We start from the raw sequence: 97475 nt of genomic DNA, 5'->3' as shown, positions 1-97475 counted from the left end.
CGACTTACTGTTCAGGTCACCTGAGTCACTTTGTTCTCCGGTTTTTTCCACGGTCTTGCTGCCGGTATCCTGCTGCTTATCCTGTGTGCCGGGAGTAGTTTCTTTGTCTTGACCGGGTTGGCTGTTTTTTGGAGGTATCTTTTTTATATCGGTAAGCAGCTTAATAACTGCCTGGTTTCCAATGGTTTTCTGGAGGATATTTATATCCTGCTGTGTCAATGAATTGGGCAGTCTTTTGAGACGTTGAATTATTTCTATGTAGTTGGGCTGCTTGACTAAGGATTTTTGCCTTGATGATGAGTTCTGAAGGTTTTTGTTCTGTGCCGCTGCCGATTTATCCGGGGCTCTGGTGTACATCCTGTTCAACTCCTAAAATTTATTCTTTATAAATTTATTCCTATACTGAATAGTAAATTTTAAAGTTGATTTAACACCTGAATTTTTATTTATTTTTTCGAGTAAATCTTAATATACATGAAATTTGAAGAAAATTGCCTGAAATACCCGGGAGAAGATCGGGCTTTACCCTCAGAGGATTGGACATGACAGTATTGATAAAGCTAGTTTTGTATGAAAAAATCCGTCTGAAACAAATTATTCCAGACGGATGATTTTATTTATTGTAATATTCTTTTCGGTAAAAAAAGCTGTTCTAACCTGAATTACTATCTCAAAGCATAGCCTACGCTGTTCATGTAGTCAATGAGACTACCTGCAAAGGCATTTATGTCATCGCTTGACAGAGTCTTTTCCGCCGAACCTATTACAAATCTGAAGGTCATGCTCTTCTTGCCTTCGGGCAGGCCCTTTCCGGTGTATATGGTAACAAAGCTGAAACCATTGAGCAAGTCTGACTTAAAGCTGCCGATATCCTCATTAACCCTGTCAAAGGTAACCCCGTTGTCCACCAGGAAGCTGTAATCCAGAACGACCTCAGGGAACCTGGATGGTTCCTTATACTTGATAACCCCGGTATCAATAGCCTGGAGCACATCTCTGTTTATTTCCAGCACAGCTATGTTCAGCTTTTTGGCAATGTTCTTTTTAATCATAGGATGGACTACACTTATATACCCCATCGGGGTTCCATTTGTGCTTATATCCACTGATTTCATAGGATGCACCCAGTTTAAGCCTCCTGTACATACAGAGAAATCCAGATTCGCATTCTTTAAGGCTTTAGCTATAAACGTAATTATTCCCTTCAGATCATAGAACAGCTCATCTTCACTTTTAACTTTGCTGGCAGCCAATATACACAGATTTTTATGCTGCTCACATTTGTCCTTAGGTGATGCTGCCCTGAATACACTTCCTATTTCAAACAGCAGGAAATCCTCATATGACTTTTCATTTTTCTCAGCAAAGGCAAGCATTCCGGGTACCATGCTGTCCCTGAGTGTATTGGCATCCTGTGCCTGGGGATTCAAAACCTTCACCTGTCCGTCCGTTTCAATACCCATTCTGCTGTTGAAGGTATTGTCATACCAGATATAGCTGTTTACCTCGCTTGCACCGAACCTTTCGGAAAGCAGCTCTTTTATCTTGTGGTCGGTAAGTCTTTCTTCGTTGTATTGCAGAGGTTTTAATGCTATATCCAGGGTTTGAGGCTGGATATTGTCATAACCGAAAATTCTTGTGATTTCTTCAATTATATCAACCTTCATTGTAATATCTTTTGTAGCTCTGAAGGTGGGCACCTTTATATTGAAGGTATCGCCTTCCACATCCACCTTGAATTCCAATGCTCTCAGAATGTCAACCATTCTTTCCTTTGTCAGAGTGTTACCGATGTATTTGTCAATGTACGGTTTTGTTATTGTAATATCAATAGGTTCCAGCTTGCTGCAGTACACATCGGTTAAAGCGGATGCAAATTGAATGTCAGGCTGCATATCCTTTAAAAGCTTGACAAATCTCTGTATTGCCGTCACAGTCATATTGGGGTCAAGCATCTTTTCATAACGTGCGCTGGCCTCGGTGCGAAGACCTATTTTAGTGGAGCTCTTTCTTGTGGAAGAACCTTCAAAGTTTGCAGACTCCAGTAATATGGAGGTTGTAACCTCAAGCACTTCGGAGTTTTCACCGCCCATGATCCCTGCAATCGCAACCGGCTTTTCTCTGTTGCATATCAGCAGCACGTCTTCAGGCAGCTTTCTCTCAGTACCATCAAGGGTTTTAAACAGAGTCGGTTCCTTTGTTGCTCTGACAATTATGCCGCTTTCCACCTGTCTGCTGTCAAAGGCGTGCATGGGCTGCCCCATTTCAAGCATCAGATAGTTGGTCAGATCCACCAGCGGTGATATTGGACGCATTCCGCAGTAGAACAGCCTGACCTTCATGTTCATGGAGGTTTCCAGCTTCTTTACGCCGTCTATCTTAAGTCCGGAATATCTGAAACACTTTTCTGTGTCCTCTACTGAAATGTCAAGCTTCGGTTTATCCTCAGCAGACTTTAGATCATCCAGCTGCATGGGTTTCAGCTCTCTGCCGTATATTGCGGCTATTTCACGGGCAATTCCGTAATGCCCCCACAGGTCTGGTCTGTTTGTAAGTGATTTATTATCGATTTCGATAATAACATCATCTATATCTATAATTGACTTGATATCTGTTCCCGGGGCATAATCCCCCTCAAGTACCAGAAGTCCGCCGTGGTCATCGCTGATTCCGAGTTCCTTTGCTGAACAGAGCATTCCAAAGCTTTCAACTCCAACCAGTTTCACCTTGCCCAGTTTGGGCATGTTCTTTACCGATCCCCCCATTTTTGCAAGGGGTACCAGAATGCCTTCGGTAACATTTGGAGCTCCGCAGACAATTTGAAGAATTCCGTCCCCGGAATCAACCTGTGTTATTTTCAGCTTCTTTGATTCAGGATGGGGTACGACACTCAGCACCTTTGCCACAACAACGTTCTGTATATCCTGGCCTACAAATTCCACCTCTTCCACTTCTGCGGTAGACATGGTAAATCTGTACCACAATTCTTTTATATCAATTCCACTTAAGTCAACGTAATCTTTTAACCAATTTAATGACAGCTTCAACTTTTTTCCCTCCTACCTTACTGAAAATTGTTCCATTGCTCTCAAATCTCCTGAGTTAAGAACACGGATATCACTGATTCCATATTTCATCATCGCAAGTCTGGTCAAGCCCAAACCAAAGGCAAAACCCGTGTATTCCTCAGGATCGATTCCACCGTAGCGCAATACGTTGGGGTGAACCATGCCGCAGGGAAGGAGCTCTATCCAGCCCGAGTGCTTGCAGGTGGGGCAGCCCTTTCCTCCGCATATCATACAATTCAGATCAAGCTCAAAACCGGGCTCCACGAATGGGAAAAAACCGGGTCTCAATCTTATCTTTACGTCTCGGTTAAATACCTCCGATAATAACAGCTTCATTACATAAATGAGGTTTGCAATGGAGACATTTTTATCGATCATCATACCTTCCAGCTGAAAGAAAGTGTTTTCGTGGGATGCATCGGTGCTCTCATTCCTGAAACACCTTCCTGGAGCAATAACCTTCAGCGGAGCGCCGTATTTCTGCATTGCCCTCACCTGACAGGGTGAAGTATGGGTCCTGAGAAGAGAACCGTTTTCAAGCCAGTAGGTGTCCTGCATATCTCTTGCAGGATGGTGTTTTGGTATATTTAATGCTTCAAAATTATAAAATTCCTCTTCTGCCTCGGGGCCGTCAACTATATTGAAGCCCATTCCGGTAAATATCCTTTCGATTTCCTTCTGGACAATTGTTACCGGATGCAGTGAACCCACCTTGAACTGAGTCCCCGGCAATGAAATATCAAAGCTGGAACCGCTGCTCAAGGACTTCTTAACATCATTGGCACTGAGCTCCTTGAATTTTGACTCCAAAAGCTCGGTTATCTCATTCTTTAACTCATTAGCCTCCTGACCAAATTGCTTTCTCTCTTCAATAGCCATGTTTTTGAGATCCTTGAGCATTTCGGTCAATTCACCCTTTTTGCCCAGAAGTTTTACTCTGAGTTCTTCAACTTCACTACTGCTTGCAGCTTGTTTTATTTTTTCAAGCGCGGCTTCCCTTAATATACTGATTTTTTCAATCACGTCTATTATCTCCTTTCATTAAATCATCTCTAATCGAATATGTCTGAATTTCCTGTAATGCTGTTTTTCAAACACTTTCAGCCTTAAAATTTATTTAAAAAATCATACTCTCCCAGACAATAAATAAAGCCCCCATCCCAAAGGGACGAAGGCATTCTCCGCGGTACCACCCAGTTTTATCGGAGACATTTGAATGCAGTACATTAACTGCAAAAACCAATCTCCAAACTCATTAAAATATAACGGTTTTTACCGGCAGTTCCTACACTGATGTGCCAAACCGGCATCTCATGCCGAATGCCTGGCAAAATCATATAATTAGTTCAGAACCACAGCTTCGGAGGGAACTTTGGCAAGTATTCCGTTAAAGGCACTTACAGCCGGTGATGCCTTCTCTCTGCAACATCCTGTCTCGCTTACTCTTCTCCATCATAGCTTTTAAAATATACCGTTGTACGAAATTCTTGAGCTACAGCCGCCAATATGCTATAGCTGAGGAATCCCAAGCATTACACAATTAGTATTCGAACTGTTCCCTGATATTATAACAATATAGGTAAAATTATTCAAGGGTGAGTTTTCCGGTCTCTCACTTGACGTCAATTTTACCAGAATATACAATAAATATGGTTGTTAAATCCTCAATAACGAAAGGTATAGAATAAAACAAAAATGTTCTGGGATAAAGTACTGCAGCTAAATGATATATTCACCGCTAAAGGTGTTATAATGGAAAAAAGCTATTTAACTTATCCTGATAGCATTAATTTACTTATAACGAACATGTAGACATAGACCGGGGTATGGACATATTGAACAAAATCCTTGTTGTAGAGGAAGCCCGGACAAATTAAGTATGTCGCACAATATATTTTAGGGAGGTCTTTTCAAATGGACAACAACAGCTTTTCAGAATTAAAAAACAAGCTGGCAGCTCTGCCGGTACTGCAGGAACGGATGGAGAGTCTCAGCAGAAGGCTGTATGACGCAGAGGACGACGTAAGAAGCCTTTTGCACAAGTACCAGTCTGAAGCATTGGACGTTGATGAACTTCAAAAGGATAAATTTTCCCATACTTTACTAAAATTGATCAGATTGTATGAGGGTAAAGTCAATAAAGAAACTCAGGAGATGCTTTCTGCCAAGCTGGAATACGACAAGGCGGCTGAAAGAGTAAAGCAGCTGGCTCAGGAGAAAGCTGAACTGGCAAAAAAGATAAGCGAACTGGCTGCCGATAAGAAACTGTTTGATACTGAATATATTCAACGTGAGAATTTAATTAAAAGCAAAATCAGTCAGCAGGCTTTTTCTTCCTATACGGAACTGGAAAGGCAGCAGTTTGAGCTGACAAAGCAAATTGCCGAAACGGATGAGGCCCTGCATGCTGCCAGCCGTGTTATATCCGCAGCCGCCAATGCGGTAAATCATCTGAAAAGTGCCGAAGGCTGGGCTACTTATGATGTCTGGGGAGGCGGAGGTATTTTAAGCCATATGGCAAAGTATGATCATATCGATGACGCAAAAGCTGAACTCAACCGTCTTGGTTCGCTTATGAAGGATTTTGAAAGTGAACTAAGAGATGTAAACATGTATGATGTCTGCGCATATGCCGGCATCGACTCAACTACAAGAGCCGTTGATTTTTGGTTTGATAATATATTTACCGATTTGAATGTCCGTGATAAAATCCGTGACGATATGTATCAGATTCAAAAACTTATGGGTCAGATAGATCAAATCTGTAATAAACTTAAAAGTAACAAGGAACAGATCAAGAAAATGTTATCGGAAGCCGAAAGCAAAAAAAGCAGGCTGGTAATGGATTTTGAAGTTTAAGCAAAAGAGAAAGGCTTTAGGCTTTTATGTATAGATTAGTTTTGGTTTTTATTATTAATTTTGTAATAACTATAATAGGTACTTTAGCTTATTCCGTCAGAATTGTAGGAGTAAGAACAGGTAAAATAGCGGTATCCTCGGCACTGTTTAATGCTATTGCTTTATTTTCCAGAGTTGCAGGTGTTTTTCAGCTGCCGCTTCTCACCAAATATATAGCAAAGTCGGGTTATCAAACCAATCTGGTGCTTGTCTTTTATATACTTATACTTGATGTTGTTATTGCCAGTATTGCGGGAGCTGCGCTTCTGCCTACCTTTCAAAGAATCTTTACCAGGGGGGTGGAAGCTTTTTCGGTTAATAAATCAGTGTTCAAGTTGATGCTGCACAGCTTTTCCAAATCAGGTGTGGCCTATATAAAAAACTCCGTCGCCATACCGACTAAAACCAATATAAAGGGTGTCAACCTGAAAAAGCTTCCGGTAAATATACTGGTTATGAATGTGTTGACTGTGGCACTGCTGACGGCAGGTATTTTTTCTCCCATATATGCCGCAACTCTTGAACCCGAGCTCAGCACAACCTGTATGACTCTGGTATCTGTTTTAACCGGTCTGGGCTCCATACTCTCGGCACTATTTATTGATCCGTATTTGTCAGTTCTTACAGATGAGGTTATTGAGGGTAAATACAGCGTGGCAGATTACAGAGGCTGTGTCATAGGGATGGTTGGCAGTAAGATATTAGGATCGGCATTAACTTTTCTGATATTCATCCCAGCCTCGTACCTGATCGTCTTTATTGCCAGAATACTGTAATGAACAAATAAATATAATTGCAGGAGGTTATATGAAACCTGGAAAGGTCAACACAATTTATATTTTATCTGTACTAATAATAATACTATCTGTTATAGTCTCGTCAACCGGACTTTTTTACACAACCGGAGGTAAAGCTTATGATTTTGTAAATCAATACGGAGATACTGTCAAAATATACGGTGACGGTCTTTATTCACATGATTCCTACTTCAAAGCACCCATTTTACGGGGTACTGACTTTACTATGCTTTTCTTTGCTGTTCCGGCTTTAGCAATCGCCTTAATATTGGATATCAGGAAGAAAAGTATAAAAGCAAAAATGTTTTTAACTTCAGTAATATCCGTATTTACGTATTATTCGGCAAGTCTTTCATTTGGAGTGACCTATAATTTACTTCATCTGGTATACATAGCTCTCTTCTCGGTCAGTCTTTTTGCATTAATTACTGCAATAGCAAGCATGGATTTGAAAAAAGTTGCAGACAGTATTGATACTCCTTTGCCCTATAAAGGTATTTATACCTTTCTGGCCTTTACAGGCGCAGCATTAACTGCAGCATGGCTTCCAGATATTATAAGTTCCCTGGTTTCAGGGCGTTCTCTGGGACTTATTGAAATCTATACAACTGAAATAACCTATGTATTGGATATGGGGATTATAGGCCCCGCTGCTTTTATTTGTTTATTCAAATTAGTTAAACGCAATGGATTTGGATATGTTCTGCTGTCAATTTTACTGACCTTGTGTATCACTATTGGAGTTATGATCCCTCTACAGACTGTTTTTCAGAGCATTGCCGGAATTGAAACGCCAATGCCCGTTCTAATAACAAAAGTGGGCAGTTTTGTAGTGTTATCCTTTTTCGCAGTCTACTTTAACATTAAGCTCTATGTAAAAATGAAAGTTAACTGATGTAATAAAGCATCAGATTTGCCCGCATGGCGTTTTCAGGAATTTCGACACTATAAAAATAGTAAAAGAGCAGCTATTTCACTCTTTTACTATTTTTTATATTTGAAATTTCAAAATTACAGAGTTTCTCCTCCGACAACAACCGAATTCAATATTTTTTCAGTTTCCGCAGCTTCACTGTTCATGATGTCAAATAACAGGTTAACTGCTGTTGTGGCAACTTCTGATACGGCATTGCTAATAGTCCATAATTTAGGAGATACATACCGTAAAAAATCAATATTATCAAAACCCATTATCCCGTAATCCTGAACCACAGTTTTACCGCGTTCTTTCAGGTTCTGAATCAAATCAAGGGCAATCATGTCACCCGTGCAGAAGAATGCGGTTCTCTTTTTTATATCAAGTTCACCATGTGACAAGTCGAAATAATCCCAGCTGTCGATTAATACTCCCTCAATATGGGGATGTTTGGCCAAGGTTTCCTGAAAGCCTTTGGCTCTCATCTCATGTACATAAACATTTTCGCTTGCCTTATCTGCCAAGGGCGGACAGACGAAAACAACCTTTTCATATCCTTTTTCAATAATTTTCTGCGTTCCGTCTGCCGCTGCCTTTCTCCCGTCGATTCCTACGAAAGGAATCCCTTCGGCAATTTTATTATCAATAGTTACAATTGGTTTCTTCAGGTTTTCCAGGAACTTTTTATACTCTACTCCCTTATTAATTGAAGAAAGTATGATTCCATCGACATGATAATCTACCAGTCTGCATAACTGCTCTTTTTCATCTTCCTTATTTTTTTCATGTAGTGTAATGTTTACAAAATATGAATTCTTTTTTGCTTCTGCAACAATTGCATTAAGCATTTGAGAAAAGTATCTGTTGTCAACATCCAGAATAACAACTCCAATATAATATGTCTGACCCTTGACAAGACCTCTTGCCAGCATATCCGGACGGTAATCATACTTGCTGGCGGTTCTCAGTATAAGCTCCTTCGTCTCCGGGTTAATTCTGCCTGTATTATGAAGTGCCCTGTGGATTGTAGTCCTCGATACACCGCATAACTCCGCCAGGTCTTTTGTTGTTATTCCCATATTTAAACCTCCAGCCTCCGTTTCCTTATTTTATAATAGCATATTCCTGCAACAGTTACACTCTTTTCAGATTAAACGAGCTTTAATCTTATCATGTTCCATGAATACGGCTTTATGATATATTCAAAGCTGTTGCCTTTCAATGTTACGTCTTCCGGAAAATCCGGCTTTATTAATCCGTGGTTATGTAAATTTGTCGCTTTTATATCTTCCGATGACAAACAGATATGCTCTATCACGGTCTCAACCTGGAATTCCTGATTTTCTGCAAAAATATTAAGGGACTCACCTGTCCGGTTGACCTGAAAATATACCAACTCTTTTGTTTCATCATTATGAACGGTTACGCTGTCTATATAGGGAACCTCTTCAAATCTTTCACATGCATAAACCGGGCACTTGAAAACCTCCTGTAAAACAGTTCCTCTGCCATATTTTGATGTATAGGCAAAAGGATAATAAATAGGCTGAACCCACACTTCTCCGTTTTTCTCTGTCATAATTGCCGCACTTATATTGGTCAGAAGCGATTGGCAGGCAATTTTAACACGGTCCGAAAATTTTAAAAAGTTCATCAGCATGCTTGAAAATAACAATGTATCTTCCATGCTGTATATCTGTTCACTTAGATGAGGTGCGACCTGCCAGGGAGTTTCATCCACCTGGGCTGCAACTTCGGTATCCGGCATGGACCAAACACCCCACTCATCAAAACTTATATAAAGATCCTTTCTGGAACGCTTCTTGGCTTTAACAAAATCACAGGTCCCAATTACTGTTCTGATATAATTTTCCATGTCCAGTGACTGGGCCAGAAAAAATTCCGTTCCCTTTTCCTGCCCGCCATAGTATTGATGAAGGGCGATATAATCAACATAGTCATAGGTATAATTAAGAGATATGGCCTCCCAGTCAGGATATGTGACCATATCGGATTTAGAGCTTCCGCATGAAACAACTTTTATACTGCTGTCAACCTGTTTTATCGCTTTTGCAGTTTCCTGCGCCAATCTTCCATATTCTTCCGCTGTTTTATGGCCGATCTGCCAATCACCATCCATTTCATTACCGAGACACCAGGTTTTTATATTATACGGTTGCTCTATTCCGTGCTCTCTTCTAAGATCACTGTATTTTGTTCCACCTGGAATATTACAATACTCTACCAGTGAAACTGCATTTTCTATCCCCTTCGTTCCCAGGTTTACGGCAAATATAGGTTCAATTCCGGCTTTCCCGGCCCATCTCATAAATTCATTGGTTCCAAACTCGTTTGTTTCAATGGAACGCCACGCCAATTCCAATTTGCGCGGCCTCAGATGACGCGGTCCGACACCGTCCCTCCAATCGTAGCAGGAGACAAAATTTCCGCCGGGATATCTTATACCGGTAACTCCCATTTCTTTTACTTTTTCCAGAACATCATATCTAAAACCGTCCTCATCTGCCGTTGGATGGGTGGGTTCGTATATTCCCGAATAAATGACCCTCCCCATATGCTCAACAAATGAGCTGTATATTCTTTTATCAATCTCTCCCCCGGTAAAATTTCTGTTTACTATTAATTGAGCCTTTTTCATAAGTCTTCTCCTTTTATTCTTTTGCTCCTGTTGTCGCAATTCCTTCTACAAAATATCTTTGACAGAAAATATAAAGTATCAGCAGAGGTGCCAATGAAATCATGGTCGCTGCAAGTGTGGGACCATACTTGATCACCTTGTTTCCTACCAAAATAGCCAAACCTGCCGATAAAGTACGTTTTGCTGCCGAGCTGGTCAGCATCAGAGGATATAACAGATCGTTCCAATTGTTCATAAAGTGGAAAATTGCCAGACTCACCAGTGCGGGTTTGCACAGCGGAAGCATCAATGACCAGTAAATGCGGAACTCATTCATTCCGTCCATTCTCCCTGATTCCTCCAATGACTTTGGCAAACCTTCAAAAAAGGAACATAACATATAAATTCCAAAAGCGCTTGTTGCTCTGGGCAGAATCAATCCTGCATATGTATCCAGAAGACCCATTTTATAAACTTCTATATAAAGAGGTGTCATAATGATTTGAAAAGGAACCATCATTGTCATCAGTATAATTGAAAAAAGTAATTTTCTGCCCCTGAACCTCATTCTTGCAAAGGCATACCCTGCAAGGGAATCAAAGAATACGCTGATGAGAGTGACAAATCCGGAAAATATCACGGTATTTTTAAGCATTGTAAAAACCGGGATGCTCCTGCTTACAAATTTGTATTGCTTTAGAGTCCATTCCTCCGGAAAAAATTTTGGCGGGTAGGTAATAACTCCTGCGTCTGTTTTGAAAGAGGATACCAACAGCCACAAAAACGGCCCCAATACCAATACTGCAATAAATAACGTTATTACTGCTCCGGCTATATTTCCAACATTAAACTTTCTATTCATTAACAGTCTCCCCTCTGTTCAATATGAACTTTCTCAGAATGAAAATTATAATTACTATAATTAAAAACAAATAAGTTGAAATTGCCGAGGCATAACCTAAATCGTAGGGTGCCGTTTGAAATCCCCTGTCGTAAATATATTGAACCAGTGTTTCGGTTTTTCTCAAAGGGCCGCCCTGGGTCATAACATAGGTCTGATCAAATACCTGAAGAGAGCTTATTGTTGTTGTTACTATACAAAAGCTTAATGTTGAAAATATCCCCGGTATGGTTATGTGCGTATATTTCTTCCATGCTCCGGCCCCGTCAATCTCCGCAGCTTCGTAGAGTGACGCCGATATGTTCAGAATGGCCGCTGTCAGCAGGGTCAAGGTATAGCCGAAACCTTTCCATGCCGTCACTGCTATTACAGTAGGCATTGCAAGATATGGATCTTTAAGAAAGGAAACGGATTCCAGTCCGATGCCTTTGAGAAGATAGGGAATAAACCCCAGGTTTGGGTCCAGCAGCATGGACCAGATAATACCTATAGCTGTCATGGAACAAATAAACGGAAGATAATAAAATGATCTGAGCATTTTTGTATACCGGCTGTTCCTGGCGACATACATTGCTAAAATCAGTGCCAGTCCTATTTGTACCGGAACCTCCAACAAAGTGAAATAAAAGCTGTTTATTGTTGCGTTGAGTACTCTGCCGTCCGACAACAGCTTTATAAAATTAACAAAACCGCCAAAGGAAATATCATTCATAAAAATATTAATGTTAAGCAAACTAATTACAAAGGATGCTGCAAGCGGTATAAAGACAAATACCGTCAAAATAATGAGTGATGGCATTATAAACAGGTATGCACATTTTTGGGCCCTGGGATGAAATTCTTCAATATTCTTTATATTCATATACACTCCTATTCAAAAATAAGGGAGTGCCGCAAAACTGATACAATTGAAATACATGTAAAACATTTAATAGTGCTTCTCATTTTTGAAGCTGCACTCGCGCACTATTATCAGTAATACATTATTATCATTTGCCTTATTTTGAGACAGCCCCCTTAACTTTAAAAACTTTATTTTGAAGTACTCAAAATCTTATCCATTGCATCGGAAGCCTCATTTAATATTTTTTCCGGTGTGGCTGCACCTGTTATTGTTTTTTCAAACATGGGAATCATAACGTCCTTATCAATCTGGCTTGAAAGTGCATAGCCAAGATTATAGGAGCGTCCTATTCCGGTTGCCTCCGAAATAGATTTTATTATCTGATCATTTTGAATATCCTTATCTTCAAGAAGCGTCTTGGACCATACAGGGAAACCATTACGCTGTGACCATTCCTTTAAAATATCATCGGTAAGCCAGAATTTCATAAATTTGTACACACCCTGCTTTGCAGCCGCATCTGTACCCTTTGGAATGACAAAGCTGCAGCCTCCTGCAGGAGAAAATGCACCCGCACTTCCTGAAACACATGGTGCAATACCAAAATTTATGCCCTGCTCCTTAAGACCGTTGATCTGCCATGGACCGCTCATATACATTGCAACCTTTCCAGCCTGAAGCAATGCATCGGCATCCGAACCCGAAACATTCATAGGAGTTACTTTTTTATTAACCGTCAAATCCTGCAGCCAGCTTAACGTTTTAAGATTTTCAGCTGATTTAAGGAGATTTTTATTGCCGGCAGGATCATCCGCATCACCGCCGTTGGCCCAGAGAAACTGCATATATGTAACACCTGTAGGCAAAACAAGACCATACTGGTTTTTTGAAGGGTCAGTGAGCTTTACGGCAAACTCTGCCAGTTGATCCATGGTTTTTGGGGGAGTTTCAGGATCAAGACCCACGCTTTTGAACAAATCCTTGTTCCAGTATAAATATTGAACATTGTACTGCATTGGGACTCCATACATTTTTCCGTTAATATGGGATAAATCTACAACATTTTTCAGATAATTATCCTTGTTTACTCCGGTTGCCGTCCAGAAATCATCAATCTCTTCCAGTGAATCGTTCTTTACATAGGATGCAAGGTTTTCGACGCCAAATAAAACGAAATCAGGTGCCGTATTAGTAGCAATGGCAGCCGGCAGCTTCTGTTGAAGTGTGTCATTTGGCATAATATCCATATTGATGGTAATATTATCCTTGTTTGTCTTGTTGTAATTGTCGCCGATTTCTCTCAATATGTCACCGTCCGAACCTGTAAATACATTCCAGAACTCCAGTGTTACAGGCTCATTTTCTTTTGCAGAAGACCCCGCTGCCTGCTGAGACTGGGTTGACTCAGCTTTGGAATCTGCAGAATTTGATACAGGGGTTCCCCCACATCCCGTCAATAGTGAAATTGACATTGCAGCCGCTGTCAGACCGCTTAAAAACCTTTTTCCAATCATATTTTACCTCCTGAAAATAAAATTTTTGATATGCTATTTCAGTGTATATTTACACAGCAGCACTTTTAAGGTAAAATTGAAAAAGAGATATCCTAATGGTATTATTCGTTTGTTTGCGGCAGAGAATAATTGTTAGGGTATTTTCTTTTATTCTTTCCCCTTGCAATGCTTGAATAACAATATCACGAGCTACACTCAATCACTGTTTTTCGCAGTGCGTACTCGTGTACTCTTTGTTTTTATTATATGAGTTGGGTATTTAAATGTCAACATAATTTTAAATACTTCCTGGTGAAAAAGCATGTAAAAAAAGCAGCGTTTATCAAAGAATTTTTACATTCCTGACTGTAAAAAAACTGCTCCGAATCCGGTTTATACCGACTCAAAGCAGTTTTATAAAGGATTATACAATTACTTTATTTCATTACCACAACTACATGATGCGCAGTGCCTGCTTTGAATACCGGAATTTTTTCAACCTCGGCACCGTCCACAATAATCTTTGAAACTCCACAGCTTACCCTGTTGGGATTTTGTACTTCGATATTGTATATTACTCCCCTGAATTTTCTTGTTGCCTTAAAGCCCTGCCATTTGGACGGTATGCAGGGGTCAACCACAAGTCTGTCATAACCTGCTCTGATCCCCAGAATATACTGGGAGGCCGCCACCATGTTCCAGGCTGCGGTGCCCGACAGCCAGGAGTTCCTGCCTACACCGAACTGCGGATGCTCCTTGCCTAAAATATTCTGACAATAAACATAAGGTTCAACCTCGTACAGTTCGGCATCGTCATTTCTCTTTCCGGGCAGTATCTGGGAATAATACTCAAAAGCCCTATCCCCATGGCCCAGTATTATTTCAGCTATCATTACCCATGGGTTTGTGTGCAGGAATATGCCCCCGTTTTCCTTTGCTCCGGGCGGATAGGTAGTCACCCCGCCCTTTGTATCATCATATTCGGTATAGGAAGGATACATTGCCACAATTCCGAATTTTGAATTTAAATACCTGCCAACCGACTCCATACATTTGCTTGCCTTTTCGGCATCGGCCACCCTGCCCAGCACCGCCCAGGATTGAGAGTTAATGAATATCTTTCCGAACTTGTTTTCCCTGCTGCCGATGGGCTGTCCGCAGTCGTCGAATGCCCGCTTGTACCATTCTCCGTCCCAGCTGCTCTTGTTGATGGCATTTCTCATCTCATCAAACATGCCCTGATACTTTTCGCAGAGCTCCTGCTTTTCAAGATACCCGCACAACTCGATCAGCTCTGCTGCCGCTCTGCAGTAAAGCATGGAGGTGAATACACTTTCGGCAATCCCCTTTCCAGTATCCAGATTCAAGGTGTCATTCCAGTCTGCACGGCCGGCAAGTGCAATATTATTCGGCCCCCTGTTGTTGTCTGTGAAATTCAGGGCCATATCCAGATGCTCCAGGACGGTGGCCGAAGTAGTTTTGTCATTGTACAGTACAGACTGGTTCAGGAAACCGAAATCGCCGGTCTCCTTCACATACGCGTTAACTGCCAGAATGAGCCACAGATGGTCATCCGAATACCAATCAAACAATTTGACCGGCGCATCGCCCTGTCCGCCCTCTCCTGTCAGCGGAAAGAACAGGTGATATGCCCTGCCGTCGGTGTACTGGCACTGCAAAAGCTTTGTTATCAGCTCCTTTGCCTCACCTGGAATAGCATGCATCACTCCCAGGGTGTCCTGGGCACTGTCGCGTATGCCCATACCTCTTCCAAGTCCCAATTGATAAAGAGAAACAAAACGTGACCAGTTAAAAGTGGTCTTACACTGGTATTGGTTCCATATATTGACGAACAAATTCATGTCCTCATCAGGAGTTTCCACACTCAATTTTCCTGTGTAGTTCTTCCAGTAAGCCTTCAGCCTGTCCAGAGCCGCCTTTGAATTTTCAGGGGTTAAATAAGCCTCAATATCGGCTTTTATATTTTTCCGGTCCTCTGCAAAGCCCAGAATAAAAACAATTTCCTTCTCCTCTCGGGCCCCAAGGTCAACATCCATGCAAAAAGCGCCCACACCGTTCATCCTGTAGGAAATGGAATTGCTGCAGCCCCCCTGTTCAACAGCCAGGGGATTGCCTTCCGAACGGTACTTTCCCATGAAGGCTTCAAGGTTTGTATCATAACTGCCCACCTTTTCGGCTGTGGCAAAGAAAGCGGCATTATCACTGATATAATGCGGATAATATGTAATTATTCCATCTTCAAATCTGCCCTGATTTATCTGCTGTACCCAGTCCACATTTTGCTGGTCCATTACGGCCTGCCAGAAACAGAACTCGGCATAGGCAAAAACCTGTAGTTTTTGAGCTACAGCCCTTGTATTTGACACTTTCAAGTGCCATATTTCAAAATCCTTATTATCGGGAACAAAATAAGTAACCTCTCCAACAACTCCCCGGTACTCACCGGCAAGCACCGTATAGCCCATACCATGGCGGCAGCTGTAGCTGTCCAGCTTCCTTTGCACCGGCTGATAACCCGGATTCCAATATTCACCGGTTTCTTTATCTCTGATATAAATATATCTTCCCGGTCTGTCCATTGGAATATTGTTGTACCTGTAACGGGTAACACGGCGGTTTTGAGGATCCTTGTGGAAACTGTACCCTCCTCCCGTATTGGACACTATACCGCCGTATGCTCCGCTGCCGATATAGTTGATCCATGGCGTTGGAGTATCCGGTCTGGTAATAACATATTCCTTGTTCTTTCGGTCAAAATACCCGTATCTCATATAATCCTCCCAGCAAAACGGGAACGCTCCCATTTTTATTAAAAAAATATATTTTCCTTATAGAGGGAATCCCCCCAAAAATCACCATTTAAAGGGTTTATAAAGGGTTTATAAAGAATTTAAGAATATAATAAAATATACTCATATGACTTCTCTGCAGGAGGTTCCTTCATAAATTTCTGTATCAAAGGATATCACTCTGGGTTTTGTATTTCTATTGTCTATATTGTCAATTATCAGCTTGATTGCCGCCTCGGCAACCTTCTCCATGGGCTGCTTCATGGAGGTCAGCCGTATGCAGGAGGGAATAAAACGCAGCAGCTCATAAATGTTGTCAAAGCCCACAACCGACAGGTCCCGGGGTATGTTTACACCCAATTCCATGGCTCTCTGTACGGCTTCATATCCTTGAAGGTCATTAAAGGTAAACAGAGCCGACGGCGGCTCGGCCAGTGACATAAGCCTTTCCACAGCTGCCGCACCGCTGCTGTCTCCCGCATCCGTATATATGACATAATCCTTGTTATATTTGATCCCCGACGAATTAAGTGCTTCAATGTATCCGTTCATTCTGTCCGAGGCAGCCCTGTGATTCAGGTTTCCTGTAATGTGGGCTATCTTGCTGTGCCCCAAACCGATTAAATAGTTAACTGCACTCTTTGCACCGGAAAAATTGTCTATGATGATATTATTGACTTTCAGGTCATTAAAATGGTTCTCGATCAGTACCAGCGGAAAATTGATATTTATTATTTTCTGAACCAGCTCTTTATCTCTTGTGTCGCTTCCGAACAATATGAGGCCATCGGCCGCACCTCCGGTAAAATATTGTACATACCGTGCTTTCGAATTAAAATCATCGTTGGAGCTGCTGAAAACTATATTGTAATTGTACCGGGAGGCAAAATCCTCCAACAGATTGGCCAGTTTCAAATACACAGAGGTATTGAATTCGTTGTATATCACACCGATAACCCCGGCTTTCCTTGACACAAGGCTCCTGGCAGCCTGGTTCGGAATGTAATTCAGCTTTTCGATTGCCTCAAGTATTCTAATACGGGTATCTTCCCTTACTCCGGGCTGGTTATTGATCACTCTTGATACAGTTGTTTTGGATACTCCCGCGATTCTCGCTATATCAAATATATTTATCAATTCTGCCTCCTGACAGGGAACGTTCCCAATTTTAAATAATTATATATCAAATCTTATAATAAAACAAGTCTGCGGCAGGGAAACCGATTTCTAAGCCCTGTTCTGTCTGACCAGTTCATATATCATTATTGATGCGGCAACCGAAGCATTCAGTGACTCTGCCTTTCCAGGCATGGGTATTCTTACGAGCTTATCGGATAATGCAGCAGTTTCCTCACTTATTCCATTTGCTTCATTCCCTACTATAATTGCACTTTTACAGGTCAAATCCTCATCATAGTAATTGTTTTGCCCGTGCAGATGGGATGCAATGACTTTGTAGCCGCTGCTCTTCAGCAATTGAATTGTATTTATAATGTCCAAATCCTCGATTATTGGGAGATGAAAAACCGATCCCATGGTGGAGCGCAGTACTTTTGGAGAATAGACATCAACGCAGCCCCTGGTCATCAATACGGCTGAGACCCCGGCCGCATCGGCTGTTCTGATAATGGTTCCCACATTGCCCGGGTCCTGGAGGCTGTCCAGCACTACCACCGATTTTCCTTGGCGCAATGCCTCACCAATTTCAGCCGTCCGTTTTTTCAAAACCGCAAGGACGCCCTGCGGAGACTGTGTATCGGATATCTCCTTAAAAAGTTTGTCCGGTACATTATAAATATCGGAACATACTCCGGTGAGTTTTGAAATGAGCAGTTCTCCGCCGTTAAGACTTTCCAGCCTGTCCGATATGACAGCCTTTATTATCACCTGCCCGTTATCAACAGCATCACTGACAAATCTGATACCTTCTACAAAATACATCCCCTGGGAATCCCTGTGCTTTTTCTGATGTAAAGCCTTAATCTCCTTTATTGTACTGTTCTGACTGCTTTGTATATAATTCACTGCCAAGTCCTCCGCCGGTGAAAATTAGTATATGCCGCTATTTGGATTTATTATAAAATTCCTTCAGTTCCCCTTTAACCTCTTCCGGGAGCTTGTGCCATCTGATTCCCCGTATTGCTCCCTCCAGACCGTAAAGCCTGTTTATGCAGGCAGAGTCGTCTATACTCTTTATTCTCAGCCAGGCCTGTCTGCTGCCCATAATGGACAGTTGTTCAAAAGTTGTTATTCCCACTTCATTAAGCTGCCGTTCTATTTCCTTGCCGATGTTAGGCAGTTTTTCCAGTTCCCCCAAAATAATCCCTCCGTAAATCTGATATTAACTATTTTTTGTACGTAATTGTAACAAAGTTTGAAGCCAAGACACCTATTGAAAAAAAGACACTTCCAAACACTCTTTTAAATGCCGGGACCTTTACCGAAGGATCATAGGTGCTGTTTACCCGGATCTTATCAGTCCAGTATACACCGTCTTCGGTTTCATATTCTGTTCCTTGGGCATAGCCCCTGCTCATTCCACGGAACAAATTGTAAACCAACAGGATACCAAATGACGGAGAATGGAGCTTCTTAGAAGCCACATCCCTGTGAAACCTGGCAGTAACCCTTTTGCATTTTGCCACAGTTTTTTCTTTTGGCTTGTACGCATTCCAGCTGCAAGACAAAACCGGTAATTTGTAACACCGGTTAAATCCAATTCCGCTCAGAGTTCCCGCCACATAATCAACGGCATCTTTTGCGCCCACGCCTCCTGTGGTGGATACTACCAAAGCCTTGTTCCTGAAAAAGTGAGGTCTGTGAAGCATGAAACACATATGGTCAATAAAATTTTTCGCCAGGGCCGGCGGCTGCATGTTAAAAGTGCTGAATGCAAAAATAACACCGTCGCTTTGTTCGATCTTATCCATCATGCTTTGCATTATACAGTTGTGGGGGCAGAGCTTATGCCCCTTTCTGAAGCAGATGCTGCAGCCTGTACAATATGGGAGCTCCAAATCTTTTAAATGAATTTCTTCAAAAACAGACCCGGGAGACAACCTGAGAATTTCAGCCTGGATAATTTCCACCAACCTCCATGTATTGCCTTTGTGGGGACTGCCATTAATAATAGTGTATTTCATTATTGAAATTCCTCCCTTAACTTCCCTGGCAGTTTACCCAGGACTGTCAAATATGAATGATCTATCATTGCCTTTAAAGCATCCTCCGAAACTTTACCGTTGAGGTACACCGTTTTAAAATACGGCTGCTGTACAGGAGGACAATGATATCCACGAACTACGGTATCAGGATATAAATTTCTGAATACGACTCCCGTCACCTTATCACAGTTCAAGCTTATCAGGAAAACTTCCATTTCTTAGAAAGCTTAAAACACCTTCCGCACATTTTTCCGCTTCCAAAAAATTCTTCCTCTCACTTATATTCCCCAGATAGTGAGCATCGGAGGAATATATTTTCCTGATATTTTTCAGCCGGGAATGCTTTTCCGTCAATATCAATTCCTTTGCCCTGTCGCTTATCTCGACGCAGTTTATATCTATGTCCTCCGGCATGACACCAAAGCTTGACAGCAGCGAGTTGGCCTGCCTGTCAATATGGGCCGGGATTGCCAGCCCCTTCAATCTCCCCATCACCACATCAAAAACTTCATTTATTGAAATGGCTGCTGAAGTCAGGAGCAGCCTGTCCTCTTTATATAATACCTCATCTTTATGATTTAAAACCAGCTGATTTCCAAAAACAGCTTCGTTATTGCCGATTTCCGGAAGCCGTGAATAAACCAGCTCCTGCATTTCCAATGCCCTGTCCATATTGGGAAACAGGCATATCACATGTATTTCTTCGGCTGTTTCCACTTCCATTCCGGGTATGACAAGCAATTGCGTGTTTTCAGCACAGGTCAGACAGGCCGGGACATTCCGGCAGGAATTATGGTCGGTTACTGCGATAACATCCAGGCCCTTTAATATACTCATATTAACTATGTTGTTGGGTGTCATGTCGTCATCAGCACAGGGGGATAGCGCAGTATGTATATGAAGATCATATGCAAGTTTCATATTAACCTCCATGAGCCGCAATAGCGGCACAAAACTGTAATGAAATCTCTTCACTCCCTCATCCGCTATAAGGCGAATAAAGGAGGTTAATTGGCCATGTGCGCTTTCAAAGTATTGATAAATACTTTGAATATTTCGCACGGCCATAAATTCACAGGTTTGCTTGGAAGGCGAACGCAAGTGAAGTCTTTCAAGCTAACCTCCATGAGCCGCTTAGCGGCCACAAACAGTTATGAAAGCAGCTTTGAATCTATGATTCTCCTGCTTATTTCAAAAGAATTCAACTGTGTTCCGATAATGATTATTCCATTTTCATTTGCCTTTTTCAGTGTCAGCTCCTCTGCCTTGATTGCTTCAGGAATTATTACACAGGCAACCTCGGTCATTAAAGCCACGGCAGGTACATTTACATTTGTAAGAACGGTTATCCATGCATCACCTTTTTGTGCATGGGACATCACCCAGCTGAGCAGATCGCAAATATACACATTTTGAACTTTTACGGATAAATCCGGTATTTTGTCGGTCAACAGTTCACCAGAAATTATTTGCATCAATTCTTTAATATACATTTTTATTCTCCATTTGGATCGTTATCCATTACCGGAGGCACCTTTCCTCCCAGATCTACCATTTCCTCAGCCAGATCACGGATTCTTTGCCTTAGCTTGAAAATACAGTCGGTTTCATTGGCAATCTCTCTTACGATATCCTCGGCCAGGGCTCTGCAGTTTGGCGCTCCGCAGGCACCGCAGTCCAGACCGGGCAGTCCGTCACATATTCTCTCCAGCTTTTCAAGTTTTTCCATGGCTTTCAATATATCATCATCCAGCTTCATAACAGGTTTGTATTCCACATTTGAAGTCCATACCAGTTCCTCAAAGCTTTTGGGAGTCATTTTTTCGGTACAACCGGCAGGAGCCTCAAGAATATGCTTTTTCAGTGTTGTTTTTGCAACAAAAACATTTTCAACCGTCAGCGGACCTCCGAGACATCCTCCCGAGCAGGACAGCGCCTCAACAAAATCAACGTCTGAAAGCCTGTCACCTTCTATTTCATCAAATATCTTAATAACGCTATGTATACCATCGACAGCCAGAACATTTTCAGTCCCCAGCGCTCCGCTTTCCCCTCCGGAATTGGCCCAGTCTATTCCTTCAAAGCCCGCCTCGGAGTACTTGGAGCCATTATGGGGGTTATTCAGTGCCGACAGGACCTTCAGATAGATATCCTTTATTGAAATGACACCGTCCACATAGGACTTTTGCTTTTCATAGGGGGATTTTACGCTGGTTACCTTTGCAGGACATGGAGAAATAAAAAATACGCCGATTTCCTCGGCAGGAATGTTCCGGGACTCCTGCAGCTGGGTTTTTACAATTTTTGCCGCCACCTCCATTGGTGACTCCAGCTTGACGATGTTATCAATCAGGCTTGGAAATCTAACCTGAATCAACCTGACAACTCCGGGACATGCCGAAGATATCATGGGCTTCCTGACAAGGGAGTTTGTGAGCAGCTGTCTGGTCGCCTCGCTGACTATTTCGGCAGCCCGGGCAACCTCGAAAACATGGTCAAAGCCCACATCTCTCAATGCGTTCAAAATATTATCCCGGGAATACTTCTTTTCAAACTGCCCGTAAAAAGAGGGTGCCGGAATAGCTACCTTGTACCTGTAGTCATTTATTATGTCAGGACTGTCGCTGATTGCGGTCTTTGCATGATAGGGACAAACACGTATACACTCGCCGCAATCAATACAGCGTTCCTTAATAATGCGTGCCTTGCCTTTTCTCACACGGATTGCTTCGGTAGGACACCTTTTTATACAGTTGGTGCAGCCCCTGCACTTATCCTTGTCCAGATTGACAGAATGGAAGTACTCGTTCATAATATGTCCTCCAAACCTATTACAATATTCTGTATGGTCAGGTTGCATCCTTTGGGCGAATCCTGCACCCAACATGCAGAATATTATACTAGATAAAATAAACAGTTATAGTTACCTTTGTCCCTATACCCACCTCAGTATTTATATCCAGCTTGTCAGCATATTTTTTCATATTTGGGAGCCCCATTCCCGCTCCAAAGCCCATTTCCCTGATGTTGTCGGATGCGGTAGAATAACCTTCGGTCATAGCAAGCTCCAAATCAGGAATTCCGGGACCGTTGTCAATAATTGCTATGATCACCCTGTCCAGGCATATTTCCACATCAGCCGTCCCGCCGTTTGCATGAATTACAGCATTTATTTCAGCCTCATACATGGCAATAGCCGCCTTTTTTATCTTGTCGGCCGCAATGCCTATCTGGGCAAGCTTTTTCTTAACATTGCTCGAAGCCTCCCCCGCAGCTACAAAGTCATTGGCAGGAATATCGTACTTAAGCTTTATGGTGCTCATTTCCTACCTCCCGGAGTCAAACCCGTTTTTCAGGCCGGCTTCATACAGTTTTCCGCAGGCCGGAAACATTGTGAGGTCTGTTGTCATAAGGACAATATTCTTTTCCAGGGCCAGCTCGATCATACTGTCAAGGGGCTGCTTTCCCCTCACAAAAATTACCGCCCTGATGTCCATCATCTCCGCTGTTCTAATAACCTGCAGGTTTATCAAACCTGTCAGCAAAACTACATTTTCAGTTACATAGGCCATTACATCACTCATCAGATCTGAACCGCAGGCGGATGTAACTTCATAGTCGAGAAGTTCATTTGCTGTTATAACCTGCGCATTTAATATGGTGGCAATATCAAGGAGCTTCATAGGGTTCACCTCGTAAAATATGTATAATTCCTGTAAAGGCCGGCGGCAGCCGGCCTTACTTATTTAGAAAAAACAGCTTCCGCCAACAAATTCTTTAACTATTGAATTGTTTGGAACCTCCTTGCCGTCTATCGGCAGGAAATAACTTAAAAACTCTATAAGCCGCTTAACCTCCGAATACCGTTCATTTTCGGGCCCCAGCTGCATCAGCAGGGGTTCGGCATAGGTTTTCAGCAGGCATAATTCATATACAAGGGAAGAGTTGAACATAATATCTGCATTTTCCTGGTAAGGGAATATGTTTTTCTCTTCACCTCTTCTTACCGACGGCCATCTGTTTATGGTATTGATTGCCGAACACCCCCTGAACTTATTGTCTCTGACAATCCTGCGGATGATCCTGGTGTCGGTGGAGGGTATTCTGTTGTGGTCGTCTATGTTCATGGAAGTTAAGGCACTTACATAAATCTTGAATTTGTCCTCGGAGGAAATTGATGCCGTCAGCCTGTCATTCAGGCCATGTATTCCTTCTATTACCAGAATGGTGTTTTTATTCATTATCATTTTCTGTCCAAAGGCTTCTCTTGAACCTGTTTCAAAATTATACACCGGTATCTCAACTTCGTGTCCTTCCAGAAGGGCAGTCAAATGTTTGTTAAAGAGCTCCACATCTATTGCCTCAAGAGCCTCATAATCGTATTCTCCGGTCTCGTCCCTGGGAGTTTTATCCCTGTTGACAAAATAGTTGTCCAGGGATATTGTCTTTGGCGTATAGCCGTTTACCCTCAGCTGAATGCCCAGCCTGTTGGCAAAGGTTGTTTTACCCGATGACGAGGGACCTGAAATAAGCACTATGCGCTTTTGCTCCTCATGGTTTGTTATCTTGTCGGCTATCTCGGCTATCTTCTTTTCATGAAGCGCTTCGCTTACTCTTATAAGATCGCCTATTTCACCGGCCTTTACAATATCATTCAAGGCTCCTACATTTTCAACCCCCAGTATGCGGACCCACTTTTTATACTCGATAAATACCTTGAACAGCTTCTTCTGTTCTTCAAAATCCGGAAGTTTTTCAGGCTTACCCTTTGAAGGAAACTGGATCACCACTCCGGGATGGTGGAATTTCAGGCTGAAACACTTGATGTAACCCGTATCGGGCACCATGTAGCCATAGTAATAGTCCTCATAGCCTCCACAGTTATACACCGTAACGTACGGCTTTTGCCTGTGTTCCAGAACCGCATACTTATCAAGCCTTCCGGTCTTCTTATACAGCTCCCTGGCACTCTCTGTGGAAACGACCTTTTTCTCAAAGGGCAGTGCACAGCTTACAATTTCATTCATTTTTTTCTGAACAGCTTCCACATCAATTTCTGTAAGTTCTTCATCCCCTCTTATTTCACAGTATACGCCGTTACTCATAGGATGGCTGATAACCGCATTTCTTTCGGGAAACAGTTCATTGACAGCCTTTATAAATATAAAGTAAAGGCTTCTCCTGTATATCCTCATGCCATCCTCATCAGTAAGATCAATGAAAGTCACTTTTGCATCCTCGGCAAGCTCATAGCTGAGTTCCCGGATATCATTATTCACACGGGCGGCCACAACGCTTGACTGGTAGGAATCCTTGAAGCGTTTGGCCAGCTCAAGCAGTGTTGTCTTTTTCTCAATTTCATATTTTTCATTATTTAAAGTTATAAAAATCTTCTCACTCATCAAAATCCCTCCGAATAGTACTACATATTATTCAATATATTAATAATAAGATCTTATTTTATGATCAAATGTTTAAAATAAAGCTTAAAATACCATCAATAAATACATTATACCATTAATTGCATATATAATTGCATATATTCTGTAAGCATACAAATTATCCTTCCATTAACCTGTCAAAATACCGGTCCATAACTATATCAATCCACTATTTTAATTATGTACTCAAAATCTTTCTGTATTCAAGAGTTTTCTTCAAGAATCAAACTTTTAAAGTGCATTCAATTACTATTTGACACCATATTGGCTATAATATAAAATGAAATTTGATTTCAATTTAAATAGAATTGCGAGAGGTTAAATCAATGCCGGATATCAAAGCTGAACTAAAAAAAGAAGTTTCGCGCAGAAAAACATTTGCCATTATTTCCCACCCGGATGCAGGTAAAACAACCCTGACCGAAAAGCTGCTGCTGTATGGCGGCGCCATAAGGCTTGCCGGTTCGGTTAAAGCCAGAAAGGCAAATAAATATGCAGTGTCGGACTGGATGGAAATAGAAAAGCAGAGAGGTATTTCCGTCACTTCCAGTGTAATGCAGTTTGAATATAATAATTTCTGTATAAATATTTTGGATACACCCGGTCACCAGGACTTCAGTGAGGATACATACAGAACCCTGGTGGCCGCCGACAGCGCGGTAATGCTTATCGACGGAGCCAAGGGTGTGGAAGCACAGACAATAAAACTGTTTCACGTTTGTAAATTAAGAGGCATACCCATATTTACATTTGTAAATAAAATGGACCGTGCCAGCAAAGACCCCTTTGAGCTTATGGAGGAGATCGAAAGAGTACTTGGTATACGCTCCTATCCTATGAATTGGCCCATTGGAACAGAAGGTGACTTCAAGGGTGTTTATAATAGAAAGCTTAAACAAATCGAGCTCTTCGGCGGCGGGGAACACGGGCAGTCACAGGTATCCTCCACCGTTGGAAAGGTTGATGACCCCATTTTTGCCGATTTACTTGGAAGCCACTATCACGATAAACTTTGTGAAGACATCGAACTGCTGGATATGGCAGGAGATGAGTTTGATAAGAAGAAAATCCGCAGCGGTGAGCTCACACCTTTGTTCTTTGGCAGTGCCATGACCAATTTCGGTGTACAGCCGTTTTTGGAGGAATTCCTTGAATTGGCACCCTCACCTGGTGTGATAACAACCTCCGAAACCGAAATTGATCCTGAAAGCGACAAATTCTCAGGCTTCATATTTAAAATACAGGCCAATATGAATCCTACCCACAGGGACAGACTGGCGTTCCTGAGAATTTGTTCCGGTAAATTCACGAAAGGCATGTCGGTAAAACATGTGAACGCCGGAAAGGAAATCCGCTTGTCACAGCCCCAGCAGTTCATGGCCCAGGAACGTACTATCATTGAAGAAGCCTATCCCGGCGATATAATAGGTTTGTTCGATCCCGGCATATTCAATCTCGGGGACACGCTATATGAAGGAAACGGCAATGTAAAATTTGAGGGTATCCCAATCTTCCCCGCAGAGCACTTTGCAAGAGTAACCCCTGCCGATACCATGAAACGAAAGCAGTTCATAAAAGGTATCGACCAGCTTTCCGAGGAAGGTGCAATACAGGTGTTCAAGCAGATCGACATCGGTATCGAGGCATTGATTATCGGTGTAGTGGGATCACTTCAGTTTGAGGTGCTGGAGTACAGACTCAAAAATGAATACGGCGTCCAGCTCCGCATTCAGCATCTGCCTTACAGGCATGCCCGCTGGATTGAAAATGAAGGCCTTGACCCGAGAAAGCTGAATCTTCCGAGCACGGCGGTAATTGTGGAAGATAAGCTGGGCAGAAACTCCATTTTGTTTGAAAATGAATGGTCCATCAGAATGGCCGAGGAAAGAAACAAGGATCTGAAGCTGGTGGATATTGCAACCCAGGATTTCAAAGTTAGAAAATTTTAGCAGCACCCCTTGCTTTACAGCCCCTGTGGTTTATATCAGGCAAATAAAAAATTGTTATTATTTTGCTTGACAAAAAGTGCAAACCTCTTTATAATAGGTTTTGCGCTTGACGTTGGGATGTAGCCAAGCCGGTAAGGCACCAGACTTTGACTCTGGCATTTCGTTGGTTCGAGTCCAGCCATCCCAGCCATTTGACCCATTAGCTCAGTTGGCAGAGCACTTGACTTTTAATCAAGGTGTCCGCAGTTCGAATCTGCGATGGGTCACCAGAACCATTGTAACGACAGTGTTACAGTGGTTTTTTAATGTCATATTTAGACACCCCGACCGCTTTGAATACACCTTGATTTTTTGTTTTAATTGTTATGGACAGGCTGACCCCCGGCAATGCGGGGTCAGCCCTGCTTTATATTTGGCATTTCCTTGCAGTCAAAATGTATGACAGCGGTATGCCCTGGTTATCCAAATGAGTCTTTTAATCATCGTATCTGATTATCAGCTCCGGATTATGTCCCTTTTCCATCTTTTTTCTTGCCTTCCGGTTGGCCACAGTATCAAAAACTATGGAGAAATCATAATCCGGAGGATACAATTCGCCGGCTGGGACATGCAGTTTCAGCCTCTTATGTGGGATCAGCCTTTTCCTGTCCCTGGCCTGTATTCCGATTTCTCCCTTATCGTTTGCAGTCTGATAAACAATTCCTATTTCTCTCTGAGGATAAATCATAACACTGTCCCCAATATTGAACCTGCTGCTCCTGTTTGGTTTCGGCGATTCCTTCTCACCCCTCAGCACAGGAGCAGGCTTCGGGTTCAAACTTGCAGGTCCCGACTTTCTCCTGTTGCTTGAAGCCTCCTTTCCATTGTCCTCTTCTGCATTGTCCTCTTCTGCAAACAGGAATTCATCATTATATGAGTTTGTTTGTACAGTGCTTGAAATGAATTTTTGCCCATAAGCCTGTTCATGGGCTATTCTGAGCAAGTGCTCCGGAAAGCCGAGACGTTTGGCTATATAGAGCGCACAGCTTTCGCCGGCCTCTCCTATCTCAAGCCTGTACAGGGGCTTCAGGCTTTCCTTGTCAAAGGCCATGCGTGCATTCACAAGCTTTTCGGCCTTTCTGGCATACTCCTTTATTTCAGGGTAATGGGTGGTAGCTACAAAAAGGCATTCCTTCCTTTTCAGTTCTTCAAGTATTGCTATGGCTATCCCCATTCCTTCGGCAGGATCGGTCCCCGAACCAAGTTCGTCAAGCAGAACAAGACTTTCACGTGTTGCGGTGCTCAGTATGTCAATAATATTGTTGATATGCGATGAAAAGGTTGAGAGATTTTCGGATATGCTTTGCCCGTCACCGATATCGCAAAGTACCATATTGTTCATACAAAACTCACTTCCCTGTCCGGCAGGAACATGCAGCCCGCTTTGCGCCATCATTGAGAGCAGTCCGGCTGTTTTCAGGGCTACAGTCTTTCCCCCTGTGTTGGGCCCGGTAATGATTACACCGTTAATGCCGCAGCCTATCTCAAAATCCAGAGGGACACAGACCGATTGATTCAATAGAGGATGCCGTCCGGCCTTGATCAGCATTTTCCGGCTGACCGCAACTTTAACCGGTATGGCCTTCATCTGTACAGATAATTTTGCTTTGGCAAAAACCATGTCCAGGGTCTCCATAGCATCCATATTCAAATATATTGCCGCTCTTTGCTCATCCACCAGGGCGGTCAGCGTATACAGGATTTTTCTGATCTCATTTTCCTCTTCCATCTGCAGCAGTGATATTTCGGTCTGAAGCTTTTGAACGGCTACAGGCTCAATAAACACCGTTCCCCCTGTGGTGGAGGTATCAATAACAGTACCTGTCACCAAACTCCTGTACTCTTTTTTCACGGGCAGCACAAAATGCCCGTTCCGTATTGACACAAAGCTGTCTGTAAACCATTCCTTTTTACTGCGGAGCAGGCTGTCCAGCTTGGTTTTGACCTGGCTTCCGGTGCTTTCCAGCTTTCTGCGTATATCCCTCAGTCTTGGAGATGCAGAGTCGTCAACGCGGCCGTTTCTTATTGATCTGTCAATCTCCTCCAGCAGGTCGCCAAGCTCATTTATAGAACCACCGTAATAAGCAATTTCTCCGCCTAAAGCTTCAGCTTTTTTTAAATATGCTTTCATACGCCTGCAGGAAATCAGGAACTGTGCTGCCAGTACCAGCTGATCGGGCACCAGCATCGCACCTTTTGAGCATAACTCAAGTATTTTATCCAGGTCGGTCATTGCTGCAAGCGGCGGTGTGCCCTGACTCTCAAGAATACGCCTGGCATCAGTGGTCTCCTGCATCCTTTCCCTGCACTCCGCTTCGGACAGGTAGGGCTTAAGCTTCGACAGTTTGGTCCGTGCCCTCTCCGACATTGCAAACTGGCAGAGCATATCAATTATTTTGTTATATTCCAAAGTATCCGCATAATTATTCATAGTTGTTCTCCTCTCACATTTCACTGCTGAAATTATTAAAACAAAAGCCCGTGACAGCACTCTGCCCAACATTCAGGCTGAAGTTCCAGCCATAAAGGTTCAGAATATCGTGAAACATAAAAAGCGTGACCAGGACGAACCTGTCACGCTTAAAGGACAACTATTAAATTCCGGTAGACCAGGAATACAAATAAAATCAGCAGGCAATTTATATAAATAATACTGTTATTTATATAAATGCTGTCAAATACCCATATACAACAGGCTGAAATCCAGTCCGGAAAAAAATGTTTGCAAAGCATTCTGTAACGTACAATGACAAAATGACAAATTGTACGAAAAAGCAGGTGTCACAATGCTACCAAAAGGTACCATCAATAAGGCATACTTAAATAAATGGTAATAACCTGTTTATTTAAAAGCCTACAACTATTTAGTTGTTTTGCACCTTTACAGATAATGCAGACATCAAAAATCCTCCTATAGACTAAATTTCCAAATCATAATAGCATATACAATTTCATGTGTCAAGGTTCAATATTAATTGACAGCTATTTTTCAGAATTGTCATCAGATGCCTTGGAATCTGTTGACTCGGCAGAATTTTCCAGAATATCAGACTTATCCGATCCCGCCTTGGATTTTCTGTATTTCCCCCTGATGATCCTGTAAGCCGCAAAGCCTATTACCCCCAAAGGTATCAGCACCGGTAAAGCGGCTGCAAGAGCCACGATCATATCCTGTGTAAACTTCCACAAACCGGTTACGCTGTTTTTAAAGCCTGCTGAAATGCGGTGGAAAAAACCGTCATTTTCCTTTGGCTGAATCGGTTTGATTTGTACAACTTCGTTTATATTTACTGTGAATGTGGAGTATTCAACAAGGGAATCCCATTTTTTAAGGGTACCTGTCAGATTTTCTATTTCATAATTTGTGGTTTGAAGCTCTTTCTCGATTTTGAGTATATCCTCCATCTTTGCTGCCTTCTTCAGCAGCTCCAACAGCCGTTCCCGCTGTATCTCAAGGGACTTCAGCCTGGCCTCTGTGTCAAAATACCTGTCTGTTACATCCTCGCCATTGGATTGTTCAAACACCACAGTCCCAAACTCCCTCAAATCTATGAAGGCCTGACCGTATTTTGCCTTGGGCACTCTGAATACGTATACCGCACTCCTCATACCCTGAAAACCAATTCCTCCCCCATTAACCGAAGTACTCTGCTGATAAGCTCCGATAGAAGTCATATAATTGCACAATTCATTTCTGGTTTTATCAAATTCCAGGGTTTGGAAATCCATCCGCCCTGTAAATATTATTTTCTGGGCGATATTCACAACACTTGAGTTTTGAACCGTATTCTGCTGTTCGGCGCTTTGATCGGCAGCTGTGGTAAACCCGCCACCTTCCTCCCCGTTGATACGGGCTGAGGTTACCTGCACCGCGCTGTCGCCTCTTTCGTCTGACGCCGTATTTCCATCATCGGCAGCACCGGTAAATCCGACCGAAACCTGTTTGCTTTCTGCCCTGGGAGCAGCGCTTGTTTGTGTACTTGCGCTTCCGCAGCCCATTAATGAAAAAGCTAAAACTGCAATAATAATTCCTGAAGCCAGTCTTTTTATCATGCCATTTTCCCCCTTTAATCCTTTAAGAAGCTATCTTGCATTTATTTTCTATGCTTATAGACGAAGTAAATTGAGAAAATGTTGCAGAAACTGGTGCAATATGTAAAAAGGTGATTATACCGGACAAAAAAAAGTATAAGCTGACGCTTATACTTTTTGGGGTGAATAGTGGAATTCGAATCCACGGCCTCCAGAGCCACAATCTGGCGCTCTAACCAACTGAGCTATACCCACCATATCTCATGTCCCGCAAGACACATTTGATATTTTACGGTACAAAAGAGTATTTGTCAATAGATTTTACAATTTATTTTAATATGCTTCAATAATGTTATTGTCAACACTTTCGGCCGTTTATATTCTCTCCGGGATATAGCAGCAGTTGTTTATCTCAAAATATACACATCCCTATTCCCCAAGCTTTTTTATTTTTAAAAGGGCACTGTCAAAGTCACCTTTCAAACTCAGAGGAAGGCCTATATGCATAAGTGTACTGCCATAATAGATCCTGTTGCTCTCCTCACTGCCGGCAGCCTGTACCAGATACCTCGAATTCTTTAACAGGCCCTGGAGTTTCAGCCTTTTACAAGGGTCCCCAAACTTTTGAGAGTGAAGGAATGCAAATACAACACTTTCCTCATCCGATTCCGAGATGTACTGTACTGCCGAAACCGGGGAATTTCCGGGTGAAAGCAATCTGTACAATCTGCCGTTCTGGACGATATGTCTTATACTTTTATATTCATCAATATGACTGCTGTACAATGACAGCTCTTCAGCCGTCAGATTGCCGATATTCGAACCAATGCCAAGTCCCCCGCACATGGCCGAGCGGAATTTATAGCTGATATCCCTCCTGCCGCTTCTCCTGTAAGACGGGTGAGTATCCGTTACCCAGCACATCATAATTCCGGGGTTGTAAAAATTGGTGAACCCTTCCTGTATGAAAAGTCTTTCATAGGGGTCGGTGTTGTCACTGGGCCAGCTTTGATCGGCATATCTGAGTATCCCCGGATCTATGCGACCTCCCCCGCCTGCGCAGGTTTCAAGTTCCACCTGGGGAAACTCGCTCCTCAAGGTGTCCCATATCTCATAAAGCGCATCCACATGAGCCCTCCACAGCTCCCTGTGATCCACCCCGTCGCGGGAGCCCAGATCGGTTATCATCCTGTTCATGTCCCATTTGAGAAAAGATATATTGTTTTGAGCAAGCAGGGAGCGAAGCATACCCAGAAGGTATTCCCTTACCTCTTTTAATGAAATATTAAGAACGTACTGGTTGCGGGACTGCATGGGCTCTACGCCGTCTATATGGTAAATCCATTCGGGATGGGCTCTGAACAGGCAGCTGTCGGGATTTACAGCCTCCGGTTCCACCCAGATGCCAAAATCCATACCCAAACCATTTACATATGAGATGAGTTCTCCCAACCCGTTGGGAAATTTGCCGGCATTCGGCGTCCAGTCTCCAAGTCCCGCATTATCTCCATGCCGTTCTCCAAACCAGCCGTCATCCACCACAAACAATTCCACACCCATGGATGCAGCCTTATCGGCAAGCTTCATCTGCTCCTTGACATTTACATCAAAGGTAGTGGCCTCCCAGGAATTGTAAAGAACCCGCCTCGGCTTCGACGCAGTTGTAATATGAGCCTTCTGGAACCTGTGAAGCTTCCGGCTCATTCCTCCGAAGCCTCCGTTTGAAAAGCCGAAAAAGAACTCAGGTGTCTCAAGACTTTCTCCCTGACCAAGGGTCTTGAAGAAATCCGAATCATTCATACCCCCGGTAACTCTTATATTATCGAATATGGTTTTCTCTACGGATATCTTCCAGTTGCCGCTGTAGGCAAGCTGTCCGAACCAGACATTTCCGTTCTGCTCGGTGGCACCCTCTTCATAGACGGCAAAGGATGGATTGAAATGGGGTCCGGTTATGCCCCTTTTTGACTGCATTGTGAATACACCTGTGTTAACAGGGGCATCATTGATAACAAACTCCCCCGCCCACTTTCCGGTAACGTATCTCATGAAAGGCCTTTCAAGCTGCGGCAGGCTCAATGCTGCCGACTGAAAATTTTCTACACTGAGCGGGCTGCCAATGTTATTCAAAATCGCCTTCCTTGAAATAATATCCAATTCTTCATAAACCACATACTCAAGAATAAGCTGGAATTCCCTGACCTTGTCCTCAAGTGTGATTCTCAGGGTCTGAACCCTATCCTGTCCATTGAAGATTTCCCAGCCGGCAAATTCTGTAAAAACCACACTTTCACCGCCCTGCTGCAGTTTAAGGCAGGGTTCGGCAAAGCTGCGCCCGTTCCAGCAGGTGAACTCTTCCCTGTCCAAGTTTGTATCGGGGTCAAAGGAGCTGTGAAAGTTAACTTCCATGAGTTCGGCACAGTCTTCGGCATTTACCGGTTCCCCCCAGTAAAGGTTCTGGAGATATCCTCCCACTCCAAAAATATATGACATACCCCTGGTACTTAAATGAAAGAGCTTTTTATTTTCATGAAATACTATCATGGCCTGTTCCTTTCAAATATATATTTTTTAACTATATTATTAATTTATATTAATCATTTGAATTTCTGAATAAAAATACTTATCAGCTTCCATAATACCATTTTAGATAATAATAAACGTCATGAAAATAGACTAAAAAATTAAAATGATGGATTATATTACGGTAAATTTTTTTCTGATATACTTTCATAATGTTATTGTCAATACTTTGTCAAATAAAATTATTTCCAAATATAACAAATTTCTTGCTTATTATTTGTGCAGATAGTATAATATAAGTGCTAAGGCTTATAATTTCTTATTCTTATTTGTACAATCCTTTTTCGCTCCGTAATGTTTAAGGCTTTATATGCTCAGCAATAAAAATTTTTTGGAGGTATTCCAATGCAAGACAAAACTCTTACTTGTAAAGATTGCGGCGCAACTTTTACTTTTACGGTTGGCGAGCAAGAATTCTACGCGGAAAAAGGATTCACAAACGAGCCTGCAAGATGTCCTGAATGTAGAAAAGCTAAAAAAGCTTCACAAAAAAGTTCTAACGGTGGATTTTCTAGAAGATAGGTTTGTGCCAACAGGTACTGTACAACAATTAACCCCTGGTTGATTACCAGGGGTTTTTGTTTTGTTTGATTATTTAGTAGTAAATTTATATATTGTAACATGGTGATACTTTTCTCCCGCTTTGAGAACAGGTGAAGGAAAGTGCTTGTGTTTCATTGCATTGGGAAAGTACTGGGTTTCCAGGCATAGCCCGTTTCTTTTGCCGTAGACGGCATTTTCCTTTCCGTTGAGGTTATCGAGGAAATTTCCCGAATAAAACTGCACACCCGGTTTAGTAGTAAACACCTGCATCAAACGCCCGCTTTCGGGATGATATAACTCAGCTGCCGCTTCCCCGATATTTCCTTTAGTATTCAATACCCAGTTGTGATCATAGCCTCCGCCGTTTTTAATCTGTTCATCGCTGCTGTCAAAGCCATCTGCAAAATTCCTGAGGGCGGTAAAATCCATTACGGTGCCTTTTACGCTTCTGATCTCTCCGGTTGGGATACACTCATCATTTACAGGCGTAAAGCTGTCTGCATTTATATAAATCTGGTGTTTCAATATATCGCCCGATGCATGCCCGCCCAGATTGAAATATGCATGATTTGTCAGGTTCACTACCGTATCCTTGTCTGAAACCGCATTGTAGTCTATAACAAGCTCATTTTCCCCGGTTAAGGAATATTCAACCTTCACATCAACCTTTCCCGGATAATTTTCCTCTCCATCGGGACTTGTATGGGTCAGTACAAGCTTCTCTCCTATGACCCCGGCCTTCCAGACAACATTGTGAAAACCTGTTATTCCGCCGTGCAGATGATTTTTTCCATCATTTTTTGCCAGTTCATATACTTTTCCGTTGAGCTCAAATGCGGCACCTTCTATTCTGTTAGCGTGCCTTCCTATAAGTGCTCCCAGGTATCCGGGATTTTCAATATATTTGTCAAGGTTCCTGTAGCCCAAAGTCACATCTGCCATATTCCCGTCCCTGTCGGGCACTGTGATTGAAACTATTATGCCGCCGAAATTGATAATATCAACTGATACTTTCCTGGAATTTGTCAGAGTAAAAATATCTACCTGTGTTCCGTCGGGCAAAGTACCGAAATAATTCTTTGTTATACTCACTGTTATATCCTCCCCAAATATGAATTAATAGAATAAACCGTACTTAACAGGTTATCTTCCAATTTATTTTATTTATATCATAATTCAATATTCAATACATGTAAAGTACGCAGTCACAACCGGCGGTAAAATCCGCAGCCGCCTTGAAGCTTCCCGCGGGAAATCAATATTGTCCCTGCTACACGGCCTCAAGCACACTGAACTGTGAATTGTACAATTTGTAATAGTGCCCTTTTAAGGCCAGCAAATCCTCATGTGTTCCGCGTTCCACTATTGAGCCGCTGTCAATGTACATGATGCAATCGGCATTTTTTATTGTAGAAAGTCTGTGGGCAATTATAAAGGAAGTTCTGCCTTTCAGCAGTCTTTGCAGACCGTTTTGAAGGGCAAGCTCGGTTCTGGTGTCAATACTTGAGGTAGCCTCATCCAATATGAGAATTCTCGGGTCGGCAAGCAGCGCTCTGGCAAAGGATATCAGCTGCCGCTCTCCAATGGACAGCCTTGTTCCCCTCTCATTTATTTCAGTATCGTATCCTTCCTTCAGATTCATTATAAAATCATGGGCACACACTGTTTTCGCAGCCTGTATGGCCTCCTCGTCGGTGGCGTCCGGTCTGGCATATTTAATATTGCTCATTACCGTTCCCGAGAAAAGGAAGGTATCTTGAAGCATCACTCCCATTTGGCTTCTGAGAGAGCCCAGTGTGACATTCCTTATATTTATTCCGTCAATCAGCACCTCGCCCTCCTGAACATCATAAAATCTGCTGAGAAGGTTGATTACCGTACTCTTTCCTGCTCCGGTAGGCCCCACAAGTGCAATGGTACTGCCCTGCCCGACTTTAAAGTTTATATTATCCAGAATTTTGTTTCCGGCCTCCACGTCATAGGTAAAGCCCACATTCTTGAATTCCACCTGTCCTTTGACCTGGGGCATTTCAGCTGCTCCCGGGAGATTGGAAATGGCCGGCTCCTCGTCTATGGTCTCAAATATCCTCTCAAGGTAGGCCATGGCATTTATCATTGCGTTATAAAAATTCCCCATATTGGCAATGGGCTGCCAGAATCTCCATATGTAACTTATAAATGCTATCAGCACACCGACGGATACACCCTGTATCCATATTATTCCCGCAAAATAGAGCACTGCCACACCTGATGTCGAGATGGTATCAATAATGGGCCATAAAATAAAGTTGGATTTGGTAAATTTCATCCATGCCTTTCTATAGGCAATGCTCAGTTCACGGAAAATACTCTCGTTCTTTTTTTCACGGGCAAAGGACTGGGTAACCTTGACGCCGCAAATACTCTCATGGATATAGGCATTCAGGTTTGACTGCTTCATGCTTAAAGCCTGAGTATTCCTTCTCTGTATATTTTTGATAAACATTATGGTTATTATAAGGGGAGGCAGTCCCAGCAGGCTGACCAGTGTCAGCTTCACATTTATGAACAGCATGAAAACTACGATACACACCAGAGTGAACATATCGGTTATAAAGTTTATAAAACCGTTTGACAGCAGGTCACTCAGTGAATTGACATAGTTTAGTACCCTGACCAGTATTTTTCCATGAGGGCGGCTGTCATAATATGAAAATGGAAGCTCCTGAAGTTTGTAAAAAATATCTTCCCTGATCTTTTTTACAATATTGTTCCCTATGGTGGACATAAGTCTGACCCTGAATTTGAAGCATATTGCGTTTACAATGAGCGTGACGGCAAAAATGACCGACAAAATTATCAATCCGCTAATATCCTTGTCAGGAATCCTGTTGTCTATTGCATCCTGCACAAGCACCGGGCCCAGCAGATTTGCAACGCTGGCTATAAGCATCAGAATTACTGTGACAACTATGGTGAGCTTGTAGGGCTTCATATATCTGAGAAGCCTTATTAAGTCTTTCATTCTGAAAACCGATACCAGTTCTTCATCCACATCGTACTTGTTTCTGGCCATTACCCCACCTCCTTGACCGCTGCGGCGTCAAAATCGCCGAACTGGGTAAGATATACGTTATAATAGTAACCCTTCTGTTTCAAAAGCTCTTCATGGGTACCCTGTTCAATAATTGTTCCCCCGTTAAGAACTATTATCTTATCGGCATTTTTGACAGATGCTATTCTGTGAGCAATTATAAATGTTGTTTTATTATTATAGAAAGACCTTAGTGTCTTGTGTATCTCAAATTCGGTTTCCATATCCACGCTGGAGGTGGTATCATCCAGGATCAGTATTGAAGGATCCTTCAGAATAGCTCTTGCAAGTGCTATTCTCTGCCTCTGTCCGCCCGACAGGCCCACTCCCCTCTCCCCGATAATGGTATCGTAACCTTCGGGCAGGTTTGATATGAACTTATGGGCATCTGCTATTCCCGCAGCCCACTTTACAGATTCATAGGGAGCATCCGGCACACCATAGGCTATATTGCCCTCGATGGTATCTGAGAAAAGGAACACATCCTGCATCGCAACCGATATTTTTGCACGAAGGTTTCTCAGCTCCATATCTCTGACATTTATATTGTCTATCAGTACTTCACCCTCACTGCAGTCATAGAACCTGCATATGAGATTTACAAGTGTGGATTTGCCTGAACCGGTAGGCCCTATTATAGCTATTGTCTGTCCGGGACTGGCCTTCAGGCTGACATTTTTCAGCACCTCTTCCCCCTCGTAGCCAAAGCTCACATTTTTAAATTCAACCACACCTTTGATTTCTTCTTCGGCAGGCTGTTCCGTATTGCTTATTGATGTCTCGGTCTCGAAGAATTCTCTGATTTTATCTGCCGAGGCGTTAAAACGCTGTATGTCGTTTATGAGCCAGCCGCACTGTCTCATAGGATTGCCCAGGGCCCATATTATGGAATTGAAGGTTACCAGCTCTCCGATGGATATCTGGTCGTTGATTACCAGAATACCCCCGATTATAATGATGGTAAGTGAAAGAGCTCCGGCCAGCGCATCTATTATGGGGAGGTATTTTGACCAAACATTGGCCGAATCCATGTTTTTCTGCCTGTATGCCTCATTTTCCCTGTCAAACTTGTCAATTTCAATCTTTTCTGTGGCAAAGGCCTTTATGACCCTGTTTCCGCTGATGTTCTCCTGCACTACGGAGTTCAGCCTTGAAAACTGCTGTCTGACAGCTGAAAAAGTCGGTCTTACCTCATTGGCAAGTTTTATGGCCGCCCAGCCGAGAAAGGGTATGACCAGAAGCAGCACAAGTGTAAACTGCCAATTGATTGTGAATAACAGTATCACCGCAAAAATGAAAATTACGGCATTTTCAAAGACCATGTAAATAACCCAGGCTACAAAATGGCGGACTGTGTCCATATCGCCGGTCATTTTTGCCATGATGTCACCGGTTCTTGTTGTATCGAAAAACTTGAAATCCAGCGCCTGAAGCTTCCTGTACATATCCTCCCTGATGGTCATGTATGCTCCCTGGGAGACCTTCTCAAAGTTAATCTGGTATGTAAATCTTATTATTGCCTTTGCTGCCGTGGCTCCTATCATTAATGCCGCCAGTGCAAAAAGTATTTCCCTGTGTCCCTGCTTGATAACCCTGTCAACAATAATACCCGACACATATGGAGATACCATGCTTAGTGCCGAAGCAGCAAGGACCATGATAAGGCTTATGCAAATCCGGAGTTTATATTTCTTTATGTAGCTCCATACCCATTTTACATTTTCCATAAATAAGTAATTCCTTCCATTTTAATTCACAAATTTAATTCACAAATTAATTTACAAATTCAATTGAGGTTAAAGCCGTCACCTTCAGGCGGATCAAGCTCTCAAGCCGCTTTTACAACGCTTTTACCACACTTTTGCCGTAGTTTTTATTTGAGTCCATAGTTATTGACCTTAGTACTATTATAAAGAGTAAACCCTCTTATAAAATGGATATTCTTTACCTGGTGATGGATATTTTTATCCTATGTGCCGAATAACATTATTAATGAATATGATTGGAATCGGGGTAAGTTTGTGATAACATATAAATTAATACTGTATACATATTATTGTAAATATATATGCAAATTGTTCTGTAAAAATAGGCATACAAAGCCTTAAATGCTGTAAATATGTATTATACTATGTTTTTATTTTGGTTTTAACTTTGTTTTTAATTTGCTTTTAAAATGACTGCAATGGAGTGATTTCTTTTGTGTATGCCCGAAGTAAGAGCTGAATGCTTTAATCCCACCTTACTGTACGCATTTATTAATGTAGCCGACTGTGAAAAACCCATGAGTTATCACGTTCATGACTTCACGGAGGTTAAAATCATATTGGCCGGCAATTTCACATATGTTATTGACGATGTCAGATATGAGGTGACAAAGGGTAATATCGTAATAGTCAAACCTGGTTTAAAACACCTTAAGATCATACCCGAAGGTGTTCAGGTGGAAGAATTCAATTACGCCCTGGGCGATTTTCAGATAAAAAATCTGCCGCCGAATTATCTGATTGAACCCGACGCCGGGATAATTTATTCCATGCCGCTGTTTCAGCCGGATATTTTAAAATGCGTCAACGAAACCTTATCCGAACAGGAAAAGAATGAGCCTTACTGTGATCTGATGATTAAGGCGAGTATTCTTAAACTCACCTCTCTGCTGTACAGGGGAATGAATGCAAACAAGGATAAGTCCGAAAAAGCCAGACTTAATTTTGCAAATTCAGAAAAAACCAATGTGGTAAATACAATACTGGAATATCTGAGCCAGAATTATATGAAGCCCATTTCCTTATACAGGCTCGCCCATAACATGTACCTGAGTCCTGTATACATATCCAAGATATTCAAGGAAGAGACCGGGGAATCGCCTATCAATCATCTGATACGTATCCGCCTGACCAAGGCCAATGAGCTTTTGAATGCAGGCAATATTCCCATCAAAACGGTTGCAAGAAATGTAGGCTACGAGGATGCATATTACTTCAGCAAGCTGTATAAAAAATACTATGGCATCCCGCCTTCAGTAGAAAAGCGCACCAGCGTAATCAGTTAAGTTAACGCGTTGTGCGATTGCTTTAAATTTTGCTTTACCTTTTTAATTTTTATATCAACTGGTACTTTCCGTACTAACTTCATAAAATAAGGCGCACCCAAAACAATTGCGGTAAATTGTTTTTAACTGTGCATCTTATTTCATGAAGTTATACTCACGTACCAGTTGCTTTTGATTAAATCTATCTGTAAAGCAAATACAAAATTTCAATTAGCACAACAGGTTAATTGAAATATAATTTAACCCGCAGTGCCAGTTAAATTGTCGCTCAGCTTTCCAGCAGCACGTGACACACTCTTTTTTATCCCAGGGCCACATCCAATATCATCATAATTGCAAATCCTAATATACAGCCTATGGTAGCCAGGTGAGTACTTTCATGGGAGCCGCTCTGCGCCTCCGGAATGAGCTCCTCCACCACAACGAATATCATTGCGCCGGCGGCAAAGGCCAGTGCATATGGCAGAACAGGCTTTACGAACATAACCAGGGCCGCTCCCAGCACACCTGCAATGGGCTCAACTATACCGGAAGCCTGTCCGTAGAAAAAGCTCCTTCTGCGCGATAATCCTTCCCTCCTGAGCGGAATTGAAACTGCCGCCCCCTCCGGGAAGTTCTGCAAACCAATACCGATTGCAATTGCCAGAGCAGACATCAGCGTTCCGTCGGTTATTCCGCCTGCAACTGCTCCAAAAGCCACACCTACGGCAAGTCCCTCCGGTATGTTGTGCAGCGTTATTGAAAAAACCAATAAAATACTGCGCTTCAGCTTGGTAGAAATCCCTTCTGCCTCCCCATCCTTGGAGTTAAGGTGCATATGCGGGATTAATTTGTCTGCCAGATATAAAAAGCCTGCACCACCTAAGAAACCTATCGTGGCCACCAGCCAGGCAGGTATGGGTGCATCTCCGGCCATTTCAATAGCCGGTGCCAGGAGTGACCAGAAGCTTGCGGCAATCATAATTCCAGCAGCAAAACCCAGCATGGTGTTTAAAACACGTCTGTTTATCTCCTTAAAAAAGAATACCATTGCCGCTCCGAGTGCAGTCATTGCCCAGGTCATCAGAGTTGCCAGCAGGGCTTGAAATATGTGATTCTGATTGCTTATCCATTCCAACACTTTGTTTTACCGCCTTTCCTCCGGATTCTGTTTCATTTATTCCCCCATTTTACCATAGGTAAACAGTAAATAATAATATATTTTTAGTCCAAATAAACAAATTTCAATTATTTTTATCGTTAATTTTATGTCAACTTAACCAAGGGCTATCCCTGCCGCCTCAAGGTTTTACTCCTTTTTTCCAAAACCTTGTAAGCTTACACTTAAGCGGGTTACCATAAATTGGGGGGTTGTTTCTCACAGAAAGCAGTGTTAACATAATGTCCATACCCCGGTAGCTGATAAATATTTACGCTGAACGAAGCATTGAACAGAAGCATCGTCACAAACGCTGATTATGGGCATGAAGAAGCACGTAAAATTTAGTCGAAACTAATGGAGGTAAACATGAATAATAAAAAAACAACAGTTATATCAAGTATCGCAGCATGTGCTGTACTCGTATCATTCTTTGCATTCAGCAGCAATGCAAATGTGTCAGGAAACAAAGCTGCCGCTGATAACAGCAGGCCGGCCGAAGCTGCCGCTTTAAACAGCGAAGCCGTCAAGGAGCAAACTCCTGTATCGGCAGCAGTCGATACCGCATTTAAAACCTTGGAAGGAAATGTGGCTGCCGGTAATAATCAGCCTCAGAATACAGTCCTGAATACCGGCGATAAATCCGGTGAACCAAAGGTATTGAATGTAAGTACTTCAGTAAAAAACACTCAAAATTGCCCAAAGACAAATTCAGCTAAAAGCTCAAATAATCAGCAAAATAGCGTAACTTCCGTAAAATCAAAATTGGAAGAAATAATCAAATCATATACCGGTTCTTTATCAGCTAAATTAACAAATAATTCAAACTGCAGCAAAACAACTACGGCAAAGCCGGCTTCCAGCAAGCCTTCCACAACAAAGCCTGCTTCAAAACCAACTACCGGCACAACAAAACCGACAGGAACAACCAAACCGGCACCAAGCACCACCAACGGGGATTACAGTGCATTTCAAAAGAAAGTAGTTGACCTGGTTAATGCAGAAAGATCCAAAGCAGGACTCAAGCCATTAAAGATGAATACCGAGCTGAGCAAGGTAGCTACCCTTAAATCACAGGATATGGCAAAGAATAATTACTTCGACCATAATTCACCAACCTATGGCTCACCTTTTGATATGATGAAAAAGTACGGAATCAGCTACAGAACTGCCGGCGAGAATATCGCAATGGGACAGACATCACCTGAACAGGTTATGCAGGGCTGGATGAATTCACCCGGACACAGAGCAAACATCCTTAACTCATCCTTTACCCAAATCGGTGTAGGTATAGCCAAGAATTCCAGCGGAAGATTATACTGGACACAACAGTTTATAGGATAATCAAGATTTTAAATCAGAATAATCAGTTTTATATCAGCGTAATGCAGGCCGGAGCCAATCCGGTCTGCTTTTTCTTTTACAGTAAATTAACCCGTTGTGCTATTTGAAATTTTGTTTTGCCTTACAATTATTTGAAATCAACTGGTACGAGAGGACAACTTCATAAAATAAGATGCACGGTAAAAACAATTGCTATAAATTGTCGACAAAATTAAAGTGGTTTTGCCGTCAAAGCAGCAGGACGCTGCTTTGAGCTTCAAACCGAGACAGGATGTCGAGTTTGAACGACGGCAAAACCGCTTTAAATGAGTCGATACAATTTTTGTAATTGTTTTGGGTGCACCCTTATTTTATGAAGTTAGTGCGGAAGTTACCAGTTGATATAAAAAAGTTACTTAGTTAAAGCAAAATTTAAATTAATCAGCACAATGCATTAATTTATATCGTCCTGTTTTTATTTTCGGTTCTCTTTCAACAAATCCCTGATTTCAGTCAGCAGCTGAACTTCGGGAGATGGCACCGGAGGCTTCTCCTCCTCCTTCTTTTTTCTCCGCAATACATTGATCATTTTGACCATGGAGAACACAACAAATGAAATTATGATAAAATTAATGATTTGCTGTATGAAGGCACCATAATATATTGCAACTTCAGGCTTGTCACCCGAAGCCGGAGCAAGTGTCCACCTGAAATCGGCGAAATTGATCCTTCCGATCAGAAAGCCTATTCCCGGCATGATCACCTGGTTTACCAGCGAAGTGACAATGGCTGTGAATGCCGAACCGATTATGATACCGACAGCCAGGTCAACAACACTGCCCCTGGATATGAATTCTTTGAATTCCGATAGAAAATTTCTCACGTTCCACTTCCTCTTATTAATATTTTCCTTAGTATTTCCCTTTTATCTTAATATTTCTCTTAGTATTTCTCAATAAGAGTATATCCATATATTTAAAATATGTCCAGTGGTCCAACACCAGCTTTTTATACATGCAAAAGCAGCTCCTTACAGGTACCCTGCTGTAAGAAGCTGCTTTGCATGAAATGGACAAGACTTCAATTTTTATAGGTTTGTTTTATAGTAAATATTTCTTGAGGGCTTTATAATTTACAGCTTCACATCAGCCGAGAATCTTTTTCAAATCAGCATCCGGAGTTGAAACAGGGCTGATGTTGAAGTTCTCAACCAGTATATTAAGAACATTTGGAGATATAAACGCCGGCAGTGTAGGCCCAAGATAAATGTTCTTGATTCCAAGGGAGAGCAGGGTCAGAAGGATACATACCGCCTTCTGTTCATACCATGAAAGCACAAGGGACAACGGCAGCTCATTTATATCACATTCAAAAGCTCCTGCAAGTGCGGAAGCAACCTGGATCGCACTGTAGGCATCATTGCACTGGCCCATGTCCATTATTCTTGGGAGACCGCCGATCTCGCCGATATCAAGATCGTTGAAACGGAACTTTCCACAGGCAAGGGTCAGTATAACAGTGTCTTTCGGAGTCTTCTGAACAAACTCGGTATAGTAGTTTCTGCCAACCTTGGCTCCGTCACAGCCGCCCACAAGGAAGAAGTGCTTGATTGCTCCGGCCTTGACCGCATCGATAACCTTATCGGCAACCGAAAGGACAGTTCCTCTTGCAAAACCTGTTGTAACAGTATCTCCGCCGTTAATACCGGTCATTCTCCTGTCTTCCTTATAACCGCCCAATTCCAGAGCTTTATTTATAACAGGCGTGAAATCCTTGTCATCATCAATATGAACCATTTCGGGATATGCGACAACCTCGGTTGTGAATACTCTGTCATGATAGCTTGGCTTTGTGGGCATCAGGCAGTTTGTTGTGAATAAAACGGCACCGGGTAAATTGTCAAATTCCTTCTGCTGGTTCTGCCATGCAGTTCCGAAATTACCCTTGAGATGCGGATAGGCCTTAAGCTTTGGATATGCATGTGCAGGAAGCATTTCGCCATGAGTATAGATATTTATGCCCTTATCCTTTGTCTGTTCAAGCAATTGGTACAGATCATAGAGATCGTGACCTGAAATTACTATGAAAGGTCCTTTTTCGATTGTCAAAGGTACTTTGGTCGGAACAGGAGTACCGTAAGTTTCAGTGTTTGCCTGGTCAAGCATGGCCATACAGGCGAGATTTACCTTACCGGTTTCCAATACTATGGGAAGAAGGGCATCTGCATTGAGATCCTCTCCGATTGCTTTCAGTGCCTTATAGAAGAAATCGTTTACTTCATCATTGTTATAGCCCAGAACCAATGCATGGTAGGCATATGCCGCCATTCCACGGATTCCGAAGAGTATCAGTGACTTCAAGGAACGGATATCTTCGTTATCATTCCAGAGCTTCTGCATATCGTAGTTTGCTGCAAATGCAGAACCAAGCTGTGCTTTTTCCTTTTCAATATTCGCAATCTGTCTCTTGATTGATGCGTTATCAAAGCTTACATTTGTAATGGTGGTGAACAAACCTTCGATAACAACCTTATGAGTCTGTGCTGTGGGCCGGCCCTTTTCAGCCGCTTTTGCAAGTCCTATCAGCGCACCTGTAAGTTCATCCTGAAAATTTGATGTATCGGCTTTCTTGCCGCACACTCCTGCAGCTCCGGTACATCCCTTTCCACCTGCAGTTTGCTCACATTGAAAACAAAACATTTCTGACATAAAAAATTGCCTCCTTATATTTAGGTTATTTTTAATTCTGTTAAGATTTGTGATTGACTTTATGTGCTTATTGTACTAGACTTATGACATTAAATCGGTTGCATTTGCAACCAGGAGAAAAATTTATGAAGGATTATTTTGAATTGCTTAAAACCGTCGCCATATTTGAAAATATAGATGAAAGCCAATATGACAGCCTGCTTGGCTGCCTTGGAGCCAGAACACAGGAATACAACAAAAATGATATAATTTTTCTTGCTGAAAGCCGGGTATCTTCGGTGGGCATAATCCTATCGGGGTCTGCCCAGATAGTCAAAGAGGATGTTATGGGCAACAGGACCATTATGTCCGAGCTGTCGGAAGGGGATATATTCGGAGAAGCCTTCGCCTGCGCCAATTTGAGCAGGATACCCGTCACCGTTTTGACTACCACCGGCTGCAATGTGCTTTTCATACGCTTCAGCAGAATAGTGACCACCTGCAGCTCAGCCTGCAGCTTTCATTCAACTTTGATTAAAAATATGCTTCAGCTGATTGCCCGGAAAAACATACTTTTAAACAACAGAATGGATATTCTTTCACAGAGGACAACCCGTGAAAAGCTTATAGCCTATTTTACCATGCAAATGCAAAAGCACGGTTCAAATAAATTCAGAATCCCGTTTTCCCGCGATGAACTGGCGGATTTCCTCTGTGTCAACCGGAGTGCCCTATCCAGGGAATTGAGCAGCATGAGGGATGAGAATATGCTGAACTATAATAAGAATGAATTTGAAATCAATAAAAACAGCTTTAATTAATGTGTTTGTAATTGTTTTCAGCTCAGTGATATGATATAATTTTTAGCAAAATAAGGTTTGAGGTGCATATTATGGCTATAATCGACAGGGTGAAATTTGACGGCCTTAGAACTAGGGATTGGATTGTCTACAAATATCCCTCCGAAGAGCTTGTTTACGGAACACAGCTCATTGTCGGCGAGGGTCAGGCAGCAATATTTGTAAAAGGCGGAACGGTATGCGATGTATTTAATGCCGGTACATATACTCTGGATGCAAAAAATCTTCCCATACTGAAATCCATTGTCAATTTGCCTTTTGGCGGAAAAACACCTTTTTCTGCTGAAATATTCTTCCTGAACATTGCTACCAAGCTGGACATTTACTGGGGAACCTCCGATCCGGTGCAGGTCATAGACCCTAAATATTTCACCAAGCTGAGAGTCAGAGCCTTCGGCCAGATGGGGCTCAAGGTGGACAATTACCTTAAATTCTTTACCGAGCTTATAGGTATAATAGGCCCTGCCGAAATTGTCAAGTTTGATGCAATAATGGACTATTTCAAAGGTATTCTGGTACAGAAAATAAAAACCATTATTGCCAACATAATTATTAATGAAAAAATTTCAGCATTGGAAATCACCGCCAAACTGGATTCCATTTCCACCATGGCAAAGGATAAGATTTCTTCCGAATTTAAAAAATACGGCTTAGCACCGGTAAACTTTTTTATAAAGTCCATAAATTTTCCCGATGAAGATTTTGAAGAAATAAACGAAATCCTTAAAAACCGTGCAGAATTTGAAATCATGGGAGATAACCGCTATGTGACAAAGCGTTCCTTTGATGTGTACGACAACGCCGCCTCCAACGACTCGGGAATAGCAGGAGCCTTTGTCAGCGGCAATGTAGGAGCCGGGGTAGGTTCATCCCTGTTTGGCGAGATGGCTTCGTCGGTAAACACCAGAGCGGTTATTGATAATGCGGTTATAAAGTGTCCTGCCTGCAGTTTTGACAATCCTGCAAATTCAAGGTTTTGCTGTGAGTGCGGCAGCCCTGTGGAAACTCCTAAAAAGCAGTGTCCAACCTGTGGAAAGACAGTCCCGGCCAACTCGAAATTCTGTCCTGAATGCGGAGCTTCAATAGGTACTAAAACCTGCTCCTGCGGAGCAGCTGTACCCGACGGCTCGAAATTTTGTCCTGAATGTGGAAAAAAGGTATGATTTCTTCTATAATATAGGTAGTAATCCTAAAATATAATAAAGGGGTTTTATATATGTCAGATAACATTTGTCCTCAATGCGGTGCTCCCAACGCACCTGACACAAGAGAGTGCAAGTACTGCGGAGAAGTCTTTATTGCTAATGCATCAGCTGCACAGCCAAAGGTCCAGACGCCGGCGGGCGGGCAGCAGCCTAACTATCAACAGTCCAATTTCCAGCAGTCCAACCCTCAGCAGCAATATCATCCGCCGGTACATCCAAACCAGACGGCACAGGCACAGCAGGCTTACCACTACCAGCAAATGGTTAATGAAGGCATCAGTCCCGCCTGGCCTATCAAGAGTAAAATAGCCGCCGGACTTTTGGGAATTTTTCTTGGGGGAATTGGCATCCACAAATTTTACATGGGTAAGGTCGGAATGGGCATATTGTACTTGTTGTTCTGCTGGACCGGTATTCCCGCCCTGGTAGGGTTTATTGAAGGAATAATATATCTTGCCTCCAACGAACATAATTTCTGTATCAAACATAGAGTCAGAGTAAGATAATCTTAATAAAACGTTATAAATTTCTATTCTAAAAAACACTTACCATAAAAAGTAAGTGTTTTTTGTAGTGCCAAACCAATATCAACTGCCGTCCATAACATAGCAATATTTGCAGCCATGGAAGCATTTCATCCCGCCGGCGGTTTTCGAATAAATCCCTATATCCCTGCTGGCGGAACAGCCGCAGGCTTCTCTCTGTCCACTGTCCTTCGCTTTTTTTACCCTTCCTCCAAAAAGCCTTTCCAACAGTTCCCCGTCAATGCACTGCCCCCGGTCCATACCTTCAATTTTCTCCAAAACCGTACTGGCGCAGGAGTATAATTTTAAACCGTAATTTCCGGAGATCTCAGCCAGCCTTGTAAAAAAATCCATCTGCATATCGTTGTCCAGGTGTCTTATATCCAGACCGCACTGCTTTATCCTGTTCTTTAAATGGTTGTACATGGCCAGATATGAAGTGGTAATCCGGCATCTCTGCATACCCAGAGAACACAAATCCCTGCACAGCCGTTCAAAGGCTATGAGTCTTGCCTTCTCAGGCATATGGGGTGTCGGACTTATCTCACCCCTTGTTGAAATGATTACGGGGTCAAACCGTATGTTGAACTGCTCGGGTAAATATCTTCCCAGCAGGCCCTCCAGTATTTTCAGAGTTTCGGCATATTTGGGGACATTGGGTTCAAGGAGCCCGGAGTAGTTATTTATTGTGTATTGGAAATACAGGTTATATTCGGTCAGGTGCCCCGGAGCATCTAAAACCCTGCTGAAATTCTTGCTCCACAGTACTATGGAATGGACTCCTTCAGGCGTCAGATCCACTTCATACCGTTTATCCGGGAACCTTGGATTAGGCACTTGAACCCTGCCCGCCGCAAGTACCTCCTGCAGCCAGTCATAGTGAAAGGCAGGCACATCGGTTCTCCTCGACGCCGAGATTATTGTTTTAAGCTTGCCGCTTGAAACCTTTTCAACACTGTTATCCAAAAGACTCAGCTGTTCTGCCATGTCACACTCCCCAAAATAGTCACCCAAAATAATCATTGGTTCATAATATATGACCTTTCTTCCTCACTGACATTGCCCACGTACACATTGGTGAGTTTTTTCCTTAACTGCTGATACGCCTTTTTTAAATCTTCAATGCCGGTTGCAGGTTTTTTCATTCTGTACCTTGGGAAAAAACGTGATACATGGAGTACAATATCCCTGTCTACTGAAGCAAGGAAATCGCCCAGCCTGTCCAGGGTTTCATGGCTGTTGTTTTCTCCGGGAATAAGGAGTGTGGTTACTTCAATATGACAGCCCTCTCCGTTTGCAACCCTGATGGTATTCATAACCGGTTCCAGTTTGCCCAGACAAATGCTTTTATAAAATTCCCCGTCACCCTTTAAATCAATATTCATGGCATCAACATAGGGAAGCAGCTTTTTCAGCGGTTCCTCATTTATATATCCGTTTGTGACCAGCACTATTTTATGTTCCCCGTCCCTTCTCTTTATCTCACCTGCAACATCATAAACATATTCGTACCAGATTGACGGTTCATTGTAGGTAAAAGCCAGACCTATGCTGTCGGTATTCCGAAGGCTTATATCTGCCATTTCCCCGGCCGGCACATACCGGCTTTCGGCCCTGTGCTGGGAAATAGAATAATTCTGGCAGAAACTGCATTTGAAATTGCAGCCGAAGCTCCCCACGGATAATATGTTATCCCGGGGGTGGAAATGGTACAGGGGTTTCTTTATTATGGGGTCCAGTGAAATTGAGGTTATTTCTCCGTAATTCAATGTAAACAGCTTCAGTTCATCCCCGGATTGGCCGCACTGCCTCACTCCGCAGAACCCGACGTTCCCCTTTGCTATAAGGCAGTAGTGCGGGCAAAGCACACATCTGATCTTCCCTTCCTCGGGATGAAAAAACATAGCCTCTTTTTTCAAGCTTCCACCTCTTTAAATCTCTCGACTTTAAACCTCTCGATTTCATAGGATTGGTTTTTTCCGATTCCTGCCTTCTGCAGGGCAATGGAAACCTGTTCTTCACTGGAATCAATGCCTTCCAGCATGGGCAGCAGCAATCCCCTCTTTTTGCCGCTGGTGACAATGACTCCATAGCTTTTGGGGTCCAAGTCCTCAAAACTGCATTTTTCGGCCGGATACAGCAGGTCAACCGAAATATCCAGCTGGTACAGTTCCTCCTCCCTCAGGGGTGAGAATCTGGGATCATTAAAGGCAGCTGATATGGAATTATTAAGGATTTCCTCTCCCACTGAACAGGTGACGGCTTCTATGGTTCCTATGCAGCCCCTTAACTCACCTGCCAGCTTCAGGGATACAAATACACCTTTTCTATCGTTTAATAATTCTTTATCTTTAATACCCTTTACCGTCAGAGACTTTCCTGTCCTGAAAAAGTTTTCAATATTACGCCTGGCAAGCCTGGTATAGGCAGGGCCTTCCTCAAGCCTTTTCACATGGCTCTCCCGGCCCAGGTTTTTTATGTCGTCAAAAATTGATCTGCCCTCGGATACCTTGAAGCGTGCAACACCGTAACCTACGCCAAACGGACCTTCATAACTCAGAATTTCGGCTTTGGCATCTTTTCCGTCAAGGGTTCCCGCCAGAATATAAAGTGACCGCAGGCCACATTCTCCGGCTTCGGTGATCATAGTTCCATCAAGGTTGAACAGGCCTTTGAAATCCCCCTGCTCAAGCAGTTCCAGCAGGCGGGAATCAAATTTTGCACCGTACGGACTGTACGGATAGGGACCATCCTTTGCAAGCCTGTGGGAAAGATCCCCCGAGGCAATAACTGCCGCCCTGGTACCGGTCTTTTGACAGGCCTTCTCTATAGCCATACCAAAAGAATAGAGCTCAATGGGAGAGAGCATTCCATATGTGATGTGGACAAGTTCAATTTTATCCAGGCTTTTAACAAAGCTCAAAGGAACAGCTGCCCCATGGTCCAGCTCCAGGGATACACCATAGGATTTTGCATTTTCCCTGTTAAGGGCTGCGACGGCAATTTGGGCCTTTTCCGCTTCCCTTATTATTTCATGCGTAAGTGTCAAATCAACTTTAATGTTAAAGCTGACCTGTTTGGCTCCAAATTTACCGAAATCGCCTTTAAGGTTTTCAATCCCGGTCAGAGCTACTGCATCCCGGAAAACAGTTCCATGGGGTGTAATGACTATTATTGTATGGATACCTGATCTGTCTATTTCAAGGCCTATCGAATTACAACCGTCTATGGTTTTCTGTATCTGTTTTTCCTGGCCTCTGCCCACCCGGGGAATTATCAGAGGCGGATGGGGCATCAAATAATAACCTTCCATAACCTGCTCCTAAAATATTATTTATCTTATTTTACTCAAAACGTTTTAATTATATAAGATAATTATAATACATAAACAGCCTTCATCCCATCAGCTTTATCAATTCTTTCGTATTTTTAAGCCCAAGCTTTTTCAAAATGCTGGTTTTCTGATTGGATATGGTCTTGTTGCTGGATTTGATCCCTATATTTTTTCCGATTATCATATCAAATATATTTTTTTCGGCGTTGGATAGATCCTCCAGGATCAGCTTTCTGATTAAAAGCTGATGGGGAGTCGTTCCATTTGCAACGTACCTCACTGTGTTGCACAGGATGGAAAACTGGCTTTTAAGCAAGCAATCCGCGGCGAAGGCTCTTTTTGCCGCATACTCCACAATTCCCTCCGATTCGAGAGAAGTGAGGATTATTACCTTGGCCCCTGTCTTTATTCTGATTTCCCTGGAAATCTCCACTCCTTCAAATTCGGATAATGAAAGGTTCAGGTCCATAATGACTACATGGGGCATATACACGTTAGCCAGTTTTATGGCGTCAGCGTAATTTGAAGCAATCCCGATGCAATTGAAATCAGGTTCCTTTGACAGCTGCTGTTTGATTAAAAATGCAAAATCAGGGTCATACTCTACAATCAGGATTTTAATAATATCACTCATTTAACCGGCCCTCCTTTTTCTTCTGCCTTTTAAGGGATATTCCCTTTTTATGGTTTAATGAATATTTTACCATAAATACCATAAGGTTCAATAATATAAAAGTAATATTTTCCTATATTTTTAGAGTATGGAGCACAATTTGCCGACCGGCATAAAAACAGCCCGGAATTCAGGGCAAATGCCGCCGCTCCGGGCTGTGGTCCGTGTTCTCGCTGTTTCGCCGAACTACGGTTATAGCTGCTACAGTGCTAATTTATAGATCTCATAAATGTCATCGGCCCTGAGCTTCTGGAAGTTCCCTACGTGGGTACGTCCAACCATGCATTTATCTGCCATTTCACGTATTCTTTCGCTTCCTATGTTCACATCGGACAATCTTATGGGCAGACCCATCCTGACATACCAGGCCTCAAGTCTCTCTATCATTTCAAATACAATCTTTTCCTTATCATCAAAGCTGAAGTCCACATTGAAAACTCTCATTGCAAATTGTATGAATTTGTCCACATTCTGCTTGTATACATACTTCATCCATGCAGGGAACACTATGGACAAACCCGCACCGTGGGCTATATCGTATGCTCCGCTGATTTCATGCTCTATGTCATGGCTGCCCCAATCACCTATCCTTCCGGTATTCAGGAGGTTGTTATGAGCTACTGCACCCGCCCACATTATCTCGGCCCTGACATTATAGTCATTGGGGTTTTTCAAAGCCAGAGGTGCATTGTTAAGTATGGTTCTCATATTTGCTTCAATGAGCCTGTCTGTGAAATCCACATTTGGTTCCTGTGTAAAATACCTCTCCATGAGGTGGGCAAAAATATCACTTGCACCGCAGGCTGTCTGGTATGCGGGAAGCGTATAGCTGGATTCCGGGTTTAATACCGCAAATTTCGGTATTACCACCTCGGTATTTATTGCACGTTTCAGCCAGCCTTCCTCGTTTGTGATAACTGAAGCTGTGGAGGATTCGGAGCCTGCCGCGGGTATTGTTAAAACAACTCCTACCGGAAGAGCTTCTGTCAGTCCTGCCAGTTTTGAATTGTCCATATATAATTCCCATACATCACCGCTGTATCTGACCCCTGCCGCTATGGCCTTGGCTGAATCGATAACGCTGCCTCCGCCCACCGCCAGCACAAAATCCAGATTATTTTCCTTGCAGAGCTCAATTCCCTCACGGACAAGGCTTAATCTGGGATTCGGAACAACTCCCGACAGTTCCACAAAGAATAAACCCTCTTCCTTAAGTGACTTTACAACTTTATCATACACACCATTGGCTTTGATGGAGCCTCCGCCATAGTGCAGCAATACTCTTTTACCGTATTTGGCAATCTGCTTTCCGGCCTGGAATTCGGTATCCTTTCCGAATATTATTCTGGCAGGATTATAGAATTCAAAATTAATCATACTTATCTCTCCATTTCCGGCCCGGCTGAAACAATTTACCGGTCCTATCAAATTTATAATAACAAAACTTTTTATAAAAGTATTTAAGAACTAACTTTTATTTTACCACATTATATTTAATTAAAAACAAAATAATCTCCATTTACTTGGTTAAAAATAAAAACTTGAGCGGCAACTTTTATAATAATCAAATTTCTGGAGGTAGTAATGTCGGGAAAAGCTAAAATTTTACTTGTTATCAGTGCCCTGTTTACGCTTGCAATGGGTCTTTCCAACGTCTTTGTAAACATTTTTCTCTGGAAGAAATCCAACAATTTTATAGTAATAGCACAATACAACCTTATGCATTATGCCCTTATACCTCCGGCTTTTATACTGGCAGGCCGGTTGTCCAAAAAAAAGAACGGTATCTGGGCGTTAAGGCTGGGAATAATTTTTTTTATTATGTTTTTCGGGTTTATATTGATATTAAAAAATGATGTTACGAAATATGTAATACCTGTGGGTGCACTGTTCGGCATAGCCGGGGGCTTTTACTGGCTTTCCTACCATGTTTTGAGTTTCGATTTTACCTCCACTGAAAACAGGGACACTTTTAACGGGTTCAACGGCGGAATATCAGGGGTTTGCGGAGCGGCTGCACCAATTACTTCAGCTTTCATAATCAATGCAAACAGCATGTCAGCCGGCTATACCATCGTCTTTTCCTCATCCTTGATATTATTTATAATCCTTATCCTGGTATCATTGATGCTGAAAGCCGATAATTACGGCACCCGTCTCAACTATGGCAAAATCTTTAAAAGCAATTGCGGGGACTGGAAAAATCTTAGAAGGAGCATTGCCCTATGGGGCTTCCGAGATGTTATCATAGGATTTCTCATAATAGTTCTTGTATACAAAGCAACCGGAAGTGAACTGGCCGTGGGAAAATTTTCACTCTTCGCATCCCTTATCTCCTCAGCGGCATATATAGCCGAGCAAAAACTTATCAAGCCCAAATTGAGACTGATTTCAATGCTGCTGGGTGCAATCCTTATGTTTGTGGCCGTACTGGGGCTTGTGATAAATATAAGCTACGGCTCATTATTGTTTTTTATGATTTTGGACTCGGCCTTCGTGCCTTTCTTTCTGGTGCCGCTGTCCTCGGCAAGCTTTAATATTATAAGCCTGCAGCATGAGGAGGATTTGAGAGTGGAATATATCATCAACAAGGAAATAATGCTCAACTCAGGCAGGTTTATAAGTACGGTGCTCCTTATAAGCCTGTTGACCTTTTTCGGGAATGAAAGCCATCTGAACTATTTCCTGCTGTTTGTGGGCTGTGCCCAGCTGTTCTCCATGGCCTTTCTGAGAAAGCTCAAGGTTTTCAGGCCTGATTAGCTTTAACCTTTGCCAGGAACCTCTTAATATTCTCCTCCTCTTCACTGCGGTCGGCATGGAGTCTGCCCATCCTGTCACAGAAGCCAAGGAGGGCTACCTCATCAACGTCTGTTTTCCTTAACATTGATCTCACATCGGAAAAGGGTAAATTGTTATTGACAAAAAGTATCTGCATATGCCATCTCACAAGCTCTGCAACTTTATTTACAAAACCTTCCTCCTCCAGGTATCCGGCTAAAAACTTTCTTGTCAGATCAGCTCCGGCTATATCGTGATCATAGGAGGTAATCCTTCCTTTGCGGATTTTCGTCGTATCGGGCTTACCGATGTCGTGAAGCAGGGCAGCCCACATAAACGCCCTGGGATCCCGGCTTTTATCCCTGACCTTTGCGGCCTGGTCCACCACCAGCATGGTGTGGTTCCACACATTGCCTTCAGGGTGGTGCCTGGGAGACTGACCGGTCTTCTTCAGATTGTTGAGCAGCACAAGGGGATATTTTTCAAACAGCGGAGTTTTTGATATATCCTCCAGGTAAATTGACGGCTGTTTGTCCTCTAATAAATGTGTCTCGATTTCAGTAAATACATTATGTTCAATTGTCATTCCAAAATTCTCACTTTGAATATATTTTCTGAATAGTTTTCCATTTTAATGCTCTATTATTCTCAAATCATTTTGATGTTTCACCGGATAAACTGCCCGCAGGAGTGTCTCTTCCTTACCCGGAAACTTCCTCGAACAAGCTCAGGAACTCATTTTCCACACTTTTAAAATCCCTCTGCGAAAAGTCGTGCTGCATTGAAACGGCAGGTCTGGTCTCAAACAGCTGAACATTCATCAGCGTGTCAAACTCATAATATGGGCCTCCCTGCAGCAGCTTATTGAATGCTGGGCCACCGAATAAAAGTGCTTGAAATGCCCATTGGCTCTTGTCATCAAGGAAAGCGCGTGGGCAATATCCTCAATTTTTATATCCTCCCTTACAGGTTCCAGCGGATAAAATTTTGTCTTTGAATAGGTTAATATATAGTCCGACATATGTATCTCCTGTTCTATCTTTAATGCTCAATTTTGCAGTTAAAAGAATTATCCTGATTATACTGGTACGCGAGTACAACTTCAAGCAATGGAGAGCACGGTAAAAGTGCTTGCTGAAATTTGCAGGTGAAAAACAAGTATTTTAGCCGGCAAAGTGACAGGAGGTCACTTTGAGCAGCACTCGAGACCCGGATGGTCGAGTTGCTGCGACGGAAAAAATACTTGTTATGAACCGTACTATTTCAAGTAAGCGCTTTGTGTGCATCCATTGCTTGAAGTTAGTGCGGGAAGTACCATTATAATCAGTAGCAATTTTTTTCAGGCAAAAATGACCTGCACAACGAGTTAAATTAACATATATATTGCTATTATAAATTTATTTAACAATAAAAGCAAAACCCCTGATAATAAAAAAACAGTCCCTTTCATGGTGAAAGGGCTGTCATAATTTTGCCGGTCAATTTAACAATATCGTCGGGTTTTAACCGATATGCCGATGTGGCTTTACGGGTAGGCCTGGGGTTGGATGGTAAAAGTCCGGTAATATGGAGGTCAAGCAACACAGCAGGGGCCCTCCCCGTCCTTTTTTCCAGTTCACCTGCAATCCCGGGATTTGAGCCGTCAGCACCTCCGCTTATGGAGATAAATGCGTAGCTGCATGGGTGGGTCTTCAAATATTTCAAGTACAAGCGGAGCGGTGTGGCAACCTTTCCCATCCAGACCGGTCCCAATAAAACAATCAAATCACACGCTTTAATAGTGCTATCAGGCAGTGGCCGTACCATTGGGATTTTGTTAAAAATTATGTCCAGTACAATAGACCCCATGGTGCGGGACTTTACTTCTTCTATTTTAATATGTTCAGCAGACAGCTCCTTTGCCACACTGTCGGCCAAAGCCCGGTTGTTGCCGGTCAGCGAATAGGAAATAACTGTATTGCTCATTGAAAACCTCCTTGATCGAGCTTTGTATATAACTTCTAATCGGCCTGCTCCAGCGCATTTTCCACAGCCTTTATATGTGTTTTTGAGGTCAGGGTGGCACCGCTGATAACATCTACCTGCAAGGACTGGGTTTCGATAACCTTCTCAAACAAATCTTCTACGGTAGAACCCTTTGAGTTGATTTCAGCCGGTTTTCCCTCTTTGTTCAAAGCTCCCTTCAGCACTTTTATACCGGTAACCCTGCCTGAAGATACCGTTACCTCTACCCGGGTATTTCGAAAACTGTCCTTTTTGCCCTTGTACTCTCCCACATATGTACCGTCACGTAAATTTTTAAAGTTTATATCGTTAATTGTAAGATTTTTAATTTCACGTCTTCCCGGTTCGGTACCCATTATTCCTCCCAATAGAGCAATTCCTATTACTCCTATTATTACCAATATAACTATCCACACTTTGATTTTCCCCTTCTTTCTCACAGTAGTTTTCATTGCATCTGTTTCCTTTCATATAATTTTGGTTGAAATATGGACTGCCGGCTGAAAGCAGCCTTTAAGTCCGTGTGTTATATATATCTGCTGATGCTCATCCACCATAATGGCTTCGGTGCCGGGAAACCTTTTAATAAACCCGGCCCCTCTTTCCAACCCTGACACAAAAACAAGAGTGGATAATGCGTCGGCAAGCATAGCACTGTCCGAAATAACCGTAGCACTTATAAGCCCGGCTTGGGCAGGATATCCTGTAACCGGGCTCAGGATATGATGCCTCCGGACACCTTCCCGGTCTATAAAATACCGCTCATAGTCACCGGAGGTAACCACTGACCTGCCGGTAACCGGAACGGCTCCCAGCAGGCAGCCCTCCTGCCGCGGATGGCGTATGCCAACCATCCAGGGAGTCCCGTCAGGCTTATTTCCCAGTGTTGAGACATTCCCTCCGATATTGGTAAAAGCCGACACAATATCATAGCACTTGAATATTTCAATAATTCTGTCACTTGCAAAACCTTTCCCCACCCCTCCCAAATCAATGGACTGCCCCTGCTTTCCAAGTCCGGCAGTGCCTACAGAAGGGTTCAGCAGCAGATCACAATAGCCGACCAATGACAGAGCCTGACTGATATCTGCTTCCTCGGGCACCCCAGGCGCATGTTTGTAATTCCACAAATCCACCAGGGGGCCGATGGTAACATCAAACAGTCCATCACATATACCGGATAATTCATTGGCATATGAGAGCACCCTGTAAACCTCATCACATACTTTGACAGGTTTTATTCCTGAGAATTGGTTTATAAGGCTTATCTCACTTTCGGGTATATAGCGGCTCATAATTTTTTCAAGTCTCTCCATCTCGGCATTTGCTGAATTTACTGCCTCCGGTGCGTTTCTACCAAATACCCTGTGAGTTATTTGTGTGTTCATTCCAAGGCTTGAGTTGTCTGTCAAATGTTTATCCTCTGTGCAGATTACCTTTCGCATCCTGCCTCCTTCCCTGCAATCAAAACATTTCAATAGAATGAACATTTTTATATTCATTCATTTTATGAGTAAAAAAATTGCCTCTGATTCTGTCAGGGGCAGTCGGTCAGTCCCTTCATGATAAACTCCGACATATAGTCCAGAACCTCCGGAAAATATTGAATTCCTATCTCTTCTTTATGTGTGTCAGCATTGATAATGGCGGCAAAAATAGTCATAATCATTTTGCTGTCAATGTCTCTCCTTATTTTCCCTTCTTCCTGCCATTTTAAAATTATTTCATAAAAACTGTCATACAGGAAGTCAAAATTTTCAAGTCCGTTTTCCTCACGGTATATCTGCTCTATCCTGTTAAAAACACTTCTATTGTACCATTCCCTCAGAATAGGGCTGGCCTTCATACCTTGAACATTCAGCGCCAGCATTTGTCTGACCACTTCCAGCGGGCTGCTATTGAGGTCTATGGACTGTAAACAGCTTTTTTTAAGTTTTACATTTTCATCTAAAAAAATATCCATGAACAATTTTTCTTTGGATGAATAGTAGTTATAAAAAGTTCCTACAGCCACACCGGCCTTTTTGGTAATATCAGATACATTTGTATCCTTAAAGCCGTTGAGGCTGAATAATTCTTTTCCACTGTCATAAATTTGAGTCTTTTTATTATCCATATGCAGGTCTCCATAAGAAAATGAATGAATTTTAAATTATTCATTCACATGTTATCATTAATATATCCGGCTGTCAATATTTTCTGAATCCGGCTGCCCCATATCCACGAGTCCCGGTATTCTCCTCCTTAGCTCCAAAACCTTTTCCTCAATCAGCCGGGCTATTTTTATAAATTCACTCCTGTCCTTTCCCGTGGGGTCTTCAAGCCCCCAATCCTCCCTGTGTTTACAGGGCAGGAACGGACAGTTTACATTACAGCCCATAGTCACTACAATATCCACTGCCGGAATATCAGAAATCAATTTTGATTTTTGAGTAGTATTCATATCCACTCCATATAGCTCTTTTATTGTTTCAACAGCATCCTGATTGATCCGGGGCTTTGTAACGGTTCCGGCCGAATAGGCCTCAAAAGCGTCTGCTGCCATTAATCTGGATATTGCTTCGGCCATCTGGGACCTGCAGGAATTATGAACACAGATGAATGCAACTTTTATTTTACCCGGCATGTCTATTTTTCCTTTCAATACGTTCAGTAATATTTATATTGATTTACTTTTTAACCATGGATTAATGTGCTTTTGATGTAACAGCCCTTCATACCGGCACTCTAACAGCAGCCGCTGCTGCTGTCTCCGGAAGAGCAATCGCAGCTGGGTTCGCTTCCTGTCAGCCACCCCATTATTATGGCAGCAGCACATCCGACTCCGGGTTTTACCTCCAGTGCCCCGAACGGACAATTTCCAGCACACGCGCCGCACTCCATACACCCGTCCCTGTCCATAATTTCGGCTTTATCAGCTCTCAGGGCAAAAACCTTATGCGGACATACCTCGATGCATTTTCCGCAGCCCTTACATTTTTCCCTGTCAAGTTTCAGAGTGGCCACATTTTTCAAATATCTATGCCTCATAGTATCCTCCTTAAAAACGTATTAAACTGTCCGCCAATAACAAGCCGATACCCGGAATCAGGGAAAGAATTATTACAGGGATGGCAATCCTCATTTCCTTCAATACTCCCGAAAAGGAGGTATAGGTGGAGGAACCGGTAAAGTTCATGGCGTAATATGCCGAAATTGAAGGCAGCACCAGCAGATACCCCACGCCTCTTACAAGGCTCAGTCCCTCCGGCCCCGTCCAGCCATTGAGGAAATTCAGGGCAATGGCCCACAGCAAACCTGCCTGCCAGCCTTTCCAGGCAAATGCCCTCCCCGGAATCCATGGAAGCAGAATCGGTGTAATAACACAACCCGCTGCAACAGCACCTGCATAGGCATAAAAATCCATAACTCCGAAGGGTTTCGGCGCCACAAGATTTATTAAAAACAGTATACCGAAAATCAGCATGGATATTTTGAAAGTGCCGACAAGCTCCATAGGAGTCAGAACCAGACGGTCATACACAGTAAATCTGACCTGCCGCATTTCCTCCGTCGCTTTCATCTCTGAGTTTATAAAGGCTCTTATATCCTTGGCTCTTACGGTACCATAAACAACTTTGAAACCGGTTTGTTTTGTGACCTCATGGGCACTTACTCCCGGAGCTCCCAGCTGAGGCAATATTAAAGTCTTATGATCCACTATTTCCTGCAGCCGCGTTCTTGAAATCCTGTTCACAAGTTCCCTTGTGCCGAAAGTGCCTTTTCCCGCCGCACACCACACATTTATCCCCTTTGTGTCAAGCACCAAAATCCACACATTCAGGCCGGACAGTTCTTTTCTTAATGCATCAAAGGTCAATTTGTAGTTGGCGGTAACAAGGACAGGGGAAGCCCCGTCAGGATTTCCCACAGCATATATGCCGGGATTTATTTTATAATTCATCCTGCCTATCCCCCAGCGCACTTTCCACGCTCCCAGAATATCGGAGCGAAGCAGTCTGGTGGCCACCCGAGGAACCTTCCCCGCAGCCGTTTGGATTTCACCAGTTATCCAGGGGGTATTTCCATCATAATTTGTAACAGGCTCCGAAGAACAGTTATCACTTCCCCCGCAGCAGCAGGTATTGTCCTTTTGTCCGGACACCCCGGCACAGTTTTTATTTGCAACTTTCAGTCTCGGTCTGATTTTTACCGACTTTCTGTCCCCGGTGTTAAGCCGGGCATTGCCGGATGTACAACAGCTTTTATTCTCCATCCTTTTGACCTCCTGTACAAATGCACTCATAGCCGGGTAAGCTGTTTTTATCAGACCAGATTTTCTCAAGCATTGTTTTGTCGTTATTAAATTCAGCATCATTGGACAGCCAATCAGGCAAAAGCTCCAGAATACTTGCCAGCTCCCTTGTGTATTCATTTTCCTCGATCCTGTAATAAATCCATTTTCCGGCCCTTCTGTCCTTTATCATCCTTGATTGCTTCAGAATGGCCAGCTGCCTGGACACTCTGGGCTGCGACATCCCGAGCGCTCCAAAAATCTCGCATACGCACAACTCTCTATTTTGCAGCAGCAGTAGTATACGCAGTCTCGTTTTATCTGAAAGAATGCCGAATATGTTCAACAAGTCGTCCATTGCCTTCCTCCCACATTATCATATATGTATATAATTATATGATTATTGGATTGGTTTGTAAATATTTTTATTCATACAAAACAACAGGTCAGCCGTATACTAAATATATATATCAACAAATAAGCTTTATATTTTTGAGGATGGATTATGAACAACTACGAACGCAATGCCCTGTATGAATTAAAAATGTGGCAGCTGGAAATGTTAAATCAGCCTTCGCTGACAAGCCGGTTGAGCAAAGGGATTCAGAATAGGATGAACGGTCTTGTTCCCGAGAAGGCGCATAAAGTTGTTACCGAAACCATTAAAGGCATGGTAAAAGCGGTCCTGTTCGGCTCTGAACTTACTGCAGCCGCACCGCTTTTCAACGCTCCCTTGCAGGAACGGGAGCTGCTGCTGAATGAAAGAATAACCTTTTATAAAAGAACCGCAGCAGCCGGCGGAGCCTGGACAGGTGCAGGCGGCATATTTCTGGGTATGGCGGATTTCCCCATACTTTTAAGTCTGAAGCTCAAATTTTTATTCGATGCGGCTGCTATTTACGGATTTGATGCTGCAAACTACAAGGAACGCTTATATATTTTGTATATATTCCAACTGGCATTTTCAAGCCAGGAAAGAGTCATGGAAATCTATCAGCAGGTGAAGGACTGGCAAAGTTTTTCCCAAGCCCTGCCCGAGGACATCAACTCCTTTGACTGGAGAACTTTCCAGCAGGAATACAGGGACTATATTGATCTGGCAAAAATGCTCCAGCTGGTTCCTGTAATAGGTGCCGCAGTGGGAGCCGTTGCCAACTATAGGCTTATGGACAAACTAGGTACTACTACCATGAATGCGTACAGGCTGAGACTGCTCGGGCCTTAATCCTTCAGCACGGTACTAGTTGAAAAATCTTTCCTGGTACAATATTCTGCATATTGGGTGCATAATTTGGGCAGTCATCAGGAAAATTCGCCCAAAGGGTGCACCCTGAATATACAGAATATTGAACTGGTTCATTTATAGTGGTCTTACGTTTAATATAACCGGAAACTGCAGCGGATTGGAAGCCTCGCCCAGTTCATATGTCTCTATTGACACTTCCAGGGGACAGTAAGGACTTGCCACAGGGCGCAAATTAAACTTTATGGAGCATGAATCTTTTATTTCTACGATTTCGGAAACAGTACCGGTTAAAGTCTCACTGGGTGCCTTGACTGTCACGCGTACCCTGCCTACAGGAAACTCTGACTGGTTAATAATATTCAAAGATACGATAGCCCTTTGATTAAGGTAGATTATTTCATTTTCTGCCTCAACCCTCAGACGGGCTTTTTTTTCTATTTTAGTGAGATGGCTCTGTATAAAATCCGGATAAGTCTTAAGTAACCTGCTCAGTTCCTCATAGTCGGGATTGGGAATACTGCCGGCGATCATTTGACGTACACACAGCCTGCTGATCTCATATTGCAGCTGTTCCTCAATCTGGTGTATTCCTTCCTTGACAGATTCCCTATCCTTGTAATCCACCAGTACCGCTCCCCCCGTTTCCAACGGTTTTGGAAGCCATGAAAACCTGCTCTTATCTACTTCGAATGCATTTACGATACCTGTCGGCAGCATAACCATCCGGTCCATTATGGCAACAGCGGGAAACATCGTCTCCAACCTTTCCCTTGAAATATCCATCCGTGCAGTAGAATATACATAGGCGGATAACCCGCCGAAATAAGTATACACATCCTCATTACTATTATTGTTCTTTATTATAATGTTAAAATCCTCATATTTGATAACAGAGCTTTTCAAAAGATTGATATATTGACTGCACCTCAGTTCGTCCATATCATCGTAGTTCAGAATGTATAAATCCTCAATCATCAGATTTTTATATATGTATTCCTTAAGAAAGACTTCTATTTCGTCGAATTGTTGTCTCTGTTTTCTGTTTAAATAAAAAAGCTTGACTATCATTTAATCACATCCAATCAAACAATTCATCAAATAATCCATTTGATACAGTGCTCTTCATTTTCTTTGATACTGCCTTTATCTGCTCAATGAGTTTTGCAGCCTCCGCCTTCTTTCTTCCGTCCGGCTCGCCGGTTATGTCTGACTTTAACAGCCCGGTGTAGTATCCGGTGTACTGTTGTGCTATGGAAGACCATTTATATTTATCGCCATTAGCACATGCGTATGCGTTTGAACCCATCTGCTGCCGGAGTTCCTTGCTGTGAAGCAGCGACATGATCCATTGCGCCAGATCCAGATAGTTTTCAGGCTCGGCCAAAAACCCTGTTTTGCCGTGTTCAATAATTTCCTTAAGCCCTCCGGTTCTGCTGGCTACCACCGGGCGCCTGCAAGCCATTGCTTCCAGAGCCACCATTCCAAATGGCTCGTTGATGCTTGGAACCACTACCAATTGTGCTTTCTGATACAGTTGGATTAAATCCTGTCCGCTTTTATGGCCCAGAAACTCAACCATGTCCGACAGCATAAGATTTGTTTTAAGGCGGTTAAGCCATGATTCATATTCTCCGTCACCTACAATTTTAAGGCGGATATGTGGAAACTTTTCCTTTATATAAAACATGGCACGTATTAAAAACTCCACACCCTTCTGCTTTACCAGCCTGCCGACAAATAATATATATTGTTCCTCCTCCGGCCAATCCCCGCAAGGTAAAAATTCATTGGTATTAACTCCGTTAGGAACAATCTCTATACGTGTAATGGGCAGATCCCTGTGCAAAATTTCCTGACGCACATGTCTGCTGTTGACCGTAACAAGATCTGCACAAATAAGTCCCAGATTCTCAATAGAGGAGCAGAGAGGTGCAAGGTTCGGAAGGTGTATATGAAAAATCAGCGGCTTTTTAAGGAGCCAACGGCACTTTATTCCCGCCAGAACCGTTACCCAGTCATGGCAGTGAATTACATCCGGCTGTATCCTGCCTATTTCATAAGCTGCCTGCCGGGCAAAATCCAGCCAGGCCGCAGGACTGCTGTATGAAGGCGTGCCGCAGGTAGAGCAAAAGGTTACACCCGGTGACTGGGACGTGTAGCCTGTTTTTTGCTCGGGAAGCACTACATCAACGCTCAGTTTCTTTCCCAGTTCTGCTGTCAATTGAGTCACATGAACACCCAGGCCGCCGATAATATGCGGCTGGTATTCGGATGAAATAAAACACACCTTTATTGGCGGTTGTTTTGGGATACTGCTCAGGCAGGACTCCCATTCTTCATTGACGGAAGTGTTCCTGTGCAGCCTGAACAGTGCGGAAGAATAGTTTAGAATGTCCGAAACAGGTATTCCCCATCCTCCAAGGTCAGTGGTAAAATCCCTTGTTCGCTTTAATATTCCGCAAACCCTTCCCGTCCTCATATTTAAAATGGGAGCTCCGCTGTAGCCCGGCTGAATTTGACCTCTGGCAAATTTCAGAAGAGAAGCATTGGTCATCCCTTCGTATTTAATGGTAACCTGTTCCCCCATGGGTTTTCCTGCGGGATAGCCCATAGCAAAGCATTCATCCCCTATCTGCATATTGCCTTCATCTACAACAACTATGGGATGGTCAAATTCCTTTAGAATGCGGATAAATGCAAAATCCTTCATCATTACACCGGAAATTGGGTCATTGTATTCAATATTCTCTACTTCTGCTTCGTAGCTATCCTGCCCCCACTTAATTTTGATTTTGGTATTCCTGCATTCTGCTGTGCCGCTTATTTGCCGCAGTCCATTTCCCAATATCACATGAGCACAGGTCAGAACCAGTTTTTTAGCAATAAAGAAGCCTGTACCTGCCGGTTCACCATCGGCAAAAATCTGGACAATAGTGGGTATATAGCAATTATCAATTATCCGGTCAATATTCATCCCTGTCTCCCCTTCTCCCGGTTCCATTCAAGCTTTATTTTAATACCTGCCGATGAATGGCTGTTCAAGAGCACTGCCACTACCTTTCCTGCATCTGCCGTCAGTCCGAAACTAACCTCAACCGAAGCTTTATCAGGGTTGCTGAACCTGATAAGGGACTCCTGAACTTTTGATGCAAAATCAGTTATATTATCCAAGGCACTCTCCAATCCATTGTGGAGCTTGTCTTTTATACCTACCTCACATTCATAGTTCTCATCTACAGGCTGGAAATAAATAATCCCGTCGGAATTATCGGAGAGTTTAAGCGGTATGTTCATATTTGGCCTCCTGCAATTTACATTTATTTCAATAAGTATATCATCGCAGGTATACATTGTAAACTTTTACTTAATTTTCATTATATTTCTATTAAGGTATACACCGTTCAGTTTGCCTAATTTGGCTATTTTTCGTATTAATTCTACATAATATTACTTGGCGAATATTGTAAAATTAGCTAAAATGATATATTATAGAACTATCGTTAACGGGGGTAATAATATGATAAATATTGCTGTACTTGATGATGAACACGAGTTGTTGGCAGAATACCAAAGACAAATTCCTTATCTGTTAAAGAAAAATAAGATTGATGGCGAATTGATAATTGCTACCGATTCACCTGATGAGTTCTTAGAAAAGGTTAAAAGCCGTAATATAAACATATGTATACTGGACATCAATTTACGCACAAATACAAACGGGATGCATATAGCCAAACAGATCCGTGAAAACGATTATCCCTGTGAAATCATCTTTATGACAGGCTTTCTTGAGTATACCCTGAAAGCTTTTGATGTTCAGGCTTTTAACTACATACAGAAACCCGGTTGGGATGAACTGGAGAAAACACTTGTAAAATATAAAGAGCAAAATGTTCTGAGACGTGCCAAGAAGACTGTCAGCATAAAATGCGGTCCTGAAGTGTATTTCATTAATTGTGACGATATATTCTGTATAGAACACGTCGGTACTAAAACAACCGTTTATACAAATCTTTCAGAATATCAAACCTATGAAGGGCTGGAGGAACTGGTCAAAAGAATTGAAGATGACAGGTTCACACGCATCCACCGTTCTGCTTTTATCAACTCGGAATTTATTGAAAAAATTGATTTCAAAAATAAGGAAGTAAGTCTGATAAATGGCTCCACCTACAAGATAGGCCCTAAGTTTTATGATGAAATCAAGTCTATTATTGACAGGAGATAATAACCTATGTTTGGACTAACGGTAGTGAACACTATTTTTGTTTTTGTGACAGCATATATGATTTACCTCTTTGTAAAGAAAAATTATAATCCTGTAATAACTGCCAGACAAAAAAAGTTATTCTTTGTTATCTTTGGACTATTGAATGGTATAATTTCTTCACTTATTATGTATTTAATGCCCACTGAAATGCAATTTTTAAGGACATTAATTACTACGATCATAAGTATAGCAGTTATTAAAATAACTTTAAAAATCACCTTGTTAAAATCTATTATCTCTTTTTCCGTAATTATGTTAGGTACTGGCATAGGGAGTTTTTTCATACCACTAATATTCGATTTAGTTCTTAAAATTAATCCAAATGATTCTTTTACAGAAAATATTCCTTTATATCTTTTAATTAACATTACCATATATACAATTACTTTCCTTTTTGTCAATTTCACTCCATTCCCCAAACTTGTTGGTCAAATCAAGAATATTAGACCAGTTGCTATTTTGTTAGCGGCCACAATAGGCTTAATGGGTTCTAATTTCTATTTTTACTGTCTATATCAATTTAATCTTTCAATATTTACATTTTCTATTATATCATCCATAATTTATTTATCTGTTTCTATTTTTTATACAATGCAATACCAAAAATCAGAACGTATATTAGAAGAGCAAAAGCAGCAGGCCTTCTATAATCAATCTCTAAGCATTGCATTACAGGATTTCCAAAGGTTTAAGCATGACCAAGTGAACCATCTTTCAGTGGTTTATTCAATGTTGGAAAAAAATAATGTAAAAGATGCTTTAAGTTATTTAAAAGAAACAGAAAGTACCACAAAATCCTTTTCCAATTCAGCCCTGTTCAATATAACAAATGCCGGACTGTTTGGAATTATCTCCTCTAAAATTGATAAGGCAAATCAGTCCGGAATAGATTTTAACATTAAAGTCATCGGACAAGTGGGTTCCATTCCAAATGTTAAAATTTCAGAGCTTTGCGAAGTAGTTGGAATATATCTGGATAATGCCATTGAGGAGGTCATACAGAACGGAAAATTAAAAATAAGTATGACTTTGGTAAGTTCAGAAGAAAATCTAGTTATAAAAATCTGTAATGAATGCAGTAAGATTCCCAATCTGAATAAATCCTCAAAGGGTACAAGCCGGGGACATGGCCTCATGATAGCAAACAGAATACTGAATTCTTATAAAAATATATTACACTCAAATATTTTCGATAAAACCACCATGGAATTTACTCAGACGCTGACAATAAAAACAGGGGTTAAATAAACCCCTATTTATTATTTAAGTAAAGACTTGGGGCATTCAGGCTGATAAAAGGTTCCCCAGAGCCAACAAGCTCCTGTGGAAGTTGTAGCCGCAAAAATACCCACTACTGACAGTACCGTCAATACCCACAATTTAATTTTAAATTTTTTCATTAATAATCCCACCCTTTCTATTTTTTGTTATTCTGTACAACACAGGTGTCATATTAATTGAATTAATTAAAGTAATGATTGATATTATATTTGAATATTCTCTGGGGACAAAAAAAGTAATTATGAAAAAAACTGCCACTGTTACACTCCCCTGCACTCTTAACTCCTTCCACCTCTTTTTTGTGATTATGGGTTTTGAAGCTAAATCTGCGGGAGCATAAAGGTAAACCAATATGCCTGAAACAACAAACAAAATAATATTGAAATAGCTTATATCAATAATTTTTGAAGAATAGATTGCTCCGAAAAGAAAAATAAAGTATGTTATTATACAGCCAAGCTGAGTTTTGGCATGCACCCCTCCAAAAAAAGATTTGTTCAATGCAAATACTGCTCCCCCTGCGAGAGCTAGTGGAAGTTGTCCCAAAAAATATGCGGTCAGCATTACAGCTATAAACTTTAAACCGTCTGATGCGGCAATATAAAGTCCATACTGTATCTGTTCGGCTTTTTCTTCTGTAATATTAGGCACTGTTACAATAATCTCATTTGTAATCTTTTTCGTTATTTTATTTAACATGGCCGCTACCACCTATTACATATATGTCCATTATATATTAATAACAAGTATTTATCCACAAAAAAATACACCATATCTATTTATATTTTTATGAAATAATTACAATTAATTAATGCAATTCAATTTAATCTTTATATGTTAAAATATTCATTAAAACTATATTATTTCGGAGGCATACTGATGTATCTAAAAAACTACGAAGCATTTACTCGTTATATTGACAGCCTTGAAATCAGTGAAAACCAAAGCCTGATGATATTTGTCGGCGACAAATCGGAATCCACGGTAACTGACCTGATGGGTTATTTAAACGGCAAAAAAATCAGCTTCTTCGGAGGTATCTATTCAGGTCTTTTGGTAGGCAATAGAAATGAACGCACAGGCTATATCGTAAAAAAACTTGAACCTATTTACTCAACTGTTGTACTCCCTTTCATGATGCGAATGAAAACAGATCCCGATACCTTGAAGGGTTTAACCGCCATTTGTCTTGTAGACGGTCTTTCAAGTAAAATGAAGGATTTGACTGATACTGTTTTCTCCAAATTAGGCACAAATGTCACCTATATCGGAGGCGGTGCCGGGTTTTATGATTTGGTGCACAGACCTTGTCTGTTCGATAATCACGGCATTTACAAAGATGCACTGCTGCTCTGTATTATAAATGCCGAAAGCAAAACCTTTGTGGAACACGGCTGGAAAAAACTGCAGGGACCCTTTACAGTAAAAAAATCTTATGACAATGTGGTTGCAGAGCTTGATTCCGATATTGCCTTCAATGTCTACAAACAGGTCATCGAGGAAGAAGAAAATATCATTCTTTCCAAAGAAGGTTTCTTCACTTTTTCCAAGGATCATCCTTTTGGAATTGATGAAGGTTTTGGCAGAGTGACCGTCCGTGATCCTATTACTGTAAATGACCTCGGAGAAATCATTTGTGTTGCCAATATCCCTCAGGGCTGCAATGTTTATGTCCTTAAAGGAGCTACGGAATTGCTTCTGGAATCGTCCATTAAGATAGCATCCCAGGCAGCTCAGACGGCACCCGCAGTGTATGATGCAATGTTGTTTGACTGTATCTCCCGCGCCATGTTTCTGGATGAAAAATTCAGCGATGAGCTAAACAACATACAGAGCAGATTGAAGTTTGATGTCGAAGGCGCCTTATCCATCGGAGAAATTTCTTCCAAAGCCAATGGCGGATTGGTCATACATAATAAATCCACCGTTCTTGCCTTAATTGAAAATAAAGCATAGCTTTTAATAATGGCTGCCGCACTAAAATAGTAAAAGTGCGCGGCCATTTTTCATACAATAAAATAAACCCCAAACTCCTTGGGAGAATGGGATTTATTTGGGAAGAGCGAATACAAATGCATCTATATTCACTAAAAGAAACTTTACTATCTGTTATTTATATCTTCACGACATTTAGCACATATGGGTTTACCCTGAAAGTACGTTAAATTTTTTAATTCTCCGCAAAAAGTACAACCCCTTAAATATTTTGTTAATATGATCTTACCTTCGTCAACAAAAATCTCTATGGGTGTTCCTTCATCAATATCATACTCTCTGCACAATTCCTTTGGAATAACAACCCTGTTCAAGCAATCCGTTTTTCTGACAATACCAGTACTTTTCATAATAATCCCTCCTGTTTATAAACATCTGACCCTTACTGTAATAGTATTAACCGGCTTCTCATCTCTTTTTATATTTCAAATCTTTTTGAGCCGGCAAAACATTTTTTTGCCAAACATATTCATTTCTTGTTTAATTTGTTATATCATGGTATATTATAACAAATTAAGTATTCAAAATCCAGTGCTATTTTGATTAAAATAGTATTTTTTTATATTAAAATGTACTATTTATTATTTTTAATATAAAATTTGCCCATTTCAATAAATATTGCATTCTTAACACCTTTCGCCAATATGCAAAAATGGACCTATGCAATTGCTTAATACTAGAAACCCGGCCTTGTCAGGATGGTCCGTTCGATTATTTCCATATTTCCTCCCTGGGCAGGATTTATATCCAGAGGATTAATTTCGAAAGAGAACTCTTTTGCAGAACCCTTATAATCAAATTTCAGCTTATATTCCAATTTATTGCACAGATGATAGCTTGAGGCCAATATATGAGCCCTTGCAAATACCAATATCTTTTTAGTATGATCATCCACAATCAGTTTCTTAATTGTATCCTCTAAAACTTTATGCACCCGATTGGCACCTAAAGTACCTGCAACAAGATTTTCAGGATGATTAATCTTGTTTTCATTTATGCCGCCTAATGTGAATGCAATCAGGTGCAGCCATTCCCAGAATCCATCCACATAACCTGCGTCTCCTGCCGCAGCTTTTGCAGGAACATTTCCCATCGCCGCATTCTGGTCTGATCTCTCTCCAGGATCAGCACCTGGGCCGGGTTTGTATTGTACCCTTTCACCACTCCATCTTTTTAGCCGGTCAAGGCCGATTTCCTGCCAGCCGCTTTCCTTTACCGCTACCGTACAGGGTACAGGTTTTTTGGAAAGTGGGATTGGCATGCCTATGGCAGGCTGCGGCAATCGTTCGGGAAAATTCGCCGCCCATATTGCCACCCCTGAATAGCCTCCTCCCGATGGGCGGACATACGGTCCGGAGAGATGTGCTTCGCTTCCTCCGGGAGAATGCACCCGTTCGGGCGGATATGCTGAATATACCAAAGGAGATCTGGGCTCGACCACTTCAAAAGGGAGAGCGGAGTATGCGCTCTGAATATCCGCTTTTGTTGCTCCTGATTGCGGAGGATATTGAGCAACAACATATCTGGTACTGCTATGATGATAACCCAGACCTCCGTCTGTTTGTTTTTTCAGCCGTGCATCTTTAATTGCATCCAGGCGGGCCTTTACCTGGGCGAAAAGCTCATCTTTTTTTTCAGGAGGACAGTAAGCTATGGTGGGATGATCCTTGTTCTCTATGATAAAATTCAATTGAGCTTCATTTAACTCGGATATCGGAATTTCTTTAATTTTACCTCTTCCTCTTGAGCTGGTGAAACCAATACCATCACATTGTACGGTAGTTCCTTTTATAGGAATACCGGTTTTCTTCCCATTTGCATTTGCATGTTCGTGCTCCTGATACCCGTTGATTGCTTTTATCCTTCCGGCCTTATCCCCCATATTCTCTGCTTCAAGTTCCAGCGCCTCATCATTATTTATCTGTACACCGCTGATCTGCATTGCAGGCTTCACCCTTCCCTGTGACTGCTGTACAACATGCCAGGCCTCATGAGGGAGACGCTTGTCCTGCCCCGGCGCCACATATATTTCCGAACCCTGCGTATATGCCGAGGCCCCTAGCTGCGCCGGCTTATCAGAATTGTAATTTACCCTTACATTTTCCATGGATAAGCCTGAAAGGATTTCTATACCATTTTTCAGATCATCCGGGAGGCCTGTTTCATTTTCTCTTTTCGTTTGTTCAGTTTTGCCCTTTATCAAGCCGATTTCTCTCATTAACCTGTGGACTGCCTGATTTCCTATTGTTTTTTGAAGAATTTTAATATCTTCATGTGTCATTGTTTTCGGGAACATTCTAACTCTCTGAAGTATGGCGCTGTGATTTGGAACAGGCTTTTGACCTGACTTTCTTGAACTTGATGTGTTTTTTTCTTTTTCCTGGAATACTCCAGCCTTATCACTATAAATCATATTTTCCTCCTAATTTATTCCATATTCTGTATAATATATAGAAATAAATCAGAGTATAACAACTAACTATTGATAGCTTTTATATAAAACATTCATGGAAATTTTGCCGAAGCAGGAATTTACAAATTTAATTTTATTTAACTATATTTATTCACTGTAAAATTGTAACACATGAGTCTCTGATGAATAATATGGTATTAGTGTTAAAGTTTTAAATGCTGTACCATATTAATTTAGAGGGAGGGTAAGAGTATGCCGGATAATGAAGAATCCGTTCGTGGTGGATTTTTTAATAACAAGCACTCCGAATGTTCTAATGACAATCAATTGTGGTTAATAATAGCTCTTATTTTAGTTTTCTGCTTCTTGTGCGGAAACGGACACCATGATTGTTAACTCCTTTCGAACATAAAATAAAACTCAGGATAATGTATGCCTGAGTTTTATTTTTTTACTTTTTTTATTACTTTGGGTATAATTTCTATTATAGGCCGGGGTTATTTACAACCTATGTAAATTATCTTAACCGCAGGTATTACTGACAACATTGAATTATAATAAAAATTTTAATAAAACAAAATAATAAATGTATCTATATTAAATTAAAATAAGAATTGGAGTACACATGACCTATTCTATAAGTTTGGGCTTTGATAAAATAACAGGAGAAAAAATCAAGCAGGATATATTTAATTTATGCAAGAAAGACATCGGTTCCTGTATATTGGATTATAATATTCCGCCGCACATTACACTTTCCATTTTTGAGTATGAACCAGGGATCATTGACGTCCTAAAAAAAGTTGTTGACTCATGCGGTGTTTTTATAAAATCCGGAAAGCTTCATTTTTCGTCAATCGGTGTTTTTCATCCGCCTGTATTATATTATGCGCCGATAGTCACAAACAAATTAATAGATATCAATGAGAAGGTATTTAGCTTATTAAAGGATATCAATGCTAAATTTAATCCGTACTACGTGCCCAATAACTGGGTCCCTCATGTTTCACTGGGTTACAATATGACAAATAAAGATTTACTGGTTGCATTTGAATATATCAACAGTGTTTTTAATGCCTTTGACGGTCATTATACCAGACTGATTTTAAGCAAATATGATCCTTACAGCGAGATATATGTGGTAGATTTAAAAAGTAATTAATAGTAGATAAAGCAATCTGTGTCCAAAAGGGCAGTCTAATCATTCTCCATTACCAGGAACTTTTTTCCTCTTTGACAAACGTATTTGCATCAGTGCCTTTCCACTTTGCGTTCATGCTGCAATATATGCAACCAAAACTAACATAATATGTGTGGAATGGTTGGTTTTATGCTTTTAATTTTAGGTGTATTATTTAATTAGTGAGGTATGAAAAGTATGAATAATTCTAAAAATAATATTGCCGCCAATCTCCGTCATCTACGAGCCCGCCACTGCTTGTCGCAAGAGGAAGTCGCCGAGCAAATTGGAGTTACACGGCAGGCTGTGGCAAAGTGGGAAACAGGAGACTCCCTGCCTGATATTCTCAAATGTGAAGCTTTGGCCGATTTATTTGATGTATCCCTAAATGACCTGGTACGTTTTGACCCTGAACAGGAGGGGGTTCCTATCGGCCCTAAAAACAAGCATATCTTTGGCACGGTAACCATAGGCGAAAGAGGACAAATCGTATTGCCTAAAAAGGCGCGGGATACGCTGAAACTTCAACCCGGCGATACGCTGGTGGTTCTTGGGGACAGCGACCCGGCAACCGCCGGAATTGCATTGGTAAGCAGCAAAACTTTTCTGCGGATGACCGGTAAGGCTGTTGACGTTTTTTTCAAGGGTAAGGAGGATAAAACATGAATATATTATCCGTACAAGGGATAACGAAACGTTATACAAGTTTTACATTACATGACATCACGTTTTCGTTGCCACAGGGCAGGATTATGGGGTTAATTGGAAAAAACGGCGCAGGAAAGACCACAACCTTAAAATCCATGCTAAATCTGGTGCGTCCAGACAGCGGGGAGATTGAAATGTTTGGCCGCAGCTTTATGAAAAATGAAGAAAGCTGTAAGCAAAACATCGGTGTGGTTTTAGGTGAGATTGATTTCTACAAGCACAAAAAGTTGGCTGTTATTACGACAGTCACAAAGCGTTTTTACCGAAATTGGGACGAGGAAGTCTATCAAAAGTATCTTAAGGCTTTTGCTCTTGACCCGCAAAAACGGGTAAAGGAACTTTCCTCCGGCATGAGAGTTAAATATATGTTAGCTCTTGCGTTATCCCATAATGCCAGGCTGTTGATTTTGGATGAACCCACAAGCGGGCTTGACCCGGTATCCCGCGACGATTTGCTGGGATTGTTCCGGCAGCTTGTGAAAGACGGGGAAAGAAGCATCCTTTTTTCCACTCATATTACATCTGATTTGGAAAAATGCGCCGACGATATTACCTATATCAAGGATGGGAAACTTTTGAAAAGCGCTGAAAAGTCCGTCTTTATCCAGTCCTTTCAAAATCTGAAGGAGCCTGGTGAAAATGGGCAACTGTCTTTAGAAGAGATTATGATACGCACTGAAAGGAGAAACTATGATATTTAATCTACTTTACAAGGAACTGCGACTGGCCGCCCACCCCAATCTGTATACTTTTACATTGCTTGGTGCGCTGGTTATTGTTCCGGCGTATCCTTATGGCATGGTGTTCCTGTTCGGCTGCCTTGCACCGTATCTTACTTTTATGTATGGTCGAGAAACAAACGATATTTACTATACTGCACTGCTACCAGTGAAAAAGAGGGATACGGTAAAAGCCAAATGCCTGCTTATGATTTTGGCCCAGATGACACAGCTGCTTATTTCCCTACCCTTTGCAGTACTGCGCGTTCATGTTTTGCCGAATGGCAATCCGGCTGGTATTGAGGCAAACGTGGCTTACTATGGCTTTGGACTGATGATATATGCTATCTTTAATGTGATCTTGCTTACACAGTTTTTCAAAACAGCCTATAAAGTGGACATGGCGTTCCTGCTGGCCATCATACCGGCTGCTATAGCAGTGATTATAATGGAGGTGATCGTTCATTTTCCGAGGTTCGAGTGGCTCGACAGCGTTTTGCCAGCTATAATGTTCCGGCAATTGCCCATACTGGCTGTTGGCATAATATTATATATTATCGGAATGATGTTTGCATATCAGGTTTCTGCAAAGCGTTTTGAGCAAGTTGATTTATAAAATTTTTGCCCGCAATGATTAAAGGGTTTCAGCTAATGCTGAAACCCTTTGTTTTTTTCTGGTGCCGAAGGTCGGACTCGAACCGACATGTACTCGCGTACGCTGGATTTTGAGTCCAGTGCGTCTGCCAATTTCCCTCAACCGTTTATTTTACTGTATTCTTCCGTCCATTAACATGTTCAGTAGCAATGGGCTCACTTTGTTTTAACCGTCATTTTTTGCTATAGTCCAGTGCCTATCGGCTGAATTTCACGGATTCTTTAAGGTTTCGTCATGCTCTCCAACATTACGCAACAGGATACCTCTTTCAACATACTGCCACGTCATACGGATACTCATGCTGATGCTGGCTTCAAATATGTTTTCTGTCCCCTGTACCCGTTTAGTACGTAAGGAAGGGTGCATTGGATTTTCGGACATCAATTTTAACTTGGCTTTGACCCTTTTCTTTATTTCATCATTCAGTTTTGCGTAATTGTTCTTAAACCTGTCAGAACGTGTAAAAATCATGTGTCCAAGTCCTCAATCAAAGCGTCAATATTATCAAAGCTCTTTACCTGTCCGTTTTTTATCTGTTCATCAACAATTCTTTCTTCGGCTTGCCAATTTTCCGACCAAAACCATGCTTGGTCTTTTGGAACGGTTACAACAGGCTGTACGATTATTTTGCCGTCCTGTACTGTAAATTCCAGCTTGTCGCCTGCCTTTAGATTCAACGCCTTTAAAATATCAGCCGGGATTGTCACCTGTGATTTTTGACGTAATTCAACAATCATGATAAAACCTCCTTTTCGGAATTTCTCACTTTCTCACTTTTATTATATGCCAAAAATACGAAATAATCAACCTTACTGCAAAATCTGCCAAAGGGTTCTCTTCAAACAGAAAATCACATTTCCTTGGATCCAGTACTAGGAAAATTTGAGTTTCAGTAGCGGTGGACTCTCTGTTAAAATAAGGGTCATTTTACTGTTATCCATAAAAATCGAAAAACGCTAGAACCCTTTGGATTCTAACGTTTTAAATACTTTGGTGCCGAAGGTCGGACTCGAACCGACATGTACTCGCGTACGCTGGATTTTGAGTCCAGTGCGTCTGCCAATTTCACCACTTCGGCATATGTTTTTCTGCTGCTTAAATATAGTAACACAGATACTTTAACAAATCAATACTAAAATATAAAACAATGCGATATTTTTTTCTCATTTTCACTATATTTAAGCACACAAATTCAGTGCATTGACACGTCAGTATTTCAGAACACTCTGGAGCTGTTCAAACTGGTCGGCAGGCAGGTTATACGAGGTCAGGCGGGCGGCACGTGCCGGGGCCACATATCCCAGCGATATTGAGACATACCCCCTCTCCCTCTTGAACATACTCCCTTTTGAAGTGACGCTCTCTATACTTCCGGTCTTTATGAATGCCATCCACCTGCTGAAACCTCCGGCAGACAGTACAACATTTTTATTGCCTACACTTATTCCTGAATTTTTAAACCTTAGAAGCACATCTATTACTGCCAATATCAGAAGTACTGTGGCTGCGGCAGCGATCAGCGGCTGACCGACGGCTATTGAAACCATTACCGATATTGCCACAGTAATAAGGGCCGATATAAAACCCGGATTCACAAAAAAGTACCTCACCGCTCCTCTGTCCGGGTGGCACAAGGTGTATTCAACAGAATATTCCGGCAGCAGCCTGTCAACTATTTTCTTTAATCTTTCCAGAGTTGCTATGGGAAAGATTATGGCCCTTTCGGTCTCACCCTCTTTATCGGCATCACCATAGCCTATTACGATAACTTCGGCAGTATAAAAACCACACAGCCGCATAAGCAAACTCTGTTTGAATATTATTCCGTTTATCTTGCTTTTCTGCAGGGAAAAGCTCTTTTTATTGAGCAGGCCGTATTTTATTTTTACCGTATCGTCAGTGGCCCAAACCTTAAAGTTATAGTAGGTTAGAACACTTTTGCCAAGCGACAGGGCTACCGAAAGTACATAGCCCAAGATAATTGCGGCTGCAATCAATCCGCCGATAAGCATGTCCTGAAATATATTCTCAAGCTTTGGAGCAACAATACCCAAAAACGGACCTGCGACAGCTATGATACTTAGAAAGTAAACCCACTTTGACTGCAGCAGGCCAAGTTTAACAAAATCCTGGGGCATTGCCTTGATTGCATCAGTCTCAGCTTCCTGCTCCCTGATCTCCTGAGTATTTTTACCTTTTGTCAATACCTCTTTAAATTGTATTGCCTGGTCTATTTTTAAAGTCAGCACAATATTTGATTTGTTGGCCGTATCATTTGTCTGGCTGGCATTGTCCACTTTGATTTTATAAACCTTGAATAATTGGAATAATATATTTTGTGACAGGTCAACGGTGGTTATTGTGGAAAAAGGTATCTCCACCCGCTGCTTTGTAAAAACCCCCGACTCTACCAGCAAATGGTCCTCCTCCAGGGTGTAAAAAGTGAACAGGTAGCTGATCAGCCTTGAAATAGGGCTGAATAATATAAACACCAGCGGCATTACAGCCTGAGCATCGAAATTCTTGACAAGGATGATACTTGCGAGAGCTCCTAAAATAAGTATTGGCAGTTCAATTACTTTTTCAAATATTATCAGATAGTTTCCTCTTCTGTGTTTGAAATCCACTTTTTACCTCCATCAAATCATATTGGAATTGTGAACGGATACCTAATTCTCCTGAGCATCCAATCTTTTATATAATTTGCCCCGCAGGTTCTCTGCAATCGAATCGGCCTCATCCGTGGAAATGCCTTCAATACTGAACTGCCCGCTTGCTGTGTGAATATTGACTACCGAAATGCCAAGCTTCCTTATGATTGGGCCCTGTGACACCGTTATATGCTGGATTCTGACAATGGGAACAATTGTATTTCCTACAAAAAATATTCCGTGACGGATTTCAACCCTGTCATCTGTTATTATATATCCCCACTGTCTGTATTCTACTGCCGGATAAATAAACAGACCAAACAATTTATAGAGAAGTATTAAACCGGCCCCCATGTATGCATAATGTTTAAAGGGCTGGAAAAAATCCGCCTTCGACAGGAAAAACAAAGGTATCCCTATAACAACAGCTATTATAATTAATCTTATTAACCTTGAAATTCTCCATGATATTAGAATTCTCTTGTCCAGCTTATTATACTCCATGGTTTACCTGCCTTTCGTGTAATACTGTAATACTTTCAATTATTCCCTCAATACAGTTTTTCTTTATAACTTATTCTGCAATCATACTCACAATATCATATTTTCACAGTATGGGCAAATAGCTATAATATCCATTTGCCGGCCTTCATAAATATATTTGACTTTTAACTGTGTTATTTGATAAAATCAATTGTTCGAATAAATGTTCTTTTATTTACAGAATTAAAGGGGTTAATATGCAGAAAGATAATTTAAAATCTGAAAAAATGGGTACTGTACCGGTCGGAAGACTTTTAGCCGGTATGTCACTTCCGGCTATGCTTTCAATGCTGGTTCAGTCCCTCTACAATGTTGTTGACAGTTATTTTGTTTCAAAATTGGGCGAAGAAGCTTTTACTGCCGTTTCAATAGCTTTTCCCATGCAGATTCTGACTTTGGCGTTTGCTGTCGGCGTAGGTATAGGAACAAACTCTCTCATAGCCAGAAAGCTGGGTGAGGGCAAAGTCGACGAGGCCACTGTTACTGCAAGGACAGGCCTGTTCCTTGCCATATTGAATGCTGCTGCTTTTGTAATAATCGGTCTGGTGGCCTCAGGGCCGTTTATATCGCTGTTTTCAGATAACCCCAGGGTAATATCCATGGGTACGACCTATCTGACAATAGTAACTGCTGCGTCGGCTGGAATGTTTATTGAAATAATCCATTCAAAGACCCTCCAGGCAACCGGTAATATGCTCATTCCAATGATATCGCAGCTCATCGGTGCAATAACCAATATTATTCTGAATCCCATACTGATTTTCGGTTTGTTCGGGTTCCCCGAGCTGGGTATTGCCGGTTCGGCCGTTGCAACCGTTATCGGTCAGCTGACCGCAATGACCTATGTTATGACTATGTTCAGGCTGAAAAGCCATGATATTCATCTGACGCTCAAAGGCCTCAAACTGAAAAAGGAAAATGTGGTCAACATATACAAAGTCGGTGCACCTTCCATAGTGATGAACGCTATCGGATCTGCTACCACCACCGGGCTGAACGCCATACTTATGTCCTACTCGGAAACAGCTATTGCCGTTCTGGGTATTTATTTCAAACTGCAATCCTTCGTATTTATGCCTGTTTTCGGATTAACACAGGGAGCAATGCCTATTATGGCTTATAATTTTGGTGCAAATAAAAAGAAGAGATTTTATAAGACTTTCTATCTCTCACTGACGGTTACCATTATTATTATGTCACTGGGGCTGTTGATGTTCCAATTGATACCGGGTCAGCTTCTGTCTATTTTCGGTCAAAGATCCGATATTGGAATTTATGCGCTCAAGACAATCAGCCTTTGTTTCCTGCCGGCCGCTTTTGGTATCATAATAACAACCATGTTCCAGGCAGTGGGTCACGGTATGAAATCACTTGTAATGTCACTGCTCCGCCAGCTGGTGTTTATTCTGCCGGGTGCATTTCTGTTCGGAAAAATCTTTGGTTTGAACGGAGTATGGTATTGTTATCCGTTTGCTGAACTGTTCTGTGTCCTGATCTTCACTCCTATCGGCTTTAAGGTCATCAGGGAAGAGTTTATCCGGAAAGGTTCTTTTGAGGAGCCGGCCTTAAAGGCGGGCTGATACAGTCACAACGTTAGAAAACCACTTGAGCACCGGCTCAGAGTGGTTTTTTTATAAACTGCATATGACTTTGACAATGTGAACATAATCATCGTTTTTCTTGAAGGTATAAGTGCCTATATTGATTTTCTTTGTGGCACTATATGCGGCCATGGTATCCACAAACTTTTTCATATCCGATATGACACCTTTATCATACAAAAGTTGTGCCACCATGGAGGAATTATAGCCCCGCTTTATTTCCACCGTTATATTTTTTCCTTCCGCATCAGGCTCTGCCGGAGTTTGGATTTCAGGTTCTCCGGCCGGTTCCAGTGTAATCCCGGCTTCATCGGTCTGCTGTGCAGCTGCGCTGTTTTGAGAGGCTGATCCGGTACTCCCGGAAGGTGTATTGTCCGCAGCCGGATTTCCTGTCTGAGTGGCTGCTGCCGCATCATCCTCCACAAGGCGGACTGGTTCAACCATGCCGTAACCTTTGGCCAGTCTGACTATTTCTTCCCTGGAAAGGTCTTTGGCATCCGAACGGGTTCCGTCACCGCCCGAATAAATAAGACCTGCTACCGAAGTTATGACCATTCCTATACCGATACCTAATATAATACTTTTTTCATGAACTTTTCTCATTTGCTCAGTCCTCTGATCAGATTAATTTCACCTTTGCCTATTTTGAGCCTGTCAGCTATTTCGTCATTAGTCATTCCCTGTTCTATCATTTTCAGAACCTCATGTCTCTTATTATTCAAAACAAGCTTTGACTTATTGCCGTCAGCTTCATTATCAGACCCGGGGTCGGTACTGAGCGGGGTGAATTCTTTTTCTTCCGGTTGAATAAGCTCCTGTGCATTTATGTCATCGTCAACTTTCAGAGGGTCCATAAGCTTTGCATCTTCATTTGGCTTTACATCCTGCTGCGGCTTTACATCTTCATTTGGTTTTATTTCTTCCTGCCGTTTTATATTATCCTTGGCTTTCCTGCCTCTCTTCTGAGCAGCTTCCTTTGTGTGCGTATTTCCACTGGTCGGGGAAACCTGCTCATTTTCAGAGGGCATTACAGGAACGGGAATCTTTGCCACGGGTACCGGCGGTATGGAATTAACTCTCACAGGTACCGCAGGCCTTAGCATTTGATTGTATACCCCGGCCCCCTTGCTCAAATTTTCAGACGGCTGGTAATATTCATCATCAGCCTGTGCCCTGTTATACTTATCAAAAAATTCCTGATTTTTCTCTGAAATTGAAGTTACAACATAATCGGACATTTTGTTCAGTTCCTGGAGCATTTCTTCAGAATCCTGAATCAGGTTAAACATCTCTTCCTTTTTTCTGTCAAATTCCTTGAAAAAATCTTTCCCGTTAACCTTGTCCATTACAATAAAAAACAGGGATCCAATTATTAATAAAATCCCTAAAAATATAATACTTACGTAAAAAGCACCCATGTTCACCTCAATGAAACTATATCCTTATATCAATTCTAGGCGTATTTTCTCCATTATTCTTTTGCTTCTTTTTTTTCTCGTTCTGCTTATTATTATCTTTTTGCTGCTTCTCATTTACGCGTCCGCCCTGTACATTTTCCCTGGCAACCACCTGCTTCATACTGTGATCTATCCTGTCACGGTTTGCCTCGGCCTGCTGCTGGTGTACAGCCTGGTTTTTGTTGGCCTCGTCGTTATACGTTTTGGACAGCTCAGTTGTTTTGGGATACAAAACCTGAAAATCCATTGGTTTAATTGACATATTAACCGACCCCCTCTGACTTGCTATGTAGAACAGCCTTATTTATCAACGGCGCCAACCCTGATATCGGCTCCGTCCCTGTACAGGGTACAATACTGTAAGGTTTCTTTGACATACATGGTGCAGGTTCCTATAGTGACTTTTACACCCGGATAGATTGTATTCAGGGAACGTACTTTCCCGCTGACTTCCTGCTGAAGTTTTTCATCAAGTATGACCATTTCATTTTTGAGCTCTTCCACCCTTGATGAAAGATATATCTTGGTTCTAACGCTCTTTGTCAGGATTTCCTGTTTATCAGGTGTCAGCGCACCCATTCCTTCGAGTTTTTTCAATATGGTTATTGCCTGTTCTGCTTTTTTGATATCGGATTCACTGGAGGATAATTCTTCCTTAACCTGTTTATAACGTTCCCTCACCGTAGGATCGGTACCAACCTCCAGGTCGGTTACGGTAGCCATATGAGAGCCGATTACTTTTGCCACAATGATCTTACCTACCTTACAGGTACCTCCCACCAGCAGACCTTTTCTTCCGGTCAGTTCAAGCTTGTTCCCGCATTTTATGTTGCTGTGCATGACGGCTTCTGCCTGGATGTTACCCTGTGCTTCCACATTGCAATACTCAATATATCTGGATACTATATCCCCGCCGGCAATGAGGGTTCCTTTGCCCATCCCCTGCATTCCCCTTCTGAGAATAATGTTTCCGCCGGCCTTGATTGTGGCTCCTTCCACTACTCCGTAAACCTCAACATTTCCTCCTGCTTCCACACTGAAGCCCGATAAGACATTTCCTTTTATAATGACACTTCCCACAAAAGTTACATTTCCGGTGGAATTGTCTACATCGGCCGGAACCTCGTGGTTTGTGTAAACACTTACCTTTGTGGCATCAAGATATTCTACCTCTCCGGCAGTGGAGGCATACAATTTTTGTCCGTCTTCCGACACCTGTACATTTTTTCCCCGCGGCATTACCGCAGGTCTGCCATTCACAGCAGCAATTACCTTGCCTCTGACCGTCATACCCTGAGTCCCCATCAACGGCGGTTCCAGAGAGCAGAGCAGCTGGCCCTGGCTTACAGATTGAATCAAATTCAATTCCCTGTAGTTTATCCTGCCATCATCCAATAGGGTTGGAGACTTGGCTACCGATGTATCAAAATGATAAATTACCGATCCGTTTTTTCCGTTTTGTGCCGGGATACCTTCTGCTATACATATTTCTTCATTATAAATCGGCCTGTTACAGCATAAATCAATGACATCTTCCTTGATTCCATATGTAACCTTCTGATTTTGAAGCGCAGAAATTATTTCGTCCCTGCTCACTCTGGAATAGTCTTCGCTTGGATAGATGGTTATAAACGCCTTTAACTCGTCAGGCGAAACAGTAACCAGGATTTTTAAATCGTTTTGATTTGCCATAAACTCTCCTTTAAGATTCAAGCATTATTTTGTGTCTGAACAATTTGCCTCTCATCCTTAAAAGTGCTTTTGTGTGCAGCTGAGATATTCTGGACTCAGTTACATTCATTATGGCACTTATTTCTTTCAAAGTAAGTTCTTCGAAATAATAAAAAGTAATTACCGCTTTCTCTTTTTCGGGTAATTTGTTTATGGAATCAGCCAACAGCTCTTTGATCTCACTGAACTCCAAAGAAGCTTCAGGCTTGTCTTCAGTATTTTCGCTGACTATTTCAAGGCCCCTCTCATAATTTTGTTCCATAAATTCTTCCAGAGACATCATTGAAGAAACATTAACATCATTAAGGAGCCTATAAAATTCATCCATACCTATTCCAAGCTTCTCAGCCACTTCTTTGTCGGTAGCCGAATGACCGCATTCATTCTCTATCTCTGCATAAACTCTTTCCAGTTCCTTGTTTTTCTGTCTCAAAGATCTCGGAACCCAATCCAGATCTCTGATACTATCTATTATAGACCCCCTTATTCTTAAAGAGGCATATGTTTCAAACTTAGCACCTTTTGTAACATCGAACTTCTCAATGGCATCTATAAGTCCAAAAGCTCCATAACCAACCAGATCATCAAATTCCACATTTGATCCGAAGTAGATACTTAACCTTCCTGCTACGTATTTAATCAGATATGCATAATGAATAATTAATTTTTCTTTTGCAGCAGGATCTTTATTTTCAGTATATTGCTTCCAAAGCTGATTAATATTGTTCATACCAAGCATGTAAATCCCCCATTAAATTACTATACATCACCAAAGTCTATTCTTTCACTTTTGTCCTGATCGCCTGTGATAGATCTAGTGGAGAAAAATCATCGTCCTGGCTGCTGCCGGCAAACAAATCCAATTTAGTCCCTAAATGTTCTTCCTGCTTAAGCTTTTCATTCTTTTCCTGCTCTAGTTTAATTTGTTCAAGTTTGAATTGTTCAAGCTGCTGCTGCCTTTCAGCTTCCAGTTTCTGTTTGTTCTGTTCTTCGACGATTCCGGCCAATGTAGTACTCAGAATTTTACCAAGTACATAGAAACCAATCAGAGCTATTATCATTCGTATGCAAGTCTGATTTGTACTGGAGTTGTTTGAAATACTCACAACTCCGGTTATTATTGAGGCAGCCATTGCCAATAAAAACGGTATTTTCATAATTGTCTCCATTCTTACCTCTCATTTACGCCTTAATGCGATTGAAAGCAAAGCCAATCATACGGCTCTGTAAAGAATATCTACATTCTTTTCTTTTGTTAAAATAAAATGTTATAATTGCTTAATTCCACAGCCAATGGTCTTAACCATCAGTCTGCCGTCATCCGAAAAAATTTCAATGGTACGTCCATAATTCCCGCCTGTATCCTCAGAAATAACCGGTATTTTTAATTCTTTCAGTTTTTCTTTGGAAGCAATTACATTTCTATAACCAATTCTCATTAATTCCGATCCCTGGCTGAATGCAAACATCTGTGCTCCTCCGGCCAGTTTGGCTGTTATCCGTTCCTTTCGTGCACCTAATTTTACCATATCTTCTACCAATCGAACAATAGCAGTATCAGCAAATTTTGCAATGTTACTATTATTTTTTGCCTGCTCACTGGAGGGTAACATAACGTGAGCCAAACCGACAATTTTAGTAGCAGAGTCATACAAGGCAACGCCCACACAGGAGCCCAACCCAAGCGTTGTTATCATACAAGGATGGTGGGCGGAATTCAGATCAGCCATACCAACCTTTATAATTTCTATATCCATATTATTCTATAACTCCCAATGCTTTTAATAATACCTCATATGAATCCACATCAGGTATTAAAAGAAAGTCCCCGAATACTTTAGTAATGCCTTCGCTGAACTCAGTCTCTATATACAGGACCGAGTCGCCTACTTTTCCGAATTCTATGGCAGGAACACTCAGTATGGCACCGGCCATATCTATTGCCAATTCAGGTATCGAAGGCAGAATCTTAAGATTTGTCAAGCCTGCAAGTGCATTCAGATATGAACCGGTCAGTATGTTTCCTATTTCCTTAAGCGCCGACAGTTCCATTTCGTCGAATTCCAGACTGGTGGAATCACTGCCCAAAAGAATATTGACCAGTTGCCTTGCAGCATAATTGTCAAGGACAAACATCATTATTCCGGTCATATCTCCGGTGACACTTAATAATATTCCAACTACGATTATTTCTTCTCCGCCCAACATCTGGCTGACCTTGTCAAAACCCATGATCTTAACCTTTGGCACAGCCATATCCACTTTTTTATCAATCATCTTTGCCAGAGATGTTACGGCGTTTCCGGCTCCGATATTTCCGATTTCTTTAAGCACATCCATCTGTATATTGCTTAACTCATCAAAACTAATCGCCATTACCTTTACCTCAATCTTTTTTTAATCAAAGCTTAACTAATTTCTCAAAGTTTATTAAAGTTACAATTTCACCGCCAACCTTGCCTATGCCTGAAATATATTCCGCCGCTGCGCTGTTTATAAGGCTTGAAGTATTTTCTATATCCTCACCGCTCAGCTGGATGGTCTGAAGTACCTGATCCACTATAACCCCTATGGATATCTCCTCCAGCTTCAAAATAATTATCCTGGTTTCCTCTGTTTCCTCAACAGGCGGCAGATTGAATTTTGCCCTTAGATCCATAACCGGGATAATGTCACCTCTCAGGTTTATTACTCCCTTTATGAATTCCGGTGTTTTGGGAACTCGTGTTATGGTTTTCATTCTGTCTATTGTTGTTATTTTTAAGGAATCTATTCCAAAGCGTTCTTCCCCAAGACGGAATATAATAAATTGTTTTGTATCAAAATCATTTACCTGTGCTTCTGCCATATTAACCTCCTAGCCATTTTATGGCTTTGAGCCGCAATAGCGGCCAAAAATAATAATGAAATTTGTTTACTCCTCCACCGCTATAAGTCGAATATATGTACGCCGTCAATAGATATTTTTATGTAATGGAATTAACGTCAATGATCAGTGCAACATTACCGTCACCAAGAATAGTGGCTCCGGCAAGATATTTAATACCGGTAAGCAGCTTTCCAAGTGACTTGATTACTATTTCCTGCTGTCCTATAACGCTGTCAACCACAAGACCTGTAAGCTTTTCTCCTTTTCTTACAATAACGATCTTCAGCTTGTTCTGAGTCTTTGTATGGCTGTCGGGTACCTCGAGGGAATCTGCCAGTCTTGTAATGGGCACAACCATATTTCTCAGAAGTATTACTTCCTGACCCTGTACTGATTTGACATCCTCGGCCTTCCACTCATATATCTGATAAATGGAGCCCAATGGTATGGCATACTTTTCACTGCCTACATTCACAAGCAGAGCCTGATAAATAGCAAGTGTAAGCGGCAGCTTTATGAGGAATTTACTGCCCCTTCCGCTGGCAGTCTCAACCTCAACCGTTCCACCCAGCTGTTCTATCTTTGTCTTGACAACGTCAAGTCCAACCCCTCTGCCTGAAAGTCCGGTGATCTTCTCAGCGGTACTGAAGCTTGGTCTGAAAAGCAGTTCTATGGCTTCCTGCTGAGACATGGAATTGGCAGCCTCTCTTGTGACAATACCATTCTCAATTGCTTTGGCTTTGATTTTATCAATATTTATTCCGGCTCCGTCATCTCCAACTTCAATTATTACATTGTTGCCCGACTGATATGCCGTCAGGTTTATTTTCCCATGCTCGGGCTTGCCAAGCTGCTTTCTCTTTTCAGTGGATTCCAGACCGTGGTCACAGGAGTTTCTGAGCAAGTGGATGAGAGGATCTCCAATTTCATCTATGACCGTTCTGTCCAATTCTGTTTCTTCACCCGACATAACCAGTTCTATTTCCTTGCCCAGATCCTTGGCAATATCCCTGATCATTCTGGGGAATCTGTTGAATACTGTTTCAATAGGCACCATCCTGACCTTCATAACGGCATCATTCAGATTTGTGGTGATCCTTTCCAGGTATTCCAGGGTTTCATGGTATTCCTGGGGCTTTTCGGTTATATCTGTTCCTTCAAGCCTTGTTTTGGTTATTATAAGCTCGCCAACCAGATTCATAAGCACATCAAGTCTGTCTATATCGACTCTGACCGTTCTTTGAGTTTTTCTCGCAGCATTGTTTCCATTCTGCTTTGCGGCCTCCTGCGTTTCTGTTTCTTTTGCCGCATGACTTTCGGCAGAATCCGCTGACCTCACTTCGGTTTCAACCTTTTCCAGCTTCTCGGCTTCCACTGCAACGCCGTTATTGAATCTGCCCATCGGTCTTATAATAACCTCATCTACTTCTGCAATAGAATTGAGTTCCTTTGAAAAATGCTGCTCATCCTCTTTGGATACCACAACAACTGTGAACTCAAACTCAAACTTTTCATCCTCTATATCCTGAACCACTGGTTGGGATTTTATTATTTCTCCATACCTTTCCAGCGTCTGGAAAAGGATGAATGCCCTGGCTGATTTCAACAGACAGCCTTTGTTGAGAACTATTGTTATCTTTAAGGCATTCATACCCATATCTATTGCCTTGTTGACAGCATTCTGCTCAAACTCGTCCAGATCTACAAGTGCAGTCACATACTTCTCACTTGCTTCGGCCGCCGCAGGCACAGGGGCCTTATTTACGGCAGGAGCTGCTGCTGCGCCCTTGTTCTGAAGTATGGCATTCAGGGTTGCTATAACGTCCTTATATTCCCTGTCACCTTCACCGCCGGTGGAAACTACACTGTTGACATAGTTTTCAAGAGCATCAAGACACTTGAACAGAACATCAACAAGCTCTGAAGTTACCTTGATCTCATCATTTCTAATGGCATGAAGTACATTCTCCATATCATGGGTCAGCTTGGTCATTTTGGTATAACCCATTGTACCCGCCATTCCCTTAAGAGTATGAGCTACTCTGAATATCTCATTCAGGACATCCTTGTCCTCAGGATCTTTTTCCATTTGCAGCAAACACTGGTTAAGATTCTGAACATGCTCATTCGCCTCTTCGATAAATATTTGTAAATACTGACTCATATCCATATTTAACGCACCCCCAAATATTGAATAATTTCTTCTGAAATTTTGTCAAGTGATACTACCTTATCAACTGCTCCTGTCTGGATGGCCATCTTGGGCATTCCAAATACTACACTTGTTTCTTCGTCTTGAGCTATTATGTAACTTTTGTTCACATCCTTGAGCTTTTTTACTCCGCTACTCCCATCTGCCCCCATGCCGGTCATAATGACACCAATGATGTTCTTGAGACCGGTAGAAGATAACGACTCCATCATAACATCCACAGAAGGTCTATGCCCACTCACCGGCGGGGACTTGTCGAGATTTATCATTATATCGCCATTTGAAGCAGTTTCAATCAGCATATGTGAATCACCGGGTGCAATATAAACATGTCCTGCCAATATCCGCTCCTTATGGGTAGCTTCCTTTACAACCAATTCGCTTTTGCTGTCAAGTCTTTCTGCCAGGGAATTTGTGAAGCCCGGCGGCATATGCTGTACAATCAGTACAGCTGCCGGAATATCCCCCGGCAAAAACGGGATCACACTTTGCAGTGCTTTGGGTCCCCCCGTTGAAGTACCTATTGCTATAATATATTTCAATACCTTGCTGCTTTTGACCACGTGACTTTCGTCACAGTCTCTGGATTTGCACTTTAATGAATTAAATTTGATATTTTTAGCAATATTAATTTTTTCTATAATTTCATTTTTCTTTTTTTCATTTTTAATTTCAAATATGTTTTTAGGTTTTGCTATAAAATCAACCGCACCCTCGTCCAATGCTCTGATGGTGAGTTCTGCCCCATGTTCGGTGCCGCTGCTGAGCATTATAACCGGCTTCGGAAACCTTTGCATTATCTCTTTCAAACAGTTGATGCCGTCCATTATTGGCATTTCAACATCGAGTGTTATTATATCGGGATCCAACTCTGCTATTTTATCCAGAGCATCTTTGCCGTCAGTAGCCGTACCTATCACCGAAAGTGAATCCTCAGAGTCAATTATGTCCGACAATACCTTTCTCATAAAAGCTGAGTCATCAACAATTAACACTTTTACTAAATTATTTTTGTTTGGTTTTAAATTCATTAGCTACCTCTTAGCCCTTTTCTTAATAGTTCTCTCTGCTGATTAAATATAAAGCCAACAATTTTTTCACGTTCTTTATATTCAATGTCTATAAAACCTATAGACGATATGTATTTCAACTCTTCATTAATTATCTCTCTCCTGCATCTGATCACTTTGCCTTTAAACTCCAGCTCATAGTCATCCAGTGGCAGGCTGCCCGTAATTACCGAATCGGCAGTGAGCATTTTATCAGTGATTGCAGATAAGCCTCCTCCGCTTATATCAATGGTATGGCCGCTGATTTGGTCATATTTGCCGGGCTCGTCCGTATCCGGCGAATCAAAGCACACAGGAACCCTGCAGTCAAAGCGGTAGTACTGTCTCCTCTGAATTTTTTCCGGCTTTTCTTTAACCCTTACATCCAATAAGGCTATGTCATCGATGATGAGCCTGTCTGTTACATAGCCGACAACTCTATAGATCTGACTGGCTTTACAAAACAGGTAAGCCTCTATATATGAGTTGACCCGTACAGGATAAACCTTGGCTCCATGTATAGGAGCGCTGATCCTGATAATATTAACGTCTGTAAAACCTTCCAGCTGGCTTACAAATCCAATATCAATCTTTCCTTCAACAGGATCAACAACTGTCATTTCTATCTTGGTTCCTACCGAAAAATCTTTCAAGTTATATACAGTGTTCAAGCGATTTACCCCACATAGTTATAGTATACTACCTAATCAATTGGTAAACAACCCAACAAATCTATTAATGAATCCTTTGATACCTGTTTGTGCAGTGCTGTTTACAACATTTTCCTTCCGGATAATGGAATCAGCTAAATCATATATAAGCTTACTGGTTGAATTCTTTGGATAACACAGCAAATACGGCCTTTGGAGCTTTACCGACTTGGTAAAGGACTGATCAAAGGGAAGGTAGCCCAGGGATTCCAGTTTTATACCAAGAAATCTCTCCGATACCGCTGCAAAATTATTATAAACAGTCTTTGCTTCATTCTCATTATCCGCCCTGTTTATCAAAACATTGATAGCGCAATCCTTCTTTATATTGGCCACAGTTTTTACAAGTGCATATGCATCCGTTATGGAGGTCGGCTCGGGAGTCACAACTAAAAGTACTTCATCAGCTGATAGTACAAAATTCATAACCGTATCCGAAAGCCCCGCACCTGTATCTATCAATATGTAGTCGGCAATATGATCCAGCAGGGATATATTGGCGATAAAGGCGTCCAGCGAATTCTTGTCCAGGTTTATCAGCTTCTGGACTCCCGATCCGCCTGAAATAAACTTTATATTATTAGGGCCGTCGCATAGTATATCCAGAATACCCTTTTCACTGTTGATGGAATCCAGCAAAGTATATCTGGGAACGATACCAAAAACAACATCTATATTTGACAAACCCAAATCCGCATCAATTATTACAACCCTATAACCCTTCTGACTCAATGCAATAGCCAGGTTAACGGTAACATTTGTCTTTCCGACGCCCCCCTTGCCGCTTGTAACAGTCACAACCCTGGCACGTCTGCCGACTGTGATCCTTTCAGGCGACAGGTTATTGCCGGTGCTGCTGCCGGGTTCGTTATTTAGGTTGTTAACTATCTTTCTTAACTTTTCAGCCTGATCTATCATCCTTAACCTCCGTGTCCGCAATAGCTGCTAAACTTAAACAATACCGGTATTCAAGTTAAGACAAACTCCCCAATAGGTTTTTTGAAAGCCTGTCGATATTTGCTATTTCGATATCATCAGGTACATTTTGTCCGTTTGTAATATAGGACAAGCTTTTATTGGCATAACATTTTGTATTTAGTATACTTCCGTATACAGGTGTTTCATCCAGCTTTGTAAAAATAAGCCTGTAATTCGGAATAAAATCGTAATTCTTTATTATATCCTTGCAGTTCTTGGAGCTGACGGTAGAACTCAGCACTAAAAATATATTGTCGGCATTGCTCACCGAAACCAGATTCTTCAGCTCGTCAAATTTCTGCTTGTCCCTGTAGCTGCAGCCGGCGGTATCAACCAAAATAACATCCTTGTCACCGTAGTTCTCAATCTCATTTGTTATTTCAGGTACGGAATATGCCACCGATATGGGTATACCCAGTATTTCGGCATATGTCTTCAACTGCTCTACAGCTGCTATTCTATAAGTATCGGCTGTTATCATTCCCACCTTTTTGTTGCTGGACAGGATAAAGGATGCCGCAAGTTTGGCAAGTGTGGTAGTCTTTCCCACACCTGTGGGACCAACAAAAAGAATTACAGTCGGTTTCCCGTCCTCTCTCAAATGTATGGGTTCAGCTTTTCCAAGCATTGCTGCTATGGTTGACTGCATTACTATTGTCGCATCGTGAATATTTCTGGAGCTGCTTTTCTTTGCCGCTTCCTCAATGATTCTCTTAGCAATATCCTCATCAACTTCATTCTTCAAAAGGTTGTTATAGAGCAGTTGGAATACCTGAGGCAATTGACTGCCGTTCTCTTCGCTTCCGGTTTCATTGCCCTTGTTTTCGGTTCCTACAATATTTAATATTTTATCCAAAAGGTTCTCAATATTATTTACTTTATTCTCTAACCCGGTAACCATTTCCTCTTTTTGGTGCAGAATATTTTTAGAATTTGTACTATCCTGTTGAATCTGTTCGATTTTTGTCAGCTGCCTGTCCCTGGATTTGCTGTTATCATCATCTATGGCAGCCATGATTTCTATCATAGGCTTGGTGAAATATTTCTTAAATCCCTTTTGCCTGACTTTTTTGGTATTCAGAATAATGGCATTATTCCCAAGGTCCATTTTTACCTTCAGCAATGCCTCTTGTGTATCCTTTCCTATATACCGCTTAATCTTCATACTAACCTCCATGTCTATACAGTAACAGTACCAACAGACTGTATTTCAACACCCGGATCTATCTCATTATAAGATAATACCACCAAACCGGGAATAACATTCTCAGTCAATCTCTTAAAATATAACCTCACTATGGGTGAAGCAAGTACAATTGGCTGGCTGCCAAGCTGCAGCAGTCTCTGAACATTTTTTGATACATTGTTTATAATTGTATTGCTCACAGAAGGGTCAAGTGCCAGGTAGGAACCAAACTCCGTCTTCTGTATGTTATCCATGATCAGCTGTTCAACTTTCGGATCAATTGTGATTACATTTGAGTTTCCGTTAAAGAACCTCTGGGATATGGCTCTGCCAAGTGCCTGCCTCACATACTCGGTAAGCATGTCCACATCATGAGTCATAGGCGAGTAGTCGGCCAGAGTTTCCATTATGGTTACCATATCCCTGATGGATACGTTTTCCTTCAACAGATTTGCAAGCACCTTCTGTATCTCCCCGATACTCATAAGCTTGGGCACAAGTTCATCCACAATTGCGGGATAAGCCTGCCTGATATTGTCCACAAGTGCCTGGACTTCCTGTCTGCCAAGCAATTCGTAGGAATGTTTCTTTATGACCTCTGTTAAATGTGTTGCGATAATCGAAGGCGGATCAACAACAGTATAACCCAGCATCTCGGCCTTGTCTCTCTGTCCCTCCTGAATCCAGATGGCGGGCAGGCCGAATGCCGGCTCTGTGGTCTTGATACCATCCAGTTCTTCTTCAACACCGCCTGAGTTCATAGCTAAAAAGTAATCGAACAAGAGCTCGCCTTTGGCAACTTCCGATCCTTTTATCTTGATGATGTATTCATTGGGACCTATCTGAATATTGTCTCTAAGCCTTATAACAGGAACGATCATACCCAGCTCAAGCGCAAGCTGCCTCCTGATAAGCACTACCCTGTCCAGCAGATCGCCCCCCTGGTTTGCATCTGCCAGAGGAATTATACCATATCCGAATTCCAGCTCGATAGGGTCGACCTGTAGAAGTGTTACAACATTTTCAGGCTTTCTGATCTCCTCGACTTCACTTTCCTGTATCTGAACTTCTTCATCGGCAACCGCTTCCTTCTGGAGCTGCTTTATCTTAATTCCAATAAACACCAGTACGGCAGCCAAAATCAAAAACGGTATTGGTGTCAGAAAAGGCGCCATGCCCACACTCAGCACAGCTGCAATAAACAGTACCTTCGGGTTGTAAAACAATTGTTTGATAACATCTTTATTCAGGTCGGAATCGGCACCTGCCCTTGTAACTATGAAGGAGGTGGCAACTGAGAGCATAAGTGCCGGCAGCTGGCTGACAAGACCGTCACCTATAGTCAAAATGGTATAGTTATTAAGAGCTTCCGATATTTCCTCGCCCCTCATAACTACACCTATTATCAGACCGCCTGCTATATTAAGAAAGGTAATTATTATACCTGCAATGGCGTCATTTTTAACAAACTTGCTGGCACCATCCATTGAACCGTAGAAGTCTGCTTCTCTTTGAACCTTTTTTCTTCTTTCCTTTGCCTCGGCTTCACTGATCAAACCGGTGTTCAAGTCGGCATCAATAGCCATCTGCTTACCGGGCATGGCATCGAGGGTAAATCTTGCCGCAACTTCCGCAACTCTTTCGGAACCTTTTGTGATAACCAGGAAGTTTACTATCATGATGATGAAGAATATTACGAATCCGACAACAAGGTTGTTTCTTCCCACAAATGTACCAAAACCTCTGATAACCTCTCCGGCCTTACCTTCTGAAAGAATCAGCTTTGTGGCTGTAACATTGAGTGATAACCTGTAAATGGTAGTGACAACTATCAGCGTGGGGAATATGGACAAATCCAGTGCAGTCTTAAGATAGATGGTGTTGAGCATGATAATGGCTGCCAGGATTATGTTGATGGCCAGTAAAAAGTCCAGCATAATTTCCGGAATGGGCAAGATGAGGTTTAATATTGTAATTATTACTATTAACGGTATAAAGAAATTATTCAGTCTTGACAATTTTTATCCCCCTTAAATAAGTTCTGCAAACCCGGGTATGTTCTCTAACCCGCTCTGCCGCCATTTTTGAGATTATATACAAATGCAAGGATTTCAGCGACTGCCTGGTACAGCTCGGGCGGTATGGGCTGTCCGATATCAACAGTACTGTAAAGAGTTCTTGCAAGAGGTTTATTTTCAACAATCTGTACCTTGTTTTCATTTGCAATCTGCCTGATCCTCAGGGCTATGTAGTCCTGCCCCTTGGCAACCACAAACGGGGCACTGGCTTTTTCAGCATCGTACTTGATGGCAACGGCAAAATGTGTCGGGTTTGTAATTACAACATCTGCTTTGGGTATTTCCTGCATCATCCTCTTCATGGACATCTGCCGCTGCTTCTGCTTGATCTTGGACTTAATTTCCGGATTTCCTTCCATTTGCTTGTACTCTTCCTTGACTTCCTGTTTTGTCATCTTAAGGCTTTTTTCATAGTCATATCGCTGATATAAGTAATCCAGAAAACCAACAATGATCATTGCGGCACATATCCTCAGAGCCACGGTAAAAGCGGCATTCCCGATGAAGGAAAGTATGTCGAACAGGTCATTGTCCATCAGTGCAATCACTTCGTTTGTTTTAGACTTCAAATACGAGTAGGCGACCCAGGCAACAATAAGAATCTTGATAATTGCTTTAACCAGCTCCACTACCGATCTCATTGAAAAAATTCTTTTAAATCCGCTGAGCGGATTAATCCTGTTTCCCTGAGGTTTCAAGGTCTCAAGAGTAAAAAGAACTCCCACCTGGGCGTATCCCACCAGCAAACCTGCCAGCACCGCTATCAGCAGCAGGGGCAGCGAGGTTTTTGCCAGGACGGTGACACCGTCAATGAATAACTTGGCAAGAATACCCGTATCAAATGCATCTTTGTTTGTAAGGTATTCAGTAAACACTTTCTTCATATATGTAGATATCTGCTCATATATTATGGAGCCAAAAGCATTCATTGAAACAATCATTAAAATTAATATCAAAGAGGCAGACATTTCTCTGCTTTGAAATACCTGACCTTTTTTTCTTGCGTCACTTTTTTTCTTGGGAGTGGCTTTTTCTGTCTTGTCATCTCCCCCGGCAGCAAATAGCTGATAATTTAGCCCAAGGTGCTGCTCCTTAACAGGATTTGTCATTCCATCCTCCCAGAATACTCACTGTTTATAGCTCTAACCCGGCACCATCGACTTGATAAACTTGAATATTTCAATACCCATATCATCCGTCATCATGGTCACAATGTATATAAATGCCGGAACTGTAATCAATACAATTACCATGCCGGTCAATATCTTCAGAGGCATGCCCAGAATGAACACATTCATCTGCGGTATGGTTTTTGATATAATGCCAAGCACAACATCCGTTACTATTACTGCAGCCACTATGGGTGCGGCTATCTTGAACCCCACCGAAAACATATTCTTAAAGACCACAATTATGTTATCAACCATACCGGGTCCGAAAACGGCACTTCCCAGAGGCACAATGCTGAAGCTCTGGTATAAAGCCCTGATCAGCATGTGGTGACCATTTGTAACAAGAAAAATTATCATGGCCAGCATATAATACAAGTTTGCCGTTACCGGCACCTGTATGTTGCTCAGCGGATCCAATACGTTCACCATACCAAATCCTATCTGCATGTCTATAATCTGACCGGCTATATATATGCTTGTAAAAACCGCATAGGCCACAAAACCTATTACAACTCCCACAAGGAATTCCTTTATAATATACAGGGCATAGATCATAAAATTCTGAGTATCTATGACGTGCCCCACCTGGATTACATTTGCCATTAACAGAGTTGTCGTAAAGGCAAATCCAATCTTAAAATACACCGGTATGTTTCCGCGGCCGAATATTGGCGCAGTCACAAACAAACCGGTCATCCTTACAAAAATAAGGAGGAAAAGCTCGATATTGTTCAAAAACATATCAAACGGGATGTGCATTCTAACCTCCATATTGCTTCGCGCTGCTCAAGCTGCTCCTATTTAATGAACTGGTTCATATTGGTAAAAATGTTTTGTGTGTATTCAATCAGTACTCTTAACATCCACGAACCAAAAAGCGCAATTGCTGCAATAACCGATAGAATTTTGGGCACATAGGTCAGAGTTTGCTCCTGAATCTGGGTTGTAGCCTGAAAAATACTTACTACGAGACCTACAACCATACTGATGATCAAAACCGGAGCCGACACATATATCACAACTTTCAAGGCCCCCTGTGCAATATATATAATGCTGCTTTCATCCATATAACCTCCATGTCCCCAATGTGCCAAATGAATTGACCCATTGGGCACACAAAAAGTATTTTCAATACTTTTTTATGGGGTTAAATTTATTTTATTGCACCTGCCATTTGTTTGCTGAAGCAAACAGACAGATGTGCATTAGCTTTCCAGACCAAAGTCTTTCAAGCTAACCTCCACATCCCCCCAAACCGCTTAATTCAAGGGCTTATAATCCCACGTCACCGTGCAAAGCTTACAACGATGGACTGCGTTAACATTGACCATCCATCCACTAAAATAAACAGCAATATTTTAAACGGCAGTGATATCATTGTAGGCGGAAGCATCATCATACCCATTGACATCAAAGTACCGTTGAGTGAAAAAGTAAATTCCATTGCATTTTTAAATTCTGCTGTGAAGAGTAAATTCCATTAAATCAAGTGTTTGAGTTATATTTTTTGTTGCTCAAATATAGTATAATAAACATACAGAAAATGCTCGGAAGAAAAAATTGCATGGCAAACAATCGACTGGAGGATTTTGTGAAAAACTAAATTCCACTCGAAAGGGAGTTGATATTGAGGTTTCTATCCGCAGTTTTAACTCTTTTTTATGCTTCTATTTCAGCAGTTTTGGTTTTAGAATGATATCGTCGCAGGATATCTCTTTTAATCCGAATGCA

At 41.9% G+C, this 97475-nt stretch carries 92 protein-coding genes, 4 tRNA genes, 2 pseudogenes and 1 other annotated feature; of the genes and pseudogenes, 22 read left to right on the top strand and 76 right to left on the bottom strand.

Going from position 1 to position 97475, the window contains the following annotated elements:
• The 3 genes from T344_RS0113705 to pheS form a co-directional block, all read right to left on the bottom strand.
• Positions 1 to 357 (bottom strand): hypothetical protein (locus tag T344_RS0113705; RefSeq protein WP_027629185.1); only part of this gene is annotated, 357 nt, incomplete at its 3' end.
• Between the two features lie 308 nt (positions 358 to 665).
• A complete protein-coding gene (gene pheT, locus T344_RS0113700; protein ID WP_027629184.1) occupies positions 666 to 3047 on the bottom strand; it encodes a phenylalanine--tRNA ligase subunit beta in 2382 nt (793 codons plus the stop codon).
• A gap of 12 nt (positions 3048 to 3059) precedes the next feature.
• Positions 3060 to 4091: a phenylalanine--tRNA ligase subunit alpha gene (gene pheS, locus T344_RS0113695; RefSeq protein ID WP_027629183.1), complete on the bottom strand. Its 1032-nt coding sequence runs from the start codon at positions 4089 to 4091 to the stop codon at positions 3060 to 3062.
• 138 nt (positions 4092 to 4229) lie between these two features.
• Positions 4230 to 4533, bottom strand: a binding site (T-box leader).
• A 449-nt stretch (positions 4534 to 4982) separates the two neighbouring features.
• On the opposite strand from pheS, the gene T344_RS0113690 reads away from it, so the two are divergent.
• From T344_RS0113690 to T344_RS31575, 3 genes are read left to right on the top strand one after another with little or no spacing between them, the layout of a single operon-like run.
• Positions 4983 to 5927: a coiled-coil domain-containing protein gene (locus T344_RS0113690; protein ID WP_027629182.1), complete on the top strand. Its 945-nt coding sequence runs from the start codon at positions 4983 to 4985 to the stop codon at positions 5925 to 5927.
• A 26-nt stretch (positions 5928 to 5953) separates the two neighbouring features.
• Positions 5954 to 6742 carry a lipid II flippase family protein gene (locus T344_RS0113685; RefSeq protein ID WP_027629181.1) on the top strand — a complete coding sequence of 263 codons (789 nt, stop codon included), beginning with the start codon at positions 5954 to 5956 and terminating at the stop codon, positions 6740 to 6742.
• A 31-nt stretch (positions 6743 to 6773) separates the two neighbouring features.
• Positions 6774 to 7658: a hypothetical protein gene (locus T344_RS31575; protein WP_027629180.1), complete on the top strand. Its 885-nt coding sequence runs from the start codon at positions 6774 to 6776 to the stop codon at positions 7656 to 7658.
• Positions 7659 to 7774: 116 nt separating this feature from the next.
• On the opposite strand, the gene T344_RS0113675 is transcribed toward T344_RS31575, so the two are convergent.
• The 17 genes from T344_RS0113675 to T344_RS0113595 form a co-directional block, all read right to left on the bottom strand.
• Complete coding sequence (locus T344_RS0113675; protein WP_027629179.1) at positions 7775 to 8758, bottom strand: LacI family DNA-binding transcriptional regulator; 984 nt, start codon at positions 8756 to 8758, stop codon at positions 7775 to 7777.
• 71 nt (positions 8759 to 8829) lie between these two features.
• Positions 8830 to 10338 (bottom strand): arabinosylfuranosidase ArfA, encoded by a 1509-nt coding sequence (gene arfA, locus T344_RS0113670; RefSeq protein ID WP_027629178.1) that lies wholly within the window; start codon positions 10336 to 10338, stop codon positions 8830 to 8832.
• 13 nt (positions 10339 to 10351) lie between these two features.
• Positions 10352 to 11179, bottom strand: a complete 828-nt coding sequence (locus tag T344_RS0113665; protein WP_027629177.1) for a carbohydrate ABC transporter permease — start codon at positions 11177 to 11179, stop codon at positions 10352 to 10354.
• On the bottom strand, positions 11172 to 12080 hold the full coding sequence (locus T344_RS0113660; protein WP_051571860.1) for a carbohydrate ABC transporter permease: 909 nt from the start codon (positions 12078 to 12080) through the stop codon (positions 11172 to 11174). Before T344_RS0113660 ends, T344_RS0113665 begins: the two co-directional genes overlap by 8 nt.
• Positions 12081 to 12250: 170 nt before the next feature.
• A complete protein-coding gene (locus T344_RS0113655) occupies positions 12251 to 13576 on the bottom strand; it encodes an ABC transporter substrate-binding protein (protein ID WP_242842083.1) in 1326 nt (441 codons plus the stop codon).
• Between the two features lie 416 nt (positions 13577 to 13992).
• Positions 13993 to 16347 carry a glycoside hydrolase family 94 protein gene (locus tag T344_RS0113650; RefSeq protein WP_027629174.1) on the bottom strand — a complete coding sequence of 785 codons (2355 nt, stop codon included), beginning with the start codon at positions 16345 to 16347 and terminating at the stop codon, positions 13993 to 13995.
• 141 nt (positions 16348 to 16488) lie between these two features.
• Positions 16489 to 17502, bottom strand: coding sequence for a LacI family DNA-binding transcriptional regulator (locus T344_RS0113645; RefSeq protein WP_027629173.1), 1014 nt, complete (start codon positions 17500 to 17502; stop codon positions 16489 to 16491).
• A 90-nt stretch (positions 17503 to 17592) separates the two neighbouring features.
• Positions 17593 to 18390, bottom strand: coding sequence for a TrmH family RNA methyltransferase (locus T344_RS0113640; protein WP_027629172.1), 798 nt, complete (start codon positions 18388 to 18390; stop codon positions 17593 to 17595).
• Positions 18391 to 18427: 37 nt separating this feature from the next.
• Positions 18428 to 18682 carry a TfoX/Sxy family protein gene (locus tag T344_RS0113635; RefSeq protein ID WP_004626361.1) on the bottom strand — a complete coding sequence of 85 codons (255 nt, stop codon included), beginning with the start codon at positions 18680 to 18682 and terminating at the stop codon, positions 18428 to 18430.
• Positions 18683 to 18710: 28 nt separating this feature from the next.
• On the bottom strand, positions 18711 to 19508 hold the full coding sequence (locus T344_RS0113630; protein WP_027629171.1) for a flavodoxin family protein: 798 nt from the start codon (positions 19506 to 19508) through the stop codon (positions 18711 to 18713).
• Positions 19508 to 19723 (bottom strand): MmcQ/YjbR family DNA-binding protein, encoded by a 216-nt coding sequence (locus T344_RS28250; RefSeq protein ID WP_051571858.1) that lies wholly within the window; start codon positions 19721 to 19723, stop codon positions 19508 to 19510. The genes T344_RS0113630 and T344_RS28250 overlap by 1 nt, the downstream gene beginning before the upstream one ends.
• Positions 19713 to 20450, bottom strand: a complete 738-nt coding sequence (locus T344_RS0113620) for a PHP domain-containing protein (protein WP_027629170.1) — start codon at positions 20448 to 20450, stop codon at positions 19713 to 19715. Before T344_RS0113620 ends, T344_RS28250 begins: the two co-directional genes overlap by 11 nt.
• Before the next feature lie 230 nt (positions 20451 to 20680).
• A complete protein-coding gene (locus tag T344_RS0113615) occupies positions 20681 to 21022 on the bottom strand; it encodes a DRTGG domain-containing protein (protein ID WP_027629169.1) in 342 nt (113 codons plus the stop codon).
• Positions 21023 to 21024: 2 nt separating this feature from the next.
• Entirely contained in the window at positions 21025 to 22341 is a 1317-nt protein-coding gene (locus T344_RS0113610; RefSeq protein WP_027629168.1) for a [Fe-Fe] hydrogenase large subunit C-terminal domain-containing protein, read from the bottom strand.
• Positions 22342 to 22429: 88 nt separating this feature from the next.
• Positions 22430 to 22852 (bottom strand): ATP-binding protein, encoded by a 423-nt coding sequence (locus tag T344_RS0113605; RefSeq protein WP_027629167.1) that lies wholly within the window; start codon positions 22850 to 22852, stop codon positions 22430 to 22432.
• A gap of 3 nt (positions 22853 to 22855) precedes the next feature.
• Positions 22856 to 23212, bottom strand: coding sequence for a hypothetical protein (locus tag T344_RS0113600; RefSeq protein ID WP_004626261.1), 357 nt, complete (start codon positions 23210 to 23212; stop codon positions 22856 to 22858).
• 63 nt (positions 23213 to 23275) lie between these two features.
• Positions 23276 to 24931: a nucleoside kinase gene (locus T344_RS0113595; protein WP_027629166.1), complete on the bottom strand. Its 1656-nt coding sequence runs from the start codon at positions 24929 to 24931 to the stop codon at positions 23276 to 23278.
• A gap of 365 nt (positions 24932 to 25296) precedes the next feature.
• Here T344_RS0113595 and T344_RS0113590 point away from each other — a divergent pair, with 365 nt between their 5' ends.
• The 3 genes from T344_RS0113590 (at position 25297) to T344_RS0113575 (ending at position 27188) form a co-directional block, all read left to right on the top strand.
• Positions 25297 to 26919 (top strand): peptide chain release factor 3, encoded by a 1623-nt coding sequence (locus tag T344_RS0113590; RefSeq protein WP_027629165.1) that lies wholly within the window; start codon positions 25297 to 25299, stop codon positions 26917 to 26919.
• Positions 26920 to 27032: 113 nt separating this feature from the next.
• Positions 27033 to 27109: transfer RNA gene (locus tag T344_RS0113580), tRNA-Gln, on the top strand.
• A 3-nt stretch (positions 27110 to 27112) separates the two neighbouring features.
• A tRNA-Lys gene (locus T344_RS0113575) sits at positions 27113 to 27188 on the top strand.
• 206 nt (positions 27189 to 27394) lie between these two features.
• On the opposite strand, the gene T344_RS0113570 is transcribed toward T344_RS0113575, so the two are convergent.
• The 4 genes from T344_RS0113570 to T344_RS0113555 form a co-directional block, all read right to left on the bottom strand.
• Positions 27395 to 29389, bottom strand: coding sequence for an endonuclease MutS2 (locus tag T344_RS0113570; RefSeq protein WP_027629164.1), 1995 nt, complete (start codon positions 29387 to 29389; stop codon positions 27395 to 27397).
• A gap of 551 nt (positions 29390 to 29940) precedes the next feature.
• Positions 29941 to 31011, bottom strand: coding sequence for a DUF4349 domain-containing protein (locus T344_RS29780; RefSeq protein ID WP_051571857.1), 1071 nt, complete (start codon positions 31009 to 31011; stop codon positions 29941 to 29943).
• Between the two features lie 157 nt (positions 31012 to 31168).
• Positions 31169 to 31245, bottom strand: a tRNA-His gene (locus T344_RS0113560).
• Positions 31246 to 31419: 174 nt separating this feature from the next.
• The gene (locus T344_RS0113555) at positions 31420 to 33534 is read right to left on the bottom strand and encodes an alpha-galactosidase (RefSeq protein WP_027629163.1); all 2115 of its coding nucleotides are present in this window, start codon (positions 33532 to 33534) and stop codon (positions 31420 to 31422) included.
• Positions 33535 to 33918: 384 nt separating this feature from the next.
• Between T344_RS0113555 and T344_RS0113550 the strand changes: the two are divergent.
• Positions 33919 to 34092 (top strand): annotated as a pseudogene (locus T344_RS0113550) (zinc-ribbon domain-containing protein); the annotation flags it as partial.
• Positions 34093 to 34164: 72 nt separating this feature from the next.
• Here T344_RS0113550 and T344_RS0113545 read toward each other — a convergent pair.
• From T344_RS0113545 to T344_RS0113535, 3 genes are all read right to left on the bottom strand, one after another.
• Positions 34165 to 35208, bottom strand: coding sequence for an aldose epimerase family protein (locus T344_RS0113545; protein ID WP_027629162.1), 1044 nt, complete (start codon positions 35206 to 35208; stop codon positions 34165 to 34167).
• Positions 35209 to 35386: 178 nt separating this feature from the next.
• The gene (locus tag T344_RS0113540) at positions 35387 to 37171 is read right to left on the bottom strand and encodes an ABC transporter ATP-binding protein (RefSeq protein ID WP_027629161.1); all 1785 of its coding nucleotides are present in this window, start codon (positions 37169 to 37171) and stop codon (positions 35387 to 35389) included.
• Entirely contained in the window at positions 37171 to 38916 is a 1746-nt protein-coding gene (locus tag T344_RS0113535; RefSeq protein ID WP_027629160.1) for an ABC transporter ATP-binding protein, read from the bottom strand. Before T344_RS0113535 ends, T344_RS0113540 begins: the two co-directional genes overlap by 1 nt.
• A 479-nt stretch (positions 38917 to 39395) precedes the next feature.
• On the opposite strand from T344_RS0113535, the gene T344_RS0113530 reads away from it, so the two are divergent.
• Entirely contained in the window at positions 39396 to 40241 is an 846-nt protein-coding gene (locus T344_RS0113530; protein WP_242842082.1) for an AraC family transcriptional regulator, read from the top strand.
• A gap of 301 nt (positions 40242 to 40542) precedes the next feature.
• On the opposite strand, the gene T344_RS0113525 is transcribed toward T344_RS0113530, so the two are convergent.
• Entirely contained in the window at positions 40543 to 41358 is an 816-nt protein-coding gene (locus T344_RS0113525) for a ZIP family metal transporter (RefSeq protein WP_027629158.1), read from the bottom strand.
• 390 nt (positions 41359 to 41748) lie between these two features.
• Here T344_RS0113525 and T344_RS0113520 point away from each other — a divergent pair, with 390 nt between their 5' ends.
• On the top strand, positions 41749 to 42723 hold the full coding sequence (locus T344_RS0113520; RefSeq protein ID WP_027629157.1) for a CAP domain-containing protein: 975 nt from the start codon (positions 41749 to 41751) through the stop codon (positions 42721 to 42723).
• Positions 42724 to 43177: 454 nt separating this feature from the next.
• Here the strand turns inward: T344_RS0113520 and mscL are convergent, their stop codons facing one another.
• Both mscL and hcp read right to left on the bottom strand, forming a co-directional pair.
• A complete protein-coding gene (mscL, locus tag T344_RS0113515; RefSeq protein ID WP_027629156.1) occupies positions 43178 to 43585 on the bottom strand; it encodes a large-conductance mechanosensitive channel protein MscL in 408 nt (135 codons plus the stop codon).
• 262 nt (positions 43586 to 43847) lie between these two features.
• Complete coding sequence (gene hcp, locus T344_RS0113505) at positions 43848 to 45410, bottom strand: hydroxylamine reductase (protein ID WP_027629155.1); 1563 nt, start codon at positions 45408 to 45410, stop codon at positions 43848 to 43850.
• Between the two features lie 125 nt (positions 45411 to 45535).
• On the opposite strand from hcp, the gene T344_RS0113500 reads away from it, so the two are divergent.
• The 3 genes from T344_RS0113500 to T344_RS0113490 all read left to right on the top strand — a co-directional run bounded on the left by T344_RS0113500 (position 45536) and on the right by T344_RS0113490 (position 47960).
• Positions 45536 to 46210 carry a Crp/Fnr family transcriptional regulator gene (locus T344_RS0113500; protein WP_027629154.1) on the top strand — a complete coding sequence of 225 codons (675 nt, stop codon included), beginning with the start codon at positions 45536 to 45538 and terminating at the stop codon, positions 46208 to 46210.
• Between the two features lie 71 nt (positions 46211 to 46281).
• Positions 46282 to 47412: an SPFH domain-containing protein gene (locus T344_RS0113495; RefSeq protein WP_027629153.1), complete on the top strand. Its 1131-nt coding sequence runs from the start codon at positions 46282 to 46284 to the stop codon at positions 47410 to 47412.
• A 53-nt stretch (positions 47413 to 47465) separates the two neighbouring features.
• Entirely contained in the window at positions 47466 to 47960 is a 495-nt protein-coding gene (locus tag T344_RS0113490; protein ID WP_027629152.1) for a TM2 domain-containing protein, read from the top strand.
• A gap of 81 nt (positions 47961 to 48041) precedes the next feature.
• Here the strand turns inward: T344_RS0113490 and T344_RS0113485 are convergent, their stop codons facing one another.
• The 5 genes from T344_RS0113485 to T344_RS0113465 form a co-directional block, all read right to left on the bottom strand.
• The gene (locus tag T344_RS0113485) at positions 48042 to 48965 is read right to left on the bottom strand and encodes a DUF1848 family protein (protein WP_051571862.1); all 924 of its coding nucleotides are present in this window, start codon (positions 48963 to 48965) and stop codon (positions 48042 to 48044) included.
• A gap of 32 nt (positions 48966 to 48997) precedes the next feature.
• Positions 48998 to 49897 (bottom strand): AmmeMemoRadiSam system radical SAM enzyme, encoded by a 900-nt coding sequence (gene amrS, locus T344_RS0113480; RefSeq protein WP_027629150.1) that lies wholly within the window; start codon positions 49895 to 49897, stop codon positions 48998 to 49000.
• Complete coding sequence (gene amrA, locus T344_RS0113475) at positions 49894 to 51291, bottom strand: AmmeMemoRadiSam system protein A (protein WP_027629149.1); 1398 nt, start codon at positions 51289 to 51291, stop codon at positions 49894 to 49896. Before amrA ends, amrS begins: the two co-directional genes overlap by 4 nt.
• An 82-nt stretch (positions 51292 to 51373) precedes the next feature.
• Positions 51374 to 51946 carry a response regulator transcription factor gene (locus tag T344_RS0113470; RefSeq protein WP_027629148.1) on the bottom strand — a complete coding sequence of 191 codons (573 nt, stop codon included), beginning with the start codon at positions 51944 to 51946 and terminating at the stop codon, positions 51374 to 51376.
• A gap of 240 nt (positions 51947 to 52186) precedes the next feature.
• Positions 52187 to 53362 (bottom strand): iron-containing alcohol dehydrogenase, encoded by a 1176-nt coding sequence (locus tag T344_RS0113465; protein WP_027629147.1) that lies wholly within the window; start codon positions 53360 to 53362, stop codon positions 52187 to 52189.
• Positions 53363 to 53569: 207 nt separating this feature from the next.
• On the opposite strand from T344_RS0113465, the gene T344_RS0113460 reads away from it, so the two are divergent.
• Complete coding sequence (locus T344_RS0113460; protein ID WP_027629146.1) at positions 53570 to 54745, top strand: hypothetical protein; 1176 nt, start codon at positions 53570 to 53572, stop codon at positions 54743 to 54745.
• Here T344_RS0113460 and T344_RS0113455 read toward each other — a convergent pair.
• The 10 genes from T344_RS0113455 to T344_RS28235 all read right to left on the bottom strand — a co-directional run bounded on the left by T344_RS0113455 (position 54732) and on the right by T344_RS28235 (position 61398).
• Positions 54732 to 55349 (bottom strand): HDIG domain-containing metalloprotein, encoded by a 618-nt coding sequence (locus T344_RS0113455; RefSeq protein ID WP_004626194.1) that lies wholly within the window; start codon positions 55347 to 55349, stop codon positions 54732 to 54734. The genes T344_RS0113460 and T344_RS0113455 overlap by 14 nt on opposite strands.
• Positions 55350 to 55583: 234 nt before the next feature.
• A complete protein-coding gene (locus tag T344_RS31825) occupies positions 55584 to 55784 on the bottom strand; it encodes a hypothetical protein (RefSeq protein WP_027629145.1) in 201 nt (66 codons plus the stop codon).
• 425 nt (positions 55785 to 56209) lie between these two features.
• Entirely contained in the window at positions 56210 to 56728 is a 519-nt protein-coding gene (locus T344_RS0113440; protein WP_027629144.1) for a flavodoxin family protein, read from the bottom strand.
• Positions 56729 to 56763: 35 nt separating this feature from the next.
• A complete protein-coding gene (locus T344_RS0113435) occupies positions 56764 to 57219 on the bottom strand; it encodes an FMN-binding protein (RefSeq protein WP_027629143.1) in 456 nt (151 codons plus the stop codon).
• Between the two features lie 15 nt (positions 57220 to 57234).
• A complete protein-coding gene (locus T344_RS0113430) occupies positions 57235 to 58212 on the bottom strand; it encodes an FAD:protein FMN transferase (RefSeq protein ID WP_027629142.1) in 978 nt (325 codons plus the stop codon).
• 92 nt (positions 58213 to 58304) lie between these two features.
• On the bottom strand, positions 58305 to 58883 hold the full coding sequence (locus tag T344_RS0113425) for a TetR/AcrR family transcriptional regulator (RefSeq protein ID WP_027629141.1): 579 nt from the start codon (positions 58881 to 58883) through the stop codon (positions 58305 to 58307).
• A gap of 57 nt (positions 58884 to 58940) precedes the next feature.
• Positions 58941 to 59393 carry an arsenate reductase ArsC gene (locus T344_RS0113420; protein ID WP_027629140.1) on the bottom strand — a complete coding sequence of 151 codons (453 nt, stop codon included), beginning with the start codon at positions 59391 to 59393 and terminating at the stop codon, positions 58941 to 58943.
• 101 nt (positions 59394 to 59494) lie between these two features.
• Positions 59495 to 59797: a mercury methylation ferredoxin HgcB gene (hgcB, locus tag T344_RS0113415; RefSeq protein ID WP_027629139.1), complete on the bottom strand. Its 303-nt coding sequence runs from the start codon at positions 59795 to 59797 to the stop codon at positions 59495 to 59497.
• Between the two features lie 10 nt (positions 59798 to 59807).
• Positions 59808 to 61022: a mercury methylation corrinoid protein HgcA gene (hgcA, locus tag T344_RS0113410; protein WP_207641834.1), complete on the bottom strand. Its 1215-nt coding sequence runs from the start codon at positions 61020 to 61022 to the stop codon at positions 59808 to 59810.
• Positions 61012 to 61398 (bottom strand): ArsR/SmtB family transcription factor, encoded by a 387-nt coding sequence (locus T344_RS28235; protein ID WP_034861471.1) that lies wholly within the window; start codon positions 61396 to 61398, stop codon positions 61012 to 61014. Before T344_RS28235 ends, hgcA begins: the two co-directional genes overlap by 11 nt.
• Positions 61399 to 61545: 147 nt before the next feature.
• On the opposite strand from T344_RS28235, the gene T344_RS0113400 reads away from it, so the two are divergent.
• Positions 61546 to 62265 (top strand): EcsC family protein, encoded by a 720-nt coding sequence (locus T344_RS0113400; protein ID WP_027629137.1) that lies wholly within the window; start codon positions 61546 to 61548, stop codon positions 62263 to 62265.
• A gap of 135 nt (positions 62266 to 62400) precedes the next feature.
• On the opposite strand, the gene T344_RS0113395 is transcribed toward T344_RS0113400, so the two are convergent.
• From T344_RS0113395 to T344_RS0113385, 3 genes are read right to left on the bottom strand one after another with little or no spacing between them, the layout of a single operon-like run.
• The gene (locus tag T344_RS0113395) at positions 62401 to 63354 is read right to left on the bottom strand and encodes a hypothetical protein (RefSeq protein ID WP_027629136.1); all 954 of its coding nucleotides are present in this window, start codon (positions 63352 to 63354) and stop codon (positions 62401 to 62403) included.
• A 4-nt stretch (positions 63355 to 63358) separates the two neighbouring features.
• Positions 63359 to 65260, bottom strand: coding sequence for a glycosyltransferase (locus T344_RS0113390; protein WP_027629135.1), 1902 nt, complete (start codon positions 65258 to 65260; stop codon positions 63359 to 63361).
• Positions 65257 to 65580, bottom strand: coding sequence for a CU044_2847 family protein (locus T344_RS0113385; RefSeq protein WP_027629134.1), 324 nt, complete (start codon positions 65578 to 65580; stop codon positions 65257 to 65259). The genes T344_RS0113390 and T344_RS0113385 overlap by 4 nt, the downstream gene beginning before the upstream one ends.
• A gap of 223 nt (positions 65581 to 65803) precedes the next feature.
• Here T344_RS0113385 and T344_RS0113380 point away from each other — a divergent pair, with 223 nt between their 5' ends.
• Together T344_RS0113380 and T344_RS30380 are read left to right on the top strand one after the other, a co-directional pair.
• A complete protein-coding gene (locus T344_RS0113380; protein ID WP_027629133.1) occupies positions 65804 to 66514 on the top strand; it encodes a LytR/AlgR family response regulator transcription factor in 711 nt (236 codons plus the stop codon).
• 6 nt (positions 66515 to 66520) lie between these two features.
• The gene (locus T344_RS30380; protein ID WP_027629132.1) at positions 66521 to 67804 is read left to right on the top strand and encodes a sensor histidine kinase; all 1284 of its coding nucleotides are present in this window, start codon (positions 66521 to 66523) and stop codon (positions 67802 to 67804) included.
• An 11-nt stretch (positions 67805 to 67815) separates the two neighbouring features.
• Here the strand turns inward: T344_RS30380 and T344_RS30375 are convergent, their stop codons facing one another.
• Both T344_RS30375 and T344_RS0113365 read right to left on the bottom strand, forming a co-directional pair.
• Entirely contained in the window at positions 67816 to 67956 is a 141-nt protein-coding gene (locus T344_RS30375) for a cyclic lactone autoinducer peptide (RefSeq protein WP_084331222.1), read from the bottom strand.
• Positions 67943 to 68536, bottom strand: coding sequence for an accessory gene regulator ArgB-like protein (locus tag T344_RS0113365; RefSeq protein WP_027629131.1), 594 nt, complete (start codon positions 68534 to 68536; stop codon positions 67943 to 67945). Before T344_RS0113365 ends, T344_RS30375 begins: the two co-directional genes overlap by 14 nt.
• Before the next feature lie 180 nt (positions 68537 to 68716).
• On the opposite strand from T344_RS0113365, the gene T344_RS0113360 reads away from it, so the two are divergent.
• Positions 68717 to 69793 (top strand): FIST signal transduction protein, encoded by a 1077-nt coding sequence (locus T344_RS0113360; protein ID WP_242842081.1) that lies wholly within the window; start codon positions 68717 to 68719, stop codon positions 69791 to 69793.
• A gap of 146 nt (positions 69794 to 69939) precedes the next feature.
• On the opposite strand, the gene T344_RS0113355 is transcribed toward T344_RS0113360, so the two are convergent.
• Both T344_RS0113355 and T344_RS30370 read right to left on the bottom strand, forming a co-directional pair.
• The gene (locus T344_RS0113355) at positions 69940 to 70182 is read right to left on the bottom strand and encodes an AbrB/MazE/SpoVT family DNA-binding domain-containing protein (protein WP_004626356.1); all 243 of its coding nucleotides are present in this window, start codon (positions 70180 to 70182) and stop codon (positions 69940 to 69942) included.
• A gap of 326 nt (positions 70183 to 70508) precedes the next feature.
• Complete coding sequence (locus T344_RS30370; protein ID WP_242842080.1) at positions 70509 to 72245, bottom strand: eCIS core domain-containing protein; 1737 nt, start codon at positions 72243 to 72245, stop codon at positions 70509 to 70511.
• 625 nt (positions 72246 to 72870) lie between these two features.
• Here T344_RS30370 and T344_RS0113345 point away from each other — a divergent pair.
• From T344_RS0113345 to T344_RS0113330, 4 genes are all read left to right on the top strand, one after another.
• Positions 72871 to 73407, top strand: coding sequence for a 2'-5' RNA ligase family protein (locus T344_RS0113345; RefSeq protein ID WP_027629129.1), 537 nt, complete (start codon positions 72871 to 72873; stop codon positions 73405 to 73407).
• A gap of 216 nt (positions 73408 to 73623) precedes the next feature.
• Entirely contained in the window at positions 73624 to 74091 is a 468-nt protein-coding gene (locus tag T344_RS0113340) for a helix-turn-helix domain-containing protein (RefSeq protein ID WP_027629128.1), read from the top strand.
• Complete coding sequence (locus T344_RS0113335) at positions 74088 to 74834, top strand: ABC transporter ATP-binding protein (protein ID WP_027629127.1); 747 nt, start codon at positions 74088 to 74090, stop codon at positions 74832 to 74834. Before T344_RS0113340 ends, T344_RS0113335 begins: the two co-directional genes overlap by 4 nt.
• The gene (locus T344_RS0113330) at positions 74824 to 75468 is read left to right on the top strand and encodes an ABC-2 transporter permease (RefSeq protein WP_027629126.1); all 645 of its coding nucleotides are present in this window, start codon (positions 74824 to 74826) and stop codon (positions 75466 to 75468) included. The genes T344_RS0113335 and T344_RS0113330 overlap by 11 nt, the downstream gene beginning before the upstream one ends.
• Positions 75469 to 75717: 249 nt before the next feature.
• On the opposite strand, the gene T344_RS0113320 is transcribed toward T344_RS0113330, so the two are convergent.
• The 5 genes from T344_RS0113320 to T344_RS0113300 all read right to left on the bottom strand — a co-directional run bounded on the left by T344_RS0113320 (position 75718) and on the right by T344_RS0113300 (position 78662).
• Complete coding sequence (locus T344_RS0113320; protein ID WP_027629125.1) at positions 75718 to 75978, bottom strand: hypothetical protein; 261 nt, start codon at positions 75976 to 75978, stop codon at positions 75718 to 75720.
• Positions 75975 to 76244, bottom strand: coding sequence for an AbrB/MazE/SpoVT family DNA-binding domain-containing protein (locus T344_RS0113315; RefSeq protein ID WP_027629124.1), 270 nt, complete (start codon positions 76242 to 76244; stop codon positions 75975 to 75977). Before T344_RS0113315 ends, T344_RS0113320 begins: the two co-directional genes overlap by 4 nt.
• A 254-nt stretch (positions 76245 to 76498) precedes the next feature.
• A tRNA-Leu gene (locus tag T344_RS0113310) sits at positions 76499 to 76585 on the bottom strand.
• A gap of 130 nt (positions 76586 to 76715) precedes the next feature.
• Positions 76716 to 78134, bottom strand: a complete 1419-nt coding sequence (locus T344_RS0113305) for a PH domain-containing protein (RefSeq protein ID WP_027629123.1) — start codon at positions 78132 to 78134, stop codon at positions 76716 to 76718.
• 42 nt (positions 78135 to 78176) lie between these two features.
• Complete coding sequence (locus T344_RS0113300) at positions 78177 to 78662, bottom strand: PH domain-containing protein (RefSeq protein WP_027629122.1); 486 nt, start codon at positions 78660 to 78662, stop codon at positions 78177 to 78179.
• A 236-nt stretch (positions 78663 to 78898) separates the two neighbouring features.
• On the opposite strand from T344_RS0113300, the gene T344_RS0113295 reads away from it, so the two are divergent.
• On the top strand, positions 78899 to 80281 hold the full coding sequence (locus tag T344_RS0113295; protein ID WP_027629121.1) for an MATE family efflux transporter: 1383 nt from the start codon (positions 78899 to 78901) through the stop codon (positions 80279 to 80281).
• Between the two features lie 51 nt (positions 80282 to 80332).
• Here the strand turns inward: T344_RS0113295 and T344_RS0113290 are convergent, their stop codons facing one another.
• The 19 genes and pseudogenes from T344_RS0113290 to T344_RS30750 form a co-directional block, all read right to left on the bottom strand.
• Positions 80333 to 80905 (bottom strand): hypothetical protein, encoded by a 573-nt coding sequence (locus T344_RS0113290; RefSeq protein ID WP_027629120.1) that lies wholly within the window; start codon positions 80903 to 80905, stop codon positions 80333 to 80335.
• Positions 80902 to 81720, bottom strand: coding sequence for a helix-turn-helix domain-containing protein (locus tag T344_RS31570; RefSeq protein ID WP_027629119.1), 819 nt, complete (start codon positions 81718 to 81720; stop codon positions 80902 to 80904). The genes T344_RS0113290 and T344_RS31570 overlap by 4 nt, the downstream gene beginning before the upstream one ends.
• Positions 81721 to 81736: 16 nt before the next feature.
• Entirely contained in the window at positions 81737 to 82021 is a 285-nt protein-coding gene (locus T344_RS0113280) for a hypothetical protein (protein ID WP_004626268.1), read from the bottom strand.
• 38 nt (positions 82022 to 82059) lie between these two features.
• Positions 82060 to 83451, bottom strand: coding sequence for a DUF342 domain-containing protein (locus T344_RS0113275; protein WP_027629118.1), 1392 nt, complete (start codon positions 83449 to 83451; stop codon positions 82060 to 82062).
• Between the two features lie 10 nt (positions 83452 to 83461).
• Positions 83462 to 84229 carry a FliA/WhiG family RNA polymerase sigma factor gene (locus tag T344_RS0113270; RefSeq protein ID WP_027629117.1) on the bottom strand — a complete coding sequence of 256 codons (768 nt, stop codon included), beginning with the start codon at positions 84227 to 84229 and terminating at the stop codon, positions 83462 to 83464.
• A 37-nt stretch (positions 84230 to 84266) separates the two neighbouring features.
• On the bottom strand, positions 84267 to 84647 hold the full coding sequence (locus tag T344_RS0113265) for a hypothetical protein (RefSeq protein WP_242842079.1): 381 nt from the start codon (positions 84645 to 84647) through the stop codon (positions 84267 to 84269).
• Between the two features lie 111 nt (positions 84648 to 84758).
• On the bottom strand, positions 84759 to 85247 hold the full coding sequence (locus T344_RS0113260; RefSeq protein ID WP_004626284.1) for a chemotaxis protein CheD: 489 nt from the start codon (positions 85245 to 85247) through the stop codon (positions 84759 to 84761).
• A 1-nt stretch (position 85248) separates the two neighbouring features.
• Positions 85249 to 85866, bottom strand: a complete 618-nt coding sequence (locus T344_RS0113255) for a chemotaxis protein CheC (RefSeq protein WP_004626369.1) — start codon at positions 85864 to 85866, stop codon at positions 85249 to 85251.
• 25 nt (positions 85867 to 85891) lie between these two features.
• Positions 85892 to 86338 carry a chemotaxis protein CheW gene (locus tag T344_RS0113250; RefSeq protein ID WP_027629115.1) on the bottom strand — a complete coding sequence of 149 codons (447 nt, stop codon included), beginning with the start codon at positions 86336 to 86338 and terminating at the stop codon, positions 85892 to 85894.
• A gap of 118 nt (positions 86339 to 86456) precedes the next feature.
• Positions 86457 to 88529: a chemotaxis protein CheA gene (locus T344_RS0113245; protein WP_027629114.1), complete on the bottom strand. Its 2073-nt coding sequence runs from the start codon at positions 88527 to 88529 to the stop codon at positions 86457 to 86459.
• 2 nt (positions 88530 to 88531) lie between these two features.
• Entirely contained in the window at positions 88532 to 89602 is a 1071-nt protein-coding gene (locus T344_RS0113240; protein ID WP_027629113.1) for a protein-glutamate methylesterase/protein-glutamine glutaminase, read from the bottom strand.
• The gene (locus T344_RS0113235) at positions 89602 to 90291 is read right to left on the bottom strand and encodes a flagellar brake protein (RefSeq protein WP_027629112.1); all 690 of its coding nucleotides are present in this window, start codon (positions 90289 to 90291) and stop codon (positions 89602 to 89604) included. Before T344_RS0113235 ends, T344_RS0113240 begins: the two co-directional genes overlap by 1 nt.
• Before the next feature lie 36 nt (positions 90292 to 90327).
• The gene (locus tag T344_RS0113230) at positions 90328 to 91248 is read right to left on the bottom strand and encodes a MinD/ParA family protein (RefSeq protein ID WP_027629111.1); all 921 of its coding nucleotides are present in this window, start codon (positions 91246 to 91248) and stop codon (positions 90328 to 90330) included.
• Positions 91249 to 91303: 55 nt separating this feature from the next.
• Positions 91304 to 92473, bottom strand: a complete 1170-nt coding sequence (gene flhF / locus T344_RS0113225) for a flagellar biosynthesis GTPase FlhF (RefSeq protein ID WP_027629110.1) — start codon at positions 92471 to 92473, stop codon at positions 91304 to 91306.
• 14 nt (positions 92474 to 92487) lie between these two features.
• Positions 92488 to 94512 carry a flagellar biosynthesis protein FlhA gene (flhA, locus tag T344_RS0113220; RefSeq protein ID WP_004626317.1) on the bottom strand — a complete coding sequence of 675 codons (2025 nt, stop codon included), beginning with the start codon at positions 94510 to 94512 and terminating at the stop codon, positions 92488 to 92490.
• Between the two features lie 44 nt (positions 94513 to 94556).
• The gene (flhB, locus tag T344_RS0113215) at positions 94557 to 95681 is read right to left on the bottom strand and encodes a flagellar biosynthesis protein FlhB (RefSeq protein ID WP_027629109.1); all 1125 of its coding nucleotides are present in this window, start codon (positions 95679 to 95681) and stop codon (positions 94557 to 94559) included.
• Positions 95682 to 95714: 33 nt separating this feature from the next.
• Positions 95715 to 96503, bottom strand: coding sequence for a flagellar biosynthetic protein FliR (gene fliR / locus T344_RS0113210; RefSeq protein ID WP_027629108.1), 789 nt, complete (start codon positions 96501 to 96503; stop codon positions 95715 to 95717).
• 38 nt (positions 96504 to 96541) lie between these two features.
• On the bottom strand, positions 96542 to 96811 hold the full coding sequence (gene fliQ, locus T344_RS0113205) for a flagellar biosynthesis protein FliQ (RefSeq protein WP_004626278.1): 270 nt from the start codon (positions 96809 to 96811) through the stop codon (positions 96542 to 96544).
• Positions 96812 to 97029: 218 nt separating this feature from the next.
• Positions 97030 to 97170 (bottom strand): annotated as a pseudogene (locus tag T344_RS30750) (flagellar biosynthetic protein FliP); the annotation flags it as partial.
• Positions 97171 to 97475: the final 305 nt, after the last annotated feature.

Source organism: Ruminiclostridium cellobioparum DSM 1351 = ATCC 15832 (assembly GCF_000621505.1).
GTDB lineage: Bacteria > Bacillota > Clostridia > Acetivibrionales > DSM-1351 > Ruminiclostridium > Ruminiclostridium cellobioparum.
Note: the sequence above shows the minus strand (reverse complement) of the source record. Positions and strands in the feature narration are given on the sequence as shown.

Excerpts from the sequence above, each read along its gene's own strand:
- T344_RS0113385 (WP_027629134.1), bottom strand. The coding sequence starts at position 65,580 with ATGAACATACCGCTTAAACTCTCCGATAATTCCGACGGGATTATTTAT.
- T344_RS0113495 (WP_027629153.1), top strand. The coding sequence starts at position 46,282 with ATGGCTATAATCGACAGGGTGAAATTTGACGGCCTTAGAACTAGGGAT.
- T344_RS0113520 (WP_027629157.1), top strand. The coding sequence starts at position 41,749 with ATGAATAATAAAAAAACAACAGTTATATCAAGTATCGCAGCATGTGCT.
- hgcA (WP_207641834.1), bottom strand. The coding sequence starts at position 61,022 with ATGGAGAATAAAAGCTGTTGTACATCCGGCAATGCCCGGCTTAACACC.
- T344_RS0113595 (WP_027629166.1), bottom strand. The coding sequence starts at position 24,931 with ATGAGTGAGAAGATTTTTATAACTTTAAATAATGAAAAATATGAAATT.
- T344_RS0113440 (WP_027629144.1), bottom strand. The coding sequence starts at position 56,728 with ATGAGCAATACAGTTATTTCCTATTCGCTGACCGGCAACAACCGGGCT.
- T344_RS0113280 (WP_004626268.1), bottom strand. The coding sequence starts at position 82,021 with ATGTCAATTAAACCAATGGATTTTCAGGTTTTGTATCCCAAAACAACT.
- T344_RS0113500 (WP_027629154.1), top strand. The coding sequence starts at position 45,536 with ATGAAGGATTATTTTGAATTGCTTAAAACCGTCGCCATATTTGAAAAT.
- T344_RS0113605 (WP_027629167.1), bottom strand. The coding sequence starts at position 22,852 with ATGAGCACCATAAAGCTTAAGTACGATATTCCTGCCAATGACTTTGTA.
- T344_RS31825 (WP_027629145.1), bottom strand. The coding sequence starts at position 55,784 with ATGTCGGACTATATATTAACCTATTCAAAGACAAAATTTTATCCGCTG.
- T344_RS0113435 (WP_027629143.1), bottom strand. The coding sequence starts at position 57,219 with ATGAAAACTACTGTGAGAAAGAAGGGGAAAATCAAAGTGTGGATAGTT.
- T344_RS0113290 (WP_027629120.1), bottom strand. The coding sequence starts at position 80,905 with ATGAGAAAAGTTCATGAAAAAAGTATTATATTAGGTATCGGTATAGGA.
- T344_RS0113230 (WP_027629111.1), bottom strand. The coding sequence starts at position 91,248 with ATGATAGATCAGGCTGAAAAGTTAAGAAAGATAGTTAACAACCTAAAT.
- T344_RS0113270 (WP_027629117.1), bottom strand. The coding sequence starts at position 84,229 with ATGCTTGGTATGAACAATATTAATCAGCTTTGGAAGCAATATACTGAA.
- T344_RS0113490 (WP_027629152.1), top strand. The coding sequence starts at position 47,466 with ATGTCAGATAACATTTGTCCTCAATGCGGTGCTCCCAACGCACCTGAC.
- T344_RS0113630 (WP_027629171.1), bottom strand. The coding sequence starts at position 19,508 with ATGAAATACACTATTATTAATGGCAGTCCCCACAAAGGCAATACATGG.
- T344_RS0113330 (WP_027629126.1), top strand. The coding sequence starts at position 74,824 with ATGATATTTAATCTACTTTACAAGGAACTGCGACTGGCCGCCCACCCC.
- T344_RS0113455 (WP_004626194.1), bottom strand. The coding sequence starts at position 55,349 with ATGACAATTGAACATAATGTATTTACTGAAATCGAGACACATTTATTA.
- T344_RS0113255 (WP_004626369.1), bottom strand. The coding sequence starts at position 85,866 with ATGGCGATTAGTTTTGATGAGTTAAGCAATATACAGATGGATGTGCTT.
- flhB (WP_027629109.1), bottom strand. The coding sequence starts at position 95,681 with ATGACAAATCCTGTTAAGGAGCAGCACCTTGGGCTAAATTATCAGCTA.
- T344_RS0113400 (WP_027629137.1), top strand. The coding sequence starts at position 61,546 with ATGAACAACTACGAACGCAATGCCCTGTATGAATTAAAAATGTGGCAG.
- T344_RS0113250 (WP_027629115.1), bottom strand. The coding sequence starts at position 86,338 with ATGGCAGAAGCACAGGTAAATGATTTTGATACAAAACAATTTATTATA.
- T344_RS31570 (WP_027629119.1), bottom strand. The coding sequence starts at position 81,720 with ATGGGTGCTTTTTACGTAAGTATTATATTTTTAGGGATTTTATTAATA.
- T344_RS0113610 (WP_027629168.1), bottom strand. The coding sequence starts at position 22,341 with ATGAACGAGTACTTCCATTCTGTCAATCTGGACAAGGATAAGTGCAGG.
- T344_RS0113650 (WP_027629174.1), bottom strand. The coding sequence starts at position 16,347 with ATGAGATACGGGTATTTTGACCGAAAGAACAAGGAATATGTTATTACC.
- T344_RS0113620 (WP_027629170.1), bottom strand. The coding sequence starts at position 20,450 with ATGAAACTTGCATATGATCTTCATATACATACTGCGCTATCCCCCTGT.
- T344_RS0113380 (WP_027629133.1), top strand. The coding sequence starts at position 65,804 with ATGATAAATATTGCTGTACTTGATGATGAACACGAGTTGTTGGCAGAA.
- T344_RS0113355 (WP_004626356.1), bottom strand. The coding sequence starts at position 70,182 with ATGAAAAGTACTGGTATTGTCAGAAAAACGGATTGCTTGAACAGGGTT.
- T344_RS0113555 (WP_027629163.1), bottom strand. The coding sequence starts at position 33,534 with ATGATAGTATTTCATGAAAATAAAAAGCTCTTTCATTTAAGTACCAGG.
- T344_RS0113685 (WP_027629181.1), top strand. The coding sequence starts at position 5,954 with ATGTATAGATTAGTTTTGGTTTTTATTATTAATTTTGTAATAACTATA.
- T344_RS0113540 (WP_027629161.1), bottom strand. The coding sequence starts at position 37,171 with ATGGCCAGAAACAAGTACGATGTGGATGAAGAACTGGTATCGGTTTTC.
- T344_RS0113365 (WP_027629131.1), bottom strand. The coding sequence starts at position 68,536 with ATGTTAAATAAAATAACGAAAAAGATTACAAATGAGATTATTGTAACA.
- T344_RS0113655 (WP_242842083.1), bottom strand. The coding sequence starts at position 13,576 with ATGATTGGAAAAAGGTTTTTAAGCGGTCTGACAGCGGCTGCAATGTCA.
- hcp (WP_027629155.1), bottom strand. The coding sequence starts at position 45,410 with ATGTCAGAAATGTTTTGTTTTCAATGTGAGCAAACTGCAGGTGGAAAG.
- flhF (WP_027629110.1), bottom strand. The coding sequence starts at position 92,473 with ATGAAGATTAAGCGGTATATAGGAAAGGATACACAAGAGGCATTGCTG.
- T344_RS0113345 (WP_027629129.1), top strand. The coding sequence starts at position 72,871 with ATGACCTATTCTATAAGTTTGGGCTTTGATAAAATAACAGGAGAAAAA.
- fliQ (WP_004626278.1), bottom strand. The coding sequence starts at position 96,811 with ATGGATGAAAGCAGCATTATATATATTGCACAGGGGGCCTTGAAAGTT.
- T344_RS0113535 (WP_027629160.1), bottom strand. The coding sequence starts at position 38,916 with ATGGAAAATGTAAAATGGGTATGGAGCTACATAAAGAAATATAAACTC.
- T344_RS0113420 (WP_027629140.1), bottom strand. The coding sequence starts at position 59,393 with ATGCCGGGTAAAATAAAAGTTGCATTCATCTGTGTTCATAATTCCTGC.
- T344_RS0113600 (WP_004626261.1), bottom strand. The coding sequence starts at position 23,212 with ATGAAGCTCCTTGATATTGCCACCATATTAAATGCGCAGGTTATAACA.
- fliR (WP_027629108.1), bottom strand. The coding sequence starts at position 96,503 with ATGCACATCCCGTTTGATATGTTTTTGAACAATATCGAGCTTTTCCTC.
- T344_RS0113395 (WP_027629136.1), bottom strand. The coding sequence starts at position 63,354 with ATGATAGTCAAGCTTTTTTATTTAAACAGAAAACAGAGACAACAATTC.
- T344_RS0113390 (WP_027629135.1), bottom strand. The coding sequence starts at position 65,260 with ATGAATATTGACCGGATAATTGATAATTGCTATATACCCACTATTGTC.
- T344_RS0113295 (WP_027629121.1), top strand. The coding sequence starts at position 78,899 with ATGCAGAAAGATAATTTAAAATCTGAAAAAATGGGTACTGTACCGGTC.
- amrA (WP_027629149.1), bottom strand. The coding sequence starts at position 51,291 with ATGGAAGGTTATTATTTGATGCCCCATCCGCCTCTGATAATTCCCCGG.
- T344_RS0113530 (WP_242842082.1), top strand. The coding sequence starts at position 39,396 with ATGCCCGAAGTAAGAGCTGAATGCTTTAATCCCACCTTACTGTACGCA.
- T344_RS0113360 (WP_242842081.1), top strand. The coding sequence starts at position 68,717 with ATGTATCTAAAAAACTACGAAGCATTTACTCGTTATATTGACAGCCTT.
- T344_RS0113665 (WP_027629177.1), bottom strand. The coding sequence starts at position 11,179 with ATGAATAGAAAGTTTAATGTTGGAAATATAGCCGGAGCAGTAATAACG.
- T344_RS0113615 (WP_027629169.1), bottom strand. The coding sequence starts at position 21,022 with ATGTATATTAAAGAATTGATGCAAATAATTTCTGGTGAACTGTTGACC.
- T344_RS0113430 (WP_027629142.1), bottom strand. The coding sequence starts at position 58,212 with ATGCGAAAGGTAATCTGCACAGAGGATAAACATTTGACAGACAACTCA.
- T344_RS28235 (WP_034861471.1), bottom strand. The coding sequence starts at position 61,398 with ATGGACGACTTGTTGAACATATTCGGCATTCTTTCAGATAAAACGAGA.
- T344_RS0113660 (WP_051571860.1), bottom strand. The coding sequence starts at position 12,080 with ATGAATATAAAGAATATTGAAGAATTTCATCCCAGGGCCCAAAAATGT.
- T344_RS0113465 (WP_027629147.1), bottom strand. The coding sequence starts at position 53,362 with ATGATTAATTTTGAATTCTATAATCCTGCCAGAATAATATTCGGAAAG.
- T344_RS0113570 (WP_027629164.1), bottom strand. The coding sequence starts at position 29,389 with ATGAATAATTATGCGGATACTTTGGAATATAACAAAATAATTGATATG.
- T344_RS0113320 (WP_027629125.1), bottom strand. The coding sequence starts at position 75,978 with ATGATTTTTACACGTTCTGACAGGTTTAAGAACAATTACGCAAAACTG.
- T344_RS0113340 (WP_027629128.1), top strand. The coding sequence starts at position 73,624 with ATGAATAATTCTAAAAATAATATTGCCGCCAATCTCCGTCATCTACGA.
- T344_RS0113470 (WP_027629148.1), bottom strand. The coding sequence starts at position 51,946 with ATGAGTGATATTATTAAAATCCTGATTGTAGAGTATGACCCTGATTTT.
- T344_RS0113275 (WP_027629118.1), bottom strand. The coding sequence starts at position 83,451 with ATGGCAAATCAAAACGATTTAAAAATCCTGGTTACTGTTTCGCCTGAC.
- T344_RS29780 (WP_051571857.1), bottom strand. The coding sequence starts at position 31,011 with ATGATAAAAAGACTGGCTTCAGGAATTATTATTGCAGTTTTAGCTTTT.
- T344_RS31575 (WP_027629180.1), top strand. The coding sequence starts at position 6,774 with ATGAAACCTGGAAAGGTCAACACAATTTATATTTTATCTGTACTAATA.
- hgcB (WP_027629139.1), bottom strand. The coding sequence starts at position 59,797 with ATGAGGCATAGATATTTGAAAAATGTGGCCACTCTGAAACTTGACAGG.
- T344_RS0113300 (WP_027629122.1), bottom strand. The coding sequence starts at position 78,662 with ATGGAGTATAATAAGCTGGACAAGAGAATTCTAATATCATGGAGAATT.
- T344_RS0113260 (WP_004626284.1), bottom strand. The coding sequence starts at position 85,247 with ATGGATATAGAAATTATAAAGGTTGGTATGGCTGATCTGAATTCCGCC.
- T344_RS0113675 (WP_027629179.1), bottom strand. The coding sequence starts at position 8,758 with ATGGGAATAACAACAAAAGACCTGGCGGAGTTATGCGGTGTATCGAGG.
- T344_RS0113485 (WP_051571862.1), bottom strand. The coding sequence starts at position 48,965 with ATGGCAGAACAGCTGAGTCTTTTGGATAACAGTGTTGAAAAGGTTTCA.
- T344_RS0113245 (WP_027629114.1), bottom strand. The coding sequence starts at position 88,529 with ATGGATATGAGTCAGTATTTACAAATATTTATCGAAGAGGCGAATGAG.
- T344_RS30380 (WP_027629132.1), top strand. The coding sequence starts at position 66,521 with ATGTTTGGACTAACGGTAGTGAACACTATTTTTGTTTTTGTGACAGCA.
- T344_RS0113460 (WP_027629146.1), top strand. The coding sequence starts at position 53,570 with ATGTCGGGAAAAGCTAAAATTTTACTTGTTATCAGTGCCCTGTTTACG.
- T344_RS0113315 (WP_027629124.1), bottom strand. The coding sequence starts at position 76,244 with ATGATTGTTGAATTACGTCAAAAATCACAGGTGACAATCCCGGCTGAT.
- T344_RS0113425 (WP_027629141.1), bottom strand. The coding sequence starts at position 58,883 with ATGGATAATAAAAAGACTCAAATTTATGACAGTGGAAAAGAATTATTC.
- arfA (WP_027629178.1), bottom strand. The coding sequence starts at position 10,338 with ATGAAAAAGGCTCAATTAATAGTAAACAGAAATTTTACCGGGGGAGAG.
- T344_RS0113265 (WP_242842079.1), bottom strand. The coding sequence starts at position 84,647 with ATGAAAATACCGTTTTTATTGGCAATGGCTGCCTCAATAATAACCGGA.
- T344_RS30375 (WP_084331222.1), bottom strand. The coding sequence starts at position 67,956 with ATGAAAAAATTTAAAATTAAATTGTGGGTATTGACGGTACTGTCAGTA.
- T344_RS0113590 (WP_027629165.1), top strand. The coding sequence starts at position 25,297 with ATGCCGGATATCAAAGCTGAACTAAAAAAAGAAGTTTCGCGCAGAAAA.
- T344_RS0113690 (WP_027629182.1), top strand. The coding sequence starts at position 4,983 with ATGGACAACAACAGCTTTTCAGAATTAAAAAACAAGCTGGCAGCTCTG.
- T344_RS30370 (WP_242842080.1), bottom strand. The coding sequence starts at position 72,245 with ATGATTTATAGTGATAAGGCTGGAGTATTCCAGGAAAAAGAAAAAAAC.
- T344_RS0113240 (WP_027629113.1), bottom strand. The coding sequence starts at position 89,602 with ATGAATTTAAAACCAAACAAAAATAATTTAGTAAAAGTGTTAATTGTT.
- T344_RS0113335 (WP_027629127.1), top strand. The coding sequence starts at position 74,088 with ATGAATATATTATCCGTACAAGGGATAACGAAACGTTATACAAGTTTT.